This window comes from Mesorhizobium sp. M7A.F.Ca.MR.148.00.0.0 (assembly GCF_003997735.1).
In the GTDB taxonomy this organism is placed as follows: domain Bacteria; phylum Pseudomonadota; class Alphaproteobacteria; order Rhizobiales; family Rhizobiaceae; genus Mesorhizobium.
This window is the reverse complement of sequence record NZ_RZTB01000006.1, coordinates 1-115,343: the sequence shown is the minus strand read 5'-3', so window position 1 is coordinate 115,343 and position 115,343 is coordinate 1. Positions and strand designations below refer to the sequence as shown.

General features: G+C 61.3%; 94 protein-coding genes and 3 pseudogenes (1 of these 97 running past the window's edge). 48 read left to right on the top strand and 49 right to left on the bottom strand.

Annotation, left to right across the window (positions count from 1 at the left end; translation table 11 throughout):
• From EOB49_RS04160 to EOB49_RS04125, 8 genes are all read right to left on the bottom strand, one after another.
• Positions 1 to 141: the 5' end (the start) of a hypothetical protein gene (locus EOB49_RS04160; protein ID WP_127318289.1), read on the bottom strand. 192 nt of this gene lie to the left of the window's left edge; the window shows 141 of its 333 coding nt (coding positions 1-141); the start codon lies at positions 139 to 141; its stop codon lies beyond the left edge, outside the window.
• A 79-nt stretch (positions 142 to 220) separates the two neighbouring features.
• Positions 221 to 1,336 carry a substrate-binding domain-containing protein gene (locus EOB49_RS04155; protein WP_127318291.1) on the bottom strand — a complete coding sequence of 372 codons (1,116 nt, stop codon included), beginning with the start codon at positions 1,334 to 1,336 and terminating at the stop codon, positions 221 to 223.
• A 74-nt stretch (positions 1,337 to 1,410) separates the two neighbouring features.
• Positions 1,411 to 2,346 carry an SMP-30/gluconolactonase/LRE family protein gene (locus EOB49_RS04150; RefSeq protein WP_127318293.1) on the bottom strand — a complete coding sequence of 312 codons (936 nt, stop codon included), beginning with the start codon at positions 2,344 to 2,346 and terminating at the stop codon, positions 1,411 to 1,413.
• Positions 2,347 to 2,374: 28 nt separating this feature from the next.
• Positions 2,375 to 3,430, bottom strand: coding sequence for an ABC transporter permease (locus EOB49_RS04145; RefSeq protein ID WP_127318295.1), 1,056 nt, complete (start codon positions 3,428 to 3,430; stop codon positions 2,375 to 2,377).
• 20 nt (positions 3,431 to 3,450) lie between these two features.
• Complete coding sequence (locus EOB49_RS04140; protein ID WP_127380223.1) at positions 3,451 to 4,947, bottom strand: sugar ABC transporter ATP-binding protein; 1,497 nt, start codon at positions 4,945 to 4,947, stop codon at positions 3,451 to 3,453.
• A gap of 79 nt (positions 4,948 to 5,026) precedes the next feature.
• Positions 5,027 to 5,911: an NAD(P)-dependent oxidoreductase gene (locus tag EOB49_RS04135; protein WP_127323217.1), complete on the bottom strand. Its 885-nt coding sequence runs from the start codon at positions 5,909 to 5,911 to the stop codon at positions 5,027 to 5,029.
• Between the two features lies 1 nt (position 5,912).
• On the bottom strand, positions 5,913 to 6,488 hold the full coding sequence (locus EOB49_RS04130; RefSeq protein WP_245463607.1) for a gluconokinase: 576 nt from the start codon (positions 6,486 to 6,488) through the stop codon (positions 5,913 to 5,915).
• Positions 6,457 to 7,224, bottom strand: a complete 768-nt coding sequence (locus EOB49_RS04125) for an SDR family oxidoreductase (protein ID WP_127323172.1) — start codon at positions 7,222 to 7,224, stop codon at positions 6,457 to 6,459. Before EOB49_RS04125 ends, EOB49_RS04130 begins: the two co-directional genes overlap by 32 nt.
• 129 nt (positions 7,225 to 7,353) lie before the next feature.
• On the opposite strand from EOB49_RS04125, the gene EOB49_RS04120 reads away from it, so the two are divergent.
• Complete coding sequence (locus tag EOB49_RS04120; RefSeq protein ID WP_127380222.1) at positions 7,354 to 8,289, top strand: 2-hydroxyacid dehydrogenase; 936 nt, start codon at positions 7,354 to 7,356, stop codon at positions 8,287 to 8,289.
• A gap of 14 nt (positions 8,290 to 8,303) precedes the next feature.
• A complete protein-coding gene (locus tag EOB49_RS04115) occupies positions 8,304 to 9,335 on the top strand; it encodes an L-idonate 5-dehydrogenase (RefSeq protein ID WP_127321853.1) in 1,032 nt (343 codons plus the stop codon).
• Positions 9,336 to 9,366: 31 nt separating this feature from the next.
• Here EOB49_RS04115 and EOB49_RS04110 read toward each other — a convergent pair whose 3' ends face one another.
• The 3 genes from EOB49_RS04110 to tssH all read right to left on the bottom strand — a co-directional run bounded on the left by EOB49_RS04110 (position 9,367) and on the right by tssH (position 14,246).
• Complete coding sequence (locus EOB49_RS04110) at positions 9,367 to 9,786, bottom strand: heme-binding protein (protein ID WP_127321852.1); 420 nt, start codon at positions 9,784 to 9,786, stop codon at positions 9,367 to 9,369.
• A 36-nt stretch (positions 9,787 to 9,822) separates the two neighbouring features.
• On the bottom strand, positions 9,823 to 10,866 hold the full coding sequence (locus tag EOB49_RS04105; RefSeq protein WP_127321851.1) for a LacI family DNA-binding transcriptional regulator: 1,044 nt from the start codon (positions 10,864 to 10,866) through the stop codon (positions 9,823 to 9,825).
• A gap of 599 nt (positions 10,867 to 11,465) precedes the next feature.
• Entirely contained in the window at positions 11,466 to 14,246 is a 2,781-nt protein-coding gene (tssH, locus tag EOB49_RS04100; protein WP_127380221.1) for a type VI secretion system ATPase TssH, read from the bottom strand.
• Between the two features lie 307 nt (positions 14,247 to 14,553).
• On the opposite strand from tssH, the gene tssA reads away from it, so the two are divergent.
• The 17 genes and pseudogenes from tssA (at position 14,554) to EOB49_RS04015 (ending at position 34,629) form a co-directional block, all read left to right on the top strand.
• A complete protein-coding gene (gene tssA / locus EOB49_RS04095; RefSeq protein WP_127380220.1) occupies positions 14,554 to 15,726 on the top strand; it encodes a type VI secretion system protein TssA in 1,173 nt (390 codons plus the stop codon).
• A 6-nt stretch (positions 15,727 to 15,732) separates the two neighbouring features.
• Positions 15,733 to 16,272, top strand: a complete 540-nt coding sequence (tssB, locus tag EOB49_RS04090) for a type VI secretion system contractile sheath small subunit (protein WP_027035514.1) — start codon at positions 15,733 to 15,735, stop codon at positions 16,270 to 16,272.
• A gap of 3 nt (positions 16,273 to 16,275) precedes the next feature.
• The gene (gene tssC / locus EOB49_RS04085; RefSeq protein WP_127380219.1) at positions 16,276 to 17,781 is read left to right on the top strand and encodes a type VI secretion system contractile sheath large subunit; all 1,506 of its coding nucleotides are present in this window, start codon (positions 16,276 to 16,278) and stop codon (positions 17,779 to 17,781) included.
• 47 nt (positions 17,782 to 17,828) lie between these two features.
• Positions 17,829 to 18,290: a type VI secretion system tube protein TssD gene (gene tssD, locus EOB49_RS04080; protein WP_027035516.1), complete on the top strand. Its 462-nt coding sequence runs from the start codon at positions 17,829 to 17,831 to the stop codon at positions 18,288 to 18,290.
• The gene (gene tssE / locus EOB49_RS04075) at positions 18,277 to 19,032 is read left to right on the top strand and encodes a type VI secretion system baseplate subunit TssE (RefSeq protein WP_023809143.1); all 756 of its coding nucleotides are present in this window, start codon (positions 18,277 to 18,279) and stop codon (positions 19,030 to 19,032) included. Before tssD ends, tssE begins: the two co-directional genes overlap by 14 nt.
• Before the next feature lies 1 nt (position 19,033).
• Positions 19,034 to 20,908 (top strand): type VI secretion system baseplate subunit TssF, encoded by a 1,875-nt coding sequence (gene tssF, locus EOB49_RS04070; RefSeq protein ID WP_127380218.1) that lies wholly within the window; start codon positions 19,034 to 19,036, stop codon positions 20,906 to 20,908.
• Entirely contained in the window at positions 20,872 to 21,939 is a 1,068-nt protein-coding gene (gene tssG / locus EOB49_RS04065) for a type VI secretion system baseplate subunit TssG (RefSeq protein ID WP_127380217.1), read from the top strand. Before tssF ends, tssG begins: the two co-directional genes overlap by 37 nt.
• Entirely contained in the window at positions 21,936 to 23,408 is a 1,473-nt protein-coding gene (gene tagH, locus EOB49_RS04060) for a type VI secretion system-associated FHA domain protein TagH (RefSeq protein ID WP_127380216.1), read from the top strand. Before tssG ends, tagH (EOB49_RS04060) begins: the two co-directional genes overlap by 4 nt.
• Positions 23,409 to 23,411: 3 nt before the next feature.
• The gene (gene tssJ / locus EOB49_RS04055; protein ID WP_127318091.1) at positions 23,412 to 23,864 is read left to right on the top strand and encodes a type VI secretion system lipoprotein TssJ; all 453 of its coding nucleotides are present in this window, start codon (positions 23,412 to 23,414) and stop codon (positions 23,862 to 23,864) included.
• Between the two features lie 39 nt (positions 23,865 to 23,903).
• The gene (gene tssK, locus EOB49_RS04050; protein WP_127380215.1) at positions 23,904 to 25,238 is read left to right on the top strand and encodes a type VI secretion system baseplate subunit TssK; all 1,335 of its coding nucleotides are present in this window, start codon (positions 23,904 to 23,906) and stop codon (positions 25,236 to 25,238) included.
• A gap of 4 nt (positions 25,239 to 25,242) precedes the next feature.
• Positions 25,243 to 26,565 (top strand): type IVB secretion system protein IcmH/DotU, encoded by a 1,323-nt coding sequence (icmH, locus tag EOB49_RS04045; protein WP_127318095.1) that lies wholly within the window; start codon positions 25,243 to 25,245, stop codon positions 26,563 to 26,565.
• A 1-nt stretch (position 26,566) separates the two neighbouring features.
• Positions 26,567 to 30,113 (top strand): annotated as a pseudogene (gene tssM / locus EOB49_RS04040) (type VI secretion system membrane subunit TssM).
• Positions 30,095 to 30,637 carry a type VI secretion system-associated protein TagF gene (gene tagF, locus EOB49_RS04035; RefSeq protein ID WP_127380214.1) on the top strand — a complete coding sequence of 181 codons (543 nt, stop codon included), beginning with the start codon at positions 30,095 to 30,097 and terminating at the stop codon, positions 30,635 to 30,637. Before tssM (EOB49_RS04040) ends, tagF begins: the two are co-directional and overlap by 19 nt.
• On the top strand, positions 30,637 to 31,740 hold the full coding sequence (locus EOB49_RS04030; RefSeq protein ID WP_127380213.1) for a DUF2169 domain-containing protein: 1,104 nt from the start codon (positions 30,637 to 30,639) through the stop codon (positions 31,738 to 31,740). The genes tagF and EOB49_RS04030 overlap by 1 nt, the downstream gene beginning before the upstream one ends.
• Positions 31,737 to 32,759, top strand: coding sequence for a 3-oxoacyl-ACP synthase (locus EOB49_RS04025; protein WP_127318103.1), 1,023 nt, complete (start codon positions 31,737 to 31,739; stop codon positions 32,757 to 32,759). The genes EOB49_RS04030 and EOB49_RS04025 overlap by 4 nt, the downstream gene beginning before the upstream one ends.
• A complete protein-coding gene (locus EOB49_RS04020) occupies positions 32,759 to 33,706 on the top strand; it encodes a DUF4150 domain-containing protein (RefSeq protein WP_027035528.1) in 948 nt (315 codons plus the stop codon). The genes EOB49_RS04025 and EOB49_RS04020 overlap by 1 nt, the downstream gene beginning before the upstream one ends.
• Positions 33,706 to 34,629 carry a hypothetical protein gene (locus EOB49_RS04015; RefSeq protein ID WP_127318105.1) on the top strand — a complete coding sequence of 308 codons (924 nt, stop codon included), beginning with the start codon at positions 33,706 to 33,708 and terminating at the stop codon, positions 34,627 to 34,629. The genes EOB49_RS04020 and EOB49_RS04015 overlap by 1 nt, the downstream gene beginning before the upstream one ends.
• An 8-nt stretch (positions 34,630 to 34,637) precedes the next feature.
• Here the strand turns inward: EOB49_RS04015 and EOB49_RS04010 are convergent, their stop codons facing one another.
• The 3 genes from EOB49_RS04010 to tssI are packed head-to-tail and all read right to left on the bottom strand — an operon-like array spanning position 34,638 to position 37,742.
• Complete coding sequence (locus EOB49_RS04010) at positions 34,638 to 34,985, bottom strand: hypothetical protein (protein WP_127318107.1); 348 nt, start codon at positions 34,983 to 34,985, stop codon at positions 34,638 to 34,640.
• On the bottom strand, positions 34,982 to 35,404 hold the full coding sequence (locus tag EOB49_RS04005; RefSeq protein WP_127318109.1) for a DUF6484 domain-containing protein: 423 nt from the start codon (positions 35,402 to 35,404) through the stop codon (positions 34,982 to 34,984). Before EOB49_RS04005 ends, EOB49_RS04010 begins: the two co-directional genes overlap by 4 nt.
• A gap of 10 nt (positions 35,405 to 35,414) precedes the next feature.
• Complete coding sequence (tssI, locus tag EOB49_RS04000; RefSeq protein WP_127380212.1) at positions 35,415 to 37,742, bottom strand: type VI secretion system tip protein TssI/VgrG; 2,328 nt, start codon at positions 37,740 to 37,742, stop codon at positions 35,415 to 35,417.
• Positions 37,743 to 37,982: 240 nt separating this feature from the next.
• Between tssI and tagH (EOB49_RS03995) the strand changes: the two genes are divergently transcribed.
• The 8 genes from tagH (EOB49_RS03995) to EOB49_RS03960 all read left to right on the top strand — a co-directional run bounded on the left by tagH (EOB49_RS03995) (position 37,983) and on the right by EOB49_RS03960 (position 52,523).
• Complete coding sequence (tagH, locus tag EOB49_RS03995) at positions 37,983 to 39,029, top strand: type VI secretion system-associated FHA domain protein TagH (RefSeq protein ID WP_127380211.1); 1,047 nt, start codon at positions 37,983 to 37,985, stop codon at positions 39,027 to 39,029.
• Between the two features lie 303 nt (positions 39,030 to 39,332).
• Entirely contained in the window at positions 39,333 to 40,832 is a 1,500-nt protein-coding gene (tssL, locus tag EOB49_RS03990; RefSeq protein WP_127380210.1) for a type VI secretion system protein TssL, long form, read from the top strand.
• Positions 40,833 to 40,854: 22 nt separating this feature from the next.
• Positions 40,855 to 44,412 (top strand): type VI secretion system membrane subunit TssM, encoded by a 3,558-nt coding sequence (gene tssM / locus EOB49_RS03985; protein ID WP_127380209.1) that lies wholly within the window; start codon positions 40,855 to 40,857, stop codon positions 44,410 to 44,412.
• Positions 44,413 to 44,577: 165 nt separating this feature from the next.
• Entirely contained in the window at positions 44,578 to 45,357 is a 780-nt protein-coding gene (locus EOB49_RS03980; RefSeq protein ID WP_127322632.1) for a protein phosphatase 2C domain-containing protein, read from the top strand.
• The gene (locus tag EOB49_RS03975; protein ID WP_127329083.1) at positions 45,357 to 47,825 is read left to right on the top strand and encodes a serine/threonine-protein kinase; all 2,469 of its coding nucleotides are present in this window, start codon (positions 45,357 to 45,359) and stop codon (positions 47,823 to 47,825) included. Before EOB49_RS03980 ends, EOB49_RS03975 begins: the two co-directional genes overlap by 1 nt.
• A gap of 106 nt (positions 47,826 to 47,931) precedes the next feature.
• Positions 47,932 to 48,342 carry a DUF1036 domain-containing protein gene (locus EOB49_RS03970; RefSeq protein WP_164761783.1) on the top strand — a complete coding sequence of 137 codons (411 nt, stop codon included), beginning with the start codon at positions 47,932 to 47,934 and terminating at the stop codon, positions 48,340 to 48,342.
• Positions 48,339 to 50,696 carry a M23 family metallopeptidase gene (locus EOB49_RS03965; protein ID WP_127380208.1) on the top strand — a complete coding sequence of 786 codons (2,358 nt, stop codon included), beginning with the start codon at positions 48,339 to 48,341 and terminating at the stop codon, positions 50,694 to 50,696. The genes EOB49_RS03970 and EOB49_RS03965 overlap by 4 nt, the downstream gene beginning before the upstream one ends.
• 213 nt (positions 50,697 to 50,909) lie before the next feature.
• Complete coding sequence (locus EOB49_RS03960; RefSeq protein WP_127380207.1) at positions 50,910 to 52,523, top strand: caspase family protein; 1,614 nt, start codon at positions 50,910 to 50,912, stop codon at positions 52,521 to 52,523.
• A gap of 37 nt (positions 52,524 to 52,560) precedes the next feature.
• On the opposite strand, the gene EOB49_RS03955 is transcribed toward EOB49_RS03960, so the two are convergent.
• Positions 52,561 to 53,097 carry an OmpA family protein gene (locus EOB49_RS03955; RefSeq protein WP_127321072.1) on the bottom strand — a complete coding sequence of 179 codons (537 nt, stop codon included), beginning with the start codon at positions 53,095 to 53,097 and terminating at the stop codon, positions 52,561 to 52,563.
• Positions 53,098 to 53,258: 161 nt separating this feature from the next.
• Here EOB49_RS03955 and EOB49_RS03950 point away from each other — a divergent pair, with 161 nt between their 5' ends.
• A complete protein-coding gene (locus EOB49_RS03950; RefSeq protein ID WP_245466393.1) occupies positions 53,259 to 53,891 on the top strand; it encodes a hypothetical protein in 633 nt (210 codons plus the stop codon).
• Here EOB49_RS03950 and EOB49_RS03945 read toward each other — a convergent pair.
• The 4 genes from EOB49_RS03945 to EOB49_RS03930 form a co-directional block, all read right to left on the bottom strand.
• Complete coding sequence (locus EOB49_RS03945; RefSeq protein WP_127380206.1) at positions 53,873 to 55,117, bottom strand: caspase domain-containing protein; 1,245 nt, start codon at positions 55,115 to 55,117, stop codon at positions 53,873 to 53,875. The two genes, EOB49_RS03950 and EOB49_RS03945, sit on opposite strands and share 19 nt — an antisense overlap.
• 7 nt (positions 55,118 to 55,124) lie before the next feature.
• The gene (locus tag EOB49_RS03940; RefSeq protein ID WP_127380205.1) at positions 55,125 to 56,231 is read right to left on the bottom strand and encodes an OmpA family protein; all 1,107 of its coding nucleotides are present in this window, start codon (positions 56,229 to 56,231) and stop codon (positions 55,125 to 55,127) included.
• A gap of 265 nt (positions 56,232 to 56,496) precedes the next feature.
• On the bottom strand, positions 56,497 to 56,811 hold the full coding sequence (locus EOB49_RS03935) for a hypothetical protein (protein ID WP_127380204.1): 315 nt from the start codon (positions 56,809 to 56,811) through the stop codon (positions 56,497 to 56,499).
• Positions 56,812 to 56,828: 17 nt separating this feature from the next.
• Positions 56,829 to 59,378 carry a caspase family protein gene (locus EOB49_RS03930; protein WP_127380203.1) on the bottom strand — a complete coding sequence of 850 codons (2,550 nt, stop codon included), beginning with the start codon at positions 59,376 to 59,378 and terminating at the stop codon, positions 56,829 to 56,831.
• A 1,196-nt stretch (positions 59,379 to 60,574) separates the two neighbouring features.
• Here EOB49_RS03930 and EOB49_RS03920 point away from each other — a divergent pair.
• A complete protein-coding gene (locus EOB49_RS03920) occupies positions 60,575 to 61,966 on the top strand; it encodes a phospholipase D-like domain-containing protein (protein ID WP_245463622.1) in 1,392 nt (463 codons plus the stop codon).
• Between the two features lie 86 nt (positions 61,967 to 62,052).
• Here the strand turns inward: EOB49_RS03920 and EOB49_RS03915 are convergent, their stop codons facing one another.
• The 10 genes from EOB49_RS03915 to EOB49_RS03870 form a co-directional block, all read right to left on the bottom strand.
• Positions 62,053 to 63,093 carry a sensor histidine kinase gene (locus EOB49_RS03915; protein WP_127380202.1) on the bottom strand — a complete coding sequence of 347 codons (1,041 nt, stop codon included), beginning with the start codon at positions 63,091 to 63,093 and terminating at the stop codon, positions 62,053 to 62,055.
• Positions 63,090 to 64,577, bottom strand: a complete 1,488-nt coding sequence (locus EOB49_RS03910) for an ATPase domain-containing protein (protein WP_127380201.1) — start codon at positions 64,575 to 64,577, stop codon at positions 63,090 to 63,092. Before EOB49_RS03910 ends, EOB49_RS03915 begins: the two co-directional genes overlap by 4 nt.
• A gap of 286 nt (positions 64,578 to 64,863) precedes the next feature.
• Positions 64,864 to 65,607, bottom strand: coding sequence for an amino acid ABC transporter ATP-binding protein (locus EOB49_RS03905; RefSeq protein WP_127380200.1), 744 nt, complete (start codon positions 65,605 to 65,607; stop codon positions 64,864 to 64,866).
• Positions 65,604 to 66,578, bottom strand: coding sequence for an amino acid ABC transporter permease (locus EOB49_RS03900; RefSeq protein ID WP_127380199.1), 975 nt, complete (start codon positions 66,576 to 66,578; stop codon positions 65,604 to 65,606). Before EOB49_RS03900 ends, EOB49_RS03905 begins: the two co-directional genes overlap by 4 nt.
• 55 nt (positions 66,579 to 66,633) lie before the next feature.
• On the bottom strand, positions 66,634 to 67,467 hold the full coding sequence (locus EOB49_RS03895) for a transporter substrate-binding domain-containing protein (protein WP_127321603.1): 834 nt from the start codon (positions 67,465 to 67,467) through the stop codon (positions 66,634 to 66,636).
• A gap of 265 nt (positions 67,468 to 67,732) precedes the next feature.
• On the bottom strand, positions 67,733 to 68,560 hold the full coding sequence (locus EOB49_RS03890; RefSeq protein ID WP_127380231.1) for an alpha/beta hydrolase: 828 nt from the start codon (positions 68,558 to 68,560) through the stop codon (positions 67,733 to 67,735).
• Positions 68,561 to 68,562: 2 nt separating this feature from the next.
• Positions 68,563 to 69,639: an LLM class flavin-dependent oxidoreductase gene (locus EOB49_RS03885; RefSeq protein WP_127380198.1), complete on the bottom strand. Its 1,077-nt coding sequence runs from the start codon at positions 69,637 to 69,639 to the stop codon at positions 68,563 to 68,565.
• A gap of 27 nt (positions 69,640 to 69,666) precedes the next feature.
• The gene (locus EOB49_RS03880) at positions 69,667 to 71,178 is read right to left on the bottom strand and encodes an aldehyde dehydrogenase (protein WP_127380197.1); all 1,512 of its coding nucleotides are present in this window, start codon (positions 71,176 to 71,178) and stop codon (positions 69,667 to 69,669) included.
• 22 nt (positions 71,179 to 71,200) lie between these two features.
• Positions 71,201 to 72,178: a flavin reductase family protein gene (locus EOB49_RS03875; RefSeq protein ID WP_127322470.1), complete on the bottom strand. Its 978-nt coding sequence runs from the start codon at positions 72,176 to 72,178 to the stop codon at positions 71,201 to 71,203.
• 176 nt (positions 72,179 to 72,354) lie between these two features.
• A complete protein-coding gene (locus EOB49_RS03870; RefSeq protein ID WP_127380196.1) occupies positions 72,355 to 74,148 on the bottom strand; it encodes a helix-turn-helix domain-containing protein in 1,794 nt (597 codons plus the stop codon).
• A gap of 163 nt (positions 74,149 to 74,311) precedes the next feature.
• Between EOB49_RS03870 and EOB49_RS03865 the strand changes: the two genes are divergently transcribed.
• Both EOB49_RS03865 and EOB49_RS03860 read left to right on the top strand, forming a co-directional pair.
• On the top strand, positions 74,312 to 74,893 hold the full coding sequence (locus EOB49_RS03865) for an amino acid synthesis family protein (RefSeq protein WP_127332298.1): 582 nt from the start codon (positions 74,312 to 74,314) through the stop codon (positions 74,891 to 74,893).
• Between the two features lie 799 nt (positions 74,894 to 75,692).
• Complete coding sequence (locus EOB49_RS03860; protein WP_164781582.1) at positions 75,693 to 76,010, top strand: metalloregulator ArsR/SmtB family transcription factor; 318 nt, start codon at positions 75,693 to 75,695, stop codon at positions 76,008 to 76,010.
• Between the two features lie 189 nt (positions 76,011 to 76,199).
• Here EOB49_RS03860 and EOB49_RS03855 read toward each other — a convergent pair whose 3' ends face one another.
• Positions 76,200 to 76,499, bottom strand: a complete 300-nt coding sequence (locus EOB49_RS03855) for a DUF1236 domain-containing protein (protein WP_127266845.1) — start codon at positions 76,497 to 76,499, stop codon at positions 76,200 to 76,202.
• 508 nt (positions 76,500 to 77,007) lie between these two features.
• On the opposite strand from EOB49_RS03855, the gene EOB49_RS03845 reads away from it, so the two are divergent.
• From EOB49_RS03845 to EOB49_RS03835, 3 genes and pseudogenes are all read left to right on the top strand, one after another.
• Positions 77,008 to 77,385, top strand: coding sequence for a low affinity iron permease family protein (locus EOB49_RS03845; protein ID WP_127380195.1), 378 nt, complete (start codon positions 77,008 to 77,010; stop codon positions 77,383 to 77,385).
• Positions 77,386 to 78,187: 802 nt separating this feature from the next.
• Positions 78,188 to 78,931: a DUF4142 domain-containing protein gene (locus tag EOB49_RS03840; RefSeq protein ID WP_127380194.1), complete on the top strand. Its 744-nt coding sequence runs from the start codon at positions 78,188 to 78,190 to the stop codon at positions 78,929 to 78,931.
• A gap of 22 nt (positions 78,932 to 78,953) precedes the next feature.
• A pseudogene (locus EOB49_RS03835) lies at positions 78,954 to 79,554 on the top strand (general stress protein).
• A gap of 295 nt (positions 79,555 to 79,849) precedes the next feature.
• Here the strand turns inward: EOB49_RS03835 and EOB49_RS03830 are convergent.
• From EOB49_RS03830 to EOB49_RS03790, 9 genes and pseudogenes are all read right to left on the bottom strand, one after another.
• Positions 79,850 to 81,620 (bottom strand): annotated as a pseudogene (locus tag EOB49_RS03830) (SLC13 family permease).
• Between the two features lie 314 nt (positions 81,621 to 81,934).
• A complete protein-coding gene (locus EOB49_RS03825; protein ID WP_127380192.1) occupies positions 81,935 to 83,011 on the bottom strand; it encodes an ABC transporter ATP-binding protein in 1,077 nt (358 codons plus the stop codon).
• Positions 83,008 to 83,808, bottom strand: coding sequence for an ABC transporter permease (locus EOB49_RS03820; protein WP_127380191.1), 801 nt, complete (start codon positions 83,806 to 83,808; stop codon positions 83,008 to 83,010). Before EOB49_RS03820 ends, EOB49_RS03825 begins: the two co-directional genes overlap by 4 nt.
• A gap of 1 nt (position 83,809) precedes the next feature.
• Positions 83,810 to 84,670 (bottom strand): ABC transporter permease, encoded by an 861-nt coding sequence (locus EOB49_RS03815; RefSeq protein ID WP_127380190.1) that lies wholly within the window; start codon positions 84,668 to 84,670, stop codon positions 83,810 to 83,812.
• A gap of 59 nt (positions 84,671 to 84,729) precedes the next feature.
• Entirely contained in the window at positions 84,730 to 85,734 is a 1,005-nt protein-coding gene (locus EOB49_RS03810) for an ABC transporter substrate-binding protein (RefSeq protein ID WP_127380189.1), read from the bottom strand.
• A gap of 59 nt (positions 85,735 to 85,793) precedes the next feature.
• On the bottom strand, positions 85,794 to 87,263 hold the full coding sequence (locus tag EOB49_RS03805; RefSeq protein ID WP_127380188.1) for an aldehyde dehydrogenase: 1,470 nt from the start codon (positions 87,261 to 87,263) through the stop codon (positions 85,794 to 85,796).
• Between the two features lie 10 nt (positions 87,264 to 87,273).
• Entirely contained in the window at positions 87,274 to 88,311 is a 1,038-nt protein-coding gene (locus EOB49_RS03800) for an LLM class flavin-dependent oxidoreductase (RefSeq protein ID WP_127380187.1), read from the bottom strand.
• Positions 88,308 to 90,116: an alpha/beta fold hydrolase gene (locus EOB49_RS38590; RefSeq protein WP_127380186.1), complete on the bottom strand. Its 1,809-nt coding sequence runs from the start codon at positions 90,114 to 90,116 to the stop codon at positions 88,308 to 88,310. The genes EOB49_RS03800 and EOB49_RS38590 overlap by 4 nt, the downstream gene beginning before the upstream one ends.
• A complete protein-coding gene (locus EOB49_RS03790; protein WP_127268589.1) occupies positions 90,109 to 90,696 on the bottom strand; it encodes an amino acid synthesis family protein in 588 nt (195 codons plus the stop codon). Before EOB49_RS03790 ends, EOB49_RS38590 begins: the two co-directional genes overlap by 8 nt.
• Positions 90,697 to 90,829: 133 nt before the next feature.
• Between EOB49_RS03790 and EOB49_RS03785 the strand changes: the two genes are divergently transcribed.
• On the top strand, positions 90,830 to 91,507 hold the full coding sequence (locus tag EOB49_RS03785; RefSeq protein ID WP_127380185.1) for a GntR family transcriptional regulator: 678 nt from the start codon (positions 90,830 to 90,832) through the stop codon (positions 91,505 to 91,507).
• 1,113 nt (positions 91,508 to 92,620) lie between these two features.
• Here EOB49_RS03785 and EOB49_RS36360 read toward each other — a convergent pair.
• From EOB49_RS36360 to EOB49_RS03765, 3 genes are all read right to left on the bottom strand, one after another.
• Positions 92,621 to 92,878 carry a hypothetical protein gene (locus EOB49_RS36360; protein ID WP_164781581.1) on the bottom strand — a complete coding sequence of 86 codons (258 nt, stop codon included), beginning with the start codon at positions 92,876 to 92,878 and terminating at the stop codon, positions 92,621 to 92,623.
• Positions 92,879 to 93,706: 828 nt separating this feature from the next.
• Complete coding sequence (locus tag EOB49_RS03770; protein WP_245472454.1) at positions 93,707 to 94,042, bottom strand: metalloregulator ArsR/SmtB family transcription factor; 336 nt, start codon at positions 94,040 to 94,042, stop codon at positions 93,707 to 93,709.
• The gene (locus EOB49_RS03765) at positions 94,026 to 94,901 is read right to left on the bottom strand and encodes a DNA ligase (protein ID WP_127380183.1); all 876 of its coding nucleotides are present in this window, start codon (positions 94,899 to 94,901) and stop codon (positions 94,026 to 94,028) included. Before EOB49_RS03765 ends, EOB49_RS03770 begins: the two co-directional genes overlap by 17 nt.
• A 1,673-nt stretch (positions 94,902 to 96,574) precedes the next feature.
• Between EOB49_RS03765 and EOB49_RS03760 the strand changes: the two genes are divergently transcribed.
• Together EOB49_RS03760 and EOB49_RS03755 are read left to right on the top strand one after the other, a co-directional pair.
• Positions 96,575 to 96,868, top strand: a complete 294-nt coding sequence (locus EOB49_RS03760; protein WP_127319055.1) for a helix-turn-helix transcriptional regulator — start codon at positions 96,575 to 96,577, stop codon at positions 96,866 to 96,868.
• Between the two features lie 30 nt (positions 96,869 to 96,898).
• Positions 96,899 to 97,183: a GtrA family protein gene (locus tag EOB49_RS03755; RefSeq protein ID WP_127380182.1), complete on the top strand. Its 285-nt coding sequence runs from the start codon at positions 96,899 to 96,901 to the stop codon at positions 97,181 to 97,183.
• A gap of 849 nt (positions 97,184 to 98,032) precedes the next feature.
• Here EOB49_RS03755 and EOB49_RS03750 read toward each other — a convergent pair.
• Positions 98,033 to 99,139 carry a PAS domain-containing sensor histidine kinase gene (locus EOB49_RS03750; protein ID WP_127319059.1) on the bottom strand — a complete coding sequence of 369 codons (1,107 nt, stop codon included), beginning with the start codon at positions 99,137 to 99,139 and terminating at the stop codon, positions 98,033 to 98,035.
• A 7-nt stretch (positions 99,140 to 99,146) separates the two neighbouring features.
• Positions 99,147 to 99,935, bottom strand: coding sequence for an alpha/beta hydrolase (locus EOB49_RS03745; RefSeq protein ID WP_127380181.1), 789 nt, complete (start codon positions 99,933 to 99,935; stop codon positions 99,147 to 99,149).
• A 580-nt stretch (positions 99,936 to 100,515) separates the two neighbouring features.
• Between EOB49_RS03745 and EOB49_RS03740 the strand changes: the two genes are divergently transcribed.
• A complete protein-coding gene (locus tag EOB49_RS03740) occupies positions 100,516 to 100,701 on the top strand; it encodes a hypothetical protein (RefSeq protein ID WP_127332018.1) in 186 nt (61 codons plus the stop codon).
• A gap of 99 nt (positions 100,702 to 100,800) precedes the next feature.
• Positions 100,801 to 100,950, top strand: a complete 150-nt coding sequence (locus EOB49_RS03735) for a hypothetical protein (RefSeq protein ID WP_245472453.1) — start codon at positions 100,801 to 100,803, stop codon at positions 100,948 to 100,950.
• A gap of 1 nt (position 100,951) precedes the next feature.
• Here the strand turns inward: EOB49_RS03735 and EOB49_RS03730 are convergent, their stop codons facing one another.
• Together EOB49_RS03730 and EOB49_RS03725 are read right to left on the bottom strand one after the other, a co-directional pair.
• A complete protein-coding gene (locus tag EOB49_RS03730; protein ID WP_127380228.1) occupies positions 100,952 to 101,920 on the bottom strand; it encodes a manganese catalase family protein in 969 nt (322 codons plus the stop codon).
• Positions 101,921 to 102,018: 98 nt separating this feature from the next.
• Positions 102,019 to 103,083, bottom strand: coding sequence for a M20/M25/M40 family metallo-hydrolase (locus EOB49_RS03725; protein ID WP_127380180.1), 1,065 nt, complete (start codon positions 103,081 to 103,083; stop codon positions 102,019 to 102,021).
• Between the two features lie 447 nt (positions 103,084 to 103,530).
• Between EOB49_RS03725 and EOB49_RS03720 the strand changes: the two genes are divergently transcribed.
• From EOB49_RS03720 to EOB49_RS03700, 5 genes are all read left to right on the top strand, one after another.
• Positions 103,531 to 103,704, top strand: coding sequence for a hypothetical protein (locus EOB49_RS03720; RefSeq protein ID WP_127380179.1), 174 nt, complete (start codon positions 103,531 to 103,533; stop codon positions 103,702 to 103,704).
• A 539-nt stretch (positions 103,705 to 104,243) separates the two neighbouring features.
• Complete coding sequence (locus tag EOB49_RS03715) at positions 104,244 to 104,768, top strand: ferritin-like domain-containing protein (RefSeq protein WP_127380178.1); 525 nt, start codon at positions 104,244 to 104,246, stop codon at positions 104,766 to 104,768.
• 35 nt (positions 104,769 to 104,803) lie between these two features.
• Entirely contained in the window at positions 104,804 to 105,421 is a 618-nt protein-coding gene (locus EOB49_RS03710) for an ATP-dependent Clp protease proteolytic subunit (RefSeq protein ID WP_127319071.1), read from the top strand.
• 384 nt (positions 105,422 to 105,805) lie between these two features.
• Positions 105,806 to 107,089 (top strand): SDR family oxidoreductase, encoded by a 1,284-nt coding sequence (locus tag EOB49_RS03705; protein WP_127380177.1) that lies wholly within the window; start codon positions 105,806 to 105,808, stop codon positions 107,087 to 107,089.
• Positions 107,089 to 107,571, top strand: a complete 483-nt coding sequence (locus EOB49_RS03700; protein ID WP_127380176.1) for a DUF2269 family protein — start codon at positions 107,089 to 107,091, stop codon at positions 107,569 to 107,571. Before EOB49_RS03705 ends, EOB49_RS03700 begins: the two co-directional genes overlap by 1 nt.
• A 310-nt stretch (positions 107,572 to 107,881) precedes the next feature.
• On the opposite strand, the gene EOB49_RS03695 is transcribed toward EOB49_RS03700, so the two are convergent.
• Positions 107,882 to 108,871 carry an alpha/beta hydrolase gene (locus tag EOB49_RS03695; RefSeq protein WP_127380175.1) on the bottom strand — a complete coding sequence of 330 codons (990 nt, stop codon included), beginning with the start codon at positions 108,869 to 108,871 and terminating at the stop codon, positions 107,882 to 107,884.
• A gap of 1,180 nt (positions 108,872 to 110,051) precedes the next feature.
• Between EOB49_RS03695 and sdhD the strand changes: the two genes are divergently transcribed.
• Positions 110,052 to 110,441 carry a succinate dehydrogenase, hydrophobic membrane anchor protein gene (sdhD, locus tag EOB49_RS03675; protein WP_127380172.1) on the top strand — a complete coding sequence of 130 codons (390 nt, stop codon included), beginning with the start codon at positions 110,052 to 110,054 and terminating at the stop codon, positions 110,439 to 110,441.
• A 66-nt stretch (positions 110,442 to 110,507) separates the two neighbouring features.
• Here the strand turns inward: sdhD and ctaD are convergent, their stop codons facing one another.
• Positions 110,508 to 112,166, bottom strand: coding sequence for a cytochrome c oxidase subunit I (gene ctaD, locus EOB49_RS03670; protein WP_127380227.1), 1,659 nt, complete (start codon positions 112,164 to 112,166; stop codon positions 110,508 to 110,510).
• A gap of 328 nt (positions 112,167 to 112,494) precedes the next feature.
• Between ctaD and EOB49_RS03660 the strand changes: the two genes are divergently transcribed.
• Together EOB49_RS03660 and EOB49_RS03650 are read left to right on the top strand one after the other, a co-directional pair.
• Entirely contained in the window at positions 112,495 to 113,301 is an 807-nt protein-coding gene (locus tag EOB49_RS03660; protein WP_127380171.1) for a DUF2243 domain-containing protein, read from the top strand.
• Between the two features lie 867 nt (positions 113,302 to 114,168).
• Positions 114,169 to 114,471, top strand: coding sequence for a hypothetical protein (locus tag EOB49_RS03650; RefSeq protein WP_127321695.1), 303 nt, complete (start codon positions 114,169 to 114,171; stop codon positions 114,469 to 114,471).
• 153 nt (positions 114,472 to 114,624) lie between these two features.
• On the opposite strand, the gene EOB49_RS03645 is transcribed toward EOB49_RS03650, so the two are convergent.
• The gene (locus EOB49_RS03645; RefSeq protein WP_127321696.1) at positions 114,625 to 114,813 is read right to left on the bottom strand and encodes a DUF3606 domain-containing protein; all 189 of its coding nucleotides are present in this window, start codon (positions 114,811 to 114,813) and stop codon (positions 114,625 to 114,627) included.
• A gap of 140 nt (positions 114,814 to 114,953) precedes the next feature.
• Between EOB49_RS03645 and EOB49_RS03640 the strand changes: the two genes are divergently transcribed.
• Entirely contained in the window at positions 114,954 to 115,184 is a 231-nt protein-coding gene (locus tag EOB49_RS03640) for a hypothetical protein (RefSeq protein WP_127380169.1), read from the top strand.
• Positions 115,185 to 115,343 lie beyond the last annotated feature (159 nt).

The window sequence follows — 115,343 nt, the reverse complement described above, 5'->3', positions numbered from 1 at the left end:
CGTGCCGTCGAGAACGCGCACCTCCTCGGCTCCGGGAAACTGCGTCCAAAGCGGCACCAGCCGCTCCCTGACGAAGCGCCGGAACTCGCTCTCGCGTCCAACGTGAATCTCACCTTCGAAGAGGGCATAGCGGATGATCATGGCGATAGGTCCTTATGTTTTGCGTACGAGGGGCCGGCAGAGCGGGCGCGTCGCGTGATGCACCCGCTCTGGTGGAAGCCTACTTGCCCCAGATCTTCCTGTATGCGTCCTGGTAGCCATTGTCAGGGTCGAACGCGTTCTTCGGGCCGCCGTCGAACTCGACATTGTCGGCCGTCACCACGTGCAGCGGCGACAAATAGCCAGACCATTTTTCACCGGCGATGGCGCGGTTCAGCTCGTCGACCAGTTGCCAGCCCTGCAAGTTGAGCGGTTCGGCGACCGTCACCTTCTGGAACTGGCCAGCGCGAATGCGCTGATAGGCCGATTCCGACCCGTCGCCGGCGGCGACATTGATCGGCGCGTCGGTGCCGGCCTTGCCGGCCGCGGCCAATGACGGTCCCATGAAGTCGAAATAGAGGTCGTTGATCGCCAGCGAATGCGTCCAGGCATCGCCGTATTTCTGCAGCAGCGAGGTGGTGAGCTGCGGCATGCGTTGCGAGGTCTCGGCGATCGGCGTGTCGACATATTCGAGCACCTTGCCGCCCAGCCGCTCGATCTCGGCCTTCATCTTGTCGGCCTTGGCGATGGCGATCGCGTAGGTCGAGTCGGTGAAGATGACGACGCCGGGTTTGCCCTTGGCGTCGGCATAGGCCCAGTCGGCCGCTGCCGTGGAGACCTGCATGGCGTCGGTCGAGACGTTGGCGAAGACGCCGCTTTTTTCGTCAGGCCCGATTACCGGCCCGGCATGCCAGGAAACCAGCGGTATGCCGGCGGCCTTTGCCTGTTCCAGCGCCGGCGCCTGCTCGATGGCGTCGAAACCGTTGATGACGATGCCATTCGGCTTCAGCGCCATCGCCTGGCCGAAGGCGGCGGTGCGGCCACCGATGGAGCCAGCGCCGTCGATCACCTTGACCTCCCAACCGATCGCCTTTGCCGCTTCCTCGACGCCGGTGGTGACACCCAGAATGCCTCCGTTCTTGAGATCGCCGGCGAGCACGACGATGGTCTTGCCCGGCTGCGCCTTCGGACCGCTGGTCGGGCCGTCCCAGGCCGTGACCTTCTGGGCATATTTTTCGACGACCACCGTGGCGTCGGCCATTGCATCTGCCCGTGCTTGGCCGGCGAACAGGGCCGGGTTGGCGATTGTGATGGCCATCAAAGCGACGGATGATTTTAAAAATGTTCTGCGTTGCACGTTGGTACCTCCCTTGGTTTCAAAAATTGGCCTTCCGGAACTCGACTTCCGCAGGGTTTTGCATGGGCGCCAGGTCACTGGCTGATTTGCCCAGCCACCGGGGCCAAACCGGCTGGGTGCGCGTTGACATAGATGGAATAAAGCGACGTCTGGGCAGTGATGTAGAGGCGGTTGCGCTTCGGACCCCCGAAGCACAAATTGGAGACGATTTCGGGAACCAGGATACGCCCGATCAGCGTCCCATCCGGCGCGTAGACCCGAACCGCATCGGCGCTGGAGGCCCAGATGTTGCCGTCGCGATCGACGCGGAACCCGTCGAAGAAACCTGCCTCGCATCCGGCCAAGGTGCCACGCGGGCGTAGCGAGTAGCCGTCTTCGGCAACATCATAGGCCTTGATCGCACGCGGCAGGCCCTGGACATGGCTTGCGCCGGTATCCGATACGTAGAGGATGGTCTCGTCTGGCGAAAAGGCCAGCCCGTTCGGCTGCACCAGATCGGTGATGACGACACCCACCTCGCCGGCTGTTTCGTCGAACCGGTAGACATGGGACCCGCCGATCTCCGGTCGGGCAATCATGCCTTCATAGTGGCTGTCGATGCCGTAGACCGGGTCGGTGAACCAGATCGTCCCATCGGATTTGACCACCACATCGTTCGGTGAATTGAACCGCTTGCCGTCGATGACTTCGACAAGCGACTGCCATTGCCCATCATGCTCAAGCCGGGAGATCCGTCGACCGCGATGCTCGCAAGCGACGACGCGGCCCTCGCGATCGAGCGTGTGGCCGTTCTGGTTGTTGCAATGGGTTTCGAAGACACTGACTGAGCCATCGGTTTCGTCGTAACGCAGCAACCGGTCGTTCGGGATATCCGACCACAGCAGATGCCTTGCCGCCGGAACATAGACCGGTCCTTCCGCCCAGCGGCTTCCGGTCCATAACCGTTCGAGCTTGGCATGCCCGATCGTCAGCTTTCGGAACCGTTCGTCCAGAATTTCGTAGTCGCTCATTCCATTATTCCCGGATGGGTTCGGCTGGTCACTTCGAGGGCTGCGTTGCGGTCTTGGTCCTGGCCCTATGTGCCGCACCGCGCTTGCGTTGGGCGTAACCGGCAATGCCGATGGCGACGAGCAGCGTCACGCCGTTGAACAGCGGTTCGACGAAGAACGAGCCGCCGAACTGCTGGATGCCGGAAATGCCGACCGCCAAGATGACGACGCCGGTCATCGTGCCCCAGACATTGACACGCCCTGGCTTGATCGTGGTCGAGCCGAGAAAGGCGCCGACGAGCGCCGGCAGAAGATACTCCAGCCCGACGCTGGCTTGGCCGATGCGCAGCTTGGAAGCGAGCAGCACACCTGTCAGCGCCGTCAGGAAGCCCGAGGAGATGAAGGCGCCGATGACGAAGCGGCGCACCGGAATGCCGTTCAGCGCCGCAGCCTTCGGATTGGCGCCGATGGCATACACGTAGCGGCCGATCGGCAGATATTCGAGGATGATCCACAGTGCTGCGGCGATCGCCAGCACATAGAGTCCGGTGATGGGCAGCCCGAACACCATCGTGCCATTGAGAGCGTAAAAGCCGTTGGGCAGCACGCCGACCACTTGCCGGCCGCCGGTGTGCCAAAGCGCCAGCGCATAGAGCACGGTGCCGGTGCCCAGCGTGGCGATGAAAGAGTCGATGCGGGCAACTTCGACCAGCAGTCCGTTGAGGAAGCCGGTCGCAGCGCCGAGAAGCAACACGATGATCACCGCCAGCGGCCAGGGAACGCCGAACATGGTCTGCAGACTGATGGCGAGGATGTGCCACAGCACGATGCCGTAGCCGACAGTGAGGTCGATGCGGCCAGACGCCATCGGGATCATTGCCGCCAGCGACAACAGCGCGATGATTGCCTTGTCGGAGATGATCGAGCGCAAATTGAGCAGGGTCGGAAAGGTGTTTGGCAGCAGGAGCGAAAACAGAAGGATCAGCAGCGCGGTCAGGATCACCAGCCCGTAGACCGGCAGTAGGCGGATGATTTTCTGCCCCAACGACAAGCCTGCCATTTCGCCACGGGTCGGTTCGAGTGCGCTGGATTCGATTGATTGCATAAGGTTCGCTCCCAGAAAAATCAGGCGGCTTCGGAAGCCGATGCCGCGGTGATGACGGCGGATGTGGTGAGGTCGTCGCCAGTGAGTTCGCGCACGATCTGTCCACGCGAAAACACCAAGGCGCGATGGCAGATATGGGCGATCTCCTCGAAGTCGGTCGACACCACGACGACGGCGAGGCCGGCTTCAAGTGCGCGGCCGATCAGCCGGTAGATCTCGGCCTTGGCGCCGACGTCGACGCCGGCGGTGGGGTCTTCGGCGATCAGCAGCTTTCGGGCGGTGTGCAGCCAGCGACCGACGATCACTTTCTGCTGGTTGCCGCCGGACAGGGCTTCGATCGGCAGGCTCGGGTCGTTGGGGCGCAACCCGACGGAACTGCCGATCGCCTGTGCGAGCGCCGCTTCCTTGAAAGGCGACAGGAAGTGGAAAAGCCCACGCTTGCCGGCGCCGGGATTGAGGAAACTGTTCTCACGGATTGACAAGGAGCCAGCGATTGATTCCTCGGTCCGGTCGCGTGCGATAAGGCCGACGCCGGCCGACATCGCCGCGATCGGGCTCGACAGGTCGGGCACAACGCCATTGATCGTCACCGAGCCGGAAAAAACCTGACACCCGAACAGCGTGCGACCAACCAGTTCCTGCCCGGCGCCGCGCAGGCCGACTAGGCCGAGCAGTTCACCCTTGCGCACGTCGAAAGAGACAGGGCCGGCGCCGGCGCAGACCAGGTCACGGACCGTGCACACCGTTTCGCCGGCCTGCGTCTGAGCCTTGCTGAAAACCTGGTCCACCGGGCGACCAACGATCATCTCGACAAGTTCGTCCGGGCTGGTATCGGCGACCCTTTTCTGGCCGACCAGCTTGCCGTCGCGCAGCACGGCGACCCGGTCGGCGATGCGGAAGATCTCGTCAAGTCGATGCGAGACGTAGATCATGCCGACGCCGCGTTGCTTGAGCGGACGGATAGCGTCGAACAGCCGCTCGACCTCGTCAGCGGGAAGACTGGCTGTCGGCTCGTCGAGCACCAGCACATCGGCCTCGGTGGCCAGGGCGCGGGCGATGGCGACCAGCGACTTTTCGGTGCGCGTCAGATCCTGAACACGTGTCGTCGGATCGAAATCACAGCCGACCAGCTTGAGCGCCTCATGCGCCCTCGCCTCGGTCGATCGCCAGTCGATGATCCCCGAGCGGAGCGAAAAGCCTTGGGCCAACCCGACGTTTTCGCCAACTGTCATCCATTCGATAAGACCGAGATCCTGGTGAATGAAGGCGACGGACTGGCGTTGGTTCGGGAGCGGCGGGCGGCGATGATAGGGCTCACCGCGAAACAGGATTTGGCCGCCATCCGGCCGGTAAATGCCGGCGAGCGTCTTGATCAGTGTCGACTTGCCAGCACCGTTTTCACCAAGCAGCGCCAGGATCTCGCCCTTGTGCAGACCGAGCGACACGTCGGAGAGCGCGCGGGTGCCGCCGAATTCCTTGGTAATCGACTTGAACTCGATCAATTTTTCCTCAGACACAAGCGTTCCTCCCAAGATCGCAAAAATGATGTTATCGATAACATTTCTGAGCGTCAAGCGACAAATCAGGCCTCGTCGCTTAGCTGGTCTTGCCGTCGAGCAGACGCATCATCTCGGCCGAATCCTTCGGTCCGAGGCCTGCGGCGCAAAGCAGGCGGTGGATCTCGACCACCTGCCCGGTCATCGGCATCGGCGTCTTGGTCTTCAGCGCGAAGGCCTGGAGCGAATCCAGATCCTTCAGCATGTTGTCGATGCGCCCGGTAGGCGAGAAATCGCGCGTGGCGAATTTCGCCATGAACTCCTGCATGATGCTGGAATCGGCGCGCCCTCCTTTCAGCGCAGCTGGAATTGCCCTCGGATCGACGCCGCCGGCTTCGGCGAGCTTCACGGCTTCGGCGACGGCCTGGAACAGCACCGCACAGAAAAGCTGGTTGATCAGCTTAGTGGTCTGCCCTGCCCCGCTCGGCCCCATCAGCGTGTAGTTGGCGCAGAGATGCCGCATCACCGTACGCGCGTGTTCAAAGTCTGCCGCCTCGCCGCCCGCCATGACGGTCAGCCGGCCTGCCAGCGCGCCGGGAACCCCGCCCGAAAGCGGGCAGTCGAGCCATTTCATGCCGGTCTCGGCCACCAATTTCTTCGCCATTTGTTTGGTATCGGCGGGGTCGATCGACGACATGTCGATCAGCAGTTTTTCGGGCGACGCCGCCGCCGCGACACCGCTATCGCCAAACACCACGGCACGCACGATGTCGGTATGGTTGAGGCTGAGGATGACGAAGTCGCTGGCGCGCGTCGCCTCGGCAATCGACGCGGCGGCGACAGCGCCCTTCGCGACCAGGGCGGCGACCTTGGCCTTGTCCAGATCGAACACGGTGACCGCCAGCTTTGCCTTGATCAGGCGGGTGGCTATCGCCGACCCCATGATGCCGGCGCCGACAACGGTGATTTGTGCTGCTTCTGTCATGTCAACGTGCCTCTCTCTTTGTCCAGGCAGCGGGTGCGACACTGAGAGTGCCCAGCCCCTCCAAAGCCGCGTCGACTATGTTGTCGACCGGAGCGTTGATATCCACCGTGACCACCAGCTTCTCACCATCCGGATTCTCCAGCGCAGCGAATTGGCTATCGAGCAGCGCCGGCGGAAAGAAATGGCCGCTGCGCTCGGCGAGTCTGGCTTGCAGCAGCGCGCGCGACCCCTCCAAGAATATGAAAACCGCCGACCCGCCCACCGCATGGCGAAGCCGATCACGGTAGGATTCCTTCAGCGCTGAGCAGCTTACGACAAGCCCACGGCCCTCCTCGTTCGCCTGGCGCAAGGTTGCACCCACCAGATCCAGCCACGGCCAGCGATCGTCGTCGGCGAGCGGGATGCCGGCCGACATCTTGTCGACATTGCCGGGCGGATGCAGCGTGTCGCCTTCGATGAAGGCGAGGCCGAGCCGCTCCGCAATCTCGACTCCGATTCTGGTCTTGCCGCAGCCGCTGACACCCATCACGACGATGAGTGCGGGCTCAAAGACAGGTCGTGATGCCGCCGTCGACATAGAGCGTGTGTCCGTTGACAAAGGATGAGGCCGGTCCGGCCAGGAAGACCGCCGCGCCGATCAGTTCGCCGACATCGCCCCAGCGTCCGGCCGGCGTGCGGTTGGTCAGCCATGTCGAAAATTCGGGATTGTCGACCAGCGCCTGGTTGAGCGGCGTCTTGAAATAGCCCGGCGCGATGGAATTGATCTGCAGGCCATGCTTGGCCCAGTCGGCGCACATGCCGCGCGTTAGATTGCGCACCGCGCCCTTCGTGGCGGTATAGGGCGCGATGTTCGTGCGGGCCAACTCGCTTTGTACCGAGGCGATGTTGATGATCTTGCCGCACTTGCGCGCAATCATGTGCCGCGCCACCGCCTGCCCGACGAAAAACACGCTGGAGATGTTGGTGCGCAGCAGCTCGTCCCATTTGTCCGCAGGGAAGTCCTCGAGCGGCATACGAAACTGCATGCCGGCATTGTTGATCAAAATGTCGATGGCGCCGATCGTCGCCTCGATCTTGGCGACGCCTTTGACGACCGCAGCGTGATCGGTCACGTCGAAGACCGCCACGCGAGCCTTGTATCCCCGGGCCACCAGCGCATCGGCAGCGGCCGCGACTTTTTCAGCGTTGCGCCCGTTCAGCACGATTTCGGCGCCGTGCTGCGCCAGCCCCTCTGCCAGCGCCAAGCCAATCCCCTGACCCGAGCCGGTGACCAGCGCCCGCATGCCGGTCAAATCGAACAACGAATTGCTCATGCGCTCCTCCTGAGGACTGTCCCCTGAAGCGGATACGATTTCCACCGCGCCGCCGCCAGTGCCTATTGACATGAATGTTATCGATAACATAGTCAATGGGAAAAATGAACTTGCTGAGGAGACGACGCCATGACCGACATATTGATGACGGGTCCTTATCCGGATTGGGATATGGGAGACCTTGAGGCTAGATATCGCGTTCACAAGCTCTGGCAGGCGGAGGACAAGGACGCGCTGATCGCAAGCCACGCCGGCGCGATTCGTGGCATCGCAACGCGCGGCGAGCTTGGTGCAAGTGCGGTGCTGATGGCGAAACTGCCGAAGCTTGAAATCGTCTCCTGCTATGGCGTCGGCACCGACGCCATCGACCTGGCCTACGCTAGGGCGAACGGCATCCGCGTCACCAACACGCCTGACGTGCTGACCGAGGACGTGGCCGATATCGGCGTCGGGCTGCTGCTGGCAGTGGCGCGCAAGATTCCGCTGGCCGACACCTACGTCCGCGATGGCAGCTGGCGCAAGGCCAACATGCCGCTAGTGACGCGCGTTTGCGGGAAAAGACTGGGCATTGTCGGCATGGGCCGCGTCGGCGCGGCGGTGGCCAGGCGCGCCGCCGCCTTCGACTGCGCTGTCGCCTATTTTGACGTGCGCAAGCGCGATGAATTGCCCTACGCCTTCGTTAGCGATCTGGTCGAACTGGCACGACAGAGTGAATTCATGATCGTGACGCTCGCCGGCGGCGACAGCACGAAGCACATCATCAATGCGGATGTTCTGGCTGCACTCGGACCTGACGGCATCGTCATAAACATTTCGCGCGGCAGCACGGTCGACGAGACCGCGTTGCTCGCGGCCCTGGAATCCAGTGCCATCAAGGGCGCCGGGCTAGACGTGTTCTGGAACGAGCCAACGATCGACGAGCGCTTCCTGAAGCTTTCCAATGTCGTGCTGCAACCGCACCACGCCAGCGGCACGGTGGAGACCCGAAAGGCCATGGGTCAGCTCGTCCGCGACAATCTTGCCGCCCATTTCGGCGGACAGACTTTGCTGACACCGGTCGTCTGAGAGAGGATCCCATCATGAACTCGATCGTCATCCACGCGGCAAAAGACCTGCGGATCGAGGAGACCGACCCGGGCTCCCTTGGCGCCGGACAGGTCGAGATCGCGGTCGAAGCCGGTGGCATCTGCGGTTCGGACTTGCATTATTATAACCATGGCGGCTTCGGTGCGATCCGCCTTCGCGAGCCCATGATCCTTGGCCACGAGGTTGCCGGTACAGTCAAAGCCATAGGCGGTGGCGTTTCCGCTCTCGCTATCGGCGACCGCGTCGCCATCTCGCCTAGCCGGCCCTGCAATGCCTGCCGCTATTGCTTGCAAAGCATGCAGAACCAGTGCCTCAACATGCGCTTCTACGGCAGCGCCATGCCGATGCCGCATATACAAGGGGCGTTCCGCCAGCGCCTGATCGCAGAGGCGTGGCAATGTCACAAAGTCGCCGACCATGTCTCCATCAACGAAGCCGCTTTTGCGGAGCCCTTCGCGGTTACGCTACATGCCATGAACCGCGCCGGCTCGCTGCTCGGCAAACGCATTCTGGTCACCGGCTGCGGGCCGATCGGCGCGCTTTGCATCCTTGCCGCGCGAGCCCACGGCGCGCGCGAAATCGTCGCCACCGATGTCATGGAGGGCGTGCTGACAAAGGCTGAGGAGATCGGCGCCGATCGTACGATTAATGTCGCGACCAATGGCGAAAAGCTAGCCGCCTATAATGTCGACAAGGGTAGTTTCGATGTGATGTTCGAGGCCTCCGGCAACGAGCGCGCCGTGCGTGCTGGGCTCGATGTGCTCAAGCCGCGCGGCGTGCTCATGCAGCTCGGTCTCGGCGGCGATCTGTCGATCCCGCAGAACCTCATCGTCGCCAAGGAGATCGAGATGCGCGGTACTTTCCGTTTCCACGAAGAGTTCGCACTCGCCGTCGATCTGATCAACCAGCGCCGGGTGGATGTCAGACCGCTGCTGACCGGCATCTATCCCCTCGACGAGGCGGTTGCGGCCTTCGAGATCGCCGGTGACCGCAACAAATCCATGAAGGTCCAGATCGCGTTCTGAAGTTCTTTCGGTTGCGTCGGGGGCACATGCCTTAGACCACGTCGGCGCCGATCGCCGTGAGCGCGGCGCGTGCAACGTCGAAATCCTGCTCACCGGTTCCCGAACCGACACCGATGCCGCCCGCCAGGCGGCCACCGAAGCGGATCGGCAGGCCGCCAGGCAAATTGGTCACGGCGCCCTGTGAGGCTATCCCGGCGGAGAGTGCCGCTTCGAACACCATGTCGCCGGTGGCTGCGTTGATCGACGCCGCCGTGCGCGCCTTTGCCTGCGCCGTGCGCAGGCTCAGGAACCGTGCGCCGTCCATACGCAGGCTGGCGAGAGTCTCGCCGCTTGCATCGACTACCACAAGGCATTGCGGCACGCCCATCATGTCGGCGCGTGCGACTCCGGCAGCCACAGCTGCCAACGCACCGTTATGAGTGAGGCTGATGGTCTCTCGAAACATCACAATAGGAACTGCCTTTCACTTGGAATCTTCTGCAGGAGCTCAGGTGCTTTCGCGCTCGACGACGCGACAACCGGTCAGGATGATTTCCTGTTCGTGCTTCTTCTCGCCGCCGCGGATGATCTGGATAAGCCTGCGGGCAGCCTGTCGCCCGATGCCAAAGCAGTCCACGTTCACGGTGGTGATGCCGGGATGGCAGAAGGCGGCAACCTCATAGTCGCCAAAACCGGCAATGGCGATGTCCTGCGGGACCCGCAGTCCACGACGCTTGCATTCCATCAGCGCACCAAAGGCCGAGAGATCGGAAACGCAGAGCACGGCCTCGGTGTCCGGCCAGCGTTCCAGCATGCTGACAATCGCCTGGCCACCTTGTTCGATGGAGATCGGAGGCACGCCGAAGGAGACGAGCCGGCCGGTCGGCAGGCCGAGTTCCTCGATCGCTCGGACGAAGCCTTCGCGTCGTTGGCTGCCGCGCGTGTCGCGCGAGGTCGTGCCACCGATGTAACCGAATTTTCGGTAGCCTTTCCTGGCCAGCGTCTTGACGAGAAGCCCCATCGCCTCTTCGTTGGAGAATCCGACAACCTGGTCGATGGGTTTCGCCGGCAACTCCCAGGTTTCGACTACCGGGATGCCGGCGCCTTTCAGTAGCCGGCGGGCGCGCTCCGTATGGGCACCGCCGGTCAGAATGATGCCTTCCGGCCGTCGACGGAGCATCGCTTCGATCAGCTTTTCCTCCTTCTCGACCGTGTAGTCGGTGTAGCCGAGCAGAAGCTGGAGCCCCGTGCTCTCCAGTTCATCCGTGATGCCGCGCGCCGTGTCAGCGAAGTTGGAATTGTTGAGCGACGGAACCATCGCAGCAACAAATCCTGTCTTGCGCGAGGAAAGGCTGCCAGCAGATTGGTCGAGCACGTAGCCGAGGTCGTTGACCGCGACCATGATCTTCTCCCGAGTGGCCTTGGACACTCGGCTGCCTTCCTTCAAGGCGCGTGACACCGTCATGGTCGACACACCTGCCCGCAGCGCCACGTCGACCATCGTCGGCGTGTGGCTTTCGCCAGGCCTTGATGCGGCTGCCTTGGCCATCATGCCGCTCCACCGGCCGGCTGCGGTCTGCCCAGGGGAAACCCTGGACGCTCGGGCACACGATCTCTGCGGCGTCCGGCATCGCTCATGAACCACCCATTGGAATCAACTTCACGTAAGACATGTTATCGATACCAAATTAACAAGACAACAGCCACATACGAGGCCCAATTGTGTCGTGGTCATGAGCACTCGGTTTGGGCCGCGGTCACCTTTTGATCTACTATCAGGTCTTCCGCGCCGTCTTGGTGCCTGGGTGGATCCCGTAAAAGACCCAGAGAGTTCGAGTCCAAACGCAAAAACAAAACGAAGTAAAAACTTAAAAGTGAATTATGGTGGGCCCGGAGGACGTCTTAAAGTTGTTGATTTCATTATCTTTTTCGTGGGCCAAAATCAGAAAGCTTCCCGTATCGTTCCGCATGCTCCCGTGACGCCAAATAGTAAACTTTAGCTAACCTCGGCGAACGTTGGGTGCCATGCTCTAGAATGACCGAATAGGGCCGATAGCGTCATACGAATTCACCGCCACCGGCCGCTCCCAGGCTAGTCGGCTCAGCTTGCCTATGCACGAAGAAGCCGAAGCAAACCGTCATCAACTTTCCTTACTCGAAGGAATAGGTGAAGCCCTCCTTGGAGGCGCCGACGGTTACCCTTGTCATCCTTTCGCCCTCGAGCGAGCGGTTCAGCACGCCGCGGCTCAATTCCGGCAGCAGCGTGTTTGTCAGGATGGCATCGATCATCCGCCCGCCGGATTCGATCTCGGTGCAGCGGGCCTTGACCAGGTCCATGACGCCATCGCCGATCACCAATTCTGCGTCGTTGGTCGCACGCAGCCGGCGAGCGATCTTGGCAAACTGGTGACGGGTGATCGCTTCGATCATCGAATCCGAGAGCGGATAGTAAGGAATGGTCACCACCCGGCCAAGAAAGGCCGCAGGGAAGACCTTCAGCAACGGGCTGCGCAGCGCGGTGTCCAGATCGTCGAGCCCTGCCCGCAGCGTGCCATTCCTGGTCCGATCCATGATGACTTCGGAGCCGACATTCGAGGTGAGCAGGATCAGCGTGTTCTTGAAATCGATGCGCCGGCCCTCGCTGTCGTCCATCATCCCCTTGTCGAAGACCTGGAAGAAGATTTCGTGCACGTCAGGATGCGCCTTCTCGACCTCGTCGAGCAGGATCACCGAATAGGGTTTGCGGCGGACCGCCTCGGTCAGGATGCCGCCCTTGCCGTAGCCGACATATCCGGGCGGCGCCCCCTTCAAGGTAGAGACCGTGTGCGCCTCCTGGAACTCGGACATGTTGATCGAGATCAGGTTCTGCTCGCCGCCGTAGAGCGTCTCGGCCAAGGCCAATGCGGTTTCGGTCTTGCCAACGCCCGAGGGGCCGCAGAGCAGGAACACGCCCACCGGCTTCTCCGGCGCGCCGAGCCCGGCGCGGCTGGTCTGCACACGCTTGGCAATCATCTCCATGGCGTGATCCTGGCCGACCACGCGTTCGGACAGAGTGCTGGCCAGCCGCAGCGCTTTTTCGGTCTGGCTCGACAGCATCCGCCCCGTCGGGATGCCGGTCCAGTCCTGAACGACCGCCGCCACGGCGTTGCGGTCGACCGACGGCAGGATCAGCGGCGTCTCGCCTTGCGCCTCGGCCAGTTCGACCATCAGTTCGCGCAACCGGGTGAGATCGGCGGCCGGATCGGGTGGAGGGGCATTGGCAGCCGCCGGTGCCTCCACATTGATTTTGGCCGTTTTGGTCTTGGGCGTTTCGACCTTGGGCAGCGGAGTCTCAACCGAGTCCGTGCCTGCTGTTTCGCTATTGGTCTCCGGTGTCTCCACCGCATCGAGCGGCACACCTTCGCCGCGCAGCCTGGCGCGCAGTTCGAGTATTTCGGCAACGAGTGCCTTTTCCCCGTCCCAACGCTCCTGTGCGGCGGCGAGCATGACTTCGGTTTCGGCTAACCCGGTGTCGACCCGTGCCTGCCGGTCGCTCACCTCGATGCCGATCGCGGCCTCGCGACCGATTATGCCGCGCTCGACCTCCAGCGCCTGGCGTCGGCGCATGATGTCCTCGACCTCCGCCGGCGTGGCGTGCTGCGATATGGCGACACGGGCGCAAGCGGTGTCGAGAAGGCTCACCGCCTTGTCAGGCAGTTGCCGCGCCGGGATATAGCGATGCGAGAGACCAACCGCCGCCTCGATCGCCTCATCCAATATCTGCACCTTGTGGTGCTGTTCAAGAACGCCGGCGATACCGCGCAACATGAGAACGGCCACCGCCTCGGACGGCTCGTCGATCTTGACTACCTGGAAACGGCGGGTCAGCGCCGGATCCTTCTCGATGTGCTGCTTGTACTCGGCCCAGGTCGTTGCCGCGATCGTGCGCAGTTCGCCGCGCGCCAGCGCCGGCTTCAGCAGATTGGCCGCGTCGCCTGTTCCAGCCGCGCCGCCAGCGCCAATCAAGGTGTGAGCCTCATCGATGAACAGGATGACCGGCGTTTCGGAAGACTGCACCTCATCGATGACTGCCTTCAGCCGCTTTTCGAACTCCCCCTTTACGCTTGCACCCGCCTGCATCAATCCGACATCGAGCATGCGCACACTGACCCCTCGCAGTGTCGGCGGCACGTCGTCCGCAGCGATACGCAAGGCAAAGCCCTCGACGACCGCGGTCTTGCCGACCCCGGCCTCACCGGTCAGGATCGGGTTGTTTTGCCGGCGTCGCATCAGGATATCGACGATCTGCCTGATCTCTGGATCGCGGCCGACAACCGGATCTATCTTGCCGTCGCGGGCGCGCTGGGTCAGGTCGGTGGCGTATTTCGCCAGCGCCGAATCCCCACCCGGAGGCCGCCGCGGCGCCTCTGCGGTGGAGACCGTGGTCGAGGCGCCGGCTTCGAGCGAGCCCTCCACGACCTCGGCAAACCGTGCGATGACCGCGGCGGCGTCGATCTTGTCAAACTCGCCGCTGATCTTCGACAGCAGGCCTTCCAGGACCGGCGTCTTCAGGCAGGCAAGGAGAATGTGGGCGCTGCGGACTTCCTCGACGCTGAACTCCAGCGTGGCCAGGTTCCAGGCTTCCTGAATGGCATGGAAGATATGGTCCGAAAATTCCTCGATCGACGTTGCGCCGTAAGGCAGCTTGTCGACGGCGCGGGTCATATCGGCGGTGAGCCGGCTCGCATCAAGGCCCGCATCGGCGATTATCATTTGCACATCCGAACGGTCGGAAAGTACCAGTTGCTCGATGAAGTGGACGAGCTCGACGTAAGGATTGCCGCGCAGTTTGGCGGTGTCGGCCGCAGCCTTGAAGGCGCGCACACCGACAGGATTGAGCTTGCCGACCAGTTCCTTGCGTTTGAAGGTCTGCGATGACCGGCGCTGTTCCATCGAACGTGCTCCTGCAATCTGCCAGTCGATAACCTGCCACATAAGCCGTCACTTGACAAAGCGTGATGAACAGCGCCCCTTCCGCTTGTGGAGAGTGCCGCACCATCAGATGCAAACAACCACGCAATTGTCCGCCTCGGTGTAATTTCACATAAGGGTCAGCAATCTGGCCAAGGGTTCCAGCACCCAAGACGCGGCTTGGTCAGCTTTCGTTAATTTTTTGAGCAGTGCTTGAATTGTGGTAAAGTGCAACCGTGTGATACCGTAGGGTCACGTACGGTTTGAGGGCCGATCGCTGGGGGTTGGTGTGATTGATGTCGCACTCTGGCTTGCTCCGCTCGACGGTGAAAATCCGTCAGGGGAGGATTTGCGCAACGACCCGGCTTTTCATGAGCTGGAGCGCCTGACGGAACCCGAGATCAAGGTCGTCCACGACGGCCAGAACAAACCCGCCTCGCAAAGCACCATTCCGGTCGACTGGCCCGCGGTGCTCGCCAAGGCGGAGGAATTGCGTGCGCATGGCCGGGACCTGCGCCTGCTCGTCGTCGTCACGCGCGCGCTGGCCAATGAAGAAGGACTGGCCGGGCTCGCGCAGGGGCTGGCCCTTATTGCGCAGACCTTCGACCAGCATTGGGAGACAATGCATCCGGCACTGCGGCCCAACGCTTTGCCACGCGATGCCGCCTTGCGCCGTATCAACGCGCTGCTCGACCTCCAGAATGGTCAGGAGGGGTTGTTGGCGAACCTGCGGCAAATGACGTTCTTTGCGCCACGTGCGATCGGCCCGATCCAGGGCAAGGATCTGGAAAGGTGTGCGCTCGACGACCGTGTCATGCTCCAGGAAGCCGCCTCGGGATTGAACGCGGCAGAAAAGGCCGCACTGGTCAGTGCGCACGGACAATTGTTGAACCGGGTGCGTGCTGGATGTGCGGCACAGATGGATCAAGCCAACGCAGAAATGGTCTTGCTCGTCGCCAACGCCCGGGCAGCGATCGCAGCCCTTGATGCGGTCGAGACCGCTCTCAACGCCCGTCTCGAGGGCGGCGGCGCTCCTGTTCCGGAATTGAAGCGGTTTCTGCAGCGTCTGCTGACGACCCTCGAACGGAATTCGGCAGCCGGCGCCTTGGCGAATGGCGCGGCCGAGCCGCCCACGCCGGCAGAACCGGCAACGCCTGCTCGAACCGGTCACGGAGCCGATACTATGGCAGGGGCGGCAAGCTACGCGGACTCGAGCACGGGGCTTCCCGACCGGATTTCCTCGCGCGACGACGTGGTGAAATGCCTCGACCTCGTCGTCGCCTTTTATGACCGCACTGAACCGTCGAGCCCGATTCCGCACCTAGCGCGGCGCGTGCGCCGGATGGTGCACATGGATTTCGTTGAACTGATGGAAGATCTCGCGCCTTCGGGGCTGAAGGAATTCCGGCTCCTTGCCGGCGTTCCCGATGTCAAGAAGACGGCTCAGAAGGATGAAAGGTAACAGCACATGCCAGCCGAAAGCAAAGCGAAGGTCATCGAACGAAATCGCGCACCGCGGGTGCAGATCGCCTACGACGTGGAAACCTACGGTAGCCCGACGACGATCGAATTGCCGTTTGTCATGGGCGTGATGGCCGACCTTTCCGGTGCTTCGCAGACCAAGGAAGCGTCAAAGTCGGTGCTGGACCGTTCCTTTGTCGAGACCGACGCGAACCGCTTCCCCAAATTCATGGAGGCGCTCGGACCACGAGTGAAAGCCCGCGTGAAGAATACGCTGCCTCAGGCTGAGGGCGCCGAGCGGGACGAGGAACTGGCGCTCGATCTTACATTTTCCAGAATGGGCGATTTCGCCCCGGACAAGATTGCCGAGCAAGTTCCGCAACTGGCCGAGATCCTCAAGATGCGGCGCCAGCTCGAGGAGCTGCTTGGCTTCATGGATGGCCGCGTCGACGCCGAAAAACGCATCGCGCAACTTCTGAACAACGAACCACTTCTTGGCAAGATCGCCAGCCAGGCGCTGGCCGACGACGACAAGGTTGGGGAGTAAATCATGGCCGAACAGCAAAAGACCGCCGCCGTCGCCGCCGAGGCGGAAGCCATAGATCTTGGAGAATTCAGCGGGCTCCTCGAGAAGGATTTCAAGGTCAAGAAGGACGACAGCGAGAAACTGCAGCAACTCGTGCGCAATCTCGCACTCGCGGCGCAGTCCCGTTCCGATACCACCACCATCTCCTCCAATGCGATCAAGTCGATCAAGTCGCTGATTGCGGGCATCGACAAGATGCTGACGACACAGGTCAACGAGATCCTGCACGCGCCCGAAGTGCGTGAGATGGAAGGCACATGGCGCGGCCTCTGGTATCTCATCAACAACACCGAGACGGATCAGAAGCTGAAGATCCGGGTGATGAACATCTCCAAGGAGCAACTGGCCGACACGCTCGAAGACTACGAAGGCCAGATGTGGGATCAGAGCCCGATCTTCAAGAAAGTCTATACGGACGAGTATTCGATGCTTGGCGGCGAGCCGATCGGCTGTGTGATTGGCGCCTACGAATTCTCGAACCACCCGCGCGACGTCGGTTTGTTGCGTAACATCTCCGGCATCTGTGCTTCAGCACACACGCCGTTTATCGCAGCCGCCTCGCCGCGCCTGTTCCGCATGGACAGCTGGCAGGAATTGCCGAACCCGCAAGATCTCCAGCAGATCGTCTCCAACCCGGCCTATGCCTCGTGGCAGTCGCTGCGCGAGAGCGAGGACGCTCGCTATATCGGCCTGACCATGCCGCGTGTTCTGGCGCGGCTGCCATACGGCACGGATACCGTTCCGGTAAAGGGCTTCACCTTCGAGGAAGAGGTGCAGGGCGATCACAACAAATATGTCTGGATGAACGCCGCCTTCCCTATGGGCGTGAACATAAACCGCAGCCACAAGCTCTATGGCTGGGGCACGCAGATCCGCGGCGTCGAGAATGGCGGCACGGTGCTCAACCTGCCGGTGCACAGCTTCCCGACCGATGACGGGTCGATCGCGATGAAATGTCCGACCGAAGTCGCCATCGACGACCGGCGCGAAGCGGAACTGGGCAAGCTAGGCCTGATGCCGATCCTGCATCGAAAGAACACCGATCTCGCGGCCTTCATCGGCGCACACTCACTGCAGGACGACGAGACGCGGGCGGGGCGGCTGGTCGACCCCGACGCGCAGTCCAATGAGCGGCTGAGTGCCAACCTGCCCTATCTCTTCCCGGTCTCGCGCTTTGCGCATTACCTCAAGGCCATTGCGCGCGACAAGGTCGGCTCGTTCAAAGAGCGCTCCGACATGCAGATCTGGCTGACCGAATGGATCAACCGATATGTGCTGGCCAACCCGGCCTTCGCCGACGACAAGGCGCGCGCCAAGCGCCCGCTTGCCGCGGCCGAGGTTCAGGTGGACAGCGTTGAGGGGCGGCCGGGCTATTACAACGCCCGCTTCTATTTGCGTCCGCATTACCAGCTCGAGGGCATCAATGCCTCGCTCCGACTGGTCTCGGAACTACCGTCCGTGAAGACTTGAATTGCAGCAACACCATCTTGGTTTTTTGAAAGCGGTGGAGAAAGACAATGCCCACAGGTACGAAGATTGATGGCTTTCTAAAAGTTCCGGATATCAAAGGCCCAAGCGTTCGTGATGGCCACGAGGACGAAATCGAAATCCATGGGGTCGATTACAAGATAGTCGCGCCATACGATCCGAATTCGCTCTCGCGCCGCGGCCGTGTCTCCTTGGGAATGATCAAGTTCACCAAGCACTACGACAAGTCCTCGCCCTATCTGAAGAAGGCACTGTTCGAGAACAAGGCGCTGGACGAAGTGGTGTTCTCGGCTCGCCGGACCATCGATGGCGAGACGAATGATTACCTGGTCGTCACCCTCACCGACGCCTCGATCATGGAATACGACCTGTCGCAGGCGGAGGATGAGGAAGACCTGATCGAGGAAGAGGTCAGCTTCGCCTACAAGAAGATCAAGTTCGTCTATGACGGCAATGACGAAATCGAAATGGATGTCTATGTCGGCAAGTGAGGGCCGGCGGCCCGACGCGGACAAGCTGCAGGTTACCGCTGGCTCGCGAGCAAAACGCGAAGCGGTCCAGCCCTCTCTCTGGGACCGCCTCGTAAACGACCTGCCGGGCATGACCTCCGAGATAGACGGGCTGCGCCAGGCCTTGCAGGACGAACTCGGCGCGGACCGGCTGGAGGGTCTGGTTGCGGGCAGCGCGCGGCTCATCGATGCCGATGCGGAGCTGACGGCCGATCAGAAGCGGCGCCTGCACCGCCTGGCCTTTCAGATCCAGCATCGCGTGGAGATGGAAAGCCGCGGCGTGGTCGTGTCGGCCCGCGTGCTCCGGGAGGCCGTGCGGCGCGATATCGAGGCCCTGTTCAACACCGAGCGTTTCGAGGCTGTTCCGCTTCTTTCCGATCTCGAAAGCGAGCAGGCAGCGGACAACCCGCCGTCGCTCGCTGATTTCCCGGAGGTGCGCCGAAGCGTGATCAACTACGGCGTGCCCTCCTTTTCGGGCCGTTCCTCCCGCGATTTTGATCGCGAGGCGCTCGCCCGCGAGATCCGCTCGGTGCTTGCTACCTTCGAGCCACGCCTCAAGGAAAGTACGACGAAGGTCACGGTGACGCTTGGCGACAAGAGCGTGGGTTTGAAGATCGAGATTGACGCGGTGCTGATCATGACGCCGACGCCGGAACGCATGCGCCTGCGCACCACGATCAATCTCGACAACGGCTTGGCGCGGACCGAATTTAGGGAGGCCTGAGATGGATCGGGTCTTCGTAGAATATTACGAGGAGGAACTGACCCATATCCGTGCGCTGGCGGCGGAATTTGCCGACCTGCATCCGGCGGTGGCGCGCAATCTCTCGCTCGACACGGTGCCGTGTCCGGATCCGTATGTCGAGCGGTTGCTTGACGGCGTCGCTTTTCTCGCGGCGCGCACCCGGCTGAAAGTCGATGCCGAGCGCTCGCGGTTTTCACGCAGCGTGCTGGATGTCCTCTATCCCGATCTGGTGACGCCGGCGCCGGCAACGGCTATGGTGGTGCTGAAACCCGGCCAGCAGGTCCAGACGATGGTTGCCGGCCATGTCGTCAAGCGCAACACCCGGCTGGTCTCCGGCCTGCAGCCCGGCCTTTCGACGCGCTGCACCTTCACCACCGCCCAGGACGTCACGCTGTGGCCGATAGCGGTGACTTCGGTAAGCTATTTTCAAGATCGCAGCGCGCTGGCGGCGGCCGGCATAGGGCCGATCGGCGGTGTGGCCGGCGAGGCGGCGCTCCGCATCGTGCTGGCCCGAACCGGAAAAGGCAGGCTCGACGAATTGTCGCTCGACAAGCTTGATCTCTATTTTTCCGGGCGCACCAAGGCACCCTTGATTCTCGACGCGATTTTCGGCGCTTGTTCGGCCGTTGGCGCACGCGCGGAAGGCAAGACCAACCCCGTATCGCCCTTGCCGGAACCCGAAATGATCGGCATCAGCGACGACGAAGCCCTGATGCCTCGGACCCGTCCGACATTCGAGGGGTACCGTCTGCTGCGCGAATATTTCATGATGCCCGAGCGCTTTCACTATGCGCGGGTTTCCGGACTGCAGCCCGTCGTGCGCCGATGCGCCGCCGGGCTCGAGATCATCTTCATGTTCAGGCGTCCAGTGCCCGAGCTTGCCGACTTGACCCCGGCCGATTTCGAACTTTTCGCAACGCCGATCATCAATCTCTTCGAGCGTGAGTGCAACGTCATCGAGCTTGATCCGCGCAGGACGCGCCAGGTGCTGCATGCCGACCGAACGCGGGCGCGTGACTTCGAAATCTATCGGGTCATCCGCGTGGAGGACGCCGACACCGGGGGCAGCGATGCCGAAATTCCGGAGCTCTTCAGCCTGGGTCAGAATCGTGGCAGTGGCTGGGTCTACTCGACCGAGCGGCGTCCTCGTCGCGCGACGGAAGACGAGCGGCGCGACGGGCTGACCCGCACCTCCTACGCAGGGGACGATGTTTTCCTGGCAGTTTCACGCCCGGTGGAAAGCCAGGCGAACCGGTCGCTGAAGCGTGTCGACATCGTGGCGCTTTGCACCAACCGCGATCTGCCGATCCTCGATGACAATCCCACTTTGACGCTGGAGGCCGGCGACCCGGTCGAAATGGTGCGGCTTCTCGGCGCGTTGCGTCCGCCTCGCCCGGCCATCCCCGCGGCGCTGCCTTCGGGCGCGGCGGGCGAATCGCGCGCCGACAATCTCGCCTGGCGGCTGGTGGCGCAACTGGCGCTTAATTTTCTCAGCCTTGCCAAGGAAGGCCGCGGCGTCGATCCGCTGCATGCGCTGCTTGATCTTTACGCCGACCGGGGAGATCCGAGCCTTGCCCGCAACGTGCATTCGATCGTTCGCATCGACTCGCGGTCGGTCATCGAACGGCTGCAGATCGACGGCCCGATGTGCTTTGGACGTGGCACGGAAGTAACATTGCATGTCGACCAGTCGGTCCTGGCAGGGCAAAGCACATTGCTGCTTTCGGCCCTGCTGGCACGGCTGTTTGCCCGGCATGCCGGAATAAACGGCTTCGTGCGAACCCGTACGCGGCTGCTGCAGAAGCAGGAGGATGTGCCATGGCCGATGACGCCCGGCAATCGCTACCTGATCTAGACACAGTCGACCCGAACCATGCCGAGGCGCTGTCCGGGACGTTCGACTTCTTCGAACTGTTGCGCCGACTCGAACGGAGGGGCGGGCTGTTCGGCTATTCCGGCTCGCCAGAGCGCGAGCCTGCAAGGCTCGGACAGCATGTGCGTCTTAGCTTTTCGGCCAGGGACGTGGTTGAATTCCACGACGCGAAGGACAAGGCTCCGGCCAGGGTCACCGTCGCAAATCTCGGCCTGATGGGACCCGAAGGACCCCTGCCGCTGCATCTGACACGCTGGGTGCTCGATCGTCTGTCGCAGCGCTGGTTCACCGGCGCCGATGCCCAGCAAACCAGCGACACGACATTCGTGGACTTCGTCAACATTCTTCAGCACCGCATGATCGCCCTGTATTATCGGGCATGGGCGGATGCGCATCCGGCCGTACAGGTCGAACGCGCGGTCGGCGGGCGCGTTCGCGCCATGCTCGAAGCCATGGCGGGAATAGGACTTCCGGGCACCCAGAACACCGATCTCGATACGGTGAAGCTTCGCCAGGCGGCTTCGCTCGCCAGCCAGGTCGACGGCCCGGAACGGCTGACGCTGTTCCTGGCGGAAGCGTTCAAGGTGCCGGTTCAGATCAAGGAGTTCATCGCCGCCTGGATAACCATCCCAACCGGGCTCCAGACCCGTCTTGCAAAAGCCTATGCAGGGCTTGGCCGAGGAGCGACGATCGGCCCGCGCGTTTTCAACCGCCAAAGCCGAATCGAGCTCCGTGTCGGCCCGCTGGGGTACGAGGACTTCAAGGCGTTCCTGCCCGGTGGCCAGCGGTTCAAACTGTTCAAGCAAGCCGTTCGCGACATGGTCGGGGAATCGCTCGACGTCGATCTGCGCATCGTGCTTGCGCGGGAAGCCGTGCCGCCGCCCCGTCTCGGAGCGGTACAGCTCGGCCGAACTGCCTGGCTTGCGCGGCCTGTTGAAAGGGGCGATGCTGACGATCTGCGGCTGCGCACAATCGTCGGATGGCAGCCGGAAATGGCGGGGGTCGCGGCATGAGCCTGCTGCTGACGCTGGAGCAAGGGCCACGCACCCAGGCCGTACGGCACACCCGGCTGGACGAAGGCGAGCTGGTGATCGGCCGCAGCGCGGACGCAGGCTGGCAGATCGACGATCCCGACATGTTCGTTTCGCGAGCTCATTGCAGGATCTCGGGTGGGCGAGATGGATATTTCGTCACCGATACGTCAAGCAGCGGATTGTTCATAAACGATTCTGACAGCCCGCTCGGCGCCGGCAAGTCGACGCGTCTTCAAAGCGGTATGCGGCTAAGACTGGGCGACTACGTCGTCTATGTCGATCTGCAGACGCCAACCGCCCAAGCACCCACAGCCGGCCAGCCGGCTCCGGAACGCCTGCCGCCGGCATCCCGGGCGCCGGTGAGCATCGGCCACGACGACTTCTTTTCCGCCACGGTCGAAGAAGAGCCGCGACGGCCACGTCCGGCGGATTTGCCGGACCCGTTCGAACGGCCGGTTCCAGGCGCGTTCGAGCGTGCCACCTCCGGCCAGCGCAGTTCGCCTGGTTTCGATGACCCGTTCAGCCTCGATCCGGTTTCAACGCCTGTGTCGAAAAATGCCGCCTCTTACCGCGAACCGGGCGGCGCGGCGAACCAGGCGGACCCCTTCGGCCTCGACCCCGTGCCGTCTCCCAGCCGGGGAGCCGAACCCGCTCATGGAAAGCCGTCCAATTTCAAGGATGATTTTGGTTTCGGATCGGCCGCGGCGCCCGGTTCGGCAAACGGCACCGGCTCGGCCGGACAGCGCGAGCGCATCGCCCAACGACCACAATCCGCCAATCCCTGGGATTTGCCCGCGCAAGCGGCTGACGTCCCGCCTCCGGCGCGGGCAGGTGCTGCTGCCAAACCCGCCCGCCTGCCGGCAGCGCCGCAACTGGGGGACATGGCGCTCCGCTCCGCATTCCTGCATGGCATGGGTGTCGAGGAAGCCGATTTCCCCGAGCGCGACAGCATTGCGGAAATGGAGAAGTTTGGCCGCGAATATCGGTTGATGATGGAAGGCCTGATGCAGCTTCTGCGCAAACGGGCCGAGGAAAAGGGAAACGCTCGCGTCGCCCAGACCATGGTTGGGGCTTCCGAAGTCAATCCGCTCAAGTTTCTGCCGACGGTCGACGACGCCATCGTCACGCTTCTCGCCGAGCGCAGCCCCGGATTTCTCGCCGGCGAAGCGGCAATCGCCGACGCGGTTCGCGACCTCGCCCAACATCACGTGCGCGCCTGGCGCGGCGTACAGGGCGCCTTGCGGCGGATGATTGACCGTTTTGACCCGACAGCGATCGAGGAAGAGCTGAAATCGAATTCCGCGATCGGCACGCTGCTTTCGGGCGGGCGCAGCGCCAAGCTGTGGGAGCTTTACCAGAAACGCCACCGTGAAATCGCCGAGAGCGCGGAAAAAAGCTTTCTGGGCGAAATCGGCGCTGATTTTCGGGATGCATATGAGGAGGAGTGAGACATGATCGATCGACGCGAATTCATTGTCGCCCTGGGCGCAACCGGGCTGCTTACGGCTTGCCAGAGCGGGCCGCCGAAACCATCGGTGATCACCGTCAAACTGACCGGCGGGGCCGGTATGAACCCGGGACCGGGCGGCGGCGACCGGCCGGTGACGGTCCTCGTCATGCGGCTGCGCAGCACCGGCAAATTCAATTCCGCCGACTACTTTGCCTTGCAGGGGGATGCCGGTTCGGCACTCGCAGGCGACCTCATCGGATCCGACCAGATCGCCGTCGGGCCGGGAAAGACCGCGTCCAAGACCATCACGGTCGAGCCGGACGCGACGGCGCTGGGCTTTGTTGCACTGATCCGCGAGCCCGGCGGCCGAAACTGGCGCACAAGCAAATCAGTGTCGGCGGGATCACAATTTACGGTCAACGTCTCGCTTGGCAGCGGCGGCATTTCCGCTTAGCGGCCAGGGCAAGGGGAGCTCGATGCAGAGAGTAGCGGCATGAGCGATGCAAACAGAGTGTTGTGGTCCGAAGGTCTGTTTCTCCGGACCCAGCATTTCCAGCAGCAGGATCGCTTTATCGAGGCGACGGTGCGCGGCGCGTTGCAGGCCGGGCAGTTGCATACGTTCGGCTTTCAGCAACTGACGCTGGATCAGGCATTGCTGGAGGCCGGCCAGATCTCGATCCTGTCCGCACGGGGCATCTTTCCGGACGGGACACCTTTCTCCATTCCAGACATGATGGACGCGCCGCGACCACTGCTGGTCACCCCAGACACGGGCGCCGGGCCGGTGCTGGTCGCCTTGCCGCTGGAGCCTCCCGGCGGTGTCGGCTTCGATCCGGCACACGCGGCCGCCTCGGGAGCACGCTATCACGGGCGGGTCGTTTCGGTGCGTGACGCCGTCCAGGGCGGTTCAGATCCTGAAGAAATCGAGATCGCCCGTCCGCAGGCGCTGCTGCTTGCACCCGGCAAGTCGGTCGGTGGCTACACAGCCTTGCCGATAGCCGACCTCAAGGGGGTTCGAGCCGATGGTGGCGTCTCTCTGGACGAGACCTTCCTGCCGCCGACACTGATTACCGGCGCGGTGGCCTGGTATCGGCAATTGCTTCTGGAAGTTGTCACAGGCCTCGAGCAGATCGCCGAGGCGCATGGCAAGATGGTCATGGGCGGGCCTGGGCGCAGCGTCGAAGATCTGCTGATGCTCAATCTCGCCAATGCGGCGCGTCCGCGGCTCGCCCACATGCTGGCGCAGGATGTCTTCCATCCGGCCGAGCTTTACCTGGAACTTGCCGGGCTCGCTGGTTCGATGGCGACCTACGGATCGAGCGCGCGGCGCCTGGGCGAATTACCCGCTTACGATCACATGGCGCCAGGCCCCGCCTATTCGGCGCTGGCGGATGCGCTGCGCTCGCTCATCCTCAGCCTGCGTTACATCGAGCCTAAATCGCGTGCGCTGCCTGTCATGCGGCATTCGACCAATGTCTGGAAAATCCGCATCGACAACCCGAAGCTGCTGGTGGCCAGCCGGATCGTCATCCGGGTCGGTTCGGAGCTGTCGGAGGACGCGCTGCGCAAGATCTTCGTCAATCAGGCGACTGTCGGCTCGGCCGATCAGTTCGAGGGCCTGTGGAAATCGCGTTTGCCCGGCATTCCGCTGAAACCGCTCCATTCCCAGCCGCGCGAGATCCCTTACGATGGCGATCGGCTGTGCCTCGAACTGGACCAGAAAAGCGAGCATTGGGCGTCACTGCTCGATGCTCCCGGCTTCGTCATTGGCGTTTCGGGTGTGTTGCCGAGCGAGCCGCAGGTGGACTGCTATTCGGTGAACAGGTGAGATCATGAGCCGCGATGATCCTTTCGGACTGTCGGAGGATCGCGAACGCACCCGCATACGATTGACCGGAGCGCCGATGCCGCGACCGATGGCGCCGCTGTTGCCGGGGGCGGTGGTAAAGCGGTCTCGCACCCACCCGAACGCGCTTGTCAACGCATTCGCACCCTTGCTCGAGTTCGCTCCCGAGCTTGAAAGCGCGCTGCCGCCGGAGAATCCGGAAACGTTGCGCACCCGATTGCTCGAAGAACTGGTTCGGGCACGCGACATGGCAATGTCGACGGGATCCTCTATGGAGAGGGCCGATCAGGCAGCCTGGATCGTGGCGGCGTTGCTCGATGATCTGGCTCTGAACACGCCCTGGGGTGGGGCCAGCGCCTGGCCTCGGCAGCCGCTTGTGGTCATGCTGCGTGGCGATGTCGATGCCGGCACGCAGTTCTTCACGCGTCTCGACGAACTGGAGCGCCATCCCAACCGCGATCGCGAATTGCTGGAACTGCAGTATGATTGCATGGCGCTCGGTTTCCGCGGCAAATATCGCGTGCCTGGGCGATCAGGCGACCGTTCGCTCAATGCCGTTCGCGTGGCGGCGGCACGCTTCCTGCGCGATGCCGACGCTGAAGGCGCGCCACTGTCACCAAACTGGAAGGGCGTGATCGCATCCGACGAACCGCAGCGCTTCATCGTTCCGATCTGGGTTATGGCGCTCGGTGCGGCGGTTGTTGCCACTGCCATCCATATCGGACTCTCGATGGGACTGAGCAGCCAGGCGGTCGAGCTTTCCGCACTTGTGCGCACGTTGCCGCCGCCTGCACGCGGCGACATCAGCCGTACGTCGCCCAAGGTCGATGCCCCGCCGCCGGAGAAGGTGGATTTTGCGCTGTTGCCGGAATTTCAGGCCGGAGCGCCGGCCGACCTCAGATCCGCCCTCAGCGGCACCGAGAGCGTTTCGCTGGCCAAGCTGATCATCCAGGCCTCCAACCCCGAACTGTTCCAGTCGTCGCGGCCACAACTGACCGAAGGTTTCGAGCCCCTGATCGGTTCGATCGCCAAGGTGATCCTCGCTAATCAGGAGCTGATCGGAAACATCACGGTGATCGGCCATACGGACGGCGTTCCTCTGCAAAAGACCAATCCGCTGTCGACCAACCAGCGGCTGTCCGAGGCTCGCGCCCAGACGATTGCCGACATGCTGGTCCAGAACGGAGTGCCACGGGACCGCGTCCATTCCGAGGGCCGCGCGGCCACCGATCCAGTGGCCAGCGACAGCACGCGCCAGGGGCGAGCCTTGAACCGCCGCGCCGAGGTGCTTGTCGAAAAGAGGCTGTGAGATGTTCATCCTGCGCTTCCTCTGGGCGGTTCTGACATCGCGCTGGCTGTGGACGCTGATCGGCATCACGCTGCTTTCCCTGGTCATCTGGGTGTTTGGTCCGATCGTCAGGGTCGGTGCCTACGAACCGTTCGCCTCTGAAAATGTGCGCATCGTCATCATCGCGCTGCTGGTCATCTTCTGGCTGATCTGGCTGATCGTCGCCCAGCGCCGGGCGATCCGCGCCAACCGCATGTTCGTCGCCGAGATTGCCGCGCCCGCGGTGGAAAAGCCGCTGAGCCCCGGCGAAGAGAACGTCGCTGCCGTGGGTGCCAAGTTCGCCGAGGTGATGGCCGAACTGAAGCGCCGCAAGCTGGGCGGCCGCAAGTTTCTGCGCGACATGCCGTGGTATGTGATCGTCGGGCCGCCGGCCACCGGCAAGACCACGGCTCTGCGGCAGTCCGGACTGAATTTTCCGATCGACCTCACCGACGACCTGCAAGGGGTCGGCGGCACCCGCAACTGCGACTGGTTCTTTTCCGAAAACGCGGTTCTGATCGATACCGCCGGCCGCTATGTGCAGCAGGAGAGCCAGCCCGATGTGGACGCGGCGGAATGGCTGGGCTTCCTCGACCTTTTGAAGAAGCATCGCGGGCGCCGCGCGCTCAACGGCGTCATCGTGGCGCTTTCGATCGACGTGCTTTCGGAGGGCGACGAAGCCATCAAGGCGCACGGCCGCAAGATCCGCCGCCGGTTGGCCGAGCTCAACGACCGGCTCGAAATCCGCCTTCCGGTCTATCTGATGCTGACCAAGGCCGATCTGATCAAGGGTTTCGAAGCCTTCTTCGGCGGTCTGTCCACCGCCTCGCGCGAGCAGGTGTGGGGAACGACCTTCGCGCTGGATGCGCGCGTGGATGCCAAGACCATCGAACGCGAAATTTCGACGCTGGCGACGGAACTCGAGCGGCGGCTGGTGCCGCGCCTGGAGGATGAGGAAAAACTCGCCGCCCGAGCAGAGATCTTCCGGTTTCCTGCCCAACTCGCAAGCCTGTCCGAACCGATCCAGGTGCTGGTCGAGGCGATGTTCGGCGAAAGCCGGTATGAAGAGGCTGCATGGCTGCGCGGCCTCTATCTGACATCGGCGACTCAGGAAGGGGCGCCTATCGACCGACTGACCGCGGCGCTGTCGTCGTCTTTCGGTCTTCCGCCACGGCGGGTCCTGCCCGCACCAAGGGTCGAGAAACGCAGCTTCTTCCTGAAGAACCTGCTCACCGAAGTCATCTTCAAGGAAGCAGGCCTGGGTACGTTCGACCCGCTAGCGCAACGCCGCCGCGCCTGGATCTGGCGGGGCGCGGCGGCTGCCTGTGCCACAGCGGGCTTGCTGGCCAGTGCGGTGTTTGCCTGGTCCTACTACGACAACCGCAATGCGATCTCGGCCCAGGCAAGCCAGTTCGAAGCGCTGCAGACGCCGTTGACCTCGGCTGCCGCAAACCCGGCATCGGTGCAGCAGCCTGCCATCGACGGCGCGCTCGAGGCAATGGACGCGGTCTCAAATGCCCGGACAGCACCGCCTGCCGCTGTCCAGGATCTGCTAGGGCCATCGGCCTCGGCGGAACTGGTGCGGGCTCAGACCGACACCTACGATCACGCCTTGCGCAACGTGCTTGAGCCGCACATGGTGGCCCTTCTCGAGGCCACCATGTGGCGGCAGATCCGCGATCCGGATTTCATGCTCGGCGCTCTCAAGACCTATCGTATGATGACGGGTCTGTCGCAGATGGATCCCGACTACACCCAGAACTGGTGGGTCAACAGCCTTCCCGAATTCGCGGCCGCAGCACCATTTCCAACCGCCGATGCCGAAGAGCATCAGCTTGCGGCCATCCGCCGGATGACGGTCGACGAAAGCTATATCGAGCCCGACCAGGCGCTGGTTGCCGAAGCGCTGAAAACGGTATGCACGATTTCATTGCCGGCGCGTGCCTACAAGCAATTGCTGGCCGATCCGGTAGTGGCCGGGCTCAAAGAATGGATTCCGGCGAATTTCGCCGGTCCCAACGGCGCCAAGGTTTTTGCGCGTCGCTCCGACAAGACGCTTCGCGTCGGTATTTCGGGAGCATTCACCTATGCAGGCTTCCATGACGCCGTTCTCGACCGGATCGAGGATGTGGCAGCACAAGCGGCGCTGGATCGGGCGGTCTTCGCCGGGGGCTGCTCCGAGAACTCCGAAACGTCCGTGTCGGCGCTGTCCGAGGACATCCTGAAGCTCTACTACGACGACTATATCGCACAGTGGGACAGCTTCCTGCGCGATATGAGGCTGGCGCCGTTGAGCGACCTCAATGTCGCCAGTGAGAATCTGAAGGATCTTTCCAGCGCCGATTCAGCGCTGAAACGCTTGCTCACGGCGGTCGTTCAGGAGACCGAGCTTACCCGGTCCGATGAAGCGCCGGCCGACGACAAGGCGGCGGCCAAGGGCGGCTCGAAACTGCTCGGCAAACTCGGCAAGCTCGGCAAGATCGTCAAAACGGGGGCAAAGCTGCTTCCACGCGCGGGCTCAGCTGACGAGGTGGATCTTACCGGCAACCTGGTGGCCGAACACTTCAAGCCGCTCAAAGGTGCTATTGCCGAGGTCGACGGCCAGCCGCCAGCACTCGACGCCGCGGTGGTGGCTCTGACGGCGCTGTCCAACGTTTTGCAGACGGTCACGGCCAATCCCGATCCCCAGGATGCCATCAAGAAGCAAGGCGGCCTCGCCGAACTGACGGGGGCGGTCGCAAGGCAAGCGCAAATCCTGCCCGACCCGGTCGACGACTGGCTCGGCGGTGTCGCCGGCGACACCAGCGGGTTGACGCAAAAGGCGGTCACCTCGGAGCTCAACGCCATCTGGCGCGCCGACATCCTGCCCTTCTGCCAGGCGGCGCTCAACGACCGCTATCCGTTCAGTCCCGAAAGCGCGGTGGACGTCAATGTCCGCGACTTCGCCCGCCTGTTCGGACCGGCGGGCCTGATCGACGCGTTCACCAACGACCATTTGATCAGCTATGTCGAGCTATGTCGACACCGCCAGCCAGCCGTGGAAATGGCGTGCCGATTTCGGCCTCGACCCTTCGGCGCTGGCGGCTTTCGAGCAGGCCAGGCGGATACGCGACGATCTCTTTCCCGGCGGTACAGGACCGGTGATGAGCTTCACGCTGGAACCCAAGGACCTGTCTCCGAACGTCACGCGCGTAACGCTCAATCTCGATGGCCAGACCCTCGTCTACTTCAACAACGCGACGCGGCCGCAACCGATGACCTGGCCCGGCAAGGACGGCACCGGGGTGATCTCGCTCGCCTTCCAGCCCATCGATGGTTCGCCCGAAATCATGCTCAACGAGACCGGCAGCTGGGCGTGGCTGAGGATACTGCGCAGCGGCCGATTCACCGGCACTTCGCTGTCGGATGTCTACAGCCTGCGCCTGGGGACGAAAGGCATGTACGCCGATTTCGAGCTCAAGGCCGCCAGCGTCGAAAATCCCTACAACCTGCAAATGTTCAAGAAATTCTCATGTCCGCCGCAGATATGAAGCTGCCTGGCTTTTACGGCAAAATGCCCGCCACCGGAGATTTCGTGACACGGCGGCTGCCGGGCGACTTTGTTCGCGGCTGGGACCGTTGGCTGGCGCAGCATCTCGTCCCGCTGTTCGGCTCGGAATTTTGGCCGAGCACAACCGCGCTGCGCTTCCTGGCTGGCCCGGCTTGCTTCGGCGCATCGGCGGGCATCATTGTGCAGAGCGCCGACAGGGTCGGCAGGCAATTCCCTTTGAGCGTCGTCGCGCAGCTTGCTGAAGCTCCGGTTCGGCTGGCTGACGCCGAGGCGTGGTTTGCCGAGATCGAAGAAGCGGCCATCGCCGCCCAGCACGGCGAGCTGACGCCGGACGAACTGGATACAGTATTGAGCGGACTGCCGGTGCCTCCTGTCGAGGCCGACGACGAGGTCATCAGCGGTATGGTGATGTGGACCGCCCGTTCGGACATTTTCGACATCGATCCGCAATCGCCGCAAGCGACGCTGAAGCAGATTCTCGCCGCCAGCTGGGAGACCAACTGATGCGGATCTTGAACCAGATGGGGTATCCGCACCAATTCACCATGGGCATGGACAAGGCCGGCCATGAGTGGATTGTCGTGGTCGCCAAAGGCACGTTCGACTTCCCCGCCGAGCCGGGCGGACTGGTGCGAAAATCAGCGGAACAGGTGCCCCTGGTGATGGCCGACACACAGACCGGCGTGGCCGGCTACTCGGCCACGCTCTGGGAGACCGACTTCGCCTTCCGCAAACCACGCTGCGACGTGATCGCCAATGGCTGCGCCTATGCGCCGGGCGGGCGCCCGGCAGAGCGCGTGCCGGTCGGCATCAAGGTTGGTAATTGGTCAAAACTGTTCGAGGTTGTCGGCCACCGCGAATGGCGCTCGATCGGGCCGGTTTTTACCGCCACATCGCCGCAACCCTTCCTGAAACTGCCCATTTCCTACGACGTTGCCTGGGGCGGCGTCGACAGGTTGGACCCGGAGGACAAACTTCCCGCCAGCTACAAATACAACCCGGTCGGAACCGGCTGGTCCCGAACCAGGAACCAGCGCCTCGTACCCGGGCTGCGGCTACCGAACACGCAAGCTGTCGACGAAGACATCCGCTCTCCCTTCGGTGATTACAAACCGATGAGCTTTGGCCCGATGGGCCGCGGATGGCCGGGCCGGATCGAGTATGGCGGCACTTACGACGACAATTGGGCCAAGAACATCTTTCCGTTCCTGCCGCCGGATTTCGACGAGCGCTATTTCCAGATGGCGCCGCCTGACCAGCAGATCGACAATCCGCGAGGCGGCGAAGAGGTGGTGCTTGTGAACCTGGCTCCCGAAGGGCGAGTGAGCTTTCGCCTACCGTCGGCAGCATTGCCGATGACGTTGTTCAAAGGCAGGCAAAAGGCCTATGAGGCCGACATATTTCCAGACACCGTTCTGCTCGACCCAGAAAGACGCCGCTTCTCGCTCGTCTGGCGCCTCTCGCAGCGCATTCACAAGACCATCCTCGATTTCTCGGAGTGCTGGGTAGGTCCGCCAACGTCGGCCATGCTGAGAGCGAGGCTCAAGGGAAAACAATATGTTCGTGTTGGCCACATCACGCCCGCACGAGAGAATGAAGACGCATGAGTGCGCAACTCGACATCGTCTCGATAGGCATGGTTACGGCTGTCGGCCTCGACGCGCCGTCAGCTTGCGCGGCAATGCGTGCAAGACTCGACGGTTTCCAGCAAACGCGACTTCGGGGCTCCGCCGGCGAGTGGCTAACCGGTGCGCCAATCGCGTTACCGCGCAATTGGATTGGTGACAGGCGCATGGCGCATCTGGCGGCTGGTGCTATTTGCGAAGCGTTCGAAAGCGTGCCGGAAGCACGCGGCCAAACGGCACTGATCTTATGCCTTCCCGAGGAAGAGCGGCCCGGCCGGCCTGTCAGCGACAATTCCGCTTTGCTTAGGAGCGTTGCAGAAATTGTTGAGGTCGAACCGCATGCACGCTCCAGAATAATAGCGCACGGACGACCTGCAGGCGTTGTCGCATTGGAACATGCTCGCCGGTTGCTGGCATCAGGCGAGGTGCCCTTTGTGATGATTGCCGGCGTCGATAGTTATCTGAAAAGCCAGACAGTCACGCACTATATCTCCTGCAATCGTCTCCTTACGCCGCAAAATCCGAACGGGTTCATACCTGGGGAGGCGGCGGCGGCGATCATTTGCACCCAGGGTCGACAGGGCGGTCTTCGGCTATTTGGGCTTGGGCTCTCTCGCGAAAATGCATCGATCTACAACACTGAAGATTTGCCTTTGCGCGGTGACGGCATGACGGCTGCTTATCGCGCGGCATTCGAAGAAACCGGTATCGAAATGAACCGGCTCGGGTACCGGATCGCTGACCTCGTAGGAGAACAGTACTGGTTCAAGCAAAGCGCTCTTGCCAGCCTGCGCTTACTGCGAGGAAGGCATGAGTTTCAAGACATCTGGTCGCCAGGCGAGTCCCTCGGCAATGTCGGAGCTGCCGTGGTGCCACTCATGCTTGGCATGGCTTTCACCGCGGCACGCAAGGGCTACGCTGCCGGAAATCCGGTTTTGATCGAGGCATCGAACGATGCCGGCGCCTGCGGCGCAGCTATCGTGGCATCGAGGGCCGCGTAATGGGCGGGGTGTTCGCCAACGGCCTGGAAATTTCCGGCAAAGCCGTGAACGCCCAGACCATCGCCGCATTCCCGGATGTTTGCTTTACACCTCCGGAAAACCCCGCAACGCCGCCCGGCGTGCCCATCCCCTACCCTAGTTTCGGATTGGGCAGCGACACAGAGCAAGGGACCGGCACCGTCAAGATCGGCGGCAAGACCGTCAACATCAAGAACAAATCCGACCTGTCCAGAACGTCTGGGACGGAGGCTGGCTGTGCCGCAAAAAAAGGTGTCATCACATCGAAAAATACGGGAAAGGGGTATTTCAACTCATGGTCTAACGATGTGAAGTTTGATGGCGAGCCTGTCATACGTATGACAGATCTTGCCACAAACAACCATGCATCGCCGACTGGCAATACGGTTACATGGCCGCACACGGCCGCCATAACTGTCAGTGGGCAGGACTGTGCAACGATTTTAAATAACGTGGGTATATATGTGCATCAACACAAGGATTCCGATTGTGCGCACCCGACGGAATCCGAGCACTGCTTTGAAAATCAGATGTTCCAGAGGAGTCGCGGCGGCGATAACTATTCCGGCTGGGGAAATTACGACGTCAACACCGCGCCCTGCATTTGCATGGAGTCCTACAAGAAAACCAAGACCGGATACCGCAAATCCGGTTCTGGGTCGAAACGCGGCTCGCCGCACAACAAAAAGACAAAGAAAGTCCGCGATTTCCTGAAGAAGAAGCGCAGTCCGACCTTAGGCGATGCGATCAAGGAGGTGCAGCAGGCTGTCGGCGACCATCACGAGAAGCTGCAGAGCTGCACCAAAAAGGAGAAAGACGACGCGCTCGAATGCCTGAAGCTCGTGCTCATCGACTACCTCATCGATTGCGCCAGAGCCCCGAAACCGACCCCCGCCCAGATACTGGCAAAACCGATAAGGAAGAAGTGATGCGTGAGCCCGAAACGATCGCCGACTTTGACCCAGAGGAAATCGATGTCCAGGCCGTGGACGGATATCATCACGGCGGCAATCGCTTCAGCGCCAGTTTCGAACTGAGCGATCCCGATGACGAATTCAGCCGGTCCTATCTCCTGGAAATTGAGCTTGGGGCGACCATTCGTTTCAATGCACGGCTTCAGATCGAGGACGCGATCCGGTCCCATGTCAGTTTTGGGCCGCAAGACCATGTTGCGCTTGAGCTTGGAGGGATCATCCACGACCTTCCGCCTGGTTCGGCATCACGCACGGAACTGCGCGAAGGCGCACTGACGCGCCTGTGGGCCCCATCGCGCGACCGGATCTTTGCGATCGGAGATCTTGGCGTAAGCTATCTGCGTGAGCGGGGCCAATGGGGGCAGTTGGAGACCTTCGACGAAGCCGTGCTCAACGATATCCACGGTCGTGACGGAAGTCCGGTGTATTGCGCCGGCGACCGCGGGCTTCTGCTGAGACTCGACGGACGGCGCTGGAATCGTATCGATGTGGGCGTCGAGGAGAATTTCAATACCGTCCTGGCCGGACCTCAGGGTGAGGTCTATCTCGGCGGGGCGAACGGGGCAGCCTACGAATTGCGTGACAGCCAGCTGATTGCGTTGAAGGCCAACGAGGTCGACTATTACGATATCTGCGAGTTCCGCGGCAAACGCTACTGGTCGGACATGAGCTACGGCGTTTCGGTGCAGAAGGGACGCGAACTCGTGCCTCTGCTCGAAACGGAACAAGGTTTTACCATGAACGCGACCGAGGAATTTCTTGTTGTTGCAGGCTGGCACGAATTCTTTCTGTTCGACGGCACTGACTGGTCCGGTTTCGAAATGGGCTATGACGGCAATATCTTCCTTCGAACGGTCGACATCAACAACTACCGATAGGATGGGGGTCATCGGTTCTGTTTCAGGGTCACCGCCAGATATTCTCTAACTTTGGGAAGGTCCAGATCCACAATCTGGATCGGTTTTGGTGCGGCCAGCATCCGCAACACGAAGAGTTCACCCGCTTCCGAGAACTCCTCAAAGCGCTCCTGCGCAATTTTTCGACCTTGATCTCCGGCTACCCGCAAACCGTCCAGATGAGCCTCCAACCTTTCAATCAAGCGGGCAAGACGCACTTCGTCCATCTCCGGATTTTCCTCGGGGTGGAGCAGGTGATGGTCGTAGATCGTCCATAGAAACGCCGCCATTTCGGCATGCTGGCGGACGATCTCGCGCAAGATCGGCGCTGCCATCAGTTCAGGTTCACCGAGCCGCCACGGATACGGTTGGTGGCGCTTGCGTGGCTCGTAACGTATGTGCCGCGGATAATGATATGGCCGTCTTTTTCCATGATGATCGTGGCCTTACCACAGCGCAATTCTATTCGTTCTTCACCCACTATCCTTACCTGTTCGCCGTCGCGTTTGACTTGCGCCCGCGGCTTGCGGCTTGGCTCTACAATGCGCCCCACAATCAGTGGTCGACCAACATCTCCGTCTTCAAACAGGAGCGCGACCTCGGAGCCGATCATATCCGAACTCATTTCGGCCAGGCTTCGGGCTCTTACCGCGGTCTCCCTTGTATTGCCCGGGAATACGACGAGCGGTGCTTCGTCATCGAAGCCGAGAAAAACTCCGATTATCACCCCTTCGATCCGCTTCCGAGTCTTGGTCATCCAGCCGCCCTCAATTCTGCTTGATCTCCGAACCTTTCATCGTGATGTCGCTTGAAGCCTTCACGTTGATCTTGCCCGAGCCTTTGACGGAAATGTCCTTGCCTTCAATATTGATGGTGCCGTCCTTCTTCATCGAAATCGCGGCCGAGCCACACTTGATCACGATGGAGTCGCCAGCCTCGATCAACAAATCTTTGCCGATCTTGATGGCACCGTCCTCGCCAATCTCGACAAGGCTTCCCTTGGCTATCTTCAGGGAGCGCGCGCCGCCGACATTGGTCGCGTCATCCTCGGCGATTTTGGCGTTTCGCCCTTTGCCGATCTGCGAGGAATGGGCTCCGCCGACCTTGAAACTTTGATCCGCCGCCACCTGCACGCTCTGGTTCGCGCCCACCGACCAGTTGTCGTCGGCACCAATGCTATGGCTCTGCGCCGCACCCACTGTAACCGACCGTGTCGCGCCGATTGTATTGGCCTGCGGGCCACCCACGGTCCTGGTCTCGGATGCTCCGACGCTGTCGACACGGGCGGCGCCGACCGTAATGGTCTGGACGATCGCGACGGTCTGCGTGTGATTGGACCCGATCGTCTCCGTCGAGTTCGACCCGATATTGATCGTCTCGTTCGACCCTACCGTAAGCGAGCGATTGACGCCCACCGTCTCGGTGTCGTTGTTGCCGATATCGGTGGTCTGGTCGACGCCGACCTTGACCGTCTTGTTGTTGCCGACGTCCTCGTCGAGGTTGTGGCCGACGGAATGCTTGGCGTCGTGGTCGATGCGGTCCGACTGATCGTGCTGCACCAGCTTGGTTCGGTCATGCTTGATCAGAAGGTGGTGATCCTTCTGCGCCTGGAAATTGACCAGCTCGGAGCCGGCCTTGTCCTCGAACATCAGCTCGTTGTAGCCGCCGCCGCCGAGCGAGGAGTCCGACTTCCAGCCGGATTGCGTGGCACTCGCCGGCAGGCCATAGGGCGGCATCTGCGAGGCATTATAGACCCGGCCGGTGATGATCGGCAGGTCAGGGTCGCCTTCGATAAAGTCGACGATGACCTCCTGGCCGATGCGCGGTATCTGGATGAAGCCCCAGCCGCTGCCGGCCCAGGTCTGTGAGACCCGCACGAAACAGGAGCTGTTCTCGTCCTTCTTGCCCAGGCGATCCCAGTGGAATTGCACCTTCACCCTGGCGTATTTGTCGGTGAATATTTCCTGGCCTGACGGACCGACCACGGTCGCCGTCTGCGGCCCACGCATGATCGGTCGGGGCGTGATCCGTGGCGGACGATAGGGCAAGGCGGTCGGCGCCACGCCCAGGATCACCTTGAAGTTCTCGCTGTCGACGTCGGCATGGCTTCTGTATCCCGGATCGAACAGCCTGTATTCGGCGCTGACCACCAGATACTCTTGGTTCTGGTCCTCGCGCGGAAAGCCATCGAGCTTGAACGTACAGCCCGAAAACAGGCCTCGCACGGTGCCGACCGCGGCGATACGCTGGTGGACGGCCTGGATTTCCTCGCGTCGGATCGCGGCCAGGTTGTCGCCCCGGCCGACTTCGAGATGCGCGCCGGGCTGGCGGTAGTTTTCGCCGGCGGCCAGCTTGTGACTGAAAGGCTGGGCCGACTTGGCCATAAGGTCGGCGCCCGGCTTCTTGAAATCATAGTCGGTGTGGGCATAGGCGCCCGGACGCACCGAACTGCCCGGTATCCATTCGGTGATGTATTCGACATCGCGCCGGGAGCCCTGCCCTTCAAAATGATAAGGTACTTGCTCGTAGCCCGGCGCCGGCTTCAGCTTGCTCATCGCATCGGTCAGGACAAGCGTGTGTTTGCCCTCGTCATGCTCGAAAAAATACAGGATGCCTTCATGCTCGAGCAGCCGCTGGACGAAATCCAGATCGGTCTCGTCATATTGCACGCAGTATTCGCGCGGAGGGTAGGAACCCTGCAGACGCAGATCGAACTCCGCCGTGCTGTATTTCTTGAAGACGTCCTTGACGATGTCGACGACGCTCTTGTTCTGGAAAATACGGCAATCGGTGGTGTTGCCGAGGAACCAGAGCCACGGCCTGACGACCGCTTCGTAGTAGGCCAGCCGGTCTTCTATGCGGGTCAGGCGAAACTCGGACACAAGGCCGCTGAACCAACGTTTCGGATCGGATTCGCCTTCCACCGAAACGACACCCCCCAGCATCTTCAGCGGATCGATATCGGGGCTGGGGCTGACGAACCCTACCGTATAGGCCAAACAACGGCTGATCTCATCGCGACCGACAAGATGCGTGAAGGTCAACAGCTCGGCGCCAACCGGTGTTTGCACAACCGTGGCACGTTCGTTCGGCATGGGTCGTGCCCCTCCTGGACGCGGCCGCCGGCAGTGGGTTTGAAGTTCCCGCATCCAGGAACTTTTTGGCCCGCCGCACCAGGCTATGTTGAGCCTACCACATGTTGTCCGGCCGACCAAAGAGATGCACAGCGGAAAAACCTTACCCTGCCGATGCATTGGCTCGAAACGCCGCTGTCCTGTTGGATGTGCAAACTGCTAGAATGTGGAGTATCGATCAGCGTTCGACGGCGATCCTCGATGTATATCAGTCTGCAAATCAACAATGTCGACGCCTTGCCTGCGGGCATCTCGACCAGTTACGCGGCGCGTGATCGCGGCTTCGAAATCGGACGCGAGGCTTGTGATTGGACCTTGCCGGACCCCGACAAGTTCATCTCCGGCCGGCATTGCGAGGTTCGCTACGAGGCAGGCGCTTTCTGGCTGCACGATGTCTCGCGCAACGGAACCTACATCAACGGATCGAGCCAGCGCATGACCGGCCCGCATCGGCTGAGCCATGGCGACCGGGTGCTGATCGGCCGCTATGTCATCTTCGTATCGATCGACGACGAGCGCGCCACAACAGGCCATATCAGTTCGACACAACGAGAAATGCCGGCCGCGACAGGCCGGCCGCTCGAATTCGCCGCCGAGCCGTTCTTCACTCCTTCGGAGCAACAGTCCGGGCAGCGGGTTCCGGCTCCGGCGTTCTCGTCGCAACCGCCTCTCCCCTCGACCAGAGACGAAGTGCTGCGGGAAATCGCGATCGCGGCCGGCATCTCGCCGGAATTGCTTCAATCGCGCGATCCGCATGAAGTTGCCGCCGAAATCGGCACGGTCCTGCGGACTGTGGTCGAGGAACTGACCATGCTTTTGAAAGCGCGCGCGGCCGCGAAAATATTGGCCAAGAGCACACAACGGACGATGATTAGCGCCGTCGACAACAACCCCCTGAAGTTCGTCCCGGGAACCGACGACATCCTCGAAATCATGTTCGCCCGCCGCAGGGCCGGCTATCTGGATGCCAGGCGCAGCATCGAAGATGCATTCCGCGATCTCAAGACGCACGAATTCGCCACCTATGCCGCCATGCAAGCTGCGCTGTCGCGGCTGCTCGACGATCTGTCGCCCGAGGCGATCGGAAAGAAACTCCCCCCGACATCGTTCTCGTCGAAGAAAAGCCAGGCCTGGGACGCTTTTGTCGCGACCTGGCGAACCATGGAGGAAGCCCACGAGAACGGCATGCTGGACATATTCCTGGCCTATTTCAGCGAGGCCTATGCCAAGGCCGACAAGCAGAAATAGACAGGCCCAAAGGGGGATGCGAGGCTGAAGTCGACGAAGAAAACCTCTTTGGTGCGCGGCATCCGGTTCCAATCGAGAGTTTGTGAGATTACGATCGTATACGACAATTCGCTAAGCGGCTAAGGCTGATCGACCAGGGGGTCTGCGGCAAATGTCATCTTTCGGCGGGATAGTAAGATATAGCCTACCTTCCTCCGGACACTGTCAGGGTCGGCAGGGTTTGCGTTTCCTTCACCTGACGAGAAACCGTTTTGCGCCTGTCTCACCCAGTCGCGGGCACACCGCCTGCACGGACGATCGTCCATGAGTTCGAAGGACGACCCTTTCGGCCCGGCGGGCAAGACCGTCATTCGCGCCCCTCCACGGCGTGAGCGAAAACCGGCGCCGGTCCCTCAAGTGCCCGTCGCGGATGACGGGCAAACCTCGCTGATTAAGAATTCGACCGTATTCGATCCCGGCATCGGCCGGCATACACCGCCGGGCTGGGCATCCGGGACAGTGATTTATCAAGGAGCCCCTTCCGCTTCGGCAGGAAGCGGCGCTTCCGAGGCAGCTCTGCGGCAGGAGACCCTGCTCAATGTCACGGACAGTGTCAGATATTCCGCGGCAAACCCGATCCTTGCCGCGGCCGCACCATTGCTGATGCTGTTCGGCCAGTTCAGGCTTATCCCCGTCGAGAAACAAGCCGAGCCGTTGGCCGAACATGTCACTGAGGCGATCGATAGGTTCGACAGGACAGTCGAGAACTCAGGTGTTGCCGAAGAGGATGCGCGGATTGCGAAATTCATCCTCTGCGAAACCGCCGACGATCTCGTCGGCAACCTGCCATGGCCACAGAAAGACACTTGGGCGCAGCACAGCATGCTGTCGCAGTTCTTTCACGTCGAGCCCAGCGGCACAGGCTTCTTCGAAGCGCTGAACAAGGTCCTGGCCAATCCCGAGGCACACTACGATCTGCTCGAACTGATGCATGTCTGCCTGTCGCTGGGGTTCGAGGGCCAGTACCGGGGCCTGGCGCGCGAAGACAGCAATCTCGAACGCGTTCGGCGCGACGTCTACGAAACGCTTCGCTATTTCAGGGCACGCGCGGACGCGGACATCTCGCCCCGCTGGCAAGGCTTGGCGTCGACCATGACGCAGTCGTCGACACGCCTGCCGCTCTGGGTCGTCGCGGCAGCTGCGTCAGCGCTGCTGACTGCTGCATTCTTCGCACTGCGGGTCTTCATCACCAACGAAGGCGAAGCTGCCGCCGGTGAATTGCTGGCACTCAACCCATCGCCGCCGATTACCATCGAACGGGCCAGCGTGGCGCCGTTGGCGGAGCCGGCGAAAGTCGTCCCACCCGTCGCCACAACCACGCAGATCGATCGCATCCGTTCGGCACTGGCCAAGGAAGTCGAAGGCGGCGGGCTGACCATCGGCACGAAGGGCGACTTCATCGTTGTGGAAATCAACAATCTCCTGCTGTTCCAGTCCGGCAGGGCCGAGGCGAAGCCGGAGTTCCAGCCCGTTGCCGCAGATATCGCCGCGGCCCTGGAACCCGAGCGCGGACCGATCAGGATTGTCGGCCATACGGACAATGTGAAGCCGCGGAAATCGAGCCCATTCAAGTCCAACTTCGATCTCTCCGTCGCCAGAGCGAAAGCTGTCAAGACAATGATGGCACCGAAGTTCAGCGATCCTTCGCGATTGACGGTCGACGGCAAGGGCGAGGACGAGCCAATCGCCGACAATGCGACGCCGGAAGGCCGCACCAAGAACCGCCGTGTCGATGTGATGATCGCCAAGGAGGAAACATTGTGAGCACGGCCAGTCGGGAGCGGCCATGACGCGTTGGCTGCTGCGGATATTCAGCATGATCGCGCTGGCCGGCTTTGCGGCGGCAGTGTGGTTTGCCGGGCCCTTGATCCGCTTCGCCGATACCCGTCCTTTCGGACCTGCCTGGCTGCGCGCCACAATCATCGGTGTGATCGTGGCAGCGCTCGCGCTTTTCTACGGCCTGCGTTTCTGGCAAGCGAGAAAAGCGCAAAAAGAGCTGGAAACCGTGGTCGCGCGCAATGACGACCGCGATGACGACTCGCGGGTGCTCGAAGCCCGCGTGAATGAGGCCGTGGCGGCGCTCAAGCGGTCGAGCGGCAAACGCAATTTCCTTTATGAGATCCCCTGGTACATCGTCATCGGCCCGCCCGGCGCCGGCAAGACAACGGCGCTGGTCAATTCGGGTCTGAATTTTCCGCTGGCCGGTTCGGGTGATGCCCAGCCAGTTGCGGGCGTTGGCGGAACACGCTCCTGCGACTGGTGGTTTACCGACCAGGCCGTCCTGATCGACACAGCAGGACGCTACACGACGCAGGATTCCAATGCCGAGACCGACAAAAAGAGCTGGCTTGCCTTCTTGTCACTGCTCAAGAGAGCCCGCGCACGGCAACCGATAAACGGCGTCATCCTGGCCATCAGCCTCGCCGACCTCGTCAGCCTCGACGATCAGCAGCTTGACGCTCACGTCGTCGAGATACGCAGTCGTCTGCGGGAAATCCACGAGACGCTGAAAATCCAGTTTCCGGTGTACCTGCTGTTCACCAAGGCCGACCTGGTTTCAGGGTTCATGGATTACTTCGGCGGCTTCGACGAGCCCCGCCGACGCAAGGTCTGGGGTGCGACATTCCAGACCACGGATCGCAACAAGAATATGGCCGCCGAGGCTCCGGCCGAATTCGATACACTGGCAAGACGCCTGGCAGAGGAGATACCTGACCGCCTTCAGGAAGAGGCTGATCCGGTCGCGCGCATATCCGTCTTTGGCTTTCCGGCGCAGTTTGGCGCGCTGAAGGAGCGAATTGCGAATTTCATCGCCAGCCTGTTCGATCCGACCCGCAGCCAGGTGAATGTCAGCCTGCGTGGACTCTATTTCTCTTCAGGCACGCAGGAGGGAACCCCAATCGATCAGGTGTTGGGCGCGATCGGCCGCAATTTCGGCAGCAGCCCCCGCGCCCATCTTTCCGGAACCGGCAAAAGCTTCTTTTTGCACGATCTGCTGACGGGCGTCATTTTTGCCGAATCCGGATGGGTTTCGTATGACAAATCAGCTGTAAGACGTGCAACGATCGCCAGGTTCGCCGGCCTTGGCGCCATCGCGTTGATCGCTGCGGCGGCCCTCGGCACCCTGGCCCTGAGCTTCACAGCCAACAGGTCGCTGATCGCCTCCACCACGCAGGCCATGAGCCAGTATCGCCAGACGGCGGACGCGTTGCTCAAAAGCACCGAGGTCACCGATGTCGACCTCGAAAACGTCATTGGCCCGCTCGACCAGTTGCGCAATCTGCCGGCTGGGTTCGAAACCGGCGACGTGCCGACACCGATCGAGGAGACGTTCGGCCTCAGCCAGCGGGAGAGACTTCTTTCGGCATCCAAGACGGCTTACCGGGAAGCGCTGGAACGAATGTTCCGATCGCGCCTGCTGATCCAGGCCGAGCGGACGATCCAGGCCAGGATGGCCGATCCCGCCGCGCTCTACGAGCCGTTGAAAATCTACCTGATGCTTGGCGGCAAGGCGCCGAAGGTCGACGACGCGTTGATCATTTCCTGGATGAAGCAGGATTGGGAGCAGAACCGGTATCCAGGTGAAAACAACCGCGAAGGACGCGAGCATCTCGAAAAGCACCTGGGTGCCATGCTTGCCTTGGACGACGCCTACGATCCGGTTTTCGAACTCAACCAGCCGCTCGTCGAAGCCGCTCAACGGTCGCTCGGGCGCATGAGCCTTGCCGACCGTGCCTCGGCTTTGGTCAAATCCGCAGTATACGCGGCAGCTCTGGATGATTTTTCTGTTTCCCTGAAAAGCGGCCCGGAAGCCCCGTTACTGTTCGAGCGGGTCGATGGCGGCGATTTGTCAGGCCTTCGTGTTCCCGGCCTCTATACTTATGCCGGCTTCAACAGCTTCTATCTCGTGCAACTCTCGCGCATTGCCCAGACGCTCGCCGACGACCAGTGGGTCCTCGGTGGCGGCGGCGAGCAAGGCGGCATCGATCAGGAGTTCCCCAAGCTCGGTCCCGAACTTCTCGACCGCTATGGCAAGGAGTTCGCAACGGCGTGGAACAGCGTTCTCGACGGGTTGAAATTGAAAGCGATGCTGAAGGACAAGCCGCGCTATATCGCGCTTTCCGCCGTCGCCTCGCCAACCTCGCCGATCGAACTGCTGTTTACGGCGATCGCCGACGAAACCGCTCTGACGCAGGACGCTGCTTCCGGCAAGGACTCAGCCACCGCGGTTGAAGGCGGCGCGGGCCAGTTACAGGACGCAGCAAGCACGGCCAAGGGTCTGGCTCGCATCGGCATACAAATCGCCACCGGAAAATCGCACACCCGTGCCGGCACAGGATCCTTAAGCGCGCAAAACCAGAATCCCGGGGCCAACATCGAAGCGCAATTCAGGCCGTTCCAGGCCCTGGTGAGCGGTGCTGCCGGACACCGCCCGATCGATGCCTTGACCCAGAATTTCCGCGATATTTACCAGAGCCTGCAACTGGCAACCGACGTCCCCTCCCAGACGGAACGCGTCAACGCAAACCTGCAGCTCCAGATAGCCACCCTTCGCGCCAATGTCTCGCGACTGCCCAAGCAACTCGGCCGGATGGTCAATGCGACGGCAGACGAGTTTGAAGGCAACGTCACCGAGACCTCGGTGGCAAATTTGAACCAGATGCTCGACCAGACGGTCACACAGCCCTGCGAGGCGGCGGTCAACGGCCGTTATCCTTTCGCCCGCAATGGCACCGAGGACATCGCGATGGCGGATTTCGCCAAACTGTTCGCTCCGGGCGGGCTGATGGACCGGTTCTTCGCACAGAACCTCGCATCGCTGATCGATATGACCGGTCAGGACTGGAGCTGGAAACAGGATGCTCGCTTCGGCCGCGACCTGTCGAAGTCGACGCTGAAGAACTTCCAGCTGGCGGCCGAAATCCGTAGCGCCTTCTTTCCCCAGGGCGGTTCGGTGCCCTCGGTCAGCGTGACCTTCACGCCGTTCTCACTGCATGGCGATGCCGATGCGGCGGTGCTCGATGTCGACGGCCAGACCGTCCAGAGCAACCAAGCGGGCAACATGCCGAGCATAGTGACCTGGCCGAGCGGCGCGGCTTCCGGATCCGCCAGTCTGAGCCTGACGCCGGAGATGCCAGGCCGCGAATCCGCCATCAAGTTCGAAGGGCCGTGGGCCCTGAAGCGACTTCTGGACAAGGCTGCCGTCACCGGCCACGACAGCAACATGCAAGCACGCTTCGTGATTGGCGGACGCGACGTTACTTATACGCTCCAGACAGGTTCAGGCTCCAACCACTTCTTCCTCCCGGCCCTTTCCGGATTCAGCTGTCCCAAGGCGTTTTGAGATGGGTTTGATCTGCTGATCCTGGCGCCGATCCGCTGACCAGAGTTCAAACTCCGGTTTTCCTTAGTTTTCGGTACTTTAATGTTCGAGCCTGTGGCAAAGTGGCGCCAGCGAGCGTCCAAAGGTGCGCCGCAGAAGGACGCTTGAAAAGCGCTTGGTGGCAATTTGAATACTGTCGCCCTTTCCATCGAAAGCTTCGGCGTGAGCCACAAAGGCTGTGTCCGTGAGCTCAATGAAGACAGCTATCTAGTCGAGCCACAAACTGGCCTCTGGGTGGTAGCCGACGGAATGGGTGGACATGACGCCGGAGAGGTCGCTTCCGCCAGTATCGTCGATCATCTGTCAACAATCGGCATTGCGAGCTCGGCACCCGATCTTCGGGCCCGCTTCGAGGACAGGCTGAGCCGGGCCAATGCCGAAATCCGCAGCATATCGGAATCGCGCGGCATCACCATCGGCTCCACGGTCGCCGCCCTGTTGGCGATGGACGGACGATTTGCCTGCCTGTGGGCGGGCGACAGCCGGGTTTATCTGATCCGCAACGCCGCGATCTCGCAGATTTCGAAAGACCACACCGAAGTGCAGGAACTCTTGGATCGAGGCATGATCAGCGCGGCCGAGGCGCTCACCTGGCCACGCCGCAATGTCATCACACATGCGATCGGGGTCAGTGACGACTTCGTCATCGATTTCCAGCAAGGCGAACTGATGCCGGGAGACATTTTCGTGCTGGCCACCGATGGGCTGACGGCACATGTCACCGACCCCGAGATCGAGGCCGCTGTCGTGTCGGCTACACCTCAGGCGGCCGGAGAAAACCTGCTGGAAACGGTTCTGGCGCGAGGCGGAACGGACAATGTCACCATTGTGCTGGTTAAGATTGGGAACGGGCGCAATGGACAATCGCTCCACCCTGATCTGTCCAGAGCGGAGGGCCGAGGCTGATGAGCGCCGATGACAAGACGCGAATATCGCCGCAAGTGGCCAACACCGCTGTCGGTACGCAGCTCAGCGGCATCTACGAACTTGACGAACGGATCGCATTCGGCGGCATGGGCGAGGTCTATCGCGGCCACAACATCCAGACCGGCGACCATGTCGCGATCAAGATCGTGCTGCCCGAATTTGCCCGTGACCAGACGATCTTGTCCTTGTTCCGCAAGGAGGCCTCGATCCTCAACCACCTGTCGCATGATGCGGTCGTGCGATACCACGTCTTCACCATCGATCCCGGGATCGGCCGTCCCTACCTTGCCATGGAATTCGTCGACGGCGAGTCGCTGTACGACATCATGCGACGTGGTCCGATGCCGACGGATGAGGTGCGCAAGCTCTGCCATCGCCTCGCATCCGGCCTGAGCGCCGTGCATCAAGCGGGAGCAATCCATCGCGACCTCTCGCCGGACAATATCATCCTGCCGGGGTGCCGGGTCGACCGCGCAAAGATCATCGATTTCGGTATAGCGCGATCGGCGACCGTGGGCGGGGAGACACTGATCGGCGGGAAGTTCGCGGGAAAGTACAACTACGTTTCGCCCGAACAGCTCGGGCTGTACAGCGGCGACGTCAGTGAACAGTCCGACATTTACAGCCTTGGGCTGGTGCTGGCTGCCGCTCTGCGCGGGAAACCGATCGACATGAGCGGATCGCAGTTCGAGATCATCGAAAAGCGCCGGGCCGTGCCTGACCTCTCTGATATCGACGACGATTTTCGTGACATTGTCGAAGCCATGCTGCAACCGGATCCGCGAGACCGGCCGGTCAGCATGGCTGATATCGCCAGGATGACGCGTGGCGAAGACGAAGGAACAACGCCGCCGACGTCCATCACACCCCGCAACCGGTCAGCCGGGCAAACCCTTGCTCCTGATCCCAAGGGCGCCCAGGCATCCAATGTCGCGGGACGCAACGCGCCGACGGCAACGGGCCCGGGCGAGCAGCGCTTCGTCCCGCATGTCCGGCCCGCTCATTTGTCCGAACCGCTGCCTTCGCGGGTCGCCGGCCCTCCGCGCGCGGTCACTGCGGATATGCCCAAGAAATCCACAAAGACCCGAACTATCGCGATCGCTGCCCTGGCGACACTGGCTGTCGCCTCAGGCGCGGGCCTGTATCTGAGCGGCTTCATGACGCCGGCAACGCCGATTGCCGGCAAGACATCGCTTTCCGCGCCCGAACCGTCAAAGCCTACACCGGAAACTTCGGCGCCGACCCTCGCCGACAAAGTCGCGAACGCCCCTGAGCCGGCAAAGCCAGTTCCGTCCGTGCAGCCGGAGGCCAGCGTACCGCCGGCTGAAAACCAGCCAGATGCCTCGGCGGCTCAAAAGCCGCAGCCGGCCAAGCCCGCCGAACTCCCTTCGCAGACCGAGGAATCCGAGAAACCGCCGGCAATGGAAGCGCAACCGCAAACAGAGGCGGGCGTGCCGCCGGCTGGAAGCCAGGCAGATGCCAAGGCAGTGCAAACGCCGGAGCCGGCCAAGCCCACTGTCCCCGCGCAAACCGAGGGCCCCCCGGAGTCACCGGCAACGGACGCGCAGCAGCCATCCGAAAAGACACCGCCGGCCCAGCCAGAGTTTGTGGAGAGCCCAAAGCCCAAACCGGAGCCGCAGATCAGCCAGCCGGCAGAACCCAAGGTTGCCGGGCCGGCGCCCAAACCCACTGCAAGCCAGACGGATGCCGCGAACGCCGAGAGCCAAAAGACAGTGCCACCGGCGGCCAAGCAGCCGGACCAACCTGTCGTCGCGTTGAACGTGCCCAAACCGGCGATTCCTCCGGCCGTGGACGACATCGCGCAACGAGTCTCCTGGATTCGCGACTTCGGCGGCGGCGACTGTTTCTATGCGACCATGAATTCGTCAACCGACACCGCAGCCGCGATCGAAGGATTTGGAACAGCGGTCCAGCCATTCGAACGCATGCTGGGCGATTTCCAGGCGAAATTCCATGTGGAGCCCGACATCAGCGTCCGCCTCATTGAGCCGAGCCAGTGCGAAGTCACCAATTTTCTGCGCTTTCTGGGACAGACCGCGGCCGACAAGCCGCAGCTTGTTCTCGACCGGACGTCGGTGCCGAACGGTACGCCGATCAGCGGCACGCTGGTGACGCGTGGCGGGCTCATTTCCAGCGTGTTGCTGATCGATCACAAGGGCATGGTGTTTAATCTCGACGATCGCATCGTCGCACAGTCGGACAAAGCCACCTTCAGCATCCCGATTGGCCTCGGCGCCGCCGACAAGGCCGCTGGAAAGGCCGTGCCGCAGATCATAATGGTGATCACGGGACCCCAGGATATTGAGGCGGCCGCATTCTCGGCGCCGACGCCAGCCTCGGCGCTGCTACCCAAAATTCTCGAGGAAATCGAGACCAACGGATCTCAGTTCTCAGCCACTGCCAAGTATTTCCGGCTCGGCGGATAGTCATGGGCGCCCGATGGAACGCTGCCCGTGTTTGCCCCACTCGTCTGCCGACCTGCCCATAAAGCAGTGTGAACCGGTTCGCGCCCTGCTCGCCTTAGCGGGCCACATGAAGCTTGCGGTCATCGCGGGCGCCGCGCTGCTGGCTGTGCTGTCATCCGGCGAAGCGCGAGCCGAATTCACGGTCTGCAATCAGACACTCGACGTCGTCAATCTCGCAGTCGGCCAGAAGGTCGACAATGCCGATCAGACAGACGGCTGGTGGACCATCGGCGCCAATCAGTGCGTGAATGTCATTCGCGAGGAACTGACAAACCGCTACATCTACATCTACGCAACGGACGTCTTCGGCCACGCGATCCTGACGGGATCGACCGAAATGTGCATCGAGCGAAGGCGTTTCTCGACCCGCGGCATCGAGGAATGCTGGCAACGCGGCCATATCGCGGCGCAATTTCTCGAAGTCGATACGCTCGAACAGGCGCGGTGGACGTTCTTCCTGACCGGAAACAGCCCGTGACGCACACTATCGACACGAGCTTCAGGCAGAAGAAGCAGGCGCGCCTTGCGCTTCGCAGACGCAGGCTCTGGCGCCGGCTGCTTGCCGGTCTTGCCGCGATCATCATGCTGTCGATCGCCGTGGGCTTCTACCTCACCGCCGATTATTGGTCGTTCGGCGACGAAGACGAAGAGCTTCACGCGGTCGAAGGGGTGGACGACGTGCCGGCCGATGCATCGGTCTATGTGCCTGCCATTATCGACCTTGCCGGGGACCCGATGTGGATCACCCCTGCCCCCGACGCCGACGCCACGTCGAGGGGCCGTTCGATCGCGAAGCCGGCGGATCTCGATCAGGCCGGGATTTCTCCGCAGATCGAAATCCTGTCGGATGTGATGCTCAGCGCCAGCGAAAAATTCATGACGACGATACCGTCGACGCAGGAAGACTTCGCATTCTTCCAGGCGCAACGGCAGACCGCCCCGCCGCCGTCCAACGATCTGCAGGACGATCTTCAGCCGCCGGCGGGGGATCTGCAGAACGATCTTCAGCCCTCGCCTGCCCCCAACGAGGCTCCGGCTGCTTCGGGGCAGCAGATGGGCACCGACGATCCCGAAGCCGGCTGGGGTGAAACAATCGATGCAGGCGAAGCAGCCCTGCCCGCCTTCCAGAAGACACAGATCGAAAACAACACGAGTGTCGCAACCGTCACGAATGAGTATCAGCGGTTCGAGGCGACCGAAGACACGTTCGTGAAAATCCTCAACGACCGCAGCCTGGACAGCGTTGCGCTCGATGTGCATTTCTCCGTCGAGGACGCCAGGCGGGCGGGCGAAGCGCTGAAGGCGCTTTTCAACCGGGAAGGCCTGGAACCGGGTTATGTCGTCGCCATGCGTGGTTTCAGGCCGACGCGCGAGACGACAACAATGTCGCTCATGCAGGTGTCGATCTACGCCAAGAACGTCTTTGTCGGCACGCTGACGCGCAACGCCGCGGGTGCATTCGTATCGGGTGTCGATCCCTGGGTCCGCGAAGATCTGTTCAACTATTCGGGTGCACCGGGAGAAGGCACGCACAAGCGGCAATATCGCCTGCTCGACGCAATCTATTCGACGGCGGCGCGCAACAAAGTTCCGACCGGCGTGATCGGCGAAGCGATCATGTACCTGTCGAGAGGACAGGATCTGGACGCCTTCGCCAGCGAGGACCAGCGCCTCGTCCTGCTCTATTCGCAAACGCCCCGCGGCAAGGGCGAGACCGACGGACGCGTGCTGTATGTCGGTGTGCAGGGTACTGAAAAGAGCCTCGAATGCTTCGTCTTCCAGCAGAGCGACGGTCAGTTTGCGTGCGTTACCGGCGACGATCAGGTTCGCTCGCTGACGGTCACCAACGGCATGGTCACGCCGGTCAACGGGGTCATGACGTCCACCTTCGGTCCGCGCAAGCACCCAATTCTGGGCGTGGTTCGCATCCACAAGGGCGTCGATTGGGCAGCCCCCTCGGGTACGCCGATCGCAGCCGCCTTCGACGGCGAGATCGCCTTCCAGGGCGACGGCGGTGGTTACGGCAACCTGGTGAAGATTGCGCATGCCACCGGACGCGAGACGCGCTACGCGCATATGCAGAAATTCGCGATCGCAAGCGGTGTCGGCACAAAGGTGAAGGCCGGCGACATCATTGGCTATATCGGCACCACCGGCCTGTCGACCGGGCCGCATCTGCATTTCGAACTCTATCAGAATGGCGGGGCGATCGACCCGCTGGGCACGGTGACCGCCGCGGTCGCAACGAGCGATCCTGCTGTCGAAACACTGACCGACCGTATCGTTCATGTCGAAAGTGGTGGCAGCGCCCGCGCCAAGAACCCGCTTTCTTCAGCAACCGGTGCCGGCCAATTCATATCGAAGACCTGGATCAGGATGATGAACACCTACCGTCCCGAACTGGCGCGCACACTTTCAAATGCGGATCTCCTTGCTCTGCGCTACGACTACACGATCTCGCGCGAGATGGTGCGCAATCTTGCGCGCGAGGGTGAAGCCTATCTTCGGGCGCGAGGCCACCAGATCACAGCCGGCCGGCTCTATCTCTGCCATTTCCTGGGCATGGAAGGCGCGCATCAGGTGCTGTCGGCGTCGGGTTCGGCGCAATTGAGCGCCGTGCTCGGGTCGGCCGTCATTCAGGCCAACCCCTTCCTCACCGGCAAGACCGCCGGCTATGTCGTGGACTGGGCCGAAAGGAAAATGGGCCGAAAGCTCAGCCCCGCGGGGACCGGCGCAGGCCAACCGGTATCGACCACGACGGAAGTCCGCCAGACATCGCCGGAGTTCGAAAAATACAAGCAGGCGATTACGACTCTAATAGGCTCGATTTGACCCGCCCCGCGCGGCGCGCGTTTCGCTCCAGACCATTGGTGTTCCTGCTGCCAAGTGTTACAATAGCAAACTTTTTCGGGTCCTTTGTGAACCAAGACTGTGGTCAGGATCACATAAGCCCAAGAGCCATTTTTGGCATAAGCGACCTTGTCGCTGACGAAATTTAGCATGCGCAGACATAACAGTGCGCCCTGGTGGGCGGAGGGCTGGTCCATGAAAGCGTTGACCGTATTTCTGAGGGGATTTTTCCTTTTTGTCCTTGCCGCGTTCAGCGCCGAGGCAGCCACGCCCGACGCCAAGCGCGTTGCGCTGGTCATCGGCAACAGCAAATACATTCATGCTGTCGCTTTGCCCAACCCCGCCAACGACGCGCACCTCATCGCCTCCACGCTGCGCAATGCCGGCTTCGAGGTGATCGAGGGGATGGATCAGGACAATGCCGGCATGCACAGCCTCATCAGCCGGTTCACAGAGCAGTCTTACGATGCCGACCTCGCCGTCATCTTTTATGCCGGGCACGGCATGCAGGTCGACGGCAAGAATTTCGTGATACCGGTCGACGCCGAGTTGACGTCGCCGGCCTATCTCAAGACCCGCACCATTCAGGTCGACGACTTCTTGGCGGCGCTGCCGCCCGATCCGGCGGTCGGCGTGATCATACTCGATGCCTGCCGCGACAATCCGCTCGCCAGGACGCTGGCCGCCTCGCTGCCGAAGTCGCGTTCGTTGGGGTCCGGTCTGGCACCGATCGAAGCAAGATCGGACGGCGTAGGCACGGGCGGCATCCTGATCGCCTATGCAACCGATCCGGGCGCCATCGCTTTCGACGGCAACGGCGTCAACAGCCCTTACTCCACGGCGCTCGCCAGGCACCTGACCGAACCCGGCATTGAGATCCAGAGCGCGCTGACGCGCGTGCGCGGCGAAGTGACCGAGACGACGCAAGGTCGCCAGAGGCCTTGGCACAACGCGTCGCTGGGGCGCGAGGTCTTCATTGGAAAACCCGTTGTCGTGGCGGCGCCTGAAGCACAGCCTGCCAATGCCGGGGCGGCAACCGCCCCCACGCTGGTGGTTGGTGACCCGCCTTCCTGGGAAGTCGAGCAGCGGCTCTGGGATGAAGCCTCCAAGCGCAACTCGGTGCCGTTCTACGAGGCCTATCTCGAGCAGTTCCCAAACGGCCGCTTCGCCACGGTGGCGCGGCTGAACATCGACGAATTGAACGACCCGGAAGCCCAGAACCGGCAGGTCGCGGCACTCGATACGGACCAGGCGAACGCCAGTTCCGGCTCCGCAGTGCGCACCTCGGTCGGCGTCCCCGACGAGGTGAAGCAAACACCGGGCACCGACTTGACGGAAAGTGCCATTGGCCTCGACCGCCAGGGTCGCATCGACTTGCAATTGCGCATCGAAGCGTTGGGCAACGAGCTTGGCCGCGTCGACGGAAACATAGGCCCACAGACCCGCCAGGCGATCGGTATTTGGCAGGTGGAGAACGGCCTGCCGCAGACCAGCTATCTGACACGCGAGCAACTTGCATTCCTGGTGATCCAGACTGATCCGATGATGGAAACCGTGCGCGCCAGATATGCTGCCGATCAGGCCCGTGCGACGCAGCCGAAAAAACAGGTGGTAAAGAAGGTCCGCACGCAGAGACCGGTGGCACAGAAACCCCGCAAACAACAGCAGGTCGTTCAGAAGCGGCGCAACCGGGACACAGTGGTGCGGCAGGATGATGATCTTCCGCCGCCCCGGGATAACAACGACTTCCTCACCAAGGCGCTGATCTTCGGCACCGGTGTGGCTGTGGGCGGCGTGCTCAAGAACTGACCGCCGGCGTTCCTGGAACAGTGGCACGCGGTAGGTGCTATTGCGTCTTTATCCGCATTTCCACGCGGCGGTTAGCCGGATCGTACGGATTGGGGCTGCGCGGATTCTTTTCGCCCATGCCAATCGGGTTGATGCGGGCGGCCTCGACACCATTGGCCGTCAGGAAGGCTGCCACCGATTGCGCTCGCCGTTGCGACAGGCCTTCGTTGTAGTGGACCGTGCCGGTGGCATCGGTGTAGCCTTCGACAACGAAGTTGAATGTGCTCAGCCGCCTGTCCTTCAAGGCCTTGGCGAACTCGTCGAGTTCACTGCGCGCTGTCGCGTCGAGTTCCGCCGAATCCAACCCGAAATTGATCAGCATATCGAGGCTGGATTTTTCGGCCGGCGCGTCTTTTGCCTTGGTCTTGCTCTTGCACTCTTCCTCGGTTCCTACACAAATTCCTCGCGACTTACCGAGGTCGGCGGCGCCGGCAAAAAACTTCACGATGTCTTCTGATTTCTGAACAGGGTCGGCGGAAGCGTGAGTCGAGAAAAACACGACTGCCAACACCAAGGCTGAACTGCCCCACTGCATAGCGGTTACTCCTGCTTGAGCATCCGATTTCGATGGTGGTGATCATACCAAATTCCGGGGCAATTGTCTGTCGATAAACGCCAGGGGATGCGGCGGTGCCGGCAGTTGTTGCAGCGTCACCGGTTGAGACTTGACCCGCGCCGCGCCTGGGGCTTGAGTGGTTGGAGCTTCTCGATGAAGGCGTGGCGGTCATGGCCAATGAGCTCCGATTCAAAACGGCACAGGATCTCTTCATGGCTTGTCCCGCTATTGCCCGGGACATGAGAGCCCTTCCAACCGAACAGCAATCGATCGAATTTTGCCGCGACCTGCTCGCCGGGCGCGTTCCCGAAGAGGCGATCACGTTCTGTGCCTACCTGCTTCCCGATCGGGCTGCGGTCTGGTGGGCGCATGAATGCCTGAGCCATCTGAGCGAGTTGCTCGATGGGAATGATCACGAGTTGCTCGCCTATGTTCGCGACTGGGTTGGTGAACCGGACAGCCCCCACCATCGCGCCGCAGTGAGCCAGGCAGAGGCAACGCCGCCAACAACGCCGGGAGCCTGGATTGCCCGGGCGGCGGGATGGCGTGACTATGGTTCCTTTATTGTCGGATCTGTTGTCGGCGCAGAAGCACCATCGGCCTTAACGTTTCCTGCCGCCCATGCAGTCAATGCCGGTGTTCTGGCCGGGCTGGCGCGTGTCGCACTGGTGGACCGCTTTGCCGTTCTTTCCGCGTTTGTCGAAATGGGCATCCAGATGGCCGAGATCGAGGCGCTGCGCCAATCGGCGGATGCTTACTTGCACCCACCTTGAGCCCATTTGGCAAGCGCCACCTTGAAGCGCGTTCCAAGTGGATGTTGCAGGCGCAAAACGGAAGCATCGTTGGTGGCGAAATTTTTCGCCTGTTCGCATAGCCGTGCCTCGTCCCATTCATGGCAGCCGTCGCAGCGTTTGTCCTCCCATACCGACTTGTCCAATCCCTCCACCGGGCTGAACAGGGGTTTGCCCTTGATTAGCTGGGCGATGCTCTTGCCGTCGATTGCCGGATCGCCGAAATCGATCGGATGGTCGAAAAAGATCGGGGCGTCCGACGCCAGCCTAGGGATCTTCTGACGCAGCACATCGAGCGCAAGCTGGTCGTCGCTTTGGCCTGATGCGCTTGCAGCGCCGGTGTTGCGCGCGTCGGATCCGCCTTCGGCCTGAGGCGCGCTCGCCTCGCCCACGATCAATGGCGCATTGAGATCGACCTTGTGCAGAACGACCTCCGTGGTCAGCGAGACGCTGATCCAGGGATGTTGCTTGCCGGTGGTCGCCTTCAAGACGTCGCTGGTGACCCCGTTCATGGCCTCGGTGATGGGGACGTTCGGTGCGCCGATATGCTTGAGCAGCGCCGAGGTGAAAGGCGAATGTTCGCCCGACCCGTCGTAGGCGAGTTGATTGGGACTGGCGGCGAAAGCGACGAGCGTGCCGGCGCCGCCCTTCTCTATCGGGATTTCGGCAAGGCCGCTGCTTGCGCCTTTGCCGCCAGCGGTCTTGGCCAGCATCTCCGCGAGGGGATTGTCGCGGCAAGCGTCGAGAAATACCAGCCTGATGCTGGTCTCTCGCGACATCTGGTGCAAAATGAAGTCAACCGACACGGCCTCGAAGTCGAGGGAGGTTTCGTCCTCAAGCGTGGCGTCGACTGGAAGTAGGTAGTTCTTGCCCGAAACCTGCAAGCCGTGGCCGGCGTAAAAGAACAGGGCGATGTCGGCACCGCGCCCCTGCTTTGCGAACTGGGCGATCGTTGCCTGTGTTTGCAGCTTGGGCAGGTCGAAGCCGGAAAAGACCTCGAAGTCGAGTTTCTTCAAGCGTTCGGCCATGGCCTGGGCGTCGCGCACCGGATTGGCGAGCGGCGCCGCGTGCTGGTACTGGGAATTGCCCAGAACCAGCGCGATGCGGCGCTCGGCACTGGCGGCTGTTACAGTCAAAAGCAAGGCAAGCGCGGCAAGCCCGGCGGCACGAAAGAGGCCACCGCAACAGGCGATCAGATCGGACCTCACCGGAACCTCAGTTCACGGGCTTGGTGGCGGAAAACTCGATCCGCCGATTGAGCGCCTTGTTCTTCGGCGTATCGTTGGCGGCAACCGGCCGATCTTCGCCATAGCCGGCGGCGCTGATCTGATTGCGCGGAATGCCCTCGGCAATCAGGGCGTCGGCAACCGCCTGGGCTCGCCGCTCCGAGAGCAGCTTGTTCGCGTCCGGCGACCCGTCGGAATCGGTGTAACCGGAGACCTCGACCTTCAAGCTTGGGCATTTGCCGACGACACCTTCGACCTCCGTCAGCAACGGCCGGCTTTTCGCATCGAGCCGCGCGCTGGCGGGACGGAAGTAGATCGCACCAGTACGCGAGAGCACGGTAAACCTGTTCAGGCATTCCTCATCGCTGAAATTCGCCTTCGCGGCATCGGTGGCAACGGGGCCGACGTCGGCTGTGCTTGCAGCGACGGTCTGGGCGGCGGCGGGCTTGCTGCCGTCAGCGGTGAAGACGAAATCGAAGGACACCGACGCGGTCGGAACGATGTTGGTCACATTGGCCGCCTGCTGAAGCTTGTCGACATTCGGCAGCAGGCCGAAATCCTCCACATGAACCGCGACCGGAGCCTCCGAAGCGACGGAGACCATGTTGTCACTGATCATGGTGACGACGATGCTGGCCTCGAGGTCCTTGTCGACGCCGTGCAGATTGAGACGGAAGGGCAACGTCGACTTCACCCTGCGCTTTGTCGCGAGATCGGCGAATGCGGCGGGATCCACCTTGGCCGTCAGCTCGGCCGTCGGGTACTTGAATGTCTCGAAGAACAGGAAGCGCATGCGGACGTTGCGCAAGTCGACGCCGGTATCGACCGAATTGAGGTCGAATGTGACCTTGGCATCACCCGCCGAATTAAGTGTGCCGGTGATGTTCCTGATCTTGTTGGTCTCGACGATCGTGTTCTTCTTCACCGACTGGTAAGTGATGACTGATGCTGTGGGATCAAGCGTCCAGTTCGGTGCGGCGTTGGCGGTTTGCGATCCGAGCAGCAGCAAGCCGGAAAGCGCGACGATCAGGCCTAGACCTCGTGTGGCGGGGTCTTTCAGCCTCGTCTTCCACCAGAATGCGACGACTTCGAACATGGAATGCCCCTGCCCAGGACCACCGTATCGACACGACACCTGGCAGGAGCATAGAGTACTTGCACCCGCTTGGCGAGCAGGTGCGCCGGTCGTCGCGAAAGCGTGAAAATGTCGCTCGCGCTCAAGTTGCGGGATGGTGCGCTAAGGCGGGTACAGGGATGCGGAGGCTGCATCCGGGGTAGCTGCGCTTGTTGGCGGATCGGTGTGATTTGGCGTCTGGATTTACTGATTGCGGCGGAAACGCCTCCCCCTTTACACCTACTGGTTAACCTCCTCCCCAGCCGCCGCCACCGCCGCTGCTTCCCCCTCCGCTTCCGCCTCCACCCGCAGTGGGAAAGACAGGCGGCTTTACGGGGACCCCTTCAACCGGCTGGACCTCCTCAACCGGTTGGACCACTTTCTTGACGATCTTCTTCTTGACGACCTTTCGCGGCGGCGCCGTGCGAACGACCTTCGGCTGGGGCTTCGCCACAAGCGGCGTCGGTTCAAGCTGGGGGACCAAGGACGTGCAGCCCATGAGCCCCGCCAGGACGCCGGACAGAATTGTTCCGATGATTGCTTGCTTCGATATCCTGCCCATCTTTGCCTCCCAGTTGATCAGAACAAGTCCCGACGCGGATTGGCTTCTTCCCAGACTCGCCTGGCCACGCTGACCAGTTGTGCGTCCAGCGAACCGGACGCGGGAAGCTTCGACTTGAGTTCTTGGCGCAGCGCTTTCAACGCCGCCGTTTTCGGCTTCGCCCCGAATTGTGCCAGTATCTTCTGGGCGTCCGGCAGTTCCTTGCTAAAATCGAGCGCGACCGCGAATGCAAGGAAACGCACGGCGACGGCCTGGTCGGCCTTGTCGGCCTTTTGCATTTCGAGGGCCGCGCGGTCATAGGCACTAGACTGGTCGCCCCGCGCGGTCGCCAGTTCGAACAGCCTTTGCGCTTCGGCGACGTTCTGCTCGACCCCGACGCCGTCCCGGTACATGCGCGCAAGGCTGCCCGGAGCGTAGGGCTGGCCGAGGTCCATGGCCTTCTGGAAGAGCCCCAGCGCCGTCTTCGGATCCTTCTCAACGCCCTGACCGTTGAGATAATTGCGCCCGAGCAGGTTCATCGAATACATGTCCTGCCGCTGCACGCCGGCCTCGAGGAAAGCAACGGCCCGGGTCGCATCGGCGGGCACGCCGTTGCGGCCCTCGGTGAAGATCGCGGCGAGATCGTTCATGGCATAGGTGTGCCCCATCGCCGCCGCCTTGAGCAGCAGGTCCAGGCCCTTGGCGGTATCGGGCTTGACGCCCCTGCCGTTGAACAAGATACGGCCCCAGGACGTCATGCCGTAGGGATCGCCCTTGTCGGATGCTGCTGCGTAAAGAGCGTTGGCTTGCGTGCGGTCGATGGCCATACCGGTTCCCGTCGCATACATGTAGCCGAGCTCGAACACGGCGCGCACATGTCCCTTCCTGGCGGCCTCCTCGATGGCTGTCTTCGCTTCCTCGACCTTGCCGGCTGCAAGCAGCGCGCGCCCCAGTTCGTAGCGGAAGCGTGGGACATCGGGGTAAGCCTTCACAGCGGCTTCGCAAACCTCCACGGCGCTGGCGCCGATTTCGTTCGGCAGCAGGCCGGGAACGACGCCCTGCAGGTCCAGAGGCTCGCCGGCGGCGGAGTCGCACGAATCGACGCTTGGCGACAGCTTCATCGTGGCGGGCTTGGACGAAGCGCTGTCCGCACGGATTTCGAAGCCGACCTCGACCGGCGCGACGACTCCGATCTGAGGTTCGTAGCGCAGCCGGTCGACTTCAGCGGCCATCAGGCTGGACTGAGGTGACAGGGTTCTGTCGGGGAGCGAAAGGGTTCCTGTCGCGGGATATGCCGAAACTTTGAGACTGACCGCGGGATCGTCGGTCGGGAAATCCAGGTTAAGCGCAACCGGGCCCACGCCAACGGGAACATCAATGTCGCGGTTTTCGATCGCCTCGGCGGCACCTGTGATATGAATGCCGCGCTCCACCACCTGTTGCTTTTGCTCGGCCGCGAGCGAGGCCATGACCTGTTCGCCATGGGCGCCTTCGCCGCTTTTGACCCGGAACACCAGGATGCCCTGGCTTTGACCGCCCCAATTGTCATGCGTGGCGTAGGCCAGCATATCCACCTCGTCCTGCGCGTCGACCCCCTTGGGCACATCCATCTGCAAACGCGGCAGGTCCTTGCCCTGGATCGGTTCGCCAACCTCGACAGGATTCCCGTCCAGCATGAGGCGGCCGAGAGCAGGTGGTCTCTCGATGCTCACGGTGATCGTTCCGCCGTCGACATCGACCGGTTCCGGCAGGCCTAAATCGACCGGGCCGACCCCCGACAACACGACCTTTTCAAGCACCGGCGGCAGCGAGGGGCGGTTGCTGCGGCGCATCAGCACCACTTCGTCGATCAGCGACGAGTTCTCCCAGGGAACCTGCAGGCCTTTTGTTGCCTCCACCACATCCCGGCGCACCGCCGCCATGACCGTGCGGATCTCCTGGTTCGGGGCCAGCGCGCGACGGGAAAACGCCGCCGAAAACGGACTGAGGTCGCCGCTGCCGTCATAGGCCGCCGCCCCAGGCTCGGTGGCAAAGGCAATGAGCGTGTTCAGCGAGCTTCTGACCTGCGCGAGCCCGGCGTTGCCTCCGGTGATAAGCTGGTCTCTCAGCCAGTAATTCTTGCGCGGGAACGGATTGTTGCGGCAGGCATCGAGGACGATCACCTGGATCTTCGATTTCGAACGCATCTGTTCCAGGACATCGTTGAGCTTGATGGCCTGGACCTCGATGTCCGCAGCCTGCTTCAACGAGGCATCGACGGGAATCAGGAAGTTTTCGCCGCCGATCTGGAAACCGTGACCGGAATAGTAGACGACGGCGAGGTCGGCGCCATCGATCGCGGCAAGATAATTGCGGAACTGCTCTTCGAACTGCAGCTTGGTGAGATTGCTTGCAACGAAAACTTCGAACCCTGCCAGTCGAAACGTCTTGGAGACGTCCTCGGCATCCTTGACCGGGTTCTTCAGCGCCGGGAATTGCCGGTAGTCGGAATTGCCGATCACCAGGGCGACCCGTCGATCGGCCGACGCATCGAAGGTCGTAAGGGCCGCTACGAAGAAGACCGCGATGAATCCGCAAAGTCGGAGCATGGCCTGTTTCCACCGTCGCTACCTGATGACCACAAGCCCCCAAGGTTGCGGTATCAAGGCTGTTAAAGAGCTCACAATCAGCCGAGACAGGAACAGAAAACAAAAAACCGTCGCGACAGCAGGCACTTTCCCATCCGATCAGGATCTAAATTACCTCAGAGCCGAGCCATCCGCAATGAGTGTCAAACGGCACCGGCATGGCTGTCTGGATGGGACGCACCCGCCAAGTCCCAATCCAGCGACGGGTGCGCCTGATGCCATCCATCGGCTCCCACGGTAGACGGGAAGCGGCCCATCGAAGCCTTTCCGGTGCGATTTTCTTCGCCAAGACTGGCGGTTTCCGACAATGATCATCGCGTGTCGCAAAAAACTTTTTGGTATCAATCACTTCGCGTCGCGTTCCGAGCGCGCCCAATTACTATTTATGATAAATATTGTGAGACCTACTGTGATAAAAATTTTGTCGCCAAGGGTAAACTTTCACAATAAATTCAATTACTTACTGGAAAACCGATGGCACCGTTGGCTGGGATCACTCAGCCCGTCACTAGCTGTTTTTGTTACATTTTCCATCTTGCCGGGTGTCGTTTGTATCACAATACGTATCACAATAGGTAACACGATCTCGGCAGCGGATATTCCGCCGGCGACACGGACAGACGCACCTTGCATCGCGTACGAGGCTGCGCAATTTTTGCAAAAGCAGGAACATAGCTGCATCGCCCAAGTTAAATACCGACGGCATTGGACCACGAATTCATTTTCGCATTTTCCAGGCTGCCAGAATGCTCCGGGATTTTTGATGCTCGAACGAATGGGCAGGACAATGTATCGCTGTCACAATGGCACGCTCGATTTTGGAACGGAGCTTTTGACGAAACCCTACACGATCGACAAGTTGGCCGAGAAGGTCCGAAAGGTGCTCGATCGAAAGTAACGACTGGGCGATGTACTCAAGTGGCCTACCCATAAGCCACTGTAGGCACGGCGGGGCGGTATGATGCCTCATGGGAACCAGGGGCACTGCCGCGAGTTCTTTGGAATGGCAAATCATACGGTCACAAGCGTGCTTACCTCAATTGGCACATTGACCTCTCGTCCCGCTGCGTTCCTGATCTTGTTGGCTTACGCAATTCTTTGGATGATCTTCGAGCGACAGAGCTTGGATTGGCACGGAGCCGCAATCACGCGGATCGATGATGAAGAGCCCGAGGAGATCGAAAAGCATCGCCATCGCCAGCAGCGGGGCGATTGACGTGCAGCCTTTCGGTTCCGTCGCGTCAGGCGCCCGCAAGAAGACCTCCGGCATTGAGCTTTGGCGAAAGGTGCTCATCTATCTGGCCATCGCCACCATGGCCAGCCTGCTCACGGTGTTGATCATAAATCTTACTCCAGAGCCGCGCGTTCTACGATCAATCGTCCCCCATCGGTTCGACGCTACGGATCCCCAATTTTCCGAGACGATGAGCAGCTATTCGCAAGGGCAGATGTTCGATTCCAACGCGGTCCAAACTCTCATCAACGGAGACGAAATATTTCCCTCAATGCTGCAAGCAATCGGGGCTGCTCGATCCAGCGTCGACATGGAGACATATATTTATTGGTCAGGAGCCATCGGCTACGAGTTCGCGATCGCATTGGCGGCGAAAGCCAGCGAAGGCGTCGAAGTCCGTGTGAACGTCGACTGGGTTGGCAGCCTTCCCTTCGACGAGGACTTGATCCACATCATGACCACTGCCGGTGTGAGGTTCGAACGCTATCGGCCTTTACGCTGGTATACGTTGGACCGTGTAAACAACCGAACTCATCGCAAGCTGCTGATCGTCGATGGCCGGATAGCATTCACTGGCGGCGCCGGCATTGCCGATAATTGGCGCGGGAACGCACGCAACTCAAATGAATGGCGCGACACGCACTACCGGATCGAAGGACCCGCCGTGTCCGCATTCCAAGCGGCGTTCGCGGAAAACTGGCTTGAGACGACCGGCGAGACATTGCAGGGCGGAAAGTTCTACCCTGCAGTTGCGCCCGCTGGTGGGCTCGATGCCCAGTTGATACTTTCTTCGCAGCCAAACGGCTCGGAGAACATGGAGTTGATGATGTTGGCAGCAATAGCCGCGGCCAAGGATCATCTGCGCATCGGCATGGCCTACTTCGTGCCCGACGACATAGCCCTGCAGCAGATTCTTGATGCAAGGAAGCGAGGCGTCTCGGTCGATGTCATCGTTCCCAATTGGCTGACGGATGTGCCCATAGTGCGAAAGGGTTCACGTTATTTCTGGGGCGAATTGCTCAAAGCCGGTGTGCGCATTTTTGAGTTTCAACCCACAATGTACCACCCCAAGCTTTTGATCGTCGACGATGTCTGGGTGAGCGTTGGCTCGGCCAATCTGGATGAGCGTTCCTTGCGCCTCAACGATGAGGCCAGTCTGAACGTCTACGGCATGGAATTCGCGCGAACGCAAATAGACATCTTCAACGAGGACCTGAAACGATCAAGGCCAGTCAGTCTGGAAGAGTGGCAAGCACGTCCGGTGAGCGAAAAGGTCACCGATTACTTTGCGAGCAGGTTTCGCTCCCAGCTCTAATAGTGTGGAGATGCAAAGTCCCCGCGATTGCTCGCCAGATAGGCCTTTTGCCGCCAATAGGGCGCCCCCGAAACGGCCCGCGCAGACTAGTAGGCAGGGACAAGCCTGGTGTCCCGAAGGGGCAAGTCCATTGCAAATCTTAAACCCTTGGGGTGGTATTGCAGCTCAACCTTTGCGTCGCACTGCACGGCGACAACCCTCTCTAGCAAGATTGTGCCAAAACCACTTCGCTGGGGCGGGTGCACCTCAGGGCCATCGCGTTCACGCCAGTCAAGATGAACCACTTGAGCATTTTTGAATTGCGCCACCGACCAGCGTACCTCAAGCCGTCCCCGAGGCCAGGACAACGCTCCGAATTTCGACGAATTCGACGCCAGCTCATGGAAAGCCATGCCCACGGGTATTGCGAGATCCGCGACAAGCGCGACATCAGGCCCTTCCAAGAGAATGCGTGACCTGTCCGTCGTGTCGTAATGCCGAAGCTCGGTTTCCAGCAATTTGTGCAGAAATGCGGTCTGCCAATAATCATCTGTCAGCATCGAATGGGTGTCAGCCAGAGATACCAGCCTGGCCGAGAAATTGCGCACGAAATCATCCACATTGCTGCTTGAGCGGGCTGTTGCCCCCATCATCGCTCTCACATTAGCGAGAGTATTCTTGACGCGGTGATGAAGCTCCCGGATCAACAGCTTCTGACGATGCGCCACTTCCTCTTTGTGCTCGAGCAAGGATTTGACTTCGAGCTGCCGCGTGCGGGCGCGCAGCGCGGAACGCACGGAGTTGGCTAGACTTGATGCCAGAAACGGCCGCTCCAGAACGATGAGATAGCGGTCGAGAAATCTCAGCCGCTCGTCGAACTCAGCGCCACGCATCGTGAGCAGAACGATCGGAAAATCAGACCAGGCCGGCTGGCTTTCAAGCCAGGCGGCGAATGGATTGCGATCCGAAGTGAGCAATGCTTCTTCTGCAACGACTAGGCACTGTGCCATATCCAGCAGCGGCAACGTCTCAGCAAGAGTGCTGCAGACATGCGTTACAATGCCCTTCGACGCGAGGATTGATGCCGCGATTTTTGCATCACGGCCGGTCGGTGAGAGGATGAGCACTCCGGGATCCGTTGCCATCACGATGATTTATCTTTGAGAAGATCGCCCTGCTTGCCCTGATAGGAGGGCACCCCCGTCAGGATGCCTCGGAACTGTTCAAGAGGTTCCCCCACGGCGAGGCCGGCGGGGCTGATCTTGAATTCGCGAATGGTGTCTTCATGGGCGCCGACGCGCTTTTTCACTACTGAGATCGCGCGCCTCAACCTCCCGTCATTCTCAAAGAAGCGCAACAACATGACCGAATCGCAGAGGTATGTCATGTCCACGGGCGCCACCATTTGCCCGAGCAATCCGTGGTTGGCGAGCAGAAGGATTGTGACGACGCCTTTTTGATTGAGGTAGGTAAGGATCTCGTGCATTTGCAACACCAGATGCTGTTCCTCGGACATCGCATTCAAGTAGCCGGTTAGGCTGTCGATCACCACAAGCCGCGCATTCGAATGGTCCACGGCGGCTTGGATCCGAGACGACAGCTCTCCGGGTGACAGTTCAGCAGGCTCGACTTTCTCCAGGAGAAGCATGTCACTCTTGATGAACGGTTCCAGGTCCAATCCAAGCCCGGCTGCGCGCGCCAGGAAGATACGCTTCGTTTCATCGAAAAGAAGCACCAGCACCGTCTCGCCGCTCAAAAGCGCGGCGTGGCAGAATGTTGAAGCAATCGTAGACTTGCCTACACCTGATGGCCCGATCAACAAGGTGCTGGTGCCTCGTGACAGCCCGCCGCCCAATAGATTGTCGAGGGAAGTGCCACTTAGGGCTGGCGGGCCCTGCTTCCCTTCGTCGTGTTCGCCGGCCACGAGCCGGGGGAAGACCGATACCCCACCTGGCCGGATGACAAAGTCATGGTATCCGCCACGAATTTCCACACCTCTCATCTTGATGACCCGCAAGCGGCGGCGTTCCCCCCCATACACGGGTGACAGCTGCTCCATGCGAATGACCCCATGGCTGATAGAATGCAGGTTCAAATCGTCAAATTCGGCGGTCAGGTCGTCAAGGAGCAGAACCGTTGCGTCGTTAAGAAGGAAGAAGCTCTTCAACGCCAGCACCTGCCGCCGGTAGCGCAAGGAGCCCTGGGATAGGAGGCGTATCTCCGACAGGGAGTCGAAAACGACACGATCCGGCTTAAGACGGCCTATTTCATCCAGTGCGGATTGGACCGTTTCACCCAGTTCAAGGTCGGAGGAGTGCACCAGTGTCTGGCGTTGAGACGGATCGAGGCTGAGCTCCGGGGGTACCAGTTCCAGAATGTCTACGCCGTCTAGTGACATCCCATGACGATTGGCGACCGACAGAAGTTCACGCTTGCTCTCGGAAAGTGTGATGTAAAGGCACCTCTCTCCGTTCTGTGCGCCGTTGATCAGAAACTGCAGCCCGAGCGTCGTCTTGCCGGATCCAGGCCTGCCCTCGATCAGGTGTGACCGGTATTTGGCATAACCACCTCTCAGGATGTAATCGAGACCCTCGACGCCAGAAGTGATCGGTGATGCATCATCTGTTTCCAAAGTGCCCTCTCGCGCGGACCAGGACCACCGTAACGGCCAGGATTTTCAATGGTTCCCCGGCTGACTTGCAAGGCATCGGCAACACTGTGGGTACGCAAAATCCGGCGCCTACCGCATCGATATTGTTGAGCAGCTTGGTGATTGGCATTGAGGCTAGCAAAGCGTCCGACGTCAGCGTCGCGCTGGCAGACACGATCCGCAAGGATCGGCGGCACCCGCGCGCTGCTGGTTGAGGAAAGGCACGGGCCGTTCGTCCAGCGCATCCACGCAGCTTTTTTCTGGAAGTTTAATGCTTCAGTATCTGGCTGAGGAACAACTTGGTTCGATCATGGCGCGGGTGGCCGAAAAACCCGTCGGGCGTGCCCTCCTCGACGATCTGCCCAGCGTCCATGAAGATCACCCGGTCGGCAACCGCACGCGCAAAACCCATCTCATGCGTGACACACACCATGGTCATGCCGTCCCGAGCCAATCCCGTCATCGTCTCTAGCACCTCGGAGACCATTTCCGGATCGAGGGCGGAGGTCGGCTCATCGAACAGCATGACAGCCGGTTCCATGCACAGGCTGCGGGCAATCGCCACGCGCTGCTGCTGTCCGCCGGACAGCTGGATGGGGAACTTGTTCGCCTGCTCGGGAATGCGGACCCGCTCAAGGAACTTCAGTGCGGTCTTGCGCGCCTGCTTTTCCGATACGCCCTTCACCCACATTGGGCCGGCCATGCAGTTCATCAGCACCGTCATGTGCGGAAACAGGTTGAAGTGCTGGAAGACCATGCCGACGTTGGAGCGCACGGTGGCAACGTTGGTCATCTTGCCATGTAAGGCAACGCCGTTGACGACGATGTCGCCCTCTTGATGCGCCTCCAGGCGATTGAAGCAGCGGATGAGCGTTGATTTGCCGGAACCCGAGGGCCCGCAGATCACGATCCGCTCGCCCTTGTGGACGATCAGGTTGATGTTCTTCAGCGCCTGGAATTGGCCGTACCATTTGGAAACGGACTTGGCTTCAATGATGGCCGGAGCGCTCATCGCACCTTGCTCCTGTGGTAATGCCGTTCGATCCGCGATTGGACCAGTTCGAGGCAGATCGACAGCATCCAGTAGATCATGGCTGCCGAGATCAGCATCTCCATGTGCTGGAAGGTCTTCTGTCCGAGGGTGCGCGCCAGGAACATCAGCTCCCACACGCCGATGACCGAGACCAGCGAGGAATCCTTCAGCATCGAGATGAACTGGTTGCCCGTTGGCGGAATGATGACCGGCAATGCCTGCGGCAGGATGATGCGACGCATGGTCAGCGTGAAGCCGAAGCCCATGGAGCGCGACGCCTCCCACTGGCCGCGATCGATGCTCTGTATGCCGGAGCGGAAGATCTCGGTCATGTAGGCGCCGTAGCAGAGCGATAGCGCCAGGATGCCGGCCGGAACCGCATTAATGACAAAGCCGAGCTGCGGCAGCCCGAGATAGATCAGATAGACCTGCATGAGTAGCGGCAGGCCGCGGAAGAAGGAGGTGTAGAAGCTGGCGATGGCGTAGGCGAAGCCATTGCTGGAAAGCTTGGCCACCGCACCGGCGACGGCGATGACGGAAGCGATAACGATCGAAATGGCCGAGACGTAGAGTGTGGTGACAACGCCCTGGCTAATCAGGAACGGCAGCTTCTCCCTGATAAAGGGCAGGCTGAGATGGAACGTTTCGAAGAAGGCGATGAACAGGAGCAGCAGTTCGAACCAGACGATGCCGATCTGGAACTTGAGCGGCGCGAAGCCGATCAGCACGACGTTCAAGGTGAAGATCACCGCTATGGCGAAAGCAATGGCAAAGCGGCCGTAGAAGCCACTCACCGACGGTTCGCCGATCACGGGGCGCATTAGTTCGGCAAAGCTGGTGCTCGACATGTTGAAAGCCATGAAGAGAAGCAGAACGACGCCGAACATCGTAGCCACGAACCAGGGTTTGTGGACGAGGATTTCGGCTTCGACGGTATCGGGATAGAGCATCTTTGAGCACCGGCTGTTCGGCGGCCTGCCGGGGGCAGGCCGCCTTTGAAAGGGGCTAGTTGGTCTTCGAATAATCCTGCCGGTACCACTTTTCGGAGAGCTTGCTCAGCGTGCCATCCTCCTTCATCGCTTTCACGGCGTCGCCGATCTTGGCGGAGAGTTCGGGATCGCCGCGTTCGATGGCAATCGCCAGCGGCTCGTAGAATACCGGATCGCCTAGTTGCTTGATCGGGTAGCCGGCCTTCTCGGCATCGAGGATCGACGGTAGCGAAGAGACCACCGCGTCCAGGCGCACGCCGTCGCCGAGGCGGAGGTCGTCAAAGGCGGTCGTCGAATTCTCGTAGGAGCGGACCTCCTTCGGGTTGAGCTTGTACTCGAATGGCGGCGCGCCGGCGGCGTCGAGCGTCAGATCCTTCTTGGCATAGGCCTCGAAGGTGGAGGTGCTGGTGGCGCCGACCACCTTGCCGTCGAGATCTGCCAGCGTCTTGGCCTTGCTGTCCTTGTGCACGGCAACGGCCGCCGGCGTGTAATAGTAGACCGCCGGAAAATCGAAGATCTCGGCGCGTTTCTTGGTCGGCGTCATCGAGCCGGCGTGCATGTCCCAGCGCCCCGCCCAATGGCCGGCGGTGATGATGTCCCAGCCGGGCGTGATGAACTCGACCTTGACGCCGAGGTGCTTGCCGATGGCTTTGGCGACGTCGACATCGAAGCCGTCCAGCTCGTTGCTGGAATTCACGAAGGACTGCGGCGCCCAGTTGGCATCGGTCGCCACCTTGAGCGTGCCGGCCGCCAAAACGCGGTCGAGCACCGCGCCTGCGTGAGCAGGATATGCGCCAAGCGCAAGCGCCATCGCGGCCAACGTCAGCTGTGGTCTGTTCCAGAATGTCATATCCGTATTCCCCTGTTGTTGTTCAGTTCCTTGCAGTCACTTCCGTTCAGCCGGTCGTGACGTCCCAATTTCGTGCCGACCTGGTCGGCGTCCTCTCCCAAAGGCCCGCCGATTTAGCGACGTCGTGGCCGGTCCGGTCTTCCGATGTCGCGGAGGATGTTTGCCGTCGCCATTCCCCCGATCACAGGGAAGGTCTCGGCCCGCTCCCTGCGAGGTGTCGTGCAGCCAGTGGTGTCCGGCGTTCGCTTTCGCATCGCGAAGGCTGCTATTCATCGGCGCCGCCCCCTTTCCCGCGGTCAGCGTCCATCAGGAAATCGCCCATCAGGGTGGCAACCCGAGCCGGCGCCTCGATCAGGATCGAATGACGAAGTCCGGGCAGGATGGCGAGTTGCGACCCTTGCACCTGTTCGTGCATCAGCCGTGCCATCCGCGGGCTGGAGCCCTGATCGTCCTCCCCGGTCACGATCAGCGTCGGGCAGGTGATGCGGTCGAGAATGCCGCCGAAATCGGTCTCGGCCAGAACGCGATAGGCGGCCGCATAGCAGTCGCGGTCGTTTTCAGCGTCACGCCGGCGCAACTCGGCGATGACCTCCGGGTTGCTGTCCTGAAAATCCTCCGTCAGCCAGCGCGACAGCGAGGCTGCATGATGCACTGAGGCATCGCTCGCCATCAGCGCCGCCAGCCGGCCACGCACCGCGTGCCGTTCCTCGGGCGTGCGGCCGGCGACCGTCGACAGCAACACCAGTTTTTTCAGGCGCTCGGCATGCGTCAGCGACAGGCGCTGTGCGATCAGGCCACCCAGTGAAAACCCGGCCAGATGGAAGGTGGCAAACCCGACATGGTCGGCCAGCGCTAGCGTTTCCTTGACGAAATCATCGATCTCGTAACGGCCCTTGATCCGGCTGGAGCGGCCATGGCCGCGCAGGTCGAAGGTGAGAATCGAGAAGCGATCTTTCAGTTGGCCCGCCACGCCACTCCAGGCTTCGAGATAGGAGCCGACTCCATGGATGCAGACCAGCGGCAACCCACCCTCACCCTCAAGGCGCCAGTTGAGCAGCACGCCCTCGACATCGAGCTGGCCGGAGCGCGCCATGGTCACGCCCTCGCCGCCTGGCGCGCCCTGTCGCGCTCGCGCGCGGCGAAGACCGGCATCACCTCGTCGACCCACAGCTTGATCGTCTTCTTCTGCAGCTCGAACGGCAGGTTGAACGTCAGGCCGAGGCAGTACTGGTCAACGCCCGCGGCTTCATAGTCGAGCAGCTTCTCGATCACCTCGTCGGGCGTGCCGAACATCAGGTTGCGACGGATGTTCTCGGGATTGTAATTGTCTTTGCCCTTGACGCTCTCGTAGGGGATAGCTTCGGGAAAGCCGTTTTGCACGGTGCCGATGTTCTGGAACAGGTTCTCGAACGCGCGGCCATAGTCAATGGCATGCCCGACCGCGATCTCCCAGTCCTGCGCTCGTTCGTAGACGCAGGTGCGCCGCTGCATCATCAGGCGCGGGCGCGGCACCTCTGGATGATCGGCGACGGCCTTGCGGAATTTCTCGCCGAGCACGGCGATCTCGGCCGCCGGCGCCGACAAGGGCGTCGACAGGATCGAAGCGCCGATGCCGACCGCCCAGTCGAAGGTTCCCGGGTCCCGCGCGGCCACCCAGATCGGCGGATGCGGCTTCTGTAGCGGCTTCGGCACGCCGGCGGCGAGTGGGAACTTCCAGTAATCGCCGTCATGGGCATAATCCTGTGCCCACAGCTTCTTCACCGCCGGCACCAGCTCCTTCAGATAGGCAACGCCTTCCTGCTGCGGCATGCCGCCGGCCATGCGGTCGAACTCATATTGGTACGAACCGCGCGCGATGCCGAACTCCAGCCGCCCGCCGGTCAGGTGATCACAAAGTGCCGCCTCCCCTGCCAACCGGATCGGGCTCCAGTAGGGCGCGACCAGCGTCGAGGTGCCGAGGCGGATCTGCTCGGTATGCTGGGCAAGCCAGGTCAGCGTCATCAGGGGGTTGGGCGAGATCGTGCATTCGATCGTGTGATGCTCCGCCGTCCACAGCGTCTCGAAGCCACCTTCGTCGGCCAGGCGCGCCAACTCGAGGAGATTGCTCTTCACCTTCGACATCGGCATATCGGGCGAGAAGCGTTCCATGGTCAGCGAAACGGCGAATTTCATGTCGGTCTCCCCAGTGCGTCGGGTTGGTCAGCGAAGGCGGATAATGAAGGGGTCCTGCATGGCGCCCGAGTAGTCGATGACGACGTTCTTCAGGCGCGAGAACTCCTCCATGGCGTCGAAGCCGCCGCGCCGCCCGTAGCCGCTCTCCTTGAAGCCGCCATTGGCGGACATGAAGGACGAAGCGCGGTAGGTGTTGATCCAGACCGTGCCGGCTTCGACGTTCCTGGCGAAACGCAGCGCGCGGTTGATGTCCCGGGTCCAGATGCCGGAGGCCAGCCCATAGCGGGTGTCGTTGGCGAGACGGATCATCTGGTCTTCCGACGAGAACGGGATGACGCCGACGACAGGACCGAACAGCTCCTCCTGCATGAAGTCCATGCCGTTGTCAGCATCGGTCATCACGGTCGGCTCGAAGTACCAGCCGCCTGCAAGCTCATCCGCCTGCGGCCGCTTGCCGCCGGCCGCAATCCGCGCGCCCTGGCGCACGCCCGAGGCGACGTAGCCTTCTACCTTGGCGAGTTGCACCGACAGCGCCAGCGGTCCGACGTCGGTTTCCTCCAGCATCGGCAGCCCGACCCGCACGCGCCGCGTGCGTTCGACCAGCGCCTCGACGAACCGATCGTAGACGCTGGCCTCGACGAAACAGCGCGAACCGGCGACGCAGGTCTGCCCAGCCGCCGCGAACACACCGGACACGACGCCGTTGACGGCATGGTCGATGTCGACGTCGTCGAAGACGACATGTGGCGACTTGCCGCCGAGTTCCATCGAACAGGGGATGAGGTTCTCAGCCGCATTGGCGGCAATCCGCCGGCCCGTCGCCGTCGAACCGGTGAAGACGAATTTCGCGATGCCAGGGTGCCGGGTCAGCGCGTCCCCCGCCACGGCGCCGGTGCCGGTCACGACATTGACGACGCCGGCCGGGAAGCCGGCCTCCATGATCAGCTCGGCCAGCGCGAGCGTGGAGGCACTGGCATGCTCGGACGGCTTGACGACCACCGTGTTGCCGAGCGCCAGGCATGGCGCCAGCGTGCCGGTGAGCAGCATCAGCGGCGAGTTCCATGGCGTGATCATGCCGACGACGCCGATCGGCTCGCGCAGGTTGAAATTGAGCATGTCGAGCTTGTTGACCGGAATGGTGTCGCCGAGCAGCTTGTCGGCCATCCCTGCGAAATAGGTGTAGCTGTCGGGCATGGCGCGCATCTGCGCCCGCATTTCCTTGAGCAGCTTGCCGTTGTCACGGGTCTCGATCAGCGCCAACTCGTCGGCGTGCTCCAGCACCAGTTCCCCCAAACGGCGCACCAGCGTGCCGCGGTCGGTGTGGGTCATGCGTCGCCAGACTGGATTGGCAAAAGCTAGGCGCGCCGCCTCCACGGCCGCGCCGACATCCTCGGCATTGGCCTCTGCGAATTGGTACCAGGGCTTGCCGGTGGTCGGATCGAAACTGTCGATGTACTGGCCACCTTTCGGCGCCACGAACGCGCCGTTGATGAACAGGTTCTGGCGTGAGCCTTCGAGCGATTCGACCGTCGTTTTCATGCTGTCTGTCCTGGGTGAAGCATCATTCGGATGCGGCTTGCGTCCACGATTGCGACTGGCCGTCGATCATGGCGACGCGGCCGCCGTCGCCGGTATCGATGTAAATGCCGAAGCGCTTGTCCTGGCGCTCCCGCGCATAGCGGCGCAGCATGGCGCGCAATTCATGGGTGGCGACCCGCTCATAGGGCAGCGCGTCGACGGAAAAGAAGGCGTGGCCATCCGGAAGTGCTGCTTCAGCGCTCTCACGGCTCAGTTCGGCGCGGTAAATGAGATAGCCCGGGTCGCTGTCGGCGACGTCGAAGACCGAATAGAGGAAGGTGTTTTCAGGGACGAGGGTCAGCGCCTCGCCGCCATCGAGGACGAGCTGACTGTCGGCCTTGCGGCGCCGCGCCGTCGGCAGCACCCAACTTCCCTTGCCATCGGTGCGCAAGAGGATGCGGTCGCCGGCTTCGACAAGATAGCCGATGATCATGTCCTGCGAGGCCAGCCAGCCGGCAGGCAGCGGATCCTTTACGCTGGCGTAACGGCCGCGGCAAAACCCGAGCGGCGCCGATGGGCTGGTTCCGAAAGCCTGGACCTGGCCGATCAGGATGATGTGGTCGCCGGCCTCGATGCGGTTGTGAACGGTGCAGTCGAACCATGTCAGGCTGTCGGTGAGGATCGGCGCGCCGGTGTGGGCGCGGTCATAGTTGACCGACTGGAATTTGTCCGCCGCTTTGGATGCGAACACCGAAGAAACGTCGACCTGGCCTTCATGGAGGAAATTGACCGCAAAGGACCGTGTTTCGTTGAATGCGGGAAAGCTCGCCGCCGCCTTGGCGACGCAGACCAGGAGCAACGGCGGGTCAAGCGAGACCGAGGTAAAGGAGTTCGCGGTCATGCCGCGCGGATTGCCGTCGCAGTCGCGCGTGGTGATGACGGTCACGCCGGTGACGAAGGTGCCGAAGGCACGACGCAAGGCGATCGGGTCGATCGTCCTGTGTACCACCGCGTCCGCCATTGCTTTCCTCCCATAGTGTCGGATGAAAGCTAGGCAAGAGACGGCCGGCCTTCTTCCTCCGGTCTGTAGGAAAGATGTCGGGGCGTGCTGCTGCCATCCCGAGCAGGTGCAGGCGCAGCGCGCCTGCACTTGCGGCGGCTGCCGCGTCGAAACAGTGGTGGCGAGGTCAACAGAATCTAACGGGCTGTCGGCGTGCGGCTGTCGATGATGCCGCTGAGACGGATCGCGAGTTCAACCGCGAAGCGCTGTTCGGGCGTGTCGAGACGGATGCCGAACAGGTCCTCCATGCGCGACAGGCGATAGCGTAAGGTGGTGACATGCAGGCCGATGGCGTCGGCGCAGGCCTGGCTGCGGCAGCCCTCGCGCAGATAGGCAAATAACGTCTCCAGATAGGGCGTGCCGTGCTCGCGGTCATGCGCGATCAGGGCGCCGACACTTTCGTCGACGAAGCCGCGCACGTCCGGAGCGTCGGCAGCGGCGACCAATATCGGCAACGGACCGAAATCCTGGCCGGCAAAAACGCCGGTGCGTCCGAAGGAACGGCCGATCCGGATCATGCGGCGGCACCGCTCCCAGGCGATGGGATAATCGATCAGCGCGGCACAGGCCTCGGAAAGCACAACCACCGGCTCACCTTCGAAATAGCGGCCAAGCCCGGCCGCAATCTTGTGCGGCAATTTCGCGAAGCGCGCGCCATCCTGCCCGGTATCGGCCGGGACAAGACAGACAAGCCCATCCTCCACCGCGATTGCCGTGCCGGCAATGCCGGCCTGCTGCAGCAGACGCATGACCTCATGATGCGGATCGGCAAGGCCGATGGCACCGTCCTGTTCGGCGAGGTCGACGACGATCATCTTCTGTGCAACGGTCAAGTCGAGCCCCAGCCGGCGGGCGCGATTGATGATATCGGCCTCGTCGCGCCAGCGGCGCTCCGCCACCTCCAGGAAAAGCTCGGTCAGCGAGCGCGTCTCGAAACGGAAGCGCACGAAGCTGCGCATCATCTGCACACTGAGGGCGAATTTGGTGCTGTCGAGCAGCATCTGATCGAGTTGACCAGACTCGTGAGGCGTCGGGAAAATCATCAGTGCGCCAACCACTTCGGCGTCGATGCTAAGCGGCTCGATGCGCACCGAAAGCTTGAGCTGTCGCTTGCCGTCATCGACGAACAGCGTCTCGGTGTGACGCCCGTCGGACGCGCCGCGCGCTATCTTGAAGATTTGCCGGCTGAGCGTTCCGCTCACCGCCTGCTGCCAGGAGGCGGTGTCGAAATGCGCCTCGCTCGGGGAACGGCCGGCGACAACCAGATTGGCATGGAAATCGATCACCACCACAGGATTGGGTAGCAGCTCGCTGACTTTTTCGGCGAGCGAGGCCCCCGATCCGTCCGACAAGGCTTGCTGGAGAAGCGAGGTGTGCGCCGAGAGGGCGCGCTGCAGACGCTCGCCGGCCTGCTTCTCCTGGCGCAGCCGATGCTGCTTCTCGACCGCGATCTCACCCAGATGCACGATCATGCCGATGAAGGCGATATCCTGCGCCGTCACTTCGGTGATCTCGCGGGAAACGACGGTCAGCACCATCGGCCGGCCGTCTTCGTCGACGCAGTTCATCGGCATGACCAGAACACTGCGGTAGTCGCGCTCGAAGGCTTCTCGGCGGTAGCCCGGGAACTCCTCCGATACGCGCGCGTCCCTGATGTAGACCGGCTCGTTGCGGTTGAGCGCGACGATCGAGGGACTGGTGGCCAGCTCCCAACGGTCCGGCAACGTGCGGTGAATGAGCGTCGGGTCGTGGCGCACGATGACATAGGCGTGGCCGTGGGGGGCGTCGATGCCCATGATCGAGCCTAGAGTCCATTGGGCATGACGACAGGCCGCCAGCACGAGATGGCGCAGCACGGACTGGAGATCGCCGCCCGAATTGATGAGGCTGGCGGCATCCCGCAAGGAGAGAATTTGCGACTCGTGGTCCACGCCTGATCTTCCGCCGCTCGCGAAGGGCGAATTTAAGCCGTCGCGGATATACGAACGCTACACCGCTTCCAAGCGGGACGCACGCCGTTTCTTCCTACGAACCGGAGGAATACCCGACGGTTGGCGTGCATTAGCTTGAGCTTCCACCTGGAGAGGCCAAATCATGGAATTGCGAAAAGTCAGCACCTTCATCGAGGAAGTGCACATCGAAGGCGGCAAAGCGGGTGCAAGGCCGGTAACGTCGATCGTGGTGGCAGCCGTCCTGCGCAACCCATGGGCCGGGCGCGGCTTCGTCGAGGATTTGCAGCCGGAGATTGTCGCCATAGCGCCCCGGCTGGGGCAGGAACTCACGAGCCGCCTGATTGGATTGATGCAGGCGGAACGCATCGAAAGCTACGGCAAGGCGGCCGCCGTCGGAACCGCCGGCGAGATCGAGCATGCCTCCGCCATGATCCATACGCTGCGCTTCGGCAATGTCTTCCGCGACGCCGTCGGCGGCACGACCTATCTCGAATTCTGTAACACCCGCAACGCGCCGGGCGCGCTGCTATCGCTGCCGATGATGCACAAGAGCGAGAACGGTCGCCGCTCGCATTTCATCACCGCCAACTTCCAGATCGCCGACGGCCCGGCTGCCGACGAGATTGTCGTTGCCATCGGTGCTGCGGACGGCGGCCGGGTTCACCCACGGATTGCGGACCGCTTTCAGGACATGAAAGAGATGGAGCAGGAAGCAGCGATGTGAGGCTTGCGCTGGGTTCCACAACATCACCGTGGGTTCCACAACATCACCAATGTTCAGAGCCGGCGAATGCTGATGACGATCTCGCGGCCTATTTTGAAGAGCTAGCTAGGCTGCAGTGCAGGCTCTCCGGACCCGAAGGTGCTTGGCGAACTGCACAGGCGTCCTTGCCGTTCATCTCCGGCCCATCGATGCTGTCGGCATGCGGCGTTGCGATCCGGCACCTTTGATGCCGGAAGCAGTGTGGCGGTAGCTAGTTTGTCAGTACCCTCCAATTGCCTGCCTCTTCAAGAGCCCGCTACGCCGATGGCGGTGTTTTGCTTTGTTGGTGCCGCAAGCGTCAGGAAGGCAGTCGCCGAATTGACGGGAACAATTTAGCGAAAAGTAAATTCAACGGTCTTCTGGTAGGAGGCCAAAGTGTCCCAGCGAAGCATCGACAAAGACCGATTGGAGCGCGCAGACCGCGAGGCAAAAGTTGCTAACGCGGCCGAGAGAGAGGCGCGTTTTTTAAAAACTGCGCGACTTCGAGAACAACGCCTTGCTGCCGAAGCCAAAGGTTCCCAGGCTTCGAAGAAGGGGCGATCCAGGAGCTAAGGCGCTTAGCCGCCGACGCCGGCCGTCAGACAGCGACGCCCTTCTGATGGAACATTACGCTACGCTAATAGTTCTAACGCGCCGGAGCGCCCGACGATCCCGGCACGTCATCCTTGGCCCGCCGCTGCGGTAAATGGGAGGCGAGTTCAGAGTTCTTTACATTTCGGCCTGCGCAAGGCCCGCTCGACGCGTGAGTGAGGGAGACATCATGGATCCCGAAAACCACAGCATTTATGCGCCGTCCGCCGAGCTGCTCGCTGCCATGGCTAATGAAAAGCGCCTTCTCGCTCTAATCATTCTTGCCGACGGAGAAATATCCGTTTCTGATCTGGCGTCGCGATTAGGGCTTAGCAACTCCGCACTCTCCCAACACCTTAGCATAATGCGAGACTTTGGGCTGGTCACCCGGAAGCAGGAGTGTCAAAAAGCGTATTACTCGTGCACAGATCGTGCCCTGAAGGTCCTTGAACTCCTGGACTGGCTTGCTGAGCGGAAAACTCTGCCTGGCCGCGACCATCATCCATAAAGCCCGAGACCTTTGGAGGGGTTTCCTCTCGGCCTTCGCTCTAGCGTGCTTCCCGCATTCGTGCCGGAGAGGCGTGCCACGAGCGCTTGCGATGTCGCGGCTTTAAGGCTCATCATCTTCGTCCGGACGTGGAGATTTATACGCTTCAGCCCCGCCGCCAGCGATGGCGGCGGGGTTGGATTGGTTCGTTCAGTCGTAAACCTTGATGATTTTTCGGGTGCCCGGGTCCACCAGCACCGTGCGGTTGTCGACCACCACATAGCGGTATTTGACGTTGGGGACCTCATGGATCTCAACCGTGTCTGGCAGAGCTGTCCCGACATTCAGTTCCACGCCGGGGAGCTTGACCGACGCCAGGGGCTGCTGCTTCACATATTCGCGGATGACGGTGTCTTGTTCCGGCTGGATAATGATGTCGTCCGCGGCGGCTGAGCCGATCCCAGCCAAGAGCAACATCGCTGCTGCGGTGTTCTTTAGAAGCATGTTCATATCTGCACTCCCGTGGGGACGGGCGCAACACGATCATCGTCCCGCGCCGCCCGGCAACTTGAACATGGAGCCGCCCTAAACGTTCCGCCTTAGGCACTTAGGTCTAGTCCCTTTGGGGCCTAAGTCTGGTCCTAGAACACGCATTGGTCCTGTCAGAGACAGCGACTGGAACGCCTGCCCCCCGCGGCTGTTGTCTCTCGAATTTGGGAGAAAGCAGATGGATAAAAGTGCTGGCCAAGCACGCTGTTATTCGCAGCTGTCCCCTTTCTCGTGATGGCACTCGTGCTTGGCTGACATGTGGTGGATCGGCGCAGCAACGTCCCTTCCGACGCCATAGCAGGGTTCGCGAGCCGCCCAGCTGCTCGCGAGCCCTATATCTTTAACTTGGAGTAGGTGACCTGATGTTGCGCGACAAAGAGAGTCGGATCTTAGAGGCAGGCTTACTGGCAGCAGTGCCTATCTGTGTGGCCATTACCGCACTGGTCGCCTTGATGACTTTGGCCCGGATATGAATCGGTTCCTTTTCGCGGCCTCCGACTTCCTATCTCGGCCGCCGGGCTTCTATGTCATTCTCCTAGCAATGGTTTTGTGCACCGCCCTGGTGCCCTTTGGTCTGACAAGTGCGGTTACCTACGCCCTGTCGGTTGCCGCCATCGTGATCACTGGTGTTGTCCTTCTACAAGGCTATCGCGACACCGCCGCCATTCACGCCAAACTCGATGAGATCATCGTTTCACTGAATGAAACCAGAAATGACGTTGTCGGATTGGAGCACGCCGAGCCGGAGGAGATCAGGGACAAGCTTGTAGAACTCGAAGCAGAGGCGTCCCGAACGATCGGCGCTGCCAGGCGCGAACTTTCGAAAGCAACAGGAGAGAGATCATGAACAATATCATTTGGCTCGTCGGTGCGGTGGTCGTCGTCTTGGCGGTTTTGAGTTTCTTTGGCCTTCGGTAGGGCGGCCATTTCCGCCGACAACCTGAAGGATTAGCGGGACCAAACTTGGCATCGCAAAATTGCTTATCATGAATGACAATCATCCGCCCCCCGACAAGTTGGTGTCCGATCCACCGCCAGATTGGCAGGGCGTGCTTTTTGCCACCGCTGCTTTCGTCTCATCCATATGCGCCCTGCTGCTGGCATTTTGGATGTCTGTTTGATCGCTGTCGGACAGGCCCATTGTCCTATAGAGAGCCAAAAAGGTTTGGCATCAAAGTTGCCTTGACAAGTTGGGGCGGATGAAGCCCGCCGCTTCGCAAATGGGGCGGCGGGCTTTCATAATCAGAAACGAGCAGCGGCGGGTGCCTTGGCCGTTCGCGCGATCACTTGGCGGAGGTCACGCATGTCGACCTGCCTACCCGCCGGCATGCCGGTTAGGCGGAGTCTGGGGCGTGACCGACGTCTTTCCGCCTTTGTGGTGCTTTTCTGACCGGGCGCGTCTGCTTCAGGCTCTTGCCAGATCGCACACCGAACTTTTCACCGTTGGATTTTTCGCCATCAGGCTCCCTCTGCGCGCAATGGCAACTCTTCGATCGGTCTGAGGTCCCGGACAATGGGATCGGGACGCTCCGCCAGCTTCACGACGACGGGAATGGCGCCCCGAAATGTCCGACATTTGTCAACGTCCGGAACAAAGGTAGCGCCAGGAGATTGGGGTTCATCGTCCTCCTCAACCAAGGAACCTCAGCATGAGAACCAAACTACGCATGGCATCGCTCTCGATCGCGACCGTAATGACCGCTGTACTGCCTGCCTTGTCAGCAGAGACGGCACAGGACTTCGTCACGAAGGCCGCGATCGGCGGGATGTTCGAAGTGCAGTCCAGCAAGGTCGCTCAAGACAAGCTCCAAGATCCGACCCTTAAGGATTTCGCCCAGAGGATGATCTCCGACCATGGCACTGCGAACGCCAAGCTCGAGAGTATTGCCGGCGAACAGAAATTGCAGGTGCCCGCCGACCTCGACGCTGCCCACAAGAGCGACGTCGACAAGTTGCAGTCAGCTGCGGCGCCAGTCGATGCACCCTATGCCGACATGCAGAGGACGGCGCATGCCGACGCTGTGAGCATGTTTGAAAGTTACGCCAAGGATGGCGACAATTCCGCTCTCAAGTCGTTTGCAAGCGAGACGTTGCCGACACTCAAGATGCATCAGGAGATGATTGGCAAGGTCGCGGCTGCCGCTCCTGCCCCCGACAGTTCCGCGCCAGCCGCCTCCGATGCGGACACCACAAATTCTGCGGCGCCGGTGCCTGGTGCCAACAGCTTCACCGAGGACCAGGCCAAGAGCGCCATCGAGAAGGCGGGTTACTCGGACGTCTCCGCCCTGACGAAGGACGACAAGGGGATCTGGCGTGGAACCGCGAGCAAGGACGGCAAAGCAGCACCCATCGCCCTCGACTTTCAAGGCAACGTCGTTGCCGGCAAGAATTGATCACCAAGCAAGGACAAATCAGATGAAAACCGTAACAGGACTCTTCGACAATTACGATCAAGCAAGCGACGCTGTGGGTGAGCTTGAAGCCACCGGCGTTCCGCACGACGATATTAGCATCGTGGCGAGCAATTCGAGCGGCCGGCTTACGGGCGAAGCGTCGGAGGCTGGCGAGGATGCGGCGGCGGGGGCTGGTGTCGGCGCCGTTATCGGCGGGGCCGGCGGCTTGCTCGCTCACCGGCCTCGGCCTGATGGCCATACCCGGTGTCGGCCCCGTGGTTGCCGCGGGCTGGCTGGCAGCGACTGCGGTCGGCGCTGTCGGCGGTGCCGTGGTCGGTGGCGCAGCTGGTGGCATCATCGGCGCGATGACAGAGTCCGGTGTGCCAGAAAACGACGCACATGTTTATGCCGAAGGCGTTCGGCGTGGGGGAACAATGGTCATAGCCAGGGTCGAAGACGACCTAGTCCCCGACGCGGAAGAGATACTGAAGCAATATAATCCCGTCGACATCGCCCGCCGTCGAAACGAATACGAAGCAGGCGGTTGGACCGGCTTCGATCCAACGGCTGATGTCTACACAGGTGATGACCTGGAGGGGGCCAGAGGGCGTCGCAACGTGTGAGATGAAATGACTGGGCGGCTAACAGCCGCCCTCGTCCGCCCTGCGCGATGTGCAACGCTCGTATCTCAGGTTAGCGGCAAGATAGAATGTCGTTGTGACGGCTTGCAGTTCACCATGGCCCTGCCGCTGCGCAAAACACGCCTTGTGCCGACTTTTGCTTGCTTTCCCTTCGCCCGATGAACGGCTGGAACAAAGTGTCTATCGCCGCGGGCGGGACGAGAGGGCCACCGTTGGCGACACCAACCGGAATGTAGTGTCATGTGGGATTTCCAAGGAGGGCATCCGAATATCGATGTCAGTCCACTGGCCAAACGATCATAAGCATCGGCACGGCAACAATGACTACGAGAAAAGATAGGGGCAGTCCCAGACGGGGATAGTCGCTGAAGCGGTAGCCACCCGGCCCCATGACAAGCGTGTTGCACTGATGTCCGATCGGGGTGAGAAAGTCACAGCCGGCGCCAATGGCGACAGCCATCAAAAATGCTTCCGGCCGGTAGCCCAGATCACTAGCAAATTCGGCGGCGATAGGCGCCATGACAAGGACGGTGGCGGCATTGTTGAGGAATGGCGTAACGGCCATGGCGGCGACAAGGATGAGCATCAGTGCGCCGGACGCCGGAAGGAGTGTTCCCAGCCTAGCAAGCTCGCCGGCAACTACTCCCGTCGCCCCTGTACTGCGTAGCGAATCGCTTACTGGAATGAGAACGGCCAGCATCACGAGGATAGGCCCATCGAGCGATTGGTAGACGTCGCGGAGCGGAATGACCTTGAAAAGCACAACCGCGACAGCGGCCGCGAAGAAAGCGACGGAGACTGGCAGCAGCCCAAACGCCGTCGCCACCATGGCGAGAGCAAGGATTACTACCGGCACGATACCCTTGCGGACGCTACCAAGAAGGATTGCCCTTTCTGCCAGTGGTAAGCAGCCGAGTTCACGAAGTATCTCAGGCATCCTGGCTGCAATGCCCCGCAAAACGACAACGTCCCCGAGCCTCAGCTCGACTTCGGCCAGCCTGCGGTCGAGGCGCTCCCCGCGACGGCTGACAGCCAGGAGGTTGACATTGAAGCGATCGTAAAGGGCAAGGCGCTGGGCGGTCCAGCCGATCAAAGAGGAGCTTTCACCGATTACGGCTTCGATAGCGACCATTTCGTTGGTGGTGTCGTCACCACCAACCCTATCCCCGGTCACGCTGAGCCTGCCCTGGGAGACAAGGCGATCCAGCGCTTCTGGGTCGCCCTCGAGCAACAGGATGTCATTCACCTTGAGGATCGCGTCGGGCAGTGGCGTCATCCGCATCGTGCGATTGCGCAGAATCGACGTCACGATTGCATCGCCGCCGGCGAGCTTCATGAGGTCTGCGACGGTTTTCCCGAGCACCGTGGAGTCGGCGACAATTCGAGCCTCCGTAAGGTAGTTCTTGATGTCGAGGGCTTCGTTCAGTGATCCGCCAAGCTTTTCGCGCACCGGCAACAACCAATAGAAAAACAGAAGGAAGATCGTTCCGGCAGCGGCTATGGCAGCTCCAACAGGTGTGAAGTCGAACATTGTGAAGGCGGTTCCGGTCAGTTCCTCTCGTACTCGGGACACAACGATGTTGGGAGATGTTCCCACCTGCGTCATGAGACCGCCGAGCAGTGACCCGAACGCCATAGGCATCAGAAATATCGAGGGTGAAATGTTAGACCGGCGCGCGAACTGGAAGGCGATCGGAATCATGATAGCGAGCGCCCCGATATTCTTTACAAAGGCAGAGAGGATCGTGACCACGATCACCAGCAGCGCCAGTTGCGACCGAACTCCCGATAATTTCGGAGCAAAGCGCTTGATGGCGGCCTCCATGATACCCGAGCGCGATATCCCTGCGCTCACCAGCAGAGCGCTGCCAACAATAACCACGATATCGTCGCTGAACCCGCTGAAGGCTTCGTCAAGAGGCACAATGCCAACCGAGAGAGCAAGCAACAGTGCCGCGGCCGCGACCAGATCATAACGATAGCGACCCCACACGAACGCTGCCATTCACGAAGGTTACGGCAAATGACAAAATTTGCTGCGTCGTCATGTCTTCGAATGCCCCAGCCGCCAATGCGACTCATCAGAACGGCCAAACCGCCCCTTTTGTTGCTTCGCTGATTGCGGCTTTGCCAGCACGATCCTGAACGCCATCGGGCGATGGCCACTGTCCCACGGCTTCCAGCGCAGTCGCCTGCGATCGTCAGCTTTTAGGCGATGGCAAAACCGACCTTACGACCATGAGGCGCAAAGCAGTCGGGCGGCGTTGGGCCAGGAGCGGATCGGCAGCGTTCAGACACGGATTTTAAGAAGCGGTTCTTCGGGCCTTCACAGACATCGACGTGACCTGACCAATCCGGCCCTTCAGGCCGGAAACAAGAAGGCCGATCCGGGATCAAAAAAGATACGCTTGCCTGATGTTGTGGCGCTGTCTGCTCCCTCCGCGTCAGAGGCTGGCCTGACATCAATTTCGTCGCCGGCGGCCGTGCGCGCCATGACGCGCCGGCGGTCGCCAAAGAACGCCGTGTCGATGATCTCGACGGCGAGCGCCGCGCTCGTGGCTCCAGGCGCGAGGCGGAAGGCTTCCGGGCGCACCATCAGCCGGACCCTCTGACCCTGGCCGAACGATGTTGTCGTTTTGATACCGGTCACGATTGAGCCGTCGGCCAGGCGGATCGTGGATGCGCCACGCGCGGTTTGCAAATGCTCAGCCGGCAGAAAATTCGAGTTGCCGATGAAGCCCGCAACAAATTCGCTCGCCGGCCGGAGGTAAAGATCCTCGCCGGTGCCGATCTGTTCGATGCGGCCTTCACTGAACAGCGCGATCCGATCGGATAGGTGCAGCGCCTCCTCCTGGTCGTGGGTGACATAGAGGATGGTGACGCCTGTCTCCCGGTGGATGCGGCGGATCTCGGCCTGGATTTCCTGGCGCAGCTTCTTATCAAGCGCCGATAGCGGCTCGTCCATCAAAAGGATCGGCGGGTCGTAGGCGAGCGCGCGGGCAAGCGCCACGCGCTGCTGCTGGCCGCCAGACAGCGCGCCCGGATGGCGGTCGGCGAAGTTTTCGAGACGCACCAGCGCCAGCATGTCGGCAACCTTGCGCTTGATCTCAGCATCGGGCCGGCGGCGCACGCGCAGCGGAAAGGCGATATTCTCGGCGACGCTCAGATGCGGAAACAGCGTGTAGCGCTGGAACACCATGCCGATGTTGCGCTTGTGCGACGGCACCGAAAGCAGCGACATGTCCTCCAAAAGCACATCGCCTGAGCTCGGATCCTGGAAACCGGCAATGGCGTAGAGCGTCGTCGACTTGCCGGAGCCGGACGGGCCGAGGAATGTCAGGAATTCACCTTTGGGCACATCGATGGTCACGTCGTGGACGGCGACGAAGGCGCCGAACGTCTTTCTTAGCGCGCGTATGGACAGGAAGGACCGGGTCATCTGGACAATTTTCTGCGAAGGAGTGCGGTCACAATCATCAGGCAAAACGTCAGGCCAACGAGCAGGCTGGAGGCGGCGGCGACCACCGGGCTGAGGTCTGCGCGCAGGCTGCCCCAGATCTTAACCGGCAAGGTCTGCAAGGTCGGACTTGCCATGAAAATCGCCACCACGACCTCATCCCACGAGGCCAGGAACGAGAAGATCGCCGCCGAGAAGATGCCGATCCTGATCGACGGCAAGGTGATCCTCAGCCGCGCCTGAAACGGACTTGCGCCGCAGACGATGGCTGCATCCTCGATGGATTTATCGAAACCTTCGAGCGCAGCGGTGATCGGGATGATGGCGAAGGGAAGCGCCAGGATGGTGTGGGCGATGACGAAGCCGACCGTGGTGCCGGCGAGGCCGATGCGCAGGAAGAAAGCGTAGATGGCGATGGCGAAAACGACGACCGGCAGCACCATCGGCGTCAACAGCAATCCGCGCAGGACCTGGCGTCCGCGGAACTCACCCCTGACGAGGCTGAAGGCAGCGAACAGGCCGATGATGACGGCCAGAATAGCGGCCATGGCGGCAATTCGGGCACTGGTCAGCGCGGCATCGATCCAGGTCGGGTCGCCCAGCAATTGCTGATACCATCTCAGCGTCCAGCCGGGTGGCGGAAAGGCCAGCCAGCGCGACGAACCGAACGACAGGAGCACGATGAAGACCACCGGCAGCAGCAGGAATGCCGCGACGGCCGCCGTGAAGCCGACAAGCGCCACCCGCAGCCATCCGAGCCGTTCATAGTCGAGCAGCATGTCAGATCCCTCCCCCGGCGCGCCTGGCACCAACCAGGCGAAGCTGGATCGCGTAGAGCGCCATGGTGACGACAAGCAGGACGAAGGCGGCCGCACTGCCGAGCCCCCAGTTGAGTAGCGACTGCACCGTCTGGGCGATCATCTCTGCCAGCATCATGTTCGATGTGCCGCCGAGCAGGGCCGGCGTGACGAAGTAGCCGAGCGACATGACGAAGACCATCAGACCGCCGGCGGCGACGCCCGGAAGAGACAGCGGTAAGAGGATGCGGCGGAAGGCCTCGAACGGGCTTGCGCCGCAAAGGGCGGCGGCGCGCAGCGTCATAGGGTCGATGGCGCGCAAAGTGCCCACCAGCGGCAGGATCATGAAGGGCAGCATGATGTAGACCATGCCAATGGTGACCCCGGCCAGATTGTTGATAAGCGGCAGCGGCTCGTGGATGATGCCGAGCCCCATCAGTGCCCGGTTGATCACCCCCGTACGCTGCAGCAGCACCATCCATGCATAGGTGCGGGTGAGAAGGTTGGTCCACATCGACAGCACGATGCTGCCGAAGACGATCGATCCCATGGCCGGCGGCATGATCGCCAGCATCCAGGCAACGGGAAAGGCCACCAGGATGGTGACGGCGGTTACGACCGATGCGACCAGGAAAGTGTTGAGGAACACCCGCACATAGGTGCCGCTGCCGAACAGGGTCGCGTAGTTCTGCAGGCCCGGTTCAGGATCGGTTACGCTGCGCAGCAGCAGGGCCACCACCGGCATGATGAAGAACAGGCCGACCAGCAGCAGAGCCGGCAAGGCGCTGCCGCTGCCGGCCGGCAGGCCGGCGACTGAGCTGCGTCTGAAAGAAATTCCTTGCATCGAGCGGTCCTGTCCCGAAACGGGGCGCGCCAGCCGCGCGCCCGTCACCTGCAACGGCGTTACTTGGTCTGCCAGGCATACCAGCGCGTGGCGATCTCATCTCGATGCTCGGCCCAGTAGTTCATGTCGAGGTTGATCTGTCCCTCAACATGGGCATCGGGGAGTGCTTTGACGGCATCGGCGGGCATCTCAGCCTTGGCCTTGGTATTGATCGGCGCATAGCCGCTTGCCTCGGCGAATTTCGCCTGGCCGGTCGGGCTGGACGCAGCGGCAAGGAACTTCATCGCACTGCCCTTGTTCTTGGCGCCTTTCGGCACGACGAGCACGTCGGCGGCGGTGAGGTTCTGGTTCCAGGAGACTCCGACTTCGGTGCCATCCTGCTGAAGGGCAAAGACGCGCCCGTTCCACAGTTGCCCGAAGGCGGCCTCCCCGGAAGCGATCAGCTGCTGTGACTCGGCACCGCCGCCCCACCAGACGATGTCGGACTTGATGGTGTCGAGTTTCTTGAAGGCACGGTCGAGGTCAAGCGGATAGAGCTTGTCCGCCGGCACGCCGTCGGCGAGCAGCGCGATCTCGATGACGCCGGGCGCCGACCATTTGTAGAAGGTCCGTTTGCCGGGAAACTTCTTGGTGTCGAACATGTCGGCCCAGCCGGTCGGCTCGCCCGTTACGGCACTCTTGTTCCACGCGAGCACGAAGGAATAATAGAAGCTGCCGACGGCATGCTCATTGCTGAAGCGCGGGTCGAGATCGGCCCTGGGCACCAGGGAATAGTCGATCGGTTCCAGCAGCCCGTCCTTGGCGGCCTTGATGGCGAAGTCCATCTCCACGTCGACGACATCCCAAGTAACGTTGCCGGCATCGACCATGGCCTTGAGCTTGCCGTAGTCGGTTGGTCCGTCTTGCAGGACCTTGATGCCGGAGTTGGCCTCGAAGGGGGCTGCCCAGGATTTCGTCTGCGCCTCTTGCGTGGTGCCACCCCAACTTGTGAAGGCCATTTCATCGGCCTTGCCAGCGGTGGCGGCGAGCAGTCCGGCCAGCAAGCCGGTCAGAAACAATTTCATGATATTCTCCTCTGTTGGTCTGTTCTTGTTTTTCTCAATGCACCTGCGCCCCAAACCCCTCAGCGCATGACGAAGGGATCCGGGATCGGCTCGTCCGACGTCTTGATCCAGACGGATTTCGAGCGCGTGTAATCTCTGATGGCGTCGAGCCCGCCTTCGCGGCCGAGACCCGACAGGCCGTAACCGCCAAAGGGAACGAGCGGCGATACGGCGCGATAGGTGTTGACCCAGACAACACCGGCATGGATGTCACGCGCCATGCGATGCGCCTTGCCGAGATTGCTGGTGAACACGCCCGAAGCCAGGCCAAAGGGCGTATCGTTGGCGAGCGCCAGTGCCTGCGCCTCGCTGTCGAAGGCAAGCACGCTGAGCACCGGCCCGAACAATTCCTCGCGCACGCAAGGCAGGTCGCTGCCGCCGGCGTCGATGATAGTCGGCGCGTAGTAGAAGCCGTCGCCGGTTGGCCGCGTTCCACCGGTGACCAGTCTGCCGCCCGCGGCAAGGCTCTCCGCGACCACCTTCTCGATCCAGTCTCGCTGGCGCAGCGTGGCGAGCGGCCCCATTTCTGTGGCCGGATCCTGTGGGTCGCCGATGCGGATCGCTTCGGCCTTGCGCTTCAGCCGGACGAGGAACTCATCTTTTACCGAACGCTCGATCAGCAACCGTGACCCGGCGACGCAGCTCTGGCCGGTCGCGGCGAAAATGCCGGCGACAACCGCATTGGCGGCGCTGTCGAGGTCGGCGTCGGCAAAGACGACGATCGGGCTTTTGCCGCCGAGCTCCAGCGTCGTGTAGGCAAGGTTCTCCGCCGTATTCCTGACAATGGCGCGCGCCGTCGAGGGGCCGCCGGTGAAGGCGACGCGCGAGACCAGTTTGTGGCTGGTCAGGCGCTGGCCGCACTCATGGCCGAAGCCGGTGAGGATGCTGACGACGCCGGAGGGAAAGCCGGCTTCCTCGACGAGTTCGGCAAAAGCGAGCAGCGGCGCCGGACCATCCTCGGACGCCTTGAGCACGATTGTGCAGCCCGCGGCCAGCGCCGGGCCGAGCTTGACGGCCGAAAGGAACAGCTGCGAATTCCACGGCACGACGGCGGCAACGACGCCGATCGGCTCGCGACGAATGGTGACGTCGAGATCCGGCTTGTCGATCGGCACATGCGCGCCTTCGTGCTTGTCGGCGAGCCCGCCATAATAGCGGTAGTAGTCGCCGACATAGGCGATCTGGGCGCGCGTTTCGCGGATGATCTTGCCGGTGTCGCGTGTCTCGAGTTGGGCAAGGCTCGCGGCATTGGCGGCGACGAGGTCACCGAGCTTGACAAGCAGCTTTCCACGCTCTGTCGCTGTCATCCTTCGCCATGGGTCTGAGCGCAATGCGCGGTGCGCCGCCTCGACGGCGCGGTCGACATCGGCTTCGCTCGCCACCGGCATCCTGGCCCAGGCCGCGCCGGTCGACGGGTCGACGCTGTCGAACGTGGCTGATGGCTCGTCGAAGCGGCCGTCGATGAAGTTTCTGAAAACAGCGTCGGTCATGGGCTCGCGATCAGAGGAAGGCCGGCATTACCCGGTCGATGAACAGTTTCAGCGATTTCGTTTTGCGCTCATGCGAAAGCCCGCTGTCGATCCAGATCGAATACTGGTCGTAGCCGAGCGCCTCATAAGCCTTCAGTCGAGCGAGGACTTCGTCGGCTTCGCCGATCACCAGATTCTGCCTGATCCTGTCCGGCGCGTATTGCGGCATGGCCGCGATCTCGTCCTCCGTCAGCGGTTCCAATATGCCTTGGTGCACCGGCTTCTTGTTTTGGAACCAGGCGCCGAACTGGCAGTAAAAGGTCGACAGGTCCTGGGTGAGGCGATCGGCATCGGCTGCATCCTCGGCGACGAAGGTGTGCATCAAAAGCATGATTTCCGGACGTTCGATCTCGGGATGCGCAGCGCAGGCGCCGTTGAAGCGCTGCATCAGGCTCGCCACCTCGTCGTCGCCGGAAGCCAGCGGCGTCACCTGCACCTTGCATCCATGGGAAACGGCAAAATCGTGCGAGTTCGGATCGCGCGCTGCCACCCAGATCGGCGGGTAGGGTTTCTGTAGCGGCTTGGGGGAGGAGGTGGTGGGCGGGAATTGCCAGAACTCGCCGGAGAGTTCGAAGTCGCCTTCCCAGAGGCCGCGGATCGCCGGTATGATCTCACGCATGCGCTGGCCGGCGCCCCAGGCGTCGAGGCCTGGAAAGATACGCTGATATTCATAACTGTAGGCGCCGCGCGCGATGCCGATGTCGAGCCGACCACCGCTAATGACGTCGGCCATCGCCGCTTCGCCGGCAAGTTTGATCGGATGCCAGAAGGGCGCGATCACGGTTCCGGTACCGAGACGGATCCGGCTGGTTTTGGCCGCGAGATAAGCGATATTGATAAAAGGATTGGGCGAAATGGTGAATTCCATGCCGTGATGCTCGCCGATCCAGGCGGTCTCGAATCCGGCCTGTTCGGCCATCAGGACCAACTCCTCGAGCTCGGTCACGAGCTCGGAATGCGGCTTGGCGAGGTCCGACCGTTCCATATGCACGAAGAGCGAGAATTTCATCGCTGGTCACCTGTGTTGGGTGCTGTGGAACCGGCGGTCCTGGCGAGCGGCCGGACCTCGCCTTCGACATCGTTGCCGACATAGACGCCGAATGCATCCACTGAGCATTCCTTGACATAGCGTGCGAGCATCGAGCGGATCGCCGGATCGGCGATTTTCAACTCCTCGATCGCGTGAATCTCGACCAGCCTGATGCCGCGATCGCTGGAAGCGGGCACGTCGAACGTGCCGCGATAGTAGACATGTGTGCGCGAAACATCTCTGGCATCGTCCCAGACGGCGAAAAGGAAGCCCAGCTTGGCCTCGATGGCCCTCGCGGCAAGCACCCCTCGCAGGCTTTTCCCATCGCCAGCCGCACCCAGACCCCGACCGCGCGGCAGTTCAAAACCATCCGCCGTCTCCAGGAACAGGATCCGGCCGCCATTCTCGAGGATGGCGCCGACATCGGTGCCGGGCTGGGTGGCTGCCAGCGCGTCCTGGCTGAGGCCGGGCGCGACATACGCGCCGCGGCAATAGCCGAGCGGCTGCGCGGAATTGTGCTCGAAATCGCGGACGCGGCCAATGAGGATTGAATGATCACCGGCATCGACCAGCCGCTCCATGTCGCAGTCGAAGGATGCGACGGAGCCGTCCAGCACGGGGCTGCCCGTTCGTCCCGGTCGCCAGGCAACGGCGGCGAACTTGTCGGCCGCTTTCGAGGCGAATATGCCGGACGCTGCCTTCTGATCCTCGTTGAGGACGTTGATGGCGAAGCTTTTCGATGTCGCAAAGACAGGATGGCCAACCGCCTTATGAGCGATGCAGACCAGCACCAAAGGTGGATCAAGCGACACCGAGGTGAAGGAGTTGGCGGTGAAGCCGCGCGGCTCGCCTTCGGGCCCGATGGTGGTGACGATGGTGACGCCGGTGAGGAAGGAACCCAGCGCACGGCGGAACTCGCTGCCGTCGAACCCGGTGTTCGCCGCGGCAGCGCTGTCTTGCTCGATCGCTTCGCCTTCTTTGAGGAAGTCGACGATATGGCGCGTCGTCAGGCCGGGATCCGCCACCGCCATCATATGCCGCTCGCCTGAGAGCACTGTGCAGCGGCCATGCGGCGCCAGCCGCGCCATCGCGGCCGACATTGCCGGCGAAGAATTCCTGTCCTCGGAACCGGTCATGAACAGGGCCGGTACGGCTAGCCTCGGCAGGCGGTCAGCGTGGTCGCTGTCGGCACGAGCGAACAGGCGATAGGTGCGAGCATAACCTTCCGGGTCGACGGCACCCAGTACGGCGGCCGTCTTCCGTGCAGCCGCCTCGAGCTCGACCGGCACCGGATCTCCGAACCAGCGGGCAATGGTCTGTGCCGTGCCGGTCACGTCACTCTTGCCGGTAAGCGCCACCGCGCGCTGGCGAACAGCTTCGGCCAGTTCAGGTGGCCGCCGGAACACGGCATTCAGCGAGACGATGCGGCGGACGCGCTCGGCTGCGCGTAGCGCGAGTTCCTGGGCAACGAGCGCGCCCATCGAGTGGCCGATGACGGATACTTTGTCGAGGCCGAGATGGTCGAGCAGGCGAATGGCCTGATCAGCATAGTCGGCGAGTTCTGGGTTCTGCGGCGGCAGCGGCGACTGACCGTGGCCGAGCATGTCGATGGCGATGACGTCGAAGCTATCGGACATCCGCTCGATCTGCGGCTGCCAGATCGCGGCGTTCATACCAACGCCATGAATAAAAAGCACCGGTGCGCCCGCGCCGACACGGATGAAGCCGGTGCCGTCGGGCGCCGCACCCCGTCGAGCCCATGCCGATGCGGAAGGGTCAGCCATGCACGTCCCCAAGCTCTTTGAGGTCTTGGTAGCGGTCGCCGATTCGATGATGCGGGCGGCCGCCGATCGAGGCGCCGAGCGCCACAACCAGCTCGTCGGGCGCCGGTGCATCGCCGATCTGGAAATGCACGGTGAGGTAATGCGAGCGCCGCCCTTCGTCATTTTTGTCCATCAGCGGAATGATGATCGGGGTGTTCGGCCCGCCGCGCAGATTGGTGAAGGCAAGGTAGGTCTTGGCGCTTACGGCACGCCGATAGTGGTTGCCGAAGTGCAGCGTATGGATCAACGCCGACGCATGCTCGATCTCGCCCGACGTACCGCAGATGGCGGCCTTGCCATAGCCCTCGATAGCCTCGCCGGAACCGGCGGCGGCAACGATCTCGTGGGTCAGGATCTCTCCCAGCACCGGCGCACAGGCTCGGATTTGGGGCGACAGATCGTCGGTGAAGCCGCGACCGGCCCAGGGATTGGTCAGCACCGCTGCGACGCCGATAAGGCGCAGCGGCCGGGGGGCGGCCTTGCCGCCTTCGATCAGCGTGTTCTCGGTATAGGTAACGATCTTACGAATGGCGGGCTGCATGGAATTCCTCGGGTAGGTGGTGCCTCGGGACATCAAATCCCGCTACCATCTTATGGTATACCATGCTATGGAGCGCCAAGTACCTTGTCAACCGGGCATCGAATCTGTTTTCGTAGCGGCGCAGGAGGCATACATGCCAGACGACACGCTTCGCATCGACCGCAGCTCCAAGACCTTGAGGACGCTGGCGCTGGAGCGCATGCGCGAAGCGATCATGGATTTCCATTTCCAGCCTGGCGAAAGGCTTGTCGAACGGCCGCTTTGCGACCAGCTCGGCGTCAGCCGTTCCGTCGTGCGTGAGGTACTGCGGCAGCTGGAGGCAGAGGGGCTCGTGCAGATGATCCCTGGGCATGGGCCGGCCGTCGCCAGGCCGGACCTCGGCCGTACCGACGAGATCTACGAGCTTCGGGCTCTGCTTGAAGGCATCGCGGCCCGAGCCTGTGCCCTGTCGGCCACCGGCGAGCAGTTGGCAACGCTCGAAAGGGCGCTGGCGGATTTGTTCGATGCGTGGGCGTCGGCGACGCCGCCTGCGGTGATGCGGGCGACGACCAAATTCTACGAGGCACTGTTCGAGGCCGCCGACAAGCGTGTCGCCTGGGAAATCGTCTCCGGGCTGAATGTCCGCATCAACCAGCTTCGTTCGATGACAATCGTCTCGACCAACCGGCGCGAAGCGGCGATCGCCGAGATGAACGAGATCATGGATGCGATCCGCGCACACAAGCCGGAAGCGGCGGAAGCAGCAGCGCGGCGGCATGTCGAGTCCGCCTGGAAGATCGCCCGGAACACACTACGCGTCGATTGTCCTTAGTCTCACCACCAAATTTCCAACAGAGCCGATCGCCCACGAATCGGGCTGCGTGCGGAAGCTTTACCTCACCTTAAGAGTGCCGCAGCAACACCCCGCTCTATGCAGAGGGTGCCTCTGGGGCCCGTCGCGTGGAGCGAGCGGTTTTCTTCGCTACTTCGATTCTCAGGAAGCTAATCACGCGGCCTCTCTTGTGTTATCGTAGCTGACAGCAGCCTTCTCGAACGCCAGATCACTCCGTCGAGCCCAGTTCCTCTCAGCATCGAGCAGCTCATTCTCCCCACTCAAGCCGTTCATGAACAGCCTGAGTACGTGCGCAGCCGTGCGCTCTCCCGCCCGCGAAGCAACAGGTACGCCGCGCTCTTTGCAGACCGTCTCACAAACACGGGCAAGCATCACAATATCGCTCGGTTCTAAAAATCGACCTGGATACAACATACCGTCCTCTGTTGGAAAGCTACGTGAGCCTTTGATTACGCTAGGTCACCGGCAGCAACAATCAACTATGATAGTCTGCACCTCGACTGGTCAGAAAATCTGAGCGGCCTTCAGACGGTGGGCATCGCGCCACTCCGAGTCGGAAGGACAGAACTATCAGGCTAGGTTTTCCCGTTAGGTCGATTCGGTCCAATCGCGTGGGCCCGGGTAATGCGAACGGTCGCTCGTCTAATGGCAAGTTGGCCGGTGAAATGCCATGTCGGCATTTTCGGGCACCTCGAATTGAAGCCTTGCAAAAGCTGGAACCCCTCGGTGTCGCAGACCGCGCAAATCAAATCGAGGCGCGCACCGCCGCCCGGTGAGAGACACCTCGACGAGTTGCCGCGAAAATCCACCTTGAAGGCCTGACCGTCAGCTACTCATCCCCCTGCCAAAGCAGGGAACAAGATCCTTTGGGCAATGTTGGGCGCAATGCCAAGTTCTTCCTCCGGTCATGTGTTTGACGTGGCGATTGTCGGCGGCGGCCCGCAGGACTTGCGGCAGGCATGTATCTGGCGAGATTCTTGCGTTCGGTGATCTTGGTCGACGCTGGCGACGCACGAGCCAAGCTCATTCCAAAATCGCATAACTGTCCTGGCTTCCCGGACGGCGTAGGCGGGCCAGAGTTGCTCGGCCGTCTCAAAGCCCAGGCACGGTGCAGGCGTTGTGGACGGTCGTGTAGCGGGCGCCGAGAAGCGCGACGGGACCTTTCTGCTGACGACCACCTTCGGGACCATCCGAGCACAGCGCATGGTTCTTGCAACCGGGATTGTGGACAAGGCCCCGGCAATAGAAGAGCTGGAGGAGGCGGTGGCGGCCGGCACCGTCCGACTGTGTCCGGTCTGCGACGCCTACGAGGCCGTGGGCAAGCGCATCGGCGTCGTAGGCCCAGTGCATCTGGCACTCAAGGAGGCCCTGTTCTTGAAGGAGTACAGCGGTCAGGCCACTTGCTCGCCAGCTATCCGGAGGATATTTCCGAGGACGCTCGCGGCATGGCCTCGGCAGGCGTCATCGAATCTGGGACACCGTCGAGAATCTGGTCGCGGGGCAACCGGGTTCGACGTTGTCATGGCCGACGGTGCGCCAATGCGGGACGTGGATGTGGTGTACCCCGCAATGGGCTCTGATGTGCGCTCTGAAACTTGCCGTCGCACTCGGTGCAGGGTGTGACGCGCAATGATATGTTCTGGTCAGCCGACACCTCGAAACGTCGACTGCGGGCCTCTATGCCATTGGAGACGTGGCTGAGGGCCTCAATCAAATTGCCGTTGCGTTTGGTCATGCCGCCACCGCAGCAAGACATATCCACAACGCACTTCAGTCTAGGCCGGGAAGCTGACCGGCCACCCTGCCATGGGGTAGCGTCTGACCTAACGAAGGCCGGCACGGTTGCGAATTTGGGGGTGGACCACGCCGTGCCGGCCAGTGCTGGACGCCCCAGCTCAGTTACGCTACCGGCACAATAGGAATCCAGCAATTAAACCTGATGGTCTAGGTAGCCCGTCGGCCATTCCGCGATAGCGCCTCCCCTACGATCCGTCGCTGTCAAAATGTGCACTGTTGAGCGCACACGTCGTCGCGACGGGGCGCCCACGATCTGCCCCGGTTCGCGATAAGCGCGGCGTCAAATTTCAAACTGATACGCTGCCGTAATGCGCGGTCCAACTACTTGCAAACGAACAGTCGAACTCCCTTGCCCCAGGCCATCACCAAACCGACTGGCTGTCACGGATTGAGGTCAGAAAGCATGTCGTTTTCTACCCATCTTTCCAAAAGCTGAATGAGCTCCAGAGCCCGGTCGGTGCACGAATAAAAGGTTGTGTTCCTTTCGCGTCTCTTGGCAACCAAATCAAATTTCCGCAACATGACAAGATGCTGAGAGAGAGCGGGTTGGCTCAGTCCAACCCGAAATGCCAGATCGCGGACCCGTATCTCGCCTTTGGCCATTATGAACAGAGACAGAAGTCGCTTCTCGTTGCCCATGGCCGCGAGGAGCCCGGCCGCGGATGCGGCATAACTGGGCAACTTTTCCGATCTGTCTTCCTCAGCCAGCGCCACCACTGTTGATCTCCCACAGATCCTGCACGGGAGCATTGCGCAGCTTGGGCTCGCCGCGTAGCGTCCGGACGCGAGCGTTGATGTCCGGCTTCACCCATTCGACCTCAGGCGTGACCTGCGCCGTGGGAACGCCATTCGGTGGCCCGGCCTTGGCCTTCTGCTCGCGTGTCCAGAGCCAGTTCTTGATTGCATCGGTTTTGGCGATCACCGCCTTGCCGACATTCTTGACGTGTCGTGCGAACAGCCTCTCTGTCCACTCGCCGGGCTGCCGCTTGATCCCAATAAGTTCAAAATCAATGTCCCAGCACTTCAGCCAGACTGCATCCTTTGCCCCGCTGCGGTAAGGGGTGACCTTGCGCTTCGAGACGATACCTTCGAGGCTCATCCGATCGGCCGCTTCGTAGATCTCGACACCGCCTTCGACATGCTGGCTGCACTGGACGATGCCTTCGGCCGGCTGGATGAGCTCCCGCAGGATTGCCTTGCGCTCGACTGCTGGCCGCCAGCGCAGATCTTCGCCACTTTTGTGCAGGATATCGAAGGCGACGAAGGCGAGCAGCTCGGCATTCCACGCCATGCGCGAATGCATCGCGTGAAAGTTCGGCCGGCCGCCCGGCTGCGGCGCGATCATCTCGCCGCCGGGAATGAAGGATTTCGCTTTCAGCTGCTCGGCGGCAGCGACGACAGGCCGGTGACGTTTCAACCGGCCTATCCCCATGCGGGTGAAGGTGAGCGCGCCGGCCCAATCGAGAATGATCTGGGTGCAACAGCCATCATCTTTGATTTCGCACAGCCAGCCGTTGCTAACCGGCGGCTTCAGCGCCAGGACAGGCTCCTGCGGCTTGATGAACTTCAAACGCATGAACTGACTCGCAAACTGCGATTCAATTTAGCACACGCTTAATTAGTTTCGTAGCATTTTAACGAGTCATTGACCGCGCTGTCCCATTATAGGACGGCGCGGTCAAAACCCAACCGGACTGCGCAGGCGGCTCCGGCACTGAAGCGCCCGCCCGAATGCCGGAGCCGCCACTCACACCTAATATACCAGCAATGGTTGAATCAACCGTTACCGCACGTGCTTTCCTCTGCGCTTCCCTGATCGTTACACTGTTGACCGAGCGGACCGAACGCTTCGATGGAGAGGACGAAGCTACCCGATCGTGGGCCCGTAATCCCGGCAAGCGGCATGCAGGATAGCTCTAACCTGCCTGACGTGCGGTGAGCAGACAATGCGTGAGCTTCGCTAAGCGATCTGGCACATTGACCCTCTGAGCGGTCGATCCCCTATGGATGTAGCCGCTTATACAGGGTCCACCGCCGGCGCCTCAATAGGCGGCGGGCCGCAGGTCCCAGGGCGCTCAAATCGAACGCGAAACAGCCGTCTCGCACTCATTTGCCGATGCCGCGAGACGGGCTGCGGAAGCTTCCACCCAGTACGAGGCTTCCAGCGTTCCGAACCCTGGCTGCTGAAGACTGCTCCGTTAGCTTTTGCTGAAGCGGGTACTTGTTATGCTGCGGTGATTTTTCGTCGCCATGAAAAAACTAGCTGCCTCGGACAGGAACGGCTTGGCCCGAGCGGCTGGAGTCGCAAGACCCGTGGGAGGATAGTCCAGTTTCCGGATCCCGGAAACAGTATAAGTCGAAGCCGCGCTACTCGGAACTCCCAGGCCCCGCCAACCATTCCCGCAGATCTTCTTCGATTTTCGCCAAGACGTAGCGAATAATTGGCACTCCGCACGCAGGATCTCCCCTTCGATGGGAAATTGCTTGAACGAGATCGTCCAGGCGATCTAGATAAGGTAGGCGGCTCATCAGCCTTCACCACGCTGCACCTCACATGCGCTCTCCATGAATGAGTACCCACCACGCCACCGAGCCGTGGCGGGTACTCAGCCAACCGCCGACGAAGGGACGATGATCGACGGTCACATTTCCAAATGTAGAAAAGGCTCCGTTGTTTCAGGGTCGGACCTTTGCGAGTCCATGTCGGGCTTCAGTCGGGCCCAGACACGATAGAGTGCCTGCAAGGGTGTGTAGCAGCGCCAGCGCGAAGGCCCCGTCACTGACCAGCAATGATGGATTTCGGAAACCAGGTTGCCTGGTCCGCAAGACTCAGTGGGTCCGCCCCCACTTGCGGGTAGAGGCGGACCCGACCGAGGCTTGGGGGCCTCGACCGGCAGCGGGGGACGCTGCCGCTTGTTCAACCTGCCGCAGCATATCAGGTTCCGCTGATTCACAAAAAGCCCACCGGAAGATGCCGGGCAGGTTCTGGAGTGTGCTGGGACCAACCAGCATAGGTCAACAAGCCGCGACAGGGTTGGTCCCGATAGCGGGCGGACGCCGCCAAGCCGCAGCCCTCGTTTCACCCGCCCGCTGCTTGCCCCACACTCTCGTCCCGGCGCCGCCTGTAGCCTGTCACATGCATCGCTGAGACATCGCTCGTAACGACCGTCCCCCTCGCGGGGAAGATCGATCATCCGATCGTCGCACAGATCGAAGGAACATTTTAGAGTTATCGAATGTTCACATCCTATGGACAGCCGAACCCAACTCTCAGCAGCTCAATCGAGAACAGCACGCGCCCTGCTGAACTGGTCGCGGGTGCGCCTTGCCGCAAAAGCCAGTCTCAGCGAAATGGCGATCAGAGATTTTGAGAACGGTATTCGAAATCCGCGTCCCCACAAGATCGCGGCCATGCGCCAAGCGTTTGAGGACGCGGGAATTACTTTCACCTTCGAAGGCGCTCAGTCGCTAGCCCGCCCTGAAGGTCATAGCGGTCTCGCCACCACCAATAGAATGTGGCGCCGCCGGCAGAGACAAGCATAACGATAAGGGTCCTTCATCCGCGTAGAGAGTATGTGTCTAGTGCGCGTGCCTGAGCATCGGTCTGCCGGCGACGACGCGCTCAAGCTGCTGGCACGCTTCGGCATGGTCGGCATCGCCGCCACAATTCTGTATGCCGCTTTGGTTACCGCTTTTATCGGAACGGCTCGCTGTCACCCCATCCAGCCCTCGCTTGGGGCATATGCCGCAGCCACCCTGTATTCGTACCTGGCTTACAGATCCCTGACGTTCGTGTCGGGCCCATCGCATCGAACTGAAGCTCCGCGTTTCCCGGCGATTCTTGACGCGCTCAGATAACATCGCGCCGTGTGACGGCGAGTCCTAGCCGCCTGCGCGGACGTCTCAATCGAGATGCCGGCCTTTCGCAGAATCGCCAGGAGTCTGGCAGGGGCATTGTTGTATTTGGTGGGTCATAAAGTTTTTGCGCCGGCCTTAGGAACATGCATCCGGAATCTAAGTTGGGAACGTGCTTGGTGTGAGAACTCCCTCCCTCAAGTCCAAGCTCTGGTGCAGGGCCCGTCGCTGTGACCTCAGCGGCGGGCCAACCTGGAGAAACCCATGCAACCTTTTCGTAAGGCTGGAACCCGTTTGCAGCTCGGCTTCGGGCAGGTCTCAAAGCCAAGGCCCCCTCTAGTCGTGCCTTCAGCGGCCGGTCTACTCGTCAGACGCTCCACGGTCTCAATGATGGCCTTCGCCAGCGGCTCGGGTTGTAGTGACCAGTCAGCCCAATCCTCGGATGGTAGCACGCCAAGGGCGATATTTGCGGATCCGCGCCTGGACAGTATGGCCTCCTACCAGAATACCGTTGAATTTACAGTTTGGTAAAAAATTCCCCATCAATCGTAGACTGACTTCGCAGCCGCCAGTGAGGAAGGAGGGTGACGGCCTTCCGGTGTCCTGCTCGGCTAGGAAAACCAAGCGCGATCCAAACTTCCATCCTGGGAGCAAGGTTGCCTTGAATCGAAAGTGGGTCCGCCCCACTGGCAGGCAGAGGCGGACTCGGCCGAGGCTTGGGGACCTCGACCGGCAGCGGGGACGCTGCCGCCGTTTCGAACCTGTTCCGACTGTCAAGTTCCGCTAACGCACAAAAGAGCCCGTCACCTTCCGGCAGCGGGGGTGGAGAGCAGCCATGAGATAGTTGTGCGATCAATTTGCGGGGATATGGAGACTAAAGCGCGTTTGCTCCACATCGGAGACTACGTCCAAGCTTCCACCATGGGCGCGGGCAATTTCTGACGCGATGAAGAGCCCCAATCCCAGGCCCTGTTGGCGGCTCTTTGCCTCTCCTCGATAAAATGGCTGAAAGAGGCGTTGCAGCGCCGATTCCGGAATAGGCTTACCGCCGTTCGCAACCGACAGGCTAAAGAGGCCGTCCTGAACCTGCGCGGCTACCTTGATCGGAGTTTCAGGGTCGCCATGGGCGATGGCGTTTCCCATTAGGTTCGAGAAAAGCTGCGCGATCCTCGCATGATCAGCATCGATCATGCGTCCGTCCAGATTGAACGACACCTCGATCTGACGCTCCGGGTAGCTTGATCTTATCTCGTCAAGCACCTGCTGCAATGCGGGCTGGATCGGGTTATCGCGGTCCCTCGATAGTCCGAGCCCCCCTCCAAGTCGACCTCTCGCGAAATCCAAGACATTGTCGATCAAACCGCTCATCCGGGAAACGCTGGCCAGCATGAGGCGCAGGACTTGGGAGGTTTTTTCGTCGCTGGTGTCAGAGCTTCGGGCCAGCATGTGGACGCCAGCAGATATCGAAGCCAGGGGATTTCGTAGGTCGTGGCCAAGCACCGCTATGAACTGCTCGCGCAGTTCCGCAGTCTGTTGTGCGGAATTCAGGCCGATCTGCAGCTCGCGTCTGGCCTCACTCAGCTCTCGCTCGTAGCGTCGACGCTGCGTCGCGCGAAAGAGCGCCACGCGTGTCTCAATTAATTCTCCAGTGGGCGTCCGCTTTTCCCAGGCGTTGGCTAGGACTGACAGGCTCTCGCCATCCGACTTCATCACGTCCAACGCAACCTCATCAAAGGAGCCCTGCATCCTCAACAGGGGAGCGAAATGTGTCTCATAGAACATTCTTCCGGCGATATTGAGGATGTCACGGAAGCGTTTCCCGACAACTGCCTCCCTAGAAAACCCGGTCCATTTGTAGAAAGTAGTGTTTGCGTCGTCGATGCGCCCATCGGCAGCTACAACGAGGTAGCCACAAGGCGCGTTCTCAAAAAGGTCGAGGTATCTGTTACCAGCGTTCATTGTGTAGTCAGACGAACGACCGTATCGCCGCAACAACTTCCTGCGGCGAGCTGAGATTTGGGCAGTGGCCGACCGCGTCGAGGTGAACCAATTTACTGCCCGCGATGTGGTCGCGGACGTACTCACCGACTTGATCGCCGGCAATGATGTCGTCGGAACACTGCAGCACTAGCGTCCGCGCGGTGACTTTCGGCAGGTCGGCTCTGTTGTCGGATGTGAATGTGGCCCGCGCGAATTCACGAGCGATGTCGGGATCAGTTCGACAAAAGCTGTTGGTGAGCTCCTCAGCAAGTTCCGGCCGATCCGCGTTCCCCATGATTGCTGGCGCCATCGCGGCCGACCAGCCCATGTGGTTGTCGGCTAGAGATGAAAGCAGGCCCTCGACATCAGCCTCTGAAAAGCCGCCGACATAGCCGTCATCGTTTATATAGCGCGGAGACGGACCAACCAAAACAAGGGTCTCGAATATTTCGGGTGCCTTCAAGGATGCGAGCACCCCGATCATTGCGCTGACGGAATGCCCGACGAATACCGTTTTCCGCAATTCGAGAGCCCGACCGATTTCAATGAGGTCATCCGCGTAGCCGTCCAGCGAGGCGTATTTAGCGCTGTCGTACGCAGACAGGTCGGACTTCCCAGCCCCTACCTGGTCGAAAAGTACGGTGCGAAAATCGTGGCGGAATGCAGGCTCGACAAAACGCCACATGTTTTGATCACAGCCGAAGCCGTGGGCAAACACCATCGTTTTAGGTCCCGTGCCATGAGCCAGAACATTGTTGCGCTTCAGAACGTACATGTCTTCAGACCAGAGGAAATCGACACCTAAATAGCCCGTCTGAAAAAAACTTCAAATGGCAACGAAATGACGCCCGCACTCGGAGCGTATCTCTAGTCTGCACGTGGAGTTGATGAAGTTGTTCGTATAACCATATGGCGCAGCCCATTCCGGTGCTCGTTGTCGAGGACGACGAACTCATCCGGATCGATATCGTCGACTTCCTTGGGCATGAGGGGTTCGTCGATTACGAGGCAGCCGGTGCGGACGAGGATTCTGCTTCTGGAACAACATCCATCGGTTTGAATGCTGTCGGGAGACGATGCGAGGATACGGATAGCGGAAAATTTGCTCACGCGCATTGGTGTGGAGTTCGTCCATGGGGAAAATACCTTCTCCGCTTGAGGCACGCTTGGACATGAGGCGTGAAGCGCAAAAGAGCTGGGGATGCTGTTGGTAGCGAGACGTCTGCCGGTAACATATCGCTCAACAATTACCCCGCCTGCTAGGCCGGGCACTGTCTCGGTTGAAGTTTATCCGCCCTATCTGTCGCACGACGGGCCGATCTCCTATATGCTTAGCGGAAAGCATGTGAGTGCCAATGCCCTTCACTGTCATCTGGTATGGAAGACGCGGCATCGTCGACAAAGTCTCCTTCGACGCGGAGAAGGCGGCAAAAGACCATGCCATCGCGATGTTCCCGACCCGTAAGGGTGACGATGGGATCGTTTCAGTTGAAGTTCGTAAAGACAACGGCGCCGTCGTCTTTAGTCACGCGGAGAACTGAGAGAGCGAGGCCAGCGCCACAGCCGCCATCGATCCGTTCGATCTGCCGGGGGCGCGGATCGGCCGGCAATACCTCCAGCTGTGGCCTCGATCCGCGGCTGTGCCGAGAACGACTGGCCTGTCGCCGATGTCGTCGGACGGCTTGAATTGGGGCGCTGGGATCGAGCGGTCGATCGCCGAATATTCATTCGGCACTCAGGCCAAAATCGCCATTGCCGCCGCGCTGCTCGGCGCGCCATCGCTGCTCTAAACTAACGCTTACGTGCGCGTTTGACAGCAGCCTCTGCCACGGCCGGGGCCTCCTGAATGCTTGCCGCGCCGCCAAAATCCGCGTTCTTGGTTCTGCCGGCTCCCGGGCCAGCGCCCAGATCAGCGCCTGTGGTCGGATCGGAAGCCGGATTGGATAGAGTACGCTCGGCCATCTTGGCCACCACCTTCATGTCTTTGGCGCCCAGCTTCACAGTTGCCAGGCCGTCTCCGCCGTCGACAGGCATCACCTGTTCAATGTCATCGATGCGATCCCACTCTTCGCCGGAATTCCATGGGCCAGTGACATCGCCGTCGCCTTGAGAGGTGTTGACGTACATGCTGGCATACTTCTCGATGCCCGGAAGCTTGCCTGACGGGAAATTGTTTTCGATGGCGTAAAGGGCTTTCTCAAACGACTTCTGGTGAGCGATCTCGCGGGTCATCAGGAAGCCGAGCGCGTCCTTGATGCCCGGGTCGTCGGTGATGTTGATGAGGCGTTCATAAACGATCTTGGCGCGCGCTTCGGCCGCGATATTCGATCGCAGATCCACCGTAGGTTCGCCGCGCGAGTCGACATAGGCCGCGGTCCAGGGAACGCCGGCCGAATCGCAAAGCGCGGGAGCACCGCCGAACAGAATCGATTCCTTGGCTGTCGTACCGCTGGCGCCGATCATCAGGTAGAGGTCCGCCTCTTTCATCTGGCCCTCGGCAAGTTGTGCCTTGAGCCCCTTGTTGAGCATGGTGACGATCGATCCCACCACTTCGAGGTGGCTGAGTTCTTCGGTCGCTATGTCGAGCAACATGTCGCGACGGCCAAGATCATCTTCCCCAAGGCCTTGCGTGAAATAGCGCATCGCCGCGGCAAGCTCACCATCGGCGCCACCGAATTGTTCCATGATCATGCAGGCCAGGCGGGGATTAGGCTCCGAAACGCGGACGGTGTATTGCAGGCGCTTGTTGTGCATGAACATTGGCAGTCCTCCAGGGGGTTGGCTTGCCCAACATCCGCCTGCGAGGATTGTTCCATATTGCATCGAGTGACGCAGTGGATCCGCGAGGCCATGGCGCGCTATGGGGTGAAATCCGTGTCGGGACGCACATCGCGGCAAAACGCGCACACTAGTTCGATCGTCGCTTCGATGTCGGCGAGACACAAAACCTCGGATGGGGTATGCATGTAGCGTAGAGGCACGGACAAGAGACCCGTGGCGGCACCTCCGCGGCTAGTTTGCAGGAGGCGGGCATCGGTCGGGCTTTTGTCTCCGTAGGCCTGCAACTGATACGGAAGACCCCTACGATCCGCGGCTCCTTTGAGAAGGTCGAACACTACGGGGTTGGTGCTTGGGCCTTGCGAGAGTCCGGGACCTTTCCCAAGGTCCAACTTACCTTGGTCTTCTGCCCTGGCGAGCGGGTAATCCATGGCCACCCCCATGTCTACCGCAAGCGCAGCATGCGGGGCGAGATTGAAGGCTGCTGTCTGGGCGCCTCTTGATCCTATCTCCTCCTGAACCGTTCCCAATACGTATACGCCCACCTCGGGATGCAGGCCGCCATCCTCTTTGAGCCGCCTTACGATCTCCGTGCCAATAAAGAGGCCGGCCTTATTGTCGAAAGCGCGTGCCATCGCGCGATCACCTAGAAGCATCGTGAAGCTTGCATTCAGAGTGACCGGGCTGCCAATTTTCACGACTTTTTCCGCCTCCTCCCGCGACCTGGCGCCAATATCGATCCACAGATCCTTCAAGCTGGGAGTCTGGCTGCTATCGGACAATTTGAATGCCTGTATGGCCTTGCGACCAATCACGCCCGCAACCCGCTCAGCACCGTGTACCCAGACCCGCTGCCCGATCTCTGTAGCGACGTCGGTGCCACCAATCGTGTTGAAGAACAGGAAGCCATTTTCATCGATGTAATGAACGATGAAGCCGATTTCATCCATGTGCCCAGCGTACATGACGCGAAAGCCGGCTTCCGGGTTCAGGATTGCGCTCACATTGCCCAGCACATCGGTCGTCACCTTATCTGCAAACTCGCGGACATTGTCCCGATAGAGCTTGGCGACGAGCTGTTCGAATCCGCTTGGGGAAGGCGTCGCAATGAGCGCCTCCAGATAGGAAAAAGACTGGGCGCGCACGTTTTTCCTCCGGGTGCTGGAACGAACATGTTGTCTGAGCTAATCCACGCCCGATGCGTTGGTTCCAATCGGAGCAGCAAGACAGATTGCACGGGGCTGGAGGAGGCGCGCCGCGCCGGCCCGGAAGGCTTGAAAACACCTGGCGAGAGCCGCGCTGTAAGGAGCGCGATTGGGCAGCAATTATTCGTCGAGGTCAGGGATGGAAGCGGCGAAAAACTGCTGAGGCTCTGCATTCGTCTGCAGGTCACAGCGATGGGATGACAGATCCCGAATGGCCACAGCTAAGTCCGGCGCCAGGAATCTTTTGAGAAGTTTTGCGATCTCGGAACAATCGCGCCAAACCACAGTTCCAGCCAGGCAGCGGAGTTGCAAGATGGTGACCCGATCCCCGCGTGGGCCCTCCCACGGCGATCACCAGCAGGCGATATAATCGGGACGATAGCGTCGATGGGCAAGAAGGGCAAGCAGAACACCGGGTCTCGGGCGGATCGCGAACGGGCCATCGAAGCGAACTACTTTGCCCGAAAGTGCGGCCTCACCAAGGACGAGGCACTCAAGATTCTCAAGAACGCGTGTCGCAGGATCGATGAACAAGCGAAACGGCGGTCAGGCGACCGGTAGACGCAATCGTCGCTCGATCGTCCCAACCGATGGCAGTGCATGACCTACTTCGCCCCCGAACACCTTTTCAACAATCCGCTTCAACGATCCGGGCCTGCCGCAGGCCAGGGTCCTGTTTAGACCGGCAGAGGCAGCCGAGCGAACATTGCGGCATGCAATATGTGCCGAAAGCGGCGCGATCCGGTCTCACAACAGCTTGCCCACAAAGCTCTGAACAGGTCGTACCGACGCCGCGGCCCCCGACCGCCGTCTTGTCAACATGATCGCCGAAAGCGTGGCCTGCAATCGACTTCGATCGTCCAGGCGAGAACGCCGGTTAAGGCGCGGCAGGCGGCTGAACAAGCGGCCGCGAGGCTAGGCTGGCGCAGAGGCGACATGGCGCCGTTTGGCGCCGGTTGTGCCGACCAGAACGGAGCGAGATCCCCACGGGTCCTTGCTCGTGCTTCCCACGATGTCTTTGAGGGCGAGGAACAACAGATGGCCTTGGTTGTTAGAGCCGCATATGCCGCGACGCTTTGAACTCGAAGTGGGAGATGGAGATGGTGACGAAAAAAAGCGCCCAGAGCAGCACAAAGGGCTTGGAAGATCTCTTTTACGAAGCCTTGAAGGACCTATACTACGCCGAGCGTAAGATCTTAAGTGCCCTCAAGAAAATGGCCAGGGGTGCCGAATCGCAAGAGTTGACCGCCGCGTTCGAGAAGCACCGCGACGAGACTGAGGGCCAGGTCGAGCGGCTGCAGCAGGTGTTCGAAATTTTCGGCAAGCGCGCGCAGGGCAAGACCTGTCCGGCCATCGACGGCATTCTTGAGGAAGGCCAGGAGATTCTGGAGGAGTTCCAGGAGGCGCCGGCCCTCGACGCCGGACTTGTCGCCGCGGCCCAGGCCGTTGAGCATTATGAAATTGCCCGCTATGGCACGCTTGTGACCTGGGCAGGGCTGCTCGGCTTGAATGACGCGGTTCCGCTGCTGCAGCAGACGCTCGAGGAAGAGACGGCAACTGACGCGGCGCTGACTCAACTCGGACAAGCCGGCGTAAACGAAAGGGCGCTGCAGGAAGCCGCCTAGCTGGACCCGTTTCAGTCTGCTGGGAGACCCAGTCCATGAACATCGCCGGAAACGTGCCGCCCTCGGGCGGCACCACACCCACCGACCCGGCTCCTGGGCTGGCACGGCTGCTCTTCGAGCCGAACATCTCCATCAACGGGCCCATTGGCCAGGATACGGTGACTTTCTTCCTCGGCCGGCTGGAAGAAGTTCGTCGCAGCGGCCAGGACATGCTGATGGAGTTGAACACCATCGGCGGCGATGCCGATGCCGCGCGTCGCATCGCGCTCGAAATCCGCCTGTTCCGCCGGCATTCAGGGCGACGCGCCTATTGTGTCGGCAAGACGCAGGTCTACTCGGCGGGAGTGACCATCTTTGCGGCGTTCGACCGGCATTGCCGCTTCCTGACCGAAGACGCGGTTCTGCTCGTGCATGAGCGGCGCATGGACACAAGCCTGGCGCTTAGCGGCCCGATGCGGTCCTGCATCCAGATCGTGCGCGAAGAACTCGCCTTGCTCGAAACCGCCGAGCAGCTCGAAATGGAAGGCTTCAGGGAACTGGTCAACGGAAGCTCGCTGACCACCGAAGAACTCTACCGGCGCGCCACCAATAATTGCTATATCCATGCCGAGGACGCGTGCCGGTTGGGGCTGGTCGCCGAAGTGCTTGGCTAGGCCGATTGGTCGGTTGTGCAAAGCCCGAACCGTTTGGCTTCGCCATATCCGTCAATCCCCTTCAGACTGAACAAAGTTTTGCAGGAACAGCGTGGCAGCTTAGGATGAGCACCCGATGATGGGCACCAGAGGAACAACGAACCCGAGTCCGCGCTCGGCGCCTTTGCTTCAGGACAAGGCCGTGCGAACAATGATGGGAGCTCTGGGTGCAGTTGCTTCCAGCGCCGCGCGGACGCTTGCTTCAATCAGCCCTCACCTCGGCGACCAGGTCTCGGACCGCCCGATCGAGTGGCCGGGCTGCGAAGACAGCTTCGTGGCGTCGTCCGGCTCCGCGTCCAGACAGGTCGAGGCGCGCCTGCCGTCCCAGTTTTCCGGGCACGCCGGATGAGGGTTCTCGTCACCGGCGCGTCGGGTCTGATCGGAACTTCGCTTTGCGCGCGCCTAGCCGCCGATGGATATGAAATCGTTCGCGTGCTGCATCGTGCCGGCACCGCGCCCTTCACAGGCTTGCCGCCTGTCTCGCTCGACATGGCAAAGGCGCGGACGCAGGACTGGAGCCCGCATCTGATAGGCATCGATGCGGTCGTCAACTGCGCCGGCGTGCTGCAGGACAGCGCGCAAGAAAACACTGGCGGTGTACATGCGGGCGGCGCATCGGCACTCTTTGCCGCCTGTGAGCAGGCGGGAGTGAAAAAAGTCATTCACTTTTCGGCAATCGGAGTCGATCGGCTGCAGCCGTCCGCCTTCTCGGCCAGTAAGCTGGCTGGCGACCAGGCGTTGATGGCGCGCGATTTGGACTGGGTCATTCTGCGCCCTTCGGTCGTGCTGGGCCGGCCGGCGTTCGGCGCGAGTGCGCTGTTTCGCGGACTGGCCGCATTGCCGCTGTTGCCGGTGATGCCCAGCACGGGTCGGCTTCAGGTCGTACAGTTGGACGACGTGATCGCCACTGTCCTGCATTTTCTCCGGCCCGATAGCGCATCGCGCCTTGCGCTTGACCTTGCCGGACCTGAAGCGCTGCCGATGACCAAGGTGGTCGGCCTCTACCGCCGCTGGCTCGGGTCGAGACCGGCTGGAGAGTTCACCTTGCCCGGAAGCGTCGCCGCCGGCCTTTACCGGATCGGCGATGCGACGGCTCTGCTCGGCTGGCGCCCGCCGATGCGCAGCAATGCGGCCAAGGAAATCGTGCGGGGCGCTGTCGGCGACCCGCACCCGTGGATCGCAGCGACAGGGATCGAACCATCCAGCCTCGAAGCCGCGTTAAACCTCAATCCCGCGACGGTGCAGGAGCGATGGTTCGCCCGTCTTTATTTCGTCAAGCCGGCGATCTTTACTGTCCTGCCCTTCTTCTGGATCATGACGGGTGTCATTTCCCTGACCACCGGCTGGCGCCGCGGGGTCGACTTGCTGGTCGGCACTGCCATCGGTCCGCTGGCGGAACCGGCGGTCATCGCCGGAGCGCTGGCCGACATGGCGGTCGGCGCGTTGATCGCATGGCGACCGACCAGTCGGCTGGGTCTGTTCGGGGCGATCGCGGTGGCTCTTTTCTATGCGATCGCGGGGACCATTCTGCGGCCCGAGCTGTGGAACGAGCCGCTCGGCCCTTTCTTGAAGATCCTGCCGATCATTGTTCTGCATTTTGTCGCGCTGGCAGTCCTGGAGGAACGCTGATGAGCTACTTCATTCTCAAGTTCCTGCATGTCGTCGGAGCGGCGGTGCTGCTGGGCACTGGCGCCGGTATCGCCTTCTTCATGCTGCTCGCCCATCGGACCGCAAATTCCGCAACCATCGCGGCGGTCGCACGCATCGTCGTGATCGCCGATTTCATGTTCACTGCAACCGCCGTCATCGCCCAACCTGTCACCGGTGCGTTTCTCGCGTGGCATTCCGGCTATTCGCTGACCGAGGGGTGGATTGTGCTTTCGATCCTGCTCTACCTCATCACCGGCCTGTTCTGGCTTCCAGTCGTGTGGATGCAGATCGAGATGCGCAATCTCGCTATGCAGGCCGCGGCAGCGAAGCAACCTCCACCACAGCGCTATAACACCTTGTTTCGGCTCTGGTTCGCGTTCGGCTTTCCTGCCTTCGCGGCTGTGCTCGCCATCTTCTGGCTGATGATTTCGCGACCTTCGATCGATTGGTTCGCCTTGTAGCACCGGACTTCGTCTCCCTCGTCACGGTCTGCAACATCGTTGCGCCTAGCAAGTTGGGCGGCGATGGACGCCACCGCAGACTGCCTCGTTCCGTTCTTGCATATCGGGTGGCAATGGTTGCACAGGTCCCCGCTCATCGCCCGAGCACCTCTGTGGCGCTTCAGGAGGCGGTTCGGTGGGTTGGTGTCGGGAGAAATCGGAATCTTTTGTAGGCTCTCAGCCTGCGGGCACCCGGCGAACCGGCTCCGCGCAAGTACCCCTGCCCTGCCCTGCCAACACGACAAACCGCAGGCTGCCCTGATCGATGATGTCAGCGCGCAGCTGGCGAGAGCGCGTCGCTGCTGCCTCCGTCTTTTGGTGGACGAGGCATACAGGTGACCTTGTCGATCATTCGGAGCACCGCCTGCGGGTCACTGTGGTGAGCCATGTGCCCGGAATTCGGGATTATTTCTATCAGTGATCCATAAATTTCGGCATGCAAGCGTTCCGCTTCACGCCGAGCGTCGAACAGCCTGTCCCCTGCTCCAGCGACGATTCCGGTCGGCACGTCGATGTCCCGATAGCAAGGCTTCGTGAACAGCGCCGCGCCGAGCATCAGGGCTGTCTCCACACAGACTGAGCGCAACTGAGAGGGGCGGCTGGCGACCTCCTTTGTGCTCACCGAAAAAACGTTCGAGATCGGCCCAGGCCGGAATATCTTTCGCATGGTCGACGGCCAGCCGAGCCTTACTGCGAGCGGCAGCAAGGTGTGACGGAATGCCGAGCCCATCAGCGGTACGGCCGGTAGTGCTGCAAGAGCGAGATCCAGCCTCGGTGAGGGATAGTAATATCCAGAGACGAGGACCAGGCCGGCGACCGAGGGAGCGTGCCTGCGGGCCATCTCCAGCGCGATCCAAGCGCCCCAGGAATGTCCGAGCACGAGGTATTTGTGAATGCCTAGTTTGGCGGCGGCCTCGTGGAAGAGATCGGCCTGCTCGCACGCCGACCATCGCTTTCGAGCCGGCCGCGAGCTTCCGCCGAAGCCTGGCCGGTCGAAGGCGAGGACCCGATGCTTGGCACTCGCCAGGTCGAGCACGCCGCTGATCGCAAAATCCTCCGCAACCGAGCCATTGCCATGCAACAGGAGCAAAGGAGGCCCGCTGCCTTTCTCAAGGATGCTCAAGTCCACCCCATCGATCCTCGGAGTGCGTTCCATCGAACGGGGAGCCAAGGCCTTCCTGGCGCGTGCGTTATTGTATGCCGCCAGCGACAGGGCGGCAGCCGCAAACAGTGTGGCGAGTTTTATCCGGTTCGAAAACATACTGACTCCTGCGCTGGTCTGCACGGTCGTCCACCGTCCAGTGCGCGCGGTTGCGCATCCGCATCGGCGTCGCCTAATCCCGCCGTATCTTTGCCACCAGGGTGTCGAAGTCTCACGGAACCCCGACGGGGCGTCGCATTGCGAGATCGAAGGCATCGCCGGAGCTCAGTACGTGAGCCCTCAAAATCATGGATGGAAAGGGCGGCATCAGATTCACCTTTCGCGATGTTGGAATGTGTCACGCCGGGCGCATCCACCCCGGGACTGGACGTCAGCGCTCCGGGCCGTGTCATCGGAGCGGTGTCGCCACGGGTCCGGGGCTCGGCATTGATGAAGACACGGCGATCGTGGTGAAGGGCGAGATGTTCAAGGTCATCGGCAGCGGCGCTGTCGAGGCCGATCCGGATCCGGACCATTGGTGTCATGCTGTAGAGATGAGGTCCGCGGAACATGCGAGCGTCCACGACATAGATGCTGGTGCGAAAACGCGAGGCGTCTTGATGAATCGTTGTCCGGCATAGTCCGTTCTCCTGACTAATCCCGCAAACTTCTTGAGGATCGATCAGTTCCCGGCAATGGGATGCAAATCTTTTTGCCCGATCGAGAAACAGAAAGCGCTTTTGACATGTTGGCCAAAGGAACAGATTCTGCTCATCTTACCTGCCGCAAGGGGCGAGCCAAGCATGTTCCTAGGCATCGCCCGGCACCGCCGCGGCCAATTGGAGGCGAGCCCCGACCAGGGTGGCGTACACTGTGTAGAGATCCCAGCTGCCGAGTGCCGGGTGGGCTTGTGGCGACCGCCTTGAGCGCAGCAACGAGGCGTTTAAATTTTCAACGCCGGACGGCCACCGGGTGAACATTTCCAAATGCACTGTGTTTGGCGCCACCCTTGCACACCGGAACTAAGCGATGCAGAGTCGGAAATTGGTGAAGGCCGCGCTGGTCAAAGAGATCGACGCCGTCCGCCTCAGCATCTCGCTCTTTGAAAAGGAGTTGTGGACAGCTGGCAGACCCAACAAGATCCGATGGCGTTCAGGATACGTGCTAACCGCCCAAAAAGCTCGCCTTGCCAAACTGGAGAACGTGCTTGCGCACTATCCATCCGTGACGCGAGCCCGAGCATTGGACAGCAACAGCTTGAGTTACGGGCAAAGGAACCAGGTGAGTTAGGGGAAGCAAGATGGCTGACAGACACTCGATCAGAACTCCGTTAGCTCGAGTGCGGGGCCTTGGGTCGGCGAAACACGGAACCGAAACGTTCATGCTGGAACGACTGACATCTGCTGCACTTTTGATCCTCGTCATTTACATCGTCGCGGTCGTTGTAAGGCTGATCGGAGAGCCTCGAGATGTCGTCATCCGCGTAGTCGGATCGATCTATGTCGCACCCGCCCTCATCGCCTTCATTCTGGTGAACTGCGTCCACATGCGGCTGGGCATGCAATCGATCATCGAAGACTACTGCCACGCCACCGTGCTGAAATCTGTCCTGCTGATCGCCAACTGGTTGTTTTGCTGGGCAGTAGCCCTCGCCAGCTTTTTCGCCGTGCTGGTGATCAGCTTCCGATAGGCGGCAGCGCGGCGCGGTTCCAACTCAGCGCCGATCCCGTTATCTGTCGCGCACGGCGAGCCGTCTTCATTCTATTTTCGGCAGCCTGTCCCATTGATGGAAAGGCGGCGGAGAGGTCAATTCCCATTCCAATGTGGTGGCTCCCGGCCCCCAAGGGTTCATGCCGGCGGCCCTTCGCCGGTGGAAAGCCTCCACGATGCCGGCAAGGAAAATCAGGACACTCGCGGCCGACAGATAAGATCCAAAGGAGGAGACCATGTTCCAACCGGCAAAAGCGTCGGGATAGTCGATATAGCGACGCGGCATGCCGGCCATCCCGAGAAAGTGATGGGGGAAGAAGACGAGGTTCACACCGACGAAGGTCGTCCAGAAATGGATTCCAGCCAAAAGCGGATTGTACAAATATCCTGTCATCTTCGGGAACCAGTAATACCAGCCCGCGAAGATGCCGAAGATGGCACCCAACGAGAGAATGTAGTGGAAGTGTGCGACGACATAGTAGGTGTCGTGCAATTGCCGGTCGAGGCTGGCATTTGCAAGCTGTACGCCGGTCACGCCTCCGACAGTGAACAGGAATATGAAGCCGAGCGCCCACAGCATCGGGGCGCGCAGGCTAAGGGAACCACCCCACATGGTCGCGATCCAGGAGAACACCTTGATCCCCGTCGGCACCGCGATCACCATCGTGGCGAAGGTGAAATAGCGCTGCGTGTCCAGCCCTATTCCGCTTGTGTACATATGGTGGGCCCAAACGACGAAACCGATCGCCCCGATCGCGACGATCGCATAGACCATCCCCAGATAGCCGAAGATCGGCTTTCGCGAAAATGTCGAGATCACCTGGCTCACGATGCCGAAGGCCGGCAAGATCATGATGTAGACTTCCGGATGGCCGAAAAACCAGAAGAGATGCTGGTACAGGATAGGATCGCCGCCGCCGTCCGGCGCGAAGAATGTGGTGCCAAAATTTCTATCGGTCAGGAGCATTGTAATGGCCCCTGCCAGGACAGGCAGGGCCAGCAGCAGCAGGAATCCGGTGATGAGGATCGACCACACGAACAGAGGCATTTTATGCAACGTCATCCCTGGCGCGCGCATATTGAAGATCGTGGTGATGAAATTGATGGCGCCGAGTATCGAAGAGGCTCCCGCGATGTGCAGAGAAAGAATGACCAGATCGACGGCAGGACCGGGATGGCCGGAGGTCGAAAGGGGCGGATAGAGGAACCAGCCGGTCCCGGGACCGTAGCCGCCGGGGACACTGGGCATGAAGATCGACAACAAGAGCAGCATCAATGCCGGCGGCAGCAGCCAAAACGAGATGTTGTTCATGCGTGGGAAGGCCATGTCCGGGGCGCCGATCATGATCGGAACCATCCAGTTGGCGAAACCACCGATCAGTGCGGGCATGACGGTGAAGAAGATCATGATCAGCGCGTGCGCCGTGGTGAACACGTTATAAAGTTGCTTGCCGGCATCTATGGCCGCGTCGCCTTGGTAGCCGTAGATCATCGATGCCAAGCCGGGGAAAACCTGGATCCCGGGTTGCTGCAGCTCAATTCGCATGCCCACCGACAAGAGCATGCCGATGACCCCCGCGATGAAGGCGAAGATCAGGTAGAGCGTTCCGATATCCTTGTGGTTTGTCGAAAACAGCCAGCGGGTGATGCCCCGCGGCTTGTGGTCTCCGCGGCTGCTAGGAGCCGCCGCCGAATATTCACTCATGAGCGTTCTCCGCTTCAGCCAGTTTCCAACAGGGCACCCGAACCATGATGTCAGTTGATTGTTCCCTCCCCAGAACGCCCGACGCGAGGGAACATACGGCAGAAGCCAAGGTTCGGGTCGGGCGCGGCGTGCCCGCGGTTGAAGGATCGACATTCCATGCTGGCAGTCATTGCTGGGACTTTGGTTCTGACGACAGTGGTCGGCGGGCTGATTACGGCCTTCTGGATCGAGGCCCGTCATGATCTCCACGACCCGACGGCGGACAGGGCGATGCACCTGGAGCTGCTAACCAGACTTGGCTCTCCGGCTTCGGCGGAGTCGTCGTGATATGGACACCATCACCGCGAAACTCGATCCAAGAACGCGAGTCGGCTGGCTTCTGCTCGGCTTCGCGCTGGGCGGTTTCTTCGACGGCATCGTCCTGCACCAGATTCTGCAATGGCATCATCTTCTCTCGGGCCTCGCCGACCCGGCGGGTTCCGACCTGCGCTTCCAGATCATGGCCGACGGCCTCTTCCACTTGTTCATGTACGTGTTCGCCGTTGCCGGCACGGTGCTACTGGTGGCGGCGAGGGCAGCAGGCGGGCGGGCCGGAACGACGACCGAGATCCTTCGGCTAGCCTTCACCGGGTTCGGCCTCTGGCATCTGGTGGACGCCATTGTGTTCCATTGGCTGCTCGGCCTGCATCGGATCAAGATGAACAGCGACATGCCGCTCGCCTGGGATATTGCGTGGCTGGTCATCTTCGGAATCGTGCCGCTGCTGTTGGTGCTGGTGCTGCCCAACCGCGGTAGACCGGCACGCGGTGCCTCGGCGGCTCTGACCAGCATCGTCCTGCTTGCAGGACTGACTACGGGTGCCGGCCCGCTCTTCAACGGTGCCACCACTTCCGTCATCGTCTTTCGAGCTGGGATGCAACCGGACGCGATGATGCGGGCGGTTCAAGCCGCCGACACCGATCTCAAGTGGGTCGACGCCAGCGGCACCATCTGGGCGGTCGATAGGGTCTCATGGCGCGGGTTGATGACCCTGCACGCGCGCGGCGCCCTGGTCGTCGGCACAACGCCTGTCATTGCCGGATGCCTCGCCTGGACCGATGCCGCTGGTGCGAGCAGTCGCTCCGGCCAGCAGTGAGGCATCCTAGCCCGCTTCCGGAAGGTGGCGGGCTTTTTGTCGGCCGATTGACACGCCTGGTCGAAGGCAAAGAGTGGCACATTGCGGATTGGCAAAGGGTAGATCGAAGAAGAAGAGCTATCAGAAGCCCGCATTCACGAAACGTGAGCGGCTGTCGTCGGTGACGGCTTGGCGCAGCTCATCCGGGGTCTCCGGGATTATCGATTAATCAAGAGAATTGCAGCTTGGAAGCCCGCTGCTGAAAGGTGGCGGGCTTTTTAGTGCATTAGTGGAACCTGATATGTCGAGGCAGGTTGGAACCGGCGGCAGCGTCCCCCGCTGCCGGGCCGAGGCCCCAAGCCTTGGCCGGGTCCGCCTCTGCCCGCCAGTAGGGGCGGCCCACTGCAACATGGCTCCGAAAATGAAGTTTGGATCGCTCTCGATTTCCCTGGCCGAGGATAACACCGGAAGGCCCGTTACTGCTCCCTTTTCAATGGCAGGTTGGCCGGTAAAGCATCACGTCCCGGTTCTCAGGAACCCGTAACGCTACCCTGAATTGCTGGGTTTCGTTGCCCTTGGCATCGCAGACCTTGCATATCAGATCGAGACGGGCGCCAGCACCAGAACGGGCCAACTCTGCCAGAATCTCGGTCGGTGCATCTGTGTCGGAAAGTTCGAAGCCAGTTCACTGACGATGGAACAAAACTGCCCTGTCGAACTTTGGTCGTCGCACTGCTCCCGGTGCTTTCCCCCATGAGAACTGCCCGCTGGCTCCGGCCGGCGGGCTTTTTGCGTCATGTGCTGGGCGATTCTCGGACCCCATTCGTTGGAACCGCCGCTTCAATGCGAAGTTAGGTGCCCAAGGGACATTCAAACATGGAGTTGATCATGAAACAGCTACTTTTCGCGTCCGCCATTGTGGCACTGTCAACTGGGTTGGCCCTTGCCCAATCGAGCAACACCACCGGTACTGGCGGGTCATCCACGACGACAACCAAGACCATGCCGAGCACTACGACCGACCAGGGCACGGATTCGACCACCACGAGTGGAACGAACTCGAACTCCGCCAAGGACTGCGCTCCTGGTCAGCAAACTGGCAGCGCCAAGCAGGCCGCGCCAGGCCAGCAGGATACAGACGCTAACTCGGCTGCTCCTGGCCAGATGAAAAAGACCACGGACGGCTGCTGAGCGCGCTTTCGGAACCTTTGCCCCTGTCTCAGGTTGGTACAAGCGGTCGATTCCTAGGATGTAGCCGCACATATAGCCCGTCGTGCAAGGCCAGCACGGCGGGTCTTCGCGCGATACGAGCGGTTTAGCCTTGGGATTGGCGACGTTAGCTCGTTATCGACTGCCTAGTGCTTTCGCTTCGCGCTCCAGCGTCTCACGGTCGTTGCCGTGCTTTTTGATAAGTTCCCGGACTTCAGGGATGGTAAGCTGGAATTTGCTGGCGAGATAGCCGACCTCGTATTCCTCGTCGCCCGATACGCGGTCGCGGTCACGAAAATCGCGCTTGCTTTTGTCATCTGGCATGGTTGTTCCTCCTGAGAGGAGAACAGCGAAAGTAGCGCCGGGTTCCACGTAAGGACGGGCCAGCGCTTGTCGCAGAGTTGGCCTGCGCCGGCTTGATTCTGCCTGCACGGGTTCCTTTGTTGCTCGGGAGTCTATCGATCTTGTATGGCGGCCTCGACCAAACGCCGTATCCTGCCGGAACGCTCAATGTTTTGAGCCACCATCTCTTTCGAGCGCTGAATCGCGAGCTCGGCCCGTTCCAGGCGTTGCTTGGCACTGGCGACTTCGGCCTCCATCGCGATTCCCTGGCGTTTCGGGATGTTTGTCATGAGATTGAAACACAGGGAGGACGGAATCGTTCCCTGACGCCGGCCGAAACGGGTGTGGCATGAACACCTGCCCAAGTGCCTGGTGCATTCCTTTGCAACTATTTTAGCCTATTCTGATTTAAATTCGGTCCTGTCCGAGTTCGCGTATGTTGAAGTTCATCCGGCCAATGTTCCCCACGCTTGTCGAGGTGCCGCCGACAGGGGACAACTGGATTCACGAAA

Bases quoted from the DNA above. Each gene is read 5' to 3' on its own strand.
- EOB49_RS04150 (WP_127318293.1), bottom strand. From the start codon at position 2,346: ATGAGCGACTACGAAATTCTGGACGAACGGTTCCGAAAGCTGACGATC.
- EOB49_RS04145 (WP_127318295.1), bottom strand. From the start codon at position 3,430: ATGCAATCAATCGAATCCAGCGCACTCGAACCGACCCGTGGCGAAATG.
- EOB49_RS04135 (WP_127323217.1), bottom strand. From the start codon at position 5,911: ATGACAGAAGCAGCACAAATCACCGTTGTCGGCGCCGGCATCATGGGG.
- EOB49_RS04130 (WP_245463607.1), bottom strand. From the start codon at position 6,488: ATGTCGACGGCGGCATCACGACCTGTCTTTGAGCCCGCACTCATCGTC.
- EOB49_RS04125 (WP_127323172.1), bottom strand. From the start codon at position 7,224: ATGAGCAATTCGTTGTTCGATTTGACCGGCATGCGGGCGCTGGTCACC.
- EOB49_RS04120 (WP_127380222.1), top strand. From the start codon at position 7,354: ATGACCGACATATTGATGACGGGTCCTTATCCGGATTGGGATATGGGA.
- EOB49_RS04115 (WP_127321853.1), top strand. From the start codon at position 8,304: ATGAACTCGATCGTCATCCACGCGGCAAAAGACCTGCGGATCGAGGAG.
- EOB49_RS04105 (WP_127321851.1), bottom strand. From the start codon at position 10,866: ATGATGGCCAAGGCAGCCGCATCAAGGCCTGGCGAAAGCCACACGCCG.
- tssH (WP_127380221.1), bottom strand. From the start codon at position 14,246: ATGGAACAGCGCCGGTCATCGCAGACCTTCAAACGCAAGGAACTGGTC.
- tssB (WP_027035514.1), top strand. From the start codon at position 15,733: ATGCCAGCCGAAAGCAAAGCGAAGGTCATCGAACGAAATCGCGCACCG.
- tssC (WP_127380219.1), top strand. From the start codon at position 16,276: ATGGCCGAACAGCAAAAGACCGCCGCCGTCGCCGCCGAGGCGGAAGCC.
- tssD (WP_027035516.1), top strand. From the start codon at position 17,829: ATGCCCACAGGTACGAAGATTGATGGCTTTCTAAAAGTTCCGGATATC.
- tssE (WP_023809143.1), top strand. From the start codon at position 18,277: ATGTCGGCAAGTGAGGGCCGGCGGCCCGACGCGGACAAGCTGCAGGTT.
- tssF (WP_127380218.1), top strand. From the start codon at position 19,034: ATGGATCGGGTCTTCGTAGAATATTACGAGGAGGAACTGACCCATATC.
- tssG (WP_127380217.1), top strand. From the start codon at position 20,872: ATGGCCGATGACGCCCGGCAATCGCTACCTGATCTAGACACAGTCGAC.
- tagH (WP_127380216.1), top strand. From the start codon at position 21,936: ATGAGCCTGCTGCTGACGCTGGAGCAAGGGCCACGCACCCAGGCCGTA.
- tssJ (WP_127318091.1), top strand. From the start codon at position 23,412: ATGATCGATCGACGCGAATTCATTGTCGCCCTGGGCGCAACCGGGCTG.
- tssK (WP_127380215.1), top strand. From the start codon at position 23,904: ATGAGCGATGCAAACAGAGTGTTGTGGTCCGAAGGTCTGTTTCTCCGG.
- icmH (WP_127318095.1), top strand. From the start codon at position 25,243: ATGAGCCGCGATGATCCTTTCGGACTGTCGGAGGATCGCGAACGCACC.
- tagF (WP_127380214.1), top strand. From the start codon at position 30,095: ATGTCCGCCGCAGATATGAAGCTGCCTGGCTTTTACGGCAAAATGCCC.
- EOB49_RS04030 (WP_127380213.1), top strand. From the start codon at position 30,637: ATGCGGATCTTGAACCAGATGGGGTATCCGCACCAATTCACCATGGGC.
- EOB49_RS04025 (WP_127318103.1), top strand. From the start codon at position 31,737: ATGAGTGCGCAACTCGACATCGTCTCGATAGGCATGGTTACGGCTGTC.
- EOB49_RS04020 (WP_027035528.1), top strand. From the start codon at position 32,759: ATGGGCGGGGTGTTCGCCAACGGCCTGGAAATTTCCGGCAAAGCCGTG.
- EOB49_RS04015 (WP_127318105.1), top strand. From the start codon at position 33,706: ATGCGTGAGCCCGAAACGATCGCCGACTTTGACCCAGAGGAAATCGAT.
- EOB49_RS04005 (WP_127318109.1), bottom strand. From the start codon at position 35,404: ATGACCAAGACTCGGAAGCGGATCGAAGGGGTGATAATCGGAGTTTTT.
- tssI (WP_127380212.1), bottom strand. From the start codon at position 37,742: ATGCCGAACGAACGTGCCACGGTTGTGCAAACACCGGTTGGCGCCGAG.
- tagH (WP_127380211.1), top strand. From the start codon at position 37,983: ATGTATATCAGTCTGCAAATCAACAATGTCGACGCCTTGCCTGCGGGC.
- tssL (WP_127380210.1), top strand. From the start codon at position 39,333: ATGAGTTCGAAGGACGACCCTTTCGGCCCGGCGGGCAAGACCGTCATT.
- tssM (WP_127380209.1), top strand. From the start codon at position 40,855: ATGACGCGTTGGCTGCTGCGGATATTCAGCATGATCGCGCTGGCCGGC.
- EOB49_RS03975 (WP_127329083.1), top strand. From the start codon at position 45,357: ATGAGCGCCGATGACAAGACGCGAATATCGCCGCAAGTGGCCAACACC.
- EOB49_RS03970 (WP_164761783.1), top strand. From the start codon at position 47,932: ATGAAGCTTGCGGTCATCGCGGGCGCCGCGCTGCTGGCTGTGCTGTCA.
- EOB49_RS03960 (WP_127380207.1), top strand. From the start codon at position 50,910: ATGAAAGCGTTGACCGTATTTCTGAGGGGATTTTTCCTTTTTGTCCTT.
- EOB49_RS03955 (WP_127321072.1), bottom strand. From the start codon at position 53,097: ATGCAGTGGGGCAGTTCAGCCTTGGTGTTGGCAGTCGTGTTTTTCTCG.
- EOB49_RS03940 (WP_127380205.1), bottom strand. From the start codon at position 56,231: ATGTTCGAAGTCGTCGCATTCTGGTGGAAGACGAGGCTGAAAGACCCC.
- EOB49_RS03935 (WP_127380204.1), bottom strand. From the start codon at position 56,811: ATGGGCAGGATATCGAAGCAAGCAATCATCGGAACAATTCTGTCCGGC.
- EOB49_RS03930 (WP_127380203.1), bottom strand. From the start codon at position 59,378: ATGCTCCGACTTTGCGGATTCATCGCGGTCTTCTTCGTAGCGGCCCTT.
- EOB49_RS03920 (WP_245463622.1), top strand. From the start codon at position 60,575: ATGATGAAGAGCCCGAGGAGATCGAAAAGCATCGCCATCGCCAGCAGC.
- EOB49_RS03905 (WP_127380200.1), bottom strand. From the start codon at position 65,607: ATGAGCGCTCCGGCCATCATTGAAGCCAAGTCCGTTTCCAAATGGTAC.
- EOB49_RS03900 (WP_127380199.1), bottom strand. From the start codon at position 66,578: ATGCTCTATCCCGATACCGTCGAAGCCGAAATCCTCGTCCACAAACCC.
- EOB49_RS03895 (WP_127321603.1), bottom strand. From the start codon at position 67,467: ATGACATTCTGGAACAGACCACAGCTGACGTTGGCCGCGATGGCGCTT.
- EOB49_RS03890 (WP_127380231.1), bottom strand. From the start codon at position 68,560: ATGGCGCGCTCCGGCCAGCTCGATGTCGAGGGCGTGCTGCTCAACTGG.
- EOB49_RS03885 (WP_127380198.1), bottom strand. From the start codon at position 69,639: ATGAAATTCGCCGTTTCGCTGACCATGGAACGCTTCTCGCCCGATATG.
- EOB49_RS03880 (WP_127380197.1), bottom strand. From the start codon at position 71,178: ATGAAAACGACGGTCGAATCGCTCGAAGGCTCACGCCAGAACCTGTTC.
- EOB49_RS03875 (WP_127322470.1), bottom strand. From the start codon at position 72,178: ATGGCGGACGCGGTGGTACACAGGACGATCGACCCGATCGCCTTGCGT.
- EOB49_RS03865 (WP_127332298.1), top strand. From the start codon at position 74,312: ATGGAATTGCGAAAAGTCAGCACCTTCATCGAGGAAGTGCACATCGAA.
- EOB49_RS03860 (WP_164781582.1), top strand. From the start codon at position 75,693: ATGGATCCCGAAAACCACAGCATTTATGCGCCGTCCGCCGAGCTGCTC.
- EOB49_RS03855 (WP_127266845.1), bottom strand. From the start codon at position 76,499: ATGAACATGCTTCTAAAGAACACCGCAGCAGCGATGTTGCTCTTGGCT.
- EOB49_RS03845 (WP_127380195.1), top strand. From the start codon at position 77,008: ATGAATCGGTTCCTTTTCGCGGCCTCCGACTTCCTATCTCGGCCGCCG.
- EOB49_RS03840 (WP_127380194.1), top strand. From the start codon at position 78,188: ATGAGAACCAAACTACGCATGGCATCGCTCTCGATCGCGACCGTAATG.
- EOB49_RS03825 (WP_127380192.1), bottom strand. From the start codon at position 83,011: ATGACCCGGTCCTTCCTGTCCATACGCGCGCTAAGAAAGACGTTCGGC.
- EOB49_RS03820 (WP_127380191.1), bottom strand. From the start codon at position 83,808: ATGCTGCTCGACTATGAACGGCTCGGATGGCTGCGGGTGGCGCTTGTC.
- EOB49_RS03815 (WP_127380190.1), bottom strand. From the start codon at position 84,670: ATGCAAGGAATTTCTTTCAGACGCAGCTCAGTCGCCGGCCTGCCGGCC.
- EOB49_RS03810 (WP_127380189.1), bottom strand. From the start codon at position 85,734: ATGAAATTGTTTCTGACCGGCTTGCTGGCCGGACTGCTCGCCGCCACC.
- EOB49_RS03805 (WP_127380188.1), bottom strand. From the start codon at position 87,263: ATGACCGACGCTGTTTTCAGAAACTTCATCGACGGCCGCTTCGACGAG.
- EOB49_RS03800 (WP_127380187.1), bottom strand. From the start codon at position 88,311: ATGAAATTCTCGCTCTTCGTGCATATGGAACGGTCGGACCTCGCCAAG.
- EOB49_RS38590 (WP_127380186.1), bottom strand. From the start codon at position 90,116: ATGGCTGACCCTTCCGCATCGGCATGGGCTCGACGGGGTGCGGCGCCC.
- EOB49_RS03790 (WP_127268589.1), bottom strand. From the start codon at position 90,696: ATGCAGCCCGCCATTCGTAAGATCGTTACCTATACCGAGAACACGCTG.
- EOB49_RS03785 (WP_127380185.1), top strand. From the start codon at position 90,830: ATGCCAGACGACACGCTTCGCATCGACCGCAGCTCCAAGACCTTGAGG.
- EOB49_RS36360 (WP_164781581.1), bottom strand. From the start codon at position 92,878: ATGCACTGGGCCTACGACGCCGATGCGCTTGCCCACGGCCTCGTAGGC.
- EOB49_RS03765 (WP_127380183.1), bottom strand. From the start codon at position 94,901: ATGCGTTTGAAGTTCATCAAGCCGCAGGAGCCTGTCCTGGCGCTGAAG.
- EOB49_RS03760 (WP_127319055.1), top strand. From the start codon at position 96,575: ATGGACAGCCGAACCCAACTCTCAGCAGCTCAATCGAGAACAGCACGC.
- EOB49_RS03755 (WP_127380182.1), top strand. From the start codon at position 96,899: ATGTGTCTAGTGCGCGTGCCTGAGCATCGGTCTGCCGGCGACGACGCG.
- EOB49_RS03750 (WP_127319059.1), bottom strand. From the start codon at position 99,139: ATGAACGCTGGTAACAGATACCTCGACCTTTTTGAGAACGCGCCTTGT.
- EOB49_RS03745 (WP_127380181.1), bottom strand. From the start codon at position 99,935: ATGTACGTTCTGAAGCGCAACAATGTTCTGGCTCATGGCACGGGACCT.
- EOB49_RS03740 (WP_127332018.1), top strand. From the start codon at position 100,516: ATGCCCTTCACTGTCATCTGGTATGGAAGACGCGGCATCGTCGACAAA.
- EOB49_RS03730 (WP_127380228.1), bottom strand. From the start codon at position 101,920: ATGTTCATGCACAACAAGCGCCTGCAATACACCGTCCGCGTTTCGGAG.
- EOB49_RS03720 (WP_127380179.1), top strand. From the start codon at position 103,531: ATGGGCAAGAAGGGCAAGCAGAACACCGGGTCTCGGGCGGATCGCGAA.
- EOB49_RS03715 (WP_127380178.1), top strand. From the start codon at position 104,244: ATGGTGACGAAAAAAAGCGCCCAGAGCAGCACAAAGGGCTTGGAAGAT.
- EOB49_RS03710 (WP_127319071.1), top strand. From the start codon at position 104,804: ATGAACATCGCCGGAAACGTGCCGCCCTCGGGCGGCACCACACCCACC.
- EOB49_RS03705 (WP_127380177.1), top strand. From the start codon at position 105,806: ATGAGGGTTCTCGTCACCGGCGCGTCGGGTCTGATCGGAACTTCGCTT.
- EOB49_RS03700 (WP_127380176.1), top strand. From the start codon at position 107,089: ATGAGCTACTTCATTCTCAAGTTCCTGCATGTCGTCGGAGCGGCGGTG.
- EOB49_RS03695 (WP_127380175.1), bottom strand. From the start codon at position 108,871: ATGTTTTCGAACCGGATAAAACTCGCCACACTGTTTGCGGCTGCCGCC.
- sdhD (WP_127380172.1), top strand. From the start codon at position 110,052: ATGGCTGACAGACACTCGATCAGAACTCCGTTAGCTCGAGTGCGGGGC.
- ctaD (WP_127380227.1), bottom strand. From the start codon at position 112,166: ATGAGTGAATATTCGGCGGCGGCTCCTAGCAGCCGCGGAGACCACAAG.
- EOB49_RS03660 (WP_127380171.1), top strand. From the start codon at position 112,495: ATGGACACCATCACCGCGAAACTCGATCCAAGAACGCGAGTCGGCTGG.
- EOB49_RS03650 (WP_127321695.1), top strand. From the start codon at position 114,169: ATGAAACAGCTACTTTTCGCGTCCGCCATTGTGGCACTGTCAACTGGG.
- EOB49_RS03645 (WP_127321696.1), bottom strand. From the start codon at position 114,813: ATGCCAGATGACAAAAGCAAGCGCGATTTTCGTGACCGCGACCGCGTA.